The organism is Chryseobacterium sp. B21-037 (assembly GCF_028570785.1).
GTDB lineage: Bacteria > Bacteroidota > Bacteroidia > Flavobacteriales > Weeksellaceae > Chryseobacterium > Chryseobacterium proteolyticum.
On the sequence record NZ_JALGCB010000001.1, the window covers coordinates 4,439,313 to 4,554,655 of the forward strand.

Consider the following 115,343-nt stretch of genomic DNA (forward strand, 5'->3'; position numbering starts at 1 on the left):
TGTGTGAAAGTGTTAATGTTTTCAAAAAATTAGGTTTTATCACGCTCCGAAAGAGTTCTTAATTTTTTGTTTTAATATCTTTGCAGTTCACATTTCAATTATGGCGAAAAAGAAAACTATTTCAGAATCTTCAAATCCGAAAAAGAATAAAAGTGAAGTTTCCGTAGGAGTGGTAGGAAGTGGAAGTTTTGCAACTGCGATTGTAAAAATGCTTGTTGAAAACTGTAAAGTAGTACATTGGTGTGTACGAAGTGAATTTGTAAAAGGAGCTATTGAGCTTCGCGGGCACAATCCTACTTATTTAACTGCAGTTAACTTTAATCTTAAAAATTTAAAACTGACAACTGATATCAATGAGCTTGTTACAGCCTGTGATATTATTGTACTGGCAACTCCTTCTATTTATCTTTCAGATACATTGGATAAGATGACCTGCGATTATAAAGATAAAATTTTTGTTTCTGCAATTAAAGGGATTATTCCTAAAGTAAACGATGTGGTTGCTCATTATCTGAGAGATGAATTTCAGATCGGATTCCGGAATCAGGCGGTAATTGCCGGACCTTGTCATGCTGAAGAAGTAGCGATGGAACGTCTTTCTTATCTTACCGTAGCCACTGTAGAGGATGAAGTTTCCGAAAAACTGTTGAATATCTTTAATTCCGATTTTATAAAAGTCCACTCAAGTAAAGATATCTTAGGAAACGAATACAGTGCAATCCTTAAAAATATTTTCGCCATTGGTGCAGGAATAGCAAGTGGCTTGGGTTATGGAGACAACTTCACGGCCGTATTTGTGTCGAATGCGATCAGAGAAATGGAAACATTCCTTGAAGCCATATATGAGGCACCGAGAGATGTTAATGAAAGTGCCTATCTGGGAGACTTATTGGTGACGGCCTATTCATTGTTTTCCAGAAACAGAAGTTTAGGGAATCTGATAGGAAAAGGATACACTGTAAAATCTGCTATCCAGTCCATGAACATGGTAGCAGAAGGATACTACGCTGCTAACTCTATTTATAAAACGGCTAAACAAAAAAATCTGAAACTTCCGATTGTTGATACCATTTATGGAATTCTGTATGAAGGTAAAAATGCAGAAAAACAGTTTAAAAAGCTGACCGCAAAATTGAACTAAAACGACTTGAAAGTTACAGGACAGAATATAAACATCAGCAATTTGCTGATGTTTTTTTATTGGAGACTATTTTTATCGGGGCACAGATCTTTGATCCAGTTCAGTGTTTATAAAAACGGAATGCAATCTGTCTTGTATCTGAAATGTATTGGTAAATAGTAAGGACTTGTTCTATTCCGAACTTACCATATGATAATATTTCAAGAGATTACATTTTGTAAATTAGATACATGAAAAAGATAGGATTTTTATCGTTTGGACATTGGGGAAATCATCCTTCATATGATACCAAAACAGCAGGTGACACTCTGTTGCAATCCATAGATCTGGCTGTAGCTGCAGAAGAAATTGGGATTGACGGAGCGTACTTTCGAGTACATCATTTCGCTAACCAGTTGGCGTCGCCGTTTCCTTTGTTAGCGGCTATTGGTGCCAAAACCAAAAAAATTGAAATCGGAACGGGTGTCATCGATATGCGGTATGAAAACCCATTGTATATGGTAGAAGATGCCGGCGCAGCAGATTTGATTTCTGGAGGCCGGTTACAATTAGGCATCAGTAGAGGTTCGCCAGAACAGGTCATTGATGGTTGGCGATACTTCGGATATGATTTGGAAGATGGACAATCAGATGTCGATATGGGACGTCGTAAAGGTTTGGAGTTTTTTGATTTGTTGAGAGGAGAAGGGTTTGCTCAACCTAACCCTAATCCGATGTTTCCTAATCCTCCAGGATTATTGCGGATAGAACCCCATTCTGAAGGATTACGTGATCGCATTTGGTGGGGCTCTGCTTCGGATGCCACTGCAGTTTGGGCGGGAGAAACCGGTATGAATCTGCAAAGCTCTACTTTGAAGTTTGATGAAAGTGGAAAACCTTTTCACATACAGCAGGCTGAACAAATTCGTTTGTATAGAGAGGCTTATAAAAAAGCAGGACATACACGGACCCCGAGAGTCTCTGTGAGCCGGTCTATTTTCGCAATCGTCAACGATCAGGATAGATATTATTTCGGACATGAAGCCGACAGAACAGATAAAATAGGTGTTTTAGAGGGGAACCAACGTGCTATTTTCGGAAGAAGTTATGCTGCTGAACCGGAACAGCTCATTAAGGAGTTGGCTCAGGATGAAGCCATTCAGGAAGCAGATACTTTATTATTGACAATTCCCAATACATTGGGTGTGGATTACAATGTACATGTACTTGAATCCATTTTGAAATATGTGGCTCCTGAATTGGGCTGGCGTTAAAAAATCTGAAATGGCAGGAAAAATTTGGTATAAAACAAAAATTACAGTTATTGGAGCCGGGCAAGCCGGACTTTCTACAGCATATCACCTCAAAAAAATGGGACTGGAAATCGGTCGGGATTTTATTATTTTAGATGCTGCACCTTCAGCTGGAGGTGCATGGCAATCCCGTTGGGACTCCCTGACCTTGAGTACAGTAAACCGCATTCATGATCTGCCGGGAATGTCATTTGAAGAAACTATTCAGGGAGATGAAAAGGAAGTTCGTGCTAATATTGCCGTTCCGCATTATTATGATTTGTATGAGAAAGAGTTTGGGTTACAGGTCTATCGGCCCGTAAAGGTTGAAAAAGTGAGCCTGAACGGAGAACGGTTTTATATTGATACATCGTCTGTTTCCTTTTCTGCATTAGGCATCATTAATGCTACGGGAACCTGGGAAAATCCATACATCCCGGAATATCCGGGTGCTAAGCTTTTTAAGGGGGAACAGCTGCATACTCGGAATTTTAAAAATGCTGAATACTTCAGGGGAAAACACGTGATCATTGTCGGAGGTGGTATTTCTGCGATTCAATTGCTGGATCAGATTTCAAAAGTAACCACCACTACATGGGTTACACGAAGGCCTCCGGAATTTCGTGAAGGACCGTTTGATGATATGGCCGGGAGTTTAGCAGTTGCGATGGTTGATAAAAGAGTGAGAAGCGGATTATTGCCAACATCTGTTGTTTCGGTAACGGGATTACCTGTTACTGATGAAATTAAAAATATGGAAAAAAGAGGTGTTCTCAAACGGTTTCCTATGTTCAGCGAGATTACGGAAGAAGGTGTTAAATGGGAAGACGGAAGACAGGAAAAAGCTGATGTCATTCTTTGGAATACGGGTTTCCGCTGGTCTCTGTCTCATTTAGATGCTGTTTTGCCTAAGGAAGAAGGTGGAGGTATCATCATGTCCGGAAGACTTGCCACTGAAGTTTCAAAAGAGCCGAGAATTCATTTGGTGGGTTATGGACCTTCAGCTTCCACTATCGGAGCAAACAGAGCTGGAAGTGCTGCGGCAAGGGAATTGGTTAAGACTCTGGGAATTGAGAAGTAAATTGATGTCTAATTAGAAGCATTTCGTATTCATCATTCCATAATCTGAATGGTGTACAAAATTTAACCTAAAATTTTGTACTTTTTCTAGTGCAGATACAGGTTAGATATTCTTAATAACTTTTGTGTTAAAATCCTTAAACGCAATCTTCTTTTTAAAACTTTTCACGAAATTAGTAGTAAATTTTATGTTATGTCACATTCGCTTATAAGCAGAACGCCAAAACCAAAATATGACGTTGTACTCATTGGGGGTGGTATCATGAGTGCCACTTTAGCCACATTACTCCACGAATTTGATCCCGATCTGGAGATCGCAATTTTTGAAAGGCTTGGCAGGTTTGCCAAAGAAAGTACAGCAGCCTGGAATAATGCCGGAACAGGGCATTCAGCATTTTGCGAATTGAATTATACTCCGGAAAAAGAAGATGGGACCATTGATATTTCAAAGGCAGAAAGTATTGCAGAACAATTTGAAATTTCCAAACAATTTTGGTCCTATTTACTTCAAAAGGGATATATCAAAGATCCAAAAGATTTTATCAATTCATGTCCTCACATGAGTCTGGTATTTGGAGATAAGGACGCAGAATATCTGAGAAAGCGCCATGATAAGATGGTGAAATCCGTTTTATTTAAAGGAATGGAGTATTCTACGGATCATGAAAAACTGCGGGAATGGATTCCCTTAGTGATGAGCAAGAGAAATGCTTCTGAAGTAATGGCAGCAACCAAAATGGATCTGGGAACGGATGTTAATTTTGGTTCCCTTACCCGAAAAATGGGAAGACATTTATTAGAAGATTCCAATGTAGAGGTTTTTTTATATCATGAAGTAAAAGATATTGATCCCAGAGAAAATGGACAATGGGAAATGAAGGTTAAAGACAGGATTCACAATCACAAACAAGAAGTAGTTGCAGATTTTGTATTCATCGGTGCCGGAGGTTATGCGCTTCCGTTGCTTGATAGTTCAGATATTAAGGAAAGTGAAGGGTATGGAGGTTTTCCTGTTTCGGGTGAATGGCTGGTAACGCATAATCCTGAGCTGGTAGAAAAACATCAGGCTAAAGTATACACACAGGCTACAGTAGATGCTCCGCCAATGTCTGTTCCTCACCTTGACCTTAGAATTATTGACGGTAAAAAAGCACTCCTGTTTGGACCTTTCGCCGGCTTTTCAACCAAGTTTTTAAAAGAGGGTAGTTATCTTGACCTTCCTGAAAGTGTGAATACAAAAAACATACGATCCCTTTTTGGAGCCTGGTGGCATAATATTCCATTGACAAAATATCTAATTCAGCAGGTAGCCATGACGAAAGCTCAAAGGATGCAGCATTTGAGAGAGTTTGTTAAAGATGCCAATGAAGCAGACTGGGAATTAAAAGTAGCCGGACAAAGAGTTCAGGTTATTAAAAAAGATGAAAAGGAAGGCGGAAAACTGGAATTCGGAACCGAAGTGGTTGTTAATAAGAGTGGAACCATTGCCTCTTTACTGGGGGCTTCACCGGGAGCTTCTACTGCTGTTTATGCTATGCTTAATGTTCTTGAGAAGTGCTTCGGTGAAAAACTTCACGGGAGTGGAAAGACAAATTAGTGGAAATGATCCCTTCTTACGGACAAAAACTTGCAGATAATCCTGAACTTACAGATAAAGTGAGAGCTTATACGAAAGAGAAGCTGGAGCTGCATTATTAGTATAGATAAAAGATAAAAGATAAAAGATAAAAGATAAAAGATAAAAGATAAAAGATATTAGAGATAAGCTTCTTGAATTAAAAAATGTCCGTAGTGAAATTGATGGGAAGTGCTGAAATTTTGATGCGATATTTTCTCTGAAGCATTATTTATATCAAAGAATAAATTAATATCAATAATAGTAATAAAGCCGATTCATTGGAATCGGCTTTTATATTGAAAAGTACTTTTCCAATAAAAATTCCTTAACACAATCATAATCCATTCAAAATATACATTTCAATTGAAATTTAAATAAATTTGCAGGATATTATTATTCATATAAAGTCGTGGAAGAAATTGTTGTAAAGCCTATTATTGCCAGAGAACTTCTTGAATCCCTTAAGACAAAAGTGGAAGAGGAGAAGCAGGTTATTGTGCACTGCTGCTTCCCGGCCTCTCCTTTTTTGGGCAACCTGATCCGGATATGGAATACCACGTATCTTTTTGATAACAGTTCGGAGCATCAAAGTAAGCTGATCCACGCTGAAAATATTACAATATTTCCGGACTGGACTCCGGTTCCTTTTATGCGGGATTTTTGGTTTACACTCATATTTTCAGGATTGCCAAAAGATTGTAAAAGTTTTGATCTTAAAGAAGTCATTCCTGAAGAAGGTGGATTTTTTGTACAATCCATTAAGAGAAATGCAATGGATGTATACAGAGTGAAAATATCAGAATCTTATTAAATGAAAATCAGAGAAAAAAAATTACAACAGATCATTGACTGGGCAAAAACGAATCCGGATATTCGTGCTGTTTTGTTAACCAGCTCATTAGTAAATCCTTATGCTCCTGTTGATGATTTTAGTGATCTGGATATTGAACTTGTCTTTGAAAAAATGAAACCATATGAATCTGATAAGTCATGGTTGGAACTTTTTGGGGCGCCCATGTCAATGGTAGAAGAAGATGAAACATTTTTTGACGGAGTCCATGCAATGAAAATGGTTTTGTATGAAGATCTTGTGAAGGTGGACTTCAAACTCTATGAAAAATCTGAATTTATAAAAGAAATAAAAAAAGATGAGCTTCCTGAAGATTGGGACGTAGGCTATAAAGTTCTGATCGACAAAGATGAGTTGACAAAGAATCTAAAGGCCCCGACTTACCAGTCTGTGATGATTAAAAAACCCACAACGGAAAGATTTCAGCAACTGATGAATGATTTCTGGTGGGACACAACTTATGTGGCAAAATGCCTTAAGCGTGAAGATATTTTTTATGCTAAATTTATGAGTGAGGATGTAATCAGAACTGATTATCTTGTTCCTTTGCTGGAATGGTATATTGCCAGTGAAAACGGGTGGAACAATATAACGACCAATAAACACGGAAGACTTTTCAAAAAGTATTTGTCTCCAGATCTATGGAAAAGGATTGAAGCTACTTTTTCCGGAAGTAGTATTGAAGAAAACTGGAATGCTTTATTGGCATATGCAGATCTTTTTCATGAAATAGGAACTGACCTAGCCAGAAAGCTCGAAACTTCATATCCTGAAGAGCATGAAAGTAAAGTACGAAAGTACCTTACGATAATAAAGACTCAGGATTAGTCGAATTCATTTTGCCTGATTAAGTTTTCAATGCAGTATTCAGTAATTGCAACAATCGTTACAAAAGGATTTACGCCAATGGTTCCCGGAATTAAAGATCCGTCCAGGATGAAAAGATTTTCATGATCTTTTAATTTACCATATTGATTGGTGGCTTCACCTAATACGCAACCTCCTAACGGATGATAACATATATTAGGCCCAAAACCATTTTTAAAAAGAAAATGGCTTCTGGTACCTCCATTAGCCCGGTTCATTTTCCGGATAAAATAATCTGCATTCTCTCTCATCTTTTTTGTATGACTTTCATTCCAGTCAATATGGAGTCTTTGAGTTGTGGTATCAAAAGATACTTTTCCCTTTTTATCAACCCTGTTGATTAGCAGATATAATGCAGTAGCCACATCCATACCCATTGGTAATGGCGCAATCTCCGTGAAAAAAGGATGTTCTTTATCTTCCCAGTTATCAACTCCACCTACAGGAATAGTGGATTGCTGAACTCCTGTACCTCCGGACAGAGGTCTGACCCAATTTCTACCGGTCATAAAGTTTCCGTTATTACCCCAATTTTCCCCTACATTACTGTTGAGTGGAAGCTGGTTTTTCGCATTGGATTTTAAAAGAAGCTCTAAAGTTCCCATAGTTCCTGCAGATACAATCAGCTTTTTACAATGAAAAATTTTCTCTTTGATAAGTTCTCCTGAAGTATTGATCTGTTTAACATCCAGTGTATAACTTTTGTCATCATTTAATTTGATGGAAGTAACTGAATGGAGATCCAGTATTTCAAGATTTCCCGTGTCTGATGCTTTTTTTAAATACGTTTTATCAAGACTGTTTTTACCGTGATTATTTCCATAGATCACTTCCGTATTAAGTGCAGATCTCGGAACTTCATTTTTATATTCTCTCTCCATGTATTTGAAATCATACACATTCGGAACACGGATGGTTTTAAAGCCTGCTTTATGAGCCTCTTCTTCACCTACTCTTGTAAATTTATAATAAGGACAATCATGCAAAAACTGTTCATCAATCACATTGACTTTCAGCTCTTTTCTGGCAAGAGGAAAATAGTAATCATAAAACTTTTCGGCATCGAGCTGTGGAAAAACTTCTTTAAAATAACTTTCTTTAGGGGTTACAGCCATTCCGCCATTTACGATAGATCCTCCACCAACACCTCTTCCCATCCAGATATTGATATGTTCAAAATCCAGTCGGTCCAATGCACCTGTAAAAGGTTTTAAAGAGAACAGGTTCATAAAAGGTGCAATGGTCTTCTTTTTCAGCCATGCAGCACTTTCTCGGGGTTTTAATAAGTTGGAAAAAGGAATCCCGGATTTTTCCCAATTCAGTCCCATTTCAAGCATTAATACTTTTTTTCCCGCCTCACATAAGCGTAAAGCTGCTACGGCGCCTCCGTATCCGGAACCGATAATAATGACAGGGGCATCCAAAATTTCTGTTTTTTCAGGAGATTTTGGAGCGGAACCATATAAAAGATGCGTACCTAAAAAGTAAAAGCCAGATATTCCAATGATACCTGTTGTAATGAACTCTTTTCTATTCATGTTCGTTATTTTCCAAAAACTATGCTAGAAAAACACAAAAAATTATAATTTTTAATTAAAATTAATGGGACTTTTTATTGTAATTTTAACCTTTAATAGATGAATAATGAAAAGATACCTGTTACTATTGCTGCTGTTTCCTTGTTTCGTTTTTTCACAGAAATCAATCCTTAAGGAGAAGGCTGAAATTAAAAAATTCCAGAAGAACCTTAATGCAGAGTATTTAAATCCTAAAGAAACTCCTTTAAGAGGAGATAATTTTACAAATTTTAAAGCACATCCTTTTTTTCCTGTGGATCTAAAATACAGAGTACAAGCTAAGCTGGTACGAACAGCTAATGCTGAACCGTTTGAAATTCCTACTTCATCAGGAAAGACTAAACAATATAAAGAATATGGTAAGGCTAGCTTTACGTTGGAAGGGCAGGAGTATACGCTTACTTTATATCAAAGTCTGGATCTTTTAAAACAAGAAAAATATAAAGACTATCTTTTCCTTCCTTTCCGTGACCTCACCAATGGAAAAGAAACTTATGGTGGCGGAAAATATATGGACCTTAAAATTCCGAAAGGAAATACTCTTATTCTGGATTTTAACCAGTCTTATCAACCGTATTGTGCATATAACGCTTATGATTATAACTGTCCGGTTGTTCCCGAAGAAAATAAACTACCTGTGGAGATCCGTGCTGGAGTGATGTATAACGATATTTACCACCATTAATATGATTCATTTAGAATTTTACAAGCCCGAAGATTTTTCCGGAGTTAACTATACATTGGATGACGTTCAATCGCAGTATACATCAACTGCCGAATTTGCTATAGAGAGAATCAGAGAAAGAAATGATGGTAAAGGATTTTCTGTGACGATCTTTGAAAATGAGAATCCTGCAGGCTATTTTGCCTTGGATTTCGGTGATGATAAACTGGATCTTACCCATAATACGAAATCTGTTTTATTAAGATCATTGTCTATTAATCCCGATTTTCAGGGGAGAGGCATTGGAAAAGCTGCTATGAGCCTTGTAGATGATTTTGTAAAGAATCATTTTAAAGATTGTGATGAAATCGTTCTTGCTGTCAACGAAAACAATATTTCTGCATATGAGCTGTACATAAAAGTAGGCTACATATTCGAGGGGAAAACCAGAATGGGACGGAGTGGTCCGCAACGGCTGATGTATAAAAAACTTTAAGAAAATTTTAAAGTAAAAAAATTCTGCTTGGCGCGATCTTTCCACTAACTTTGAGTAACATCAAATAAAAAATATGGAAATATCCCTTCATAATCAGGTAGCTGTCGTTACGGGAGCATCAAGTGGAATAGGTACAGGAATCGCTAAATCCTTAGCTTCAGCAGGTGCCACGGTCATTGTTAATCATTCTTCAGAAAGATCCGTTGAGGAAGCCAAAGCTGTCTTAAAAGAAATAACGGATGCTGGAGGAAAAGGAATCACCTATCAGTGTGATGTTTCGAAAGAAGATCAGGTGATCGCTATGTTTCAGGAAGTGATTTCCCGATTCGGAACTGTGGATATTCTTGTTAATAACGCCGGGATTCAGAAAGATGCTAAATTCACCGAAATGACCATGGATCAGTGGAATGCTGTAATTGGGGTTAATCTTACCGGACAATTTCTTTGTGCCAGAGAAGCAATTAAGGAGTTTCTTCGCAGGGGAATAGATCTTTCTCGTTCTAAGGCTTGTGGGAAAATCATTCATATCAGTTCTGTCCATGAAATTATTCCATGGGGAGGCCACGCCAATTATGCATCAAGTAAAGGGGCTATCCGTATGCTGATGCAAACCCTGGCACAAGAGTATGGAGCACAAAAAATTAGAGTTAATTCTATTTGTCCTGGGGCTATCCAGACACCAATAAATAAAAATGCCTGGGATACTCCGGAAGCACTCAACAGTCTTCTTAATCTAATTCCATACAATAGAATCGGACAACCGGAAGATATCGGAAACCTGGCCGCTTTTCTGGCGAGTGATCTTGCAGATTATATAACAGGAACCAGCATTTTTGTAGATGGAGGAATGACGACTTTTGAAAGCTTTTCCACAGGCGGATAAATAATGATCTGCCTTTAATTTACTATTTCATTCTTAAAACTACATATATGACAGAACAGCAGAGACTTTCTGATATACAATGGAAAAAATGGGGTCCTTATGTAAGCAATAGGGAATGGGGATTGGTACGTGAAGATTATAGTGCGAATGGAGATGCCTGGAATTATACCAATCATGATATTGCTGAAGCGAAGGCATATCGTTGGGGGGAAGAAGGGATTTGCGGGATTTGTGATGACTGGCAGAAATTGGTGTTTTCCATAGGGTTCTGGAATAAAAAAGATAAGATGATAAAGGAGCGTTTCTTTGGTCTTTCAAACGGCCAGGGAAATCACGGTGAAGATGTTAAAGAATATTTCTATTACCTCGATTCCACACCTACCCATTCCTACATGAAAATGCTTTATAAATATCCTCAGAATGCTTTTCCATATGAAGATCTGCTAAACATCAATGCAGGAAGAAGTAAAAATGAAGATGAATATGAATTGATAGATACCGGTATTTTTGAAAGAAACGAATACTTCGATATCTTCATTGAATATGCTAAAGAAGGGGCAAATGATATTTTAATACAATTAACGGTTACCAATAAATCTGAGAATGAAGCTCCGCTTATCATCTTACCAACACTTTGGTTCAGGAATACCTGGAGTTGGGGATATGATGATTATAAGCCTCTGCTAAGCTCAAAAGAATTTTCAAAGATTAAAATTGAGCATAAGGAACTTGAGGTCAGAAATATCTATTCCAAACAATCCCGGAAAACATTGTTTTGTGATAATGAGACCAATAATGAACGGATATATCGTTCGGCTAATAAATCAAGATACTGTAAGGACGGAATTAATGACTTTATCATTAATCAGAATTTATCGGCCATAAATCCGGAGAATAAGGGAACAAAAGCCTCTTTTTATATTGAAGATGATTTTAATGCAGGAGAAACAAAGACCTTTGAGTTTAGGCTCTCCGATAAAGAATTATCAGAACCATTTCAGGATTTTGAGACAATTTTCAATTCAAGAAAAAAAGAATCTGATGATTTTTATAATGACATCCAGAAAGGAATCCGGTCTGATGATGAAAAGCTGATTCAGAGGCAGGCATTTGCAGGCTTGTTGTGGAATAAAATGTATTATCATTATAATGTTGAAAAGTGGCTGAAAGGTGATCCCGCAGAAATGCCTCCACCTAAATCCCGTGGGAGAATAAGAAATTACGATTGGAAACACCTGAATAATGAACATATCATTTCGATGCCTGATAAATGGGAATATCCATGGTATGCAACCTGGGATCTGGCATTTCATGCCATAAGTTTTTCATTGATTGATCCCGATTTTGCTAAATATCAGTTAAAGTTGTTCCTGTTCGAATGGTATATGCATCCTAACGGGCAGTTACCTGCCTATGAGTGGGATTTTAGTGATGTAAACCCACCCGTTCATGCCTGGGCGGTTTTTAAAGTTTTTAAAATCGATGAATATCTGAAGGATAAGCCTGATCTTGAATTTCTGGAAAGTGCTTTCCAGAAGCTATTGATGAACTTTACATGGTGGGTGAATAAAAAGGATAACAATGGGAATAATATTTTTGAAGGCGGATTTTTAGGACTTGATAATATAGGCGTTTTCGACAGAAACAGTACACTCCCGAATGGAGAACAGCTGGAACAGGCGGATGGAACCAGTTGGATGGCGATGTTCGCACTCAATATGATGAGAATTGCCTTAGAACTGGCTCTCTATAACAGGGTTTATGAAGAGATGGCAATGAAATTCTTTGAACATTTCCTTTCTATCGCCCATTCTCTTGATAATATGGGTGATGAAAACTTTGGCCTCTGGGACGAAGAAGATGAGTTCTTTTATGATGCTATTGCTTCCAGTGATGGAAATCATATGTATCTTAAATTAAGGACAATAGTGGGGCTCATTCCTATGTTTGCGGTTGAGGTAATTGACGATGAGGTGATTGAAAAACTTCCTAATTTTAAAAAGAGGATGCATTGGGTATTGGAAAACAAACCCGAACTGGCAGCCCTTGTTTCGCACTGGGAAGTGAAGGGACAGGATTCAAAGCATTTGCTTTCCCTGCTGAGAGGACATCGCTTAAAGAGGCTCCTCAGCAGAATGCTGGATCCAAACGAGTTTTTAAGTGATTATGGTGTGCGCGCCCTATCCAAAGTATATGAAAAAAATCCTTATACAATTAATCTCAATGGGGTTGATTATTCTGTAAAATATACACCTGCAGAAAGTGATAGTGGGCTTTTTGGTGGAAATAGTAACTGGAGAGGTCCTATCTGGTTTCCTATTAATTTTCTGATTATTGAGAGTCTTCAAAGTTTTTTCTTTTATTATAGTCCTGATTTTATGGTAGAATATCCTACTGGCAGTGGAAATTATTCTAATCTTGAGGAGATCGCAGATGCTCTAAGTAAAAGACTCGCAAAAATATTCCTTAAAGATGAAAATGGAAATCGGCCGGTCAATTCACAGTATCCAAGGTTTCAGACAGATCCTGATTTTAAGGATTACATTCTTTTTTATGAATATTTCCACGGTGATACAGGACGTGGAGTAGGAGCTTCCCACCAAACAGGATGGACCGGACTAATATCTAAAATTCTTCAACCCAAATTCCCCAAAAAGGAAATAGCGGAATCTCAAACGGAAATGCCGGAAGAAACAAAATAGTTGAGCTGAGAGCAATTGGCTAAAAAGTAAGCGAGCAGAATAGTAGAATAATAATGTATTAAATACAATTTCACAATTCAGCTACCTTACAACATACAACGATGACAACCATAAGAAAAATGATCTTATGATTGTGTAATTTACTTACTCAAATATCTGCTGGATCACTTCCAGGGAAGTTGGAATCTTAAAGTCTGTAATATGGTAATGGTAATAAACCAATATACTATCCAGGAGATCCTTTCTTAATGCTGAATGAATTTTTAATTCATAAGGATTCTGTGAAGAAATAATAGATTTCCATGCGGCTGAGATCTCATGACTGAATAATTGATGAGCCGGTTGAGATGAAAAAGTTCCTGTTTCCGGATCCAGATACTGGTGATTGTCGAGTAGGGGTGCTACACCCTGGATTTTTAAAATTTTAATTAAAAAAATCAAATGGGATTGATAATTCTTTAGAGAGAGTTCATCAATAAACTCGTCAATGGAAAAATAGAGATTAGAATTTTTATGTTCATTTCTCAGGATCTGATTAAGAAAATCTGAAATAAAGAAAACTACAGTATTGATCTTTATATCGGTATACATATCGTTGTTTTTTACCAACTCGAATCTGGTAACGGACGGTATTCCGCTACTTTTTCCCACAGGAATGGAAAAACTGAGTTGGTTTAACGGAAGCAATAATGCTTTTTTCTTATTTCTTTTGGAGTAAATCCCCTTCAGGAAAAAAGTCTGAAAGCCTTCCTCTTCTGTAAAGCAATGAAGAACCGCATCATTTTCCCCGTATTTGATAAATGAAAGTAAAAATCCTTTTTGTGAATTCATTAATTAACCACAGCTATTTTGGCGGTCGCTTTATCAGAACCATCTTCATTGGTCATTAAGACAAAATAGATACCTGATGCTACTCTGGTTCCTCGCTGATTATTAAGGTCCCATTCATAATAACCACCTCTTGCTACTGCCGAGTGAATGACGTTTCCTGCAACATCAGTTATTCTTATGTTTGTTTTTTCCGCCAGACCTTTGATTGTAACTTTTCCTTTGAAATTGGAGTATACCACAGGATTCGGGTACACCACTACATTTCCGAAGCCCGAAGTTACATCCGCTACATCTCCCTGATAGGTTACAATTCCGTTGTAAGAAGCAAAATATACCTTTCCTGTTTTTCTGTCTACTTTAATATCAGTGATGCTGTTCGTAGGCAATGGTGAATTTTCCTTTGTAAAATGCTTTATGGTTCTTTGTCCATCTGAAGACAGATAATATACTCCTCCACCATCTACTGAAATCCATTTATAATCTCCTGCATCTACTTCTATTTGTAGAATTTGAGAATCACGGAAAAGCTCCTCACCTAGATTATTCTGCTCAATGATAATAGGGTTTACAGTAGGATTGGGTTCTTTAATGGCTGTTACCGCATTGGATAAAATACGTAGTCCTGTGTCAGAACCTATCCACGCATCTCCGGCTTTATCAATGGCGACAGAAACCGTTCCTCCTGAATTGGTTGGAAATCCGCTGGCTTGAGTCAGGATATAAGCGGTGTCATCAGATACGTTTGTTGGAGTCTTTTTATAATCATATACTAAAAAGTTGTTCGTCCTTGGGATCGGTACCCATAAAAGATTTTCATAATATAGAGCTTTCTGCACACCGTGGCTCAGACCTGCTATTTCCTTTACGATAAAATTGTCAGCAGTTTTGTCATATGGAACCACAGACATAGAGCCATTGTCCATGAAACCTACAGTAGCAAATAAGTTATTTTGATCATCATAAGTTAAGCCTACAGGTCTATAGGCAAAGTTATTAGGTGGCGATAAGCTGTAATATTTTGTAAAATCAAAATCTTTATTTGTGCTGTTGTATTTCATTTTGTAAATACCCTGTCCTCCATATACATAGTTGGTGAAATAGACTTCATCCAAATTGCTCGGATCGGCTACAGCATCTAAAATATTAAATGACTGTGTTTGTCCTATAAAATAAGATGAATATATCCACTGCATTCCGTTAAAGTAGTAAAAACCCGGATTTTTAGCATTAATAAGTGGAGTGTTGAATCTTGCTTCTCTACCTCCGGTTGAAACTAAAATTCGATTTTCACCATATAAATTAAGTTTATAAGCATAGTTGAAATAGGGACCATCCGGTTTAAATGCATTATTGGTTTCATCTTTAATTCCCGAAAGAATAGTTCCTCCATATATCTTCGAACCTGTCCTTATAGCGGTATTACATTCTTCTCCTACACTCGCAGTCCCAACATAGTTTCCGTTGGTATTGAAAGTGTAAATCCTACTCTGATCGGTAACAATAATGCCATTTGAACTCACTACGATATCCTGTACTTTTCCAAAAGTCTGTGAAAGTGGAGTAGAGACACCATTATTAAAGATGTATGCTGTAGTTGCAGAAGAAAAGCTAATAACAGGATCAGAATCGATTTGGGTAAATGTTCCCGGGACATCAGTTGTCCAGGTAGAAAATACCGGAAAAGTCGTATTCATTTCATGGCTCTTTAAACCAGTATTTGTTACAGAATATACCTTATTATCTACGATAGTTGCTTCATTACTCGCTTCGTATACACCTCCTGCAAGAAAAAAAGCAGAATCGTTAAACTCTTTTTTTCTAAGATCAAAAATAGAGACTCCATAGCCAACTGAAATAACAGCCTTATCTCCTGTAATTGATATATGATTGATTTTTTTGCTTCCGTTGTATCCTGTAGCAATGGGGATATCCACAACATAAGTAACACCGTCCGGAGTAACAATATCCAAGGAGCCGTTTTGATAACCAATAAGCCCGATCTTGGTTTGAGCATTGTAATCAAAAGCAGAAATACCTACTTCATGAAGGCCGTTTGCTTTGGATAACTTCGTAATTTCACCTGTCGAGATGGTATAATAGAATAGCCCGTTTTCTGCAGCTGCAATTATTTTCCCATTATCTTCTTTCATGGAGATAACATTGTTGTAGGAGAATATATCCGCCCATTTTTTTGAAGAGATAACCTGAGCATTAGCCATTTGAAAGCATGCTAAAATACCAAGGGAAATTATGGAGAGTTTTTTCATATTATGCTATTATACTGCTATCTATTACCTGATTATTCCAGGAGATATGTTGTACGTTTTTGTTATTGTCAAAATGGAAATCTATTCTGCCTAAAAGAAGTCCTGCCCATCCCACCTGATTTACCAGGACATTTTTTCCTTGACGGTTTTTAAAGGTTTGGGGTTCCGGTAAAAATGTATGGGTATGTCCTCCTAAAATCAGATCGATATTTTCTGTACTTGCAGCCAGTATCTTATCACTTACCTTATCGGGCTCTCCTTTGTAATCGTAGCCAATATGTGATAAGCAAATTACAAGATCACATTTTTGTTCATTTTTCAAAAAGTTTGAATAATGTTGTGCAACTTCAATCGGATTCGAATATACGGTTTCCTGATATTGTTTTTTACCCACTAGCCCCTCCAATTGAATGCCTACTCCGAAAATCCCTACTTTGATTCCGTTTTTATTGAAGATTTTATAGAGAGATGTTTTACCATCTAAAACTGTATTTTTAAAATCGTAATTCGAGCAGATGAATGGAAACTGTGCATTAGGCAAAACATTCAGAAACCCCTGTAATCCATTATCAAAATCATGATTCCCCATGGTAGAAGCATCATATTTCATCATGGACATTAATTTGAATTCAAGTTCGCCGCCAAAGAAATTAAAGTATGGTGTTCCCTGGAATATATCTCCCGAGTCAAGAAGCAATACATTGTTTTCTTTACTTCTGATTTGCTGTATTAAACTTGCTCTTCTTGCAAAACCTCCCTGATTAGGATTTTTTGTATAACTTTCATCAAAAGGTTCTATTCTGCTGTGCTGATCATTGGTATGAAGAATAGTAAGTTTATTTGTTGAAGATAAGGTACTCAGTCCGAAATCTTCAGCCATCATCATATTGGGAGCTAAAGCCATTGCCATAGTCCCGCCACCAATTGTTTTTATAAATCTTTTTCTATCCATTATTTCTTACCGATAAAATTTAAACGAACATCTGTATTGGGAACAATCTGCGGGTTTTTCTTAAAACAATCAATAAAAAGATCTCTCATTTTAATTCCCGTAGAAATTGATTCCCCTTTTGCAAAGAAATTCATGTTATCACCTCCTAATGCTAAATAATCAGAAGTTGCAATATAATAATCCTGACTTGAATTAATGGTTTTTCCGTCAATTAAAGTTTTGGATGGTTTGCCGTTTTGAGTTTCTATATACAAATGAGAAACCGGATTATTGACCTCATTTTTTGCATAGTATTCAAATAAACCCTGCAAGTCGGATCCCTTCATTTTAACAATGACCACTTCATTTTCGAATGGCATCACTTCGTATACATTTTTGAGTAAAATATCACCCTTGCCAATGGAAGTGCGAATACCTCCTATATTGATGAGAGCAGCGTCAACATTCTTTTGCAGGTGTGACTTTGCCCATTCATTGGCTCCTTCAAAAGTATAATCAGCTAAAAGATTTCCCAGATTGCTGTTATCACCTTGTTTGGTAAGATCTGTGTTCGTATGGGAAATTTTTTGATTCATTTCCCGATCCAGTTTTTGTTTATAAGGTTCAATAACTTTTACAAAAGCCTCATCATTCTTCAGATCTTTATTAATGGAAATATTCTTTTGTGTTTCCACATTTGCTACCTGTAAAGGAATTGTTTTACAAGATGTAAGCGAAACCAAGGCAATTCCCAGCAATAAGAATTTATTTTTCATAATTTCTTTTAGTATATGCAAATATAATTATATGTAGAATAAAACATTATTATTTATTATAAATTCTTAGTCGAAATTATTAAATTTGACAAAAATAATTCTAACAGATGAGCATTTTAAAAGGAGTAGGTGTGGCTTTGGTAACACCCTTTAATGAAGATTTATCCGTTGATTTTGATAGTTTAACAAAACTTGTTGAATATAACATTGAAAACGGAACCAGTTATTTAGTTGTTTTAGGAACTACAGCGGAAGCTGCAACACTTTCTGCAGAGGAGAAGAAACAGGTTACAGATCATATCATTAAGGTAAATAGTAAACGCCTTCCTTTGGTTCTGGGAATTGGAGGGAACAATACTCTTGAAGTAAAAAAACAAATTGAAGAAACGGATCTTTCATCATTTGAAGCAGTTTTATCAGTTTCTCCTTATTATAATAAACCTAATCAGGAGGGGCTTTATCAGCATTATAAAGCTCTGGCTTCTACAGGAAAAAAGATCATTATCTATAACGTGCCTTCCCGAACAGGACAAAATATAGAGGCAGATACTACGATTCGATTGGCTAAAGAATTTCCTAATTTATTCTTAATTAAGGAAGCCGCTCCAAACATTCTTCAATATTTCGATATTTTAAGAAAGAAGCCTGGAGGTTTTGCATTAGTATCGGGAGATGATGAATATGCATTGCCTGTAACTTTGGCAGGGGGTGAAGGAGTTATTTCCGTTATAGGACAAGCATATCCAAAAGAGTTTTCTACTATGATTCAGTTAGCTTTGGATGGAAAAGTAAAAGAAGCTTATGAAATTCATAACAAACTTGTGGAAATCACAAGATTGATTTTTGCCGAAGGAAATCCATGTGGAATTAAAGTGATTTTGACAGAAAAAGGAATTATTAAAAATTATTTAAGACTTCCTCTCGTAGCAGCATCAGAAGGACTTTACGCGAAAATAAAAGCTGAAATGGCGAATGTTTAAGATACGTAAGACGTTAAAAATAAATATGCGGTTACGTTATCTGTCAATAAATTAAATAACATAAAGTGAAAGGTTCGTGCCTTTCACTTTTTTTAATGATAAAATTATGGAATTAGTAAAAGCAACAGAAAATGACATTCCTTTAATTCAGGATTTAGCCAGAAGATCATGGGAAAATGCCTATGCAGAAATACTTTCGGCTGAACAGATGGAGTATATGTTGGGTACAATGTATTCTACAGAAGAGATTGCAGGGCATTTGCAGCACCCTCATTATCATTATTATCTTATTAAAGATGGAGAAAGTAACTCTTTTGAAGGATTTATAGGCTACGAAAATGCCTACGAAGATCAAACAACAAAACTCCACAGGATTTATTTGGTTCCCGAGAGTAAAGGAAAAGGATTTGGGAAAAAAGCACTCGCTTTTTTGGCAGACAAAACACTTGAAGCTGGAGATGGCAGAATAATCTTAAATGTAAATAAATTTAATGCCGCAAGACAATTTTACGAATCTCAAGGATACCGGATCTACGACGAAGGAGTATTTGATATCGGGAATGGTTTCGTGATGGACGATTATCTCATGGAATTTATAATTCACGAACAATAGACTTATAATTGTGTAACAATATCTGATAATTCTATAACGGGTGACTTGGTTATAATTGTGATATTTGCAAAGAACCAAATCACTTCAAAAATAATACGTTCATATACTTGGTTTTAAGCTGTATTGGCTTTTATCAGTATATTTTTTTCATCCTTAGTGTTTAAATTCCTGTATTCTTTAATGCAGGAGTTTTTTGCGTTTATGAAAATTATTTTAACTTTATTAACCTATTTCACATTTATATGAAATAAAAGTTTATATTTACAAAATAATTAACACACTTGTACTAGGATGAAAATGTATGTGAAATTTGATTTCAATGCTCTTTGTAAAAAAGTGTTGGATGAAAAGCTTAAAGAACAGGGTTTGAAATACCGTTTGCTGAATTTTGGGGAAGTTGAATTTTATGAAGCATTTACTGAGGAACAGCACAATAATTTCAAAAAGAATCTTGAAGATTATGGCATCGAAATTATCGAGAGCCAGAAGATTGCATTAGTCCAGAAAATAAAAGATGCAATCGTAGAATTGGTTTTCTCAAAAGATATTGTTGCTGTTAAAGCGTCTATTTACATTGCTGAAAAATTGAATCATAGCTACGGATATCTTTCCAATCTTTTTTCAGAAGTCGCGTACACATCTATAGAAAACTTTATTATTCTACAGAAGATAGAATATGCCAAGGAGCTGATTATTACAAATAAACTTAACCTTACGGAGATTGCACATAAGCTGAACTACTCCAGTGTTGCTCATCTCAGTACACAATTTAAAAATACAACGGGTATCACTCCTTCCCAGTTTCAGAAAATTATTATCAAAAGGAGAAAAGAGCAGACTGTGGCTGTTACTAATAAAATGCTTTATGAATAAAGAATATTTAAATACCATACTTGTTGATAATGACGAAGGCAATATTATTCTATTTAAAAGTATACTTAAAGATCTTAAAATAACAGTAAAGGTGCAGTCGTTTTCCAATGGTGAGGATTTGATGAAATATTTAAATAATGCGGAGGCTCTTATTCCGGAAGTGCTGCTGATGAACTACACCATTCCAAAAAAAGGGATGCTGGAATGTCTGGAAGAGATTAAAAAAGATGTGAGGTTGAACAGTATGGTCACAGGGGTATATTGTGATACGTTGTCAGAAGAAGAAGTCGAAAGGATTTTTGTAAAAGGTGCAAATATTTATATAAAAAAACCAGATAATTATAAAGACCTGAAAAGGGTAATTTCCGAGGTAGTGACTCTCAATTGGCAATACCACACATCAGGACTCAATAAGGATAATCTTATCCTGAAAGTATGATAAACATTGATGTTTCTGGATTTTAATTCAGAAATAAAATAAGACATATTATACAATACTCACCAATAGGTGAAAATTTTATAACTATTAAATATAATAATATAAATAGTTATTAATAACAATTGATGAAATTTGTACAAGAAACGTGCTAACACAAATTAATCATAAAAGTAATTAATATAAATAATTATTTTTCAAATCTTGAAAGTAAAAAATGTTAATCACGATGTTAGTAAAACAAAATGGATTATTCAGTTCCAATGTTAAGCGTAGAAGATCTTTAAACAAAACGGTACAATCATGAAAACTCAAGCGTCGGGGGATATTATAGTCGTTTCTTTTAAAATCCTTTCGACAAACACAGTTAGTTTTTATAATAAGTAAGTTGGAAACATAATTCATTTTGTTTTTTCAAAATTTATTTAGTAGTGGCTTAAAATAAAAATGCAAATGCTATAAATATTTTCACTCCACATCAAATTACAGAATAATAAGCATTCTACTAAATAAATTTTTTACCACGAGAATAATTTCTTCTAAATAACAGTTTTATAAGGGGGCCGCGGAAAGATCTTTTTCTTTTTGCGGTTTTTTTATGATATTTTGCTCCATTTATTTTTCCCTTTATAGTATTTCAGATAGTAGTTTTTAATAATCTGATGTTCCGCAAGACCAAGCAGGGGATCTTTTTCAAGAATCTTTTCAACTGTTTTCTTTGTTGTTTTTATAATCCCGGAATCTTTTACCAGGTCAAGTCTTTTAAAATCTACAACACCACTTTGCTGAGTACCTAAAATATCACCAGGTCCGCGTAATTGCATATCTACTTCTGAGATTTTAAATCCATCATTGGTTTCTGTCATTGTCCTGATGCGAGTTCTGCTTTCAGTTGATAGTTTATCTGAAGTCATGAGAATGCAATAGCTTTGTTCCGCCCCGCGGCCCACGCGTCCTCTTAACTGATGGAGCTGCGACAAACCAAACCTCTCAGCGCTCTCTATAACCATTACTGAGGCATTGGGAACGTTTACACCCACTTCAATTACTGTCGTTGCAACCATAATTTCTGCTTTCCCAGATGCAAAATAATGCATGGCTGCGTCTTTTTCATCCGGCTTCATCCTTCCATGAAGCATACTCACATTATAATCCGGAAAAGAGTTCATAACATGATCCAAACCTTCCATTAAATTTTTATAATCTAAGGTTTCAGACTCTTCTATCAGCGGATATACAAAATAGACCTGTCTGCCTTTTTTTATTTCATCTCTACAGAAATTATAAACATAGGTTCTGTCTTTTTCTCTTCTATGAGCTGTTATAATCGGTTTTCTACCTACGGGCATTTCATCAATCACAGAAACATCCAAGTCCGAGTAAAAGCTCATAGCCAGGGTTCTCGGAATAGGAGTGGCTGTCATAACAAGAATGTGTGGCGGAATTTTGTTTTTTGCCCAAAGTTTTGCCCGTTGTGCAACACCAAACCGATGTTGCTCATCTATAATGGCAAGCCCGAGATTTTTAAACTTAACCTTATCCTCAAGTACGGCATGAGTGCCTACTAAAATAGACAGCTCTCCGTTTTCAAGCTCCTGATGAATGATTTTCCTTTCAGAAGCCTTTGTGGAGCCGGTTAAAAGCCGGACATTAATATCTGTTTTTTCCAGCAATTCTTTTATTCCGTTATAATGCTGTTGGGCAAGGATTTCAGTAGGTGCCATCATACAACTTTGAAAGCCGTTATCCATTGCAATAAGCATAGTAAGCAAAGCAACCATCGTTTTTCCTGAGCCTACATCTCCCTGAAGAAGCCTGTTCATCTGTATCGGTTTCTTCATATCTAAGCGTATTTCTTTTAAAACACGTTTTTGGGCATTGGTAAGCTCAAAAGGAAGATGTTTTTCATAAAAACCGGTAAAGTAGTCTCCCACAATAGGAAATGGATTGCCGAACGCCTGGCTTTTATGATGAATTTTCTTTAAAACATAGCCTAGCTGAAAGAAAAATGATTCTTCAAACTTCAACCGATGATCGGCCTTTTCAAAATATTCCATACTCTGTGGAAAATGGATATTTAAAAAAGTATGTTGCCTTGATAAGAATTTAAAGGATTTTATCAGGTAATCCGGCAGGTTTTCCTCAATAAGATTGGGGATCTCTTTGCAGATATTTCTGAGAATTGTTTGAAAATATTTTTGGTTTAAACCACGTTTTGTCAGCTTTTCAGAGCTTGGATAAATTGGTCTCAGGCGATTATCATTTTCTCTTTTTTCTTCAATTTCAATTTCCGGATGTGGCATTGAAAACTGATTATTAAAAAGATTGATCTTTCCGAAAATATAGACTTCCCTGTTGATGGGAAGCTGCTCTTTCAGCCATTTTGAATATTGGAACCATACAAGATCCATTGTTCCGGTTTCATCATTGAATTTGGCGGAGAGCCTTTTGGTTTTTCCGGTTTGAATTTCCTGAACATGGGTAATTTTTCCTTTTAGCTGAATCTCCAGATTGTTTTCCTGAAGATGAGAAATTTTATACACTTTATTTTTATCCAGATACCGGATAGGATAGAAGTTAAGCAAATCTTCCACAGTAGAAATTCCCAACACACTTTTAATGAGTTTAGCTTTTTCAGGACCGATTCCTTTAACGTATTCTATAGAGGTTTCTAGATTCAATTTTAGCTTGGATACAGGTTTCTGATCCGCGATAGTAAATGAAAAAATAAAAGTCCGAATTTCGGTAAAATAAAAAAAACTTCCAAAAAATTGGAAGCCTTAATTATTAATTTGGAAATCCCAAACTAGTTTTTTATTTTGGATTTAAACTTTTTCTGGTAATCTTCCCACTGTTCCCGAGTTTTGATTTTTTTATACATATCCTTTGAAATAAATTCCAGGTAAGGCTCAAGCTCTATAGCTGAAAGTTCACCCTGAAGAATAGTGATGGGTCCTCCTTTCTCATCCAGAAAAACAATGCTGGGAACTGCCGCAACGTTCATATATTGTGTGAATTCATGGAGTGAATTTTTTCCTTTTTTGTGTTCAACGGTGTGATTGGAAAATGTTCTCCCGAAAATTTCAATATCTTTTTTCTCTTCTGCATTGAACTTCACCGGATAATAGTTTTCATTCAGGATCTGCTCAATTACTGGATGACCAAATGTCTTTTTGTCCATAATTTTGCATGGACCACACCAGTCGGCATAAAAATCAATAAGAATTTTTTTAGGATTTTGTTTCTGAGCCTTCAGGGCTTCTTCAATAGTCATCCATTTGACTTGTGCGAAGCTCAGGGTAAACAAAAACAAACTTATTATGCTTAGAATTTTTTTCATATAATTTTAAATTATTAATAAAATTAAGCATAATAAGCTTATATTTTATTTTACGTCTTGCATTAATTTTCTCACAAGCTTGGACATCAAAATTAATACCACACCAGCAATCAATGCATAGATTCCCAGAGTTTTATATCCGTCGGTATAAGCAATAAGTTTACTCATGTTGGTATTGCCGGTATTGGCCTCCGAAAAACTTGCTCCGATTTTACCGGCTGCAAACTGTCCGAATGCACTTGCCAGAAACCACAATCCCATCATCATTCCGAACATTTTCTTTGGTGATAGTTTTGTGATAATAGACATTCCGATCGGCCCCAAACATAATTCTCCGAAAGTAATGACCAGCCAGGTAAAGGTAAACAGATTAAGTGAAGATTTTCCATCAGCACCCGCAAAATATCTTAAACTATAAAATAAAAAGAATCCGGCTGCAAGGAATAAAAATCCAATCCCGAATTTGTTGATGGTATTAGGCTCTAATTTTCTTTTATTTAAACCAATCCATGCCAGCCCGATCAATGGACTGAAAATGATAATGAAAAATGAATTGGCACTATTATTAATAACATTAGGATCCATACCAAAGCCTAAAAGCTTATGTACAAGATTATCTTTTGCAAATAAAGATAATGAACCTCCGCTTTGCTCATAAATAGAGTTGAACACAAAGTACATGAAGATGAATATGAATGCGGCAACAAGCTTTTTCTGATAAGGTGTGGTTTGTTTTAATGTTTCTATGATAAAATATCCGACCGCAACAATTCCTATCAGGTACATAAAATAATCGGTATAATCCGTATTCTTGACCATGATAAAAATAAGCGGCATACTTAGCAACGCTCCGATATAAACCAACACTTCACGAGTCGTTCTTTTGGATTGTGGAAGAGCCTGTAATGGAGAATCTCCGATAGGGCCTAAGGTTTTCTTTGTCGCAAAAAATGTAATCAAGCCTAAAATCATTACAACGGCAGCTGCAAGGAAACACCATGACCATGAATAATATTTCCCCAGATAAACACATAAGCCACCCCCAAGTAACCCACCAATATTAATACCTGCATAAAATAATCCATATCCTGCATCCCTTCTTGGGTCATCTTCCTTGTAAAGTTCTCCTACCATCGAAGAAATATTAGGTTTGAAAAAACCGGTACCAATGATTGAACAGGTAATTCCGAAATAAAAGAAATCATGGGGCGAAAAGGCAATAATAAGATTACCAATGGACATGATAAGTCCGCCAAAAACCAATGATCTTTTAAATCCCAGGATCTTGTCTGCAAAAATTCCCCCGATAAAGGTGAATGCATAAATGAAGGCCTGTATTGCTCCATATTGTAAATTGGCTTTATCTTCCAATAAGCCCAATTGGTCCACCATAAAAATGGTAAGAACTCCGCGCATCCCGTAAAAACAAAAACGCTCCCACATTTCTACTGTGAATAGCGTCCAAAGCTGTTTAGGATACTTACCTTTAAAATCTTGTATTTCTTCTAATGTATACATAGTAAATGAAAATAAACGAAAAGCTGTTTCATTTTGAAACGGCGTGCTAATTTATAAAAAAACCTCTGACAAAGCAGAGGTTTTATAGTATTTTATTAATGCAACTACTTTACACCGTGCATCATTTTCTTTAAAATAGGTGAAATTAAACCTAAAATTACCGCAGCAATACCGCAAAGTACTACGAATACCATGAAGAATTGAAACAGGTTGTGAATTTCAAATCCGGCAAATGTAGGATTGTGTAATGGGAGCTGGGCTTTATCAAAAGCAGCTATTTGATCAGCTGTTAAAGTTACTTTTTTATCTAAAACATCCTGAAGGTTTACTCCGATTTCCTCCGCTTTTTTAAATTTATCACCTGTTGCAGGAATAAGAGCTCCTAATGAGCCTGCTAAAGCATAACCTGCTGCATTGGAGATAAAGAAAACCCCGTATAGTAATGAAGCGAATCTTTTTGGAGCTAACTTACCTACTAGTGATAAACCAATAGGAGAAAGGCAAAGCTCACCACATGTCTGGATGAAATACAATAGCATCAACCATTTGATTGCTAACAAACCTGAGCTTCCAAGATCTTTTACATTGTGGGCAATGATGAAATAAGAAAGCGCAATTAATGCCAATCCCATAGCTTGCTTGAACGGAGATACAGGTTCTTTTCCTTTGGCTCTTAATTTGTCCCAGATCAAACTGAACGGAACGGCAAGTATAACAACAAAGATCCCGTTGAAGATCTGAACCATGGAAGGAGGCATATTCCAGCCTAAAATATTCCTGTCTGTCTGGTTATCCGCAATGAACGTCAGGGAAGAACCTGCCTGCTCAAAAGCGGCCCAGAAGAAAATAATAAAAAATGATACGATATAAATTACCCAGATTCTCTGTCTTTCCACTTTATTTTCAGCAGAAGTCATAATCAGGAATGCTAAAGCGATACCTGCCGCATAGATGAAAGGATAGATAATTCCTTTGATAAGCTGCCCCATCTCTACTGAATTGAATCCAAATTCTCCTACAAGAAGATATCTGAAAGCAAAAAATAAAACGACAAATATAAGCCCCGTTATTCCTAATGACGGACCTGAGAATTTAGCCGTTTGAGTTTCCCCTTCTTCAAAATCTGCACTTGTATTATGTTTTGGTAATCCTCCGATAGGTCTTCCTTCCGGAGTTACCACATATTTGTTTTTAAGGATGAAGAATGTTACCGTTCCGATAATCATGGCAATAGAAGCTGCAAGGAATCCCCATTTGAAGGCAAAAATATCTCTTACACCTGTTGCCGCATCTTTAACATCCCCAACGTATGGACAGATAAATTGCCCAAGGAATGCGCCGATATTGATTCCCATGTAGAAAATAGTAAAGGCAGAGTCCAGCTTTGATTTTTCCTGCTTGGGATAAAGGCTTCCAACCATTGAGGAGATATTCGGTTTAAAGAAACCGTTACCAAAAATGATAATGAACAAGGCAAGCCACATGATAAGCTTGGCACTTCCGATATCAGCAGAAAAAGTGGAGGCACTTATGAACAGCAAAAACTGACCGATGGCCATTAAGGATCCACCAATAATAATGGCGTATCTGTTACCAATATATTTATCAGCAATAAATCCTCCTAAAAGAGGTGTTAAATAACACAAAGCTAAAAATCCACCGTAAATGATCGCTGCATCAGCTTCTTTTATCAATAGGGAGTTTACCATAAAGAGCGTTAAAAGTGCTCTCATCCCATAAAAGTTGAAACGCTCCCACATTTCTGTTCCGAAAAGAACCCATAATCCTTTGGGATGTCTGGAGCTCTTATTCTCTACAAGTTCATCCGGTTTCGGACTTAATGCTTCAATATTATCCATTCTTATTGTTAATTTTTGTTAAGACTAGCAAATATAGTTTTTTTTGAGTTTTTGGCAAGATTTTAATTTTATATTTAAATAAAAAAGCTGTAGATCAATTCTACAGCTTTTATTATCTATTAAAAAGGGTTAATTAATGCCCTTTTTCTTTCATGATCCTGTTTAATCTTTTAAGCATTGAAAGCCCTAAAAGCGTAGCAAAAATCAATAAAGCAAAGTTAACCAGGAAATAATTCATCTTGTTATCATAGCTGTACCACGTACTTGCCAATATTCCTGATAACTTATTTCCGACTGAGTTGGCAAGGAAAAAACCACCCATCATCAATGCTGTAATTCTTGCAGGAGAAAGCTTTGAAACAAAAGAAAGTCCCATTGGGGAAAGGCAGAGTTCTCCTACTGTAATCACTCCATAACCGGCAACAAGCCACCATGGAGAAACTTTTACAGCTCCGTTATCTCCGGCCATTACTGCCAATACCATTACCAGGCAGGATAATGCGGAGATGAATAAGCCTAAAACAATTTTTGTAGGAGTAAGCGGCTCTTTTCCTTTTCTTCGTAATATTGCCCAAAAGCCTACGATCAGAGGGGTTAAAGCAATAACCCAGAAAGGGTTTATGGATTGAAATAATTCAGTGTTGTATAAATAAACCTTATTCTTTGGATTTTTCTCTAATTCAGCACGTTGTTCAGAAGATATATTTTTAAAATAAACATCTTTCCCCTGCACTTTAATTGTATTTCCGTCTTTATCTTTCTGTGACTGGAATTGATTGTCATAAACAGGAACTTCTTTGTCCTCATAACTTTTACCATCTACCATATAGATATTCTCTAAAGGTTTTTCTATGGCTGCGGGAACACTTCGATCGGTATAATAATTCGCCCATCTTGTTAAAGCGGTTCCGTTTTGTTTAAAAACTGCCCAGAAAAACATACTGATCATAAAAACAGATAATAATGCTCCGATAGCCGTTTTTTCTTCCGGTTTTGCTTTAAAATAAAGAGAACCATAAAAATAGATGACAGGAATACATGCAAAAATAAATGCATCGGTGCTATCGCTTCCAAATATATTACCCGGAATAAACCATCCGATGGCTCCGGCAATAATAGCCGGTAAAAAAACCTTTATTAAGATTTCCGAAAGCTTAGTATCTCCTTCCTGAACTGGTTTCATCTGAGCTGCGTGGATATAGTGCTTCCTCCCAATGGTAAAAATGACCATTCCGATAAGCATTCCTACTCCGGCGGTAATGAAAGCTTCACCCCATCCAAATTTGTTACGCATGAAAGCAGCAATAATATTGCAGATAAATGCTCCTATGTTGATGCCCATATAGAAAATATTGTAACCAGAGTCCTTATTGGCTTTATAAGGTTCTTCAGAATATAGATTTCCGAGAAGGGTAGAAATGGTTGGCTTAAAAAAACCGTTTCCGATGATAATAAGTGCCAGAGAAGTGTAGAATAAAGGGAGATCCTTGAAAACGCCCATTCCTATATATCCAGCAGCCATCAGAATTCCTCCCAGATAAATAGATTTGATATATCCCAAAACCCTGTCTGCCAAGAAACCTCCAATAAACGGGGTTAGATAGGTAAGTGCAATATAGGTCCCGAAAATATCGTCAGCGGTTTTGTCCGGTAATCCCAGACCTCCTTTTAAACCGGTAGGTTCAATAACATACAAAACAAAAATTCCGAGAATCAAGTAGTACCCGAACCTTTCCCACATTTCGGTAAAAAATAGAAAAGGCAGGCCTTTAGGATGTTTAGTCTTCATCTATACAAATTTCAAATTTCCCAAAAATAAGTTTTTAATTTTAATTGATAAAATAAATTACTCTTTAGAAAAACGATAAATGAAATGAATATTAAAAAACCTTCTAACGTAAATCAGAAGGTTTAATAAATATTTTTAACGATGGATTATAAATTATTAAGGATAAAATCCGTCATTTTTTGATAGAGCTGAGGTCTTGTTTGTCCGCCACTAATTCCGTGGTTTTTATCAGGATATGCCATGAAATCAAATTGCTTTTTGTTTTGGATCAAGGCCTCCGAGAATTCCATAGAATTCTGAAAATGTACATTATCATCGGCAGTACCATGGATTAGTAGAAATTTACCTTTGAGCAGTTTAGAGTATTCTGTTGGAGAATTTTTATCATAACCGTCAGCATTTTCCTGTGGAGTTCTCATGAATCTTTCCGTATAAACAGAATCATAATACCTCCAGTTGGTAACCGGAGCAACAGCAATTCCTGCTTTGAAGACGTCGGCTCCTTTTGTCATAGCCAAACTTGTCATATATCCACCAAAGCTCCATCCGAACATTCCGATTCTGCTTTTATCAATATAAGATTGATTTCCAAACCATTTCGCAGCGGTAATCTGGTCTTCAATTTCATATTTTCCGAGGTTCATATATGTTACCTTTTTATATTGAGCTCCCTTGTAACCAGTACCACGTCCGTCTACACACGCTACAATATATCCTTTCTGAACCAAATGATTGAACCACAGTGTATTTCCTTGATCCCAAGAATTAGAAACCTGCTGAGAACCGGGCCCGGAGTATTGGAACATAAATAAAGGATATTTTTTATTCGGATCAAAGTTTTTAGGTTTTATGATCCATGCATTCATCTGATCACCTGCATTATTTGGAATGGTAATGAATTCCTTCACGGCAAAATTATCTGCTTGTAATTTTTGAAGCTGGTCGTTATTGTTCTGAAGTTCTTTTACTGTTTTACCATTACCGTCCTTAAGTACAAAAGTATAAGGCTTTGAAACAGAGGAGGAGGTTTCAATGAAATAATTATAGTTTTTGCTGAAATTAGCAGAGTTATTTCCTTCTGTATTGGAGATCAGCTGTGATTTCCCATTCTCAATATTGATTTTGGATACTACCTTGTTAATACTTCCTTTTTCAGTGGTCTGAACATAGATTTCTTTAGATTTTGGATTGTAGCCATAATAATCAGTTACCTCCCAGTTTCCTTTTGTAACCTGCTTCTTCAGTTTACCATCTTTGTCATACCAATATAGATGACGGTGCCCGTCTCTTTCTGATCCCCAAAGGAAAGAATCATCCTCCAGGAATTCCAATGTTGGACTGTCCGTATCAATCCACTTATCATCTGTTTCTGTAAATAATTTTTGAACAGCACCGGTTTTTGTATTAACTTTTAAAACATCAGAAGCGTTTTGTATTCTTTCTGAAGTAATCAAAACCATTTCGTCAGGTTTTGCTGTCTGAAATACATTGGGAATATAATAATTCTTGAAGGATCCAAGATTTAATGGCATTGTTTTTCCTGAATCAAGACGGTATAATTGAGCTGATACAACAGAATTCTTTTCTCCGGCCTTTGGATATTTATAACGCATTTCTGTCGGATAAAGAGTTTTACCATAAATAGGAATATAAATTTCCGGAACCTGGCTTTCATCTGATTTTATGAAAACAATGGCATCCGAATTTTTGGTCCATTCATACTGTCTTGCATGTCCGAATTCTTCTTCATATACCCAGTCAGCAAGTCCATTGATAATTGAGTTTTTCTTTCCGTCCGTCGTTATCTGAGTGATCTTTCCGGAATTCAGATCCTGAAAAAACAGGTTATTGTCTGCAATAAATGCCAGTTTAGATGCATCCGGTGAAAACCTGGGCTCCTGAACGGGTTTCCCTTCATTAACAGAAATGATTTTCCCTGATTTAAGGTCTTTAACTTCAAATTTCCCTAAAAACGAATGTCTATAAATAGGCTGTCTTTCTTTAAGCAAAAGAATTTTGGATTCATCATCGGAAAACTCATAGCTTTCAAACTGCCCGTCTACTATATTACCTTCTTTTTGAGAATTTTTATAAGAATATTTTGCGATACCGCCTTGCTCAATAACCAGGTAGTTTTCTCCGTTTTTCATGGAAGTAATTCCGGCAATGCCTTTCCCACGGTAATATCCTGAATATATTTTATCTAATGTGATTTCTTGTGCAGATAGATTTTGAAGAGCTATGGCAACACCAAGACTTAATAGGATTTTTTTCATTTCTAATTTTAAACAGATTCAAAGATAATAATTTTATCAAACGCACAAAAAAGCTTTTTAATATAAGGCTTTGGCAAAAAAATTGAATGTATTATTACAAATCAAGCTAAAATAATAATTATGGAAACGAATGCATTCAATCAGAAATTAAATCGTTACGTTTTGAATGATCAAATAGTGTATACGGGTTTTTCGAGCTTTAAAGATGCTGAAGCATGTGCACAGAAAAAGGGCGGAACTTTAGTGGAAGTAAGCTTTAAAGATGGAAATGATAATCCGCAGATTTCAGATGAAGCAGGGCTTATTGAAAAAAAATTACATTATTATGTATATGCAGGTGATGAATATAAATTTATCCATTCCTCAGATCCGGGATTCAGAAAATACGCAGACGATCTGCAGAAAATAAAAGCTAAGATGCGTCAGGATGCTCCTGACGAAAGATATTTAGCCAATTTTGAAATTGAAAATGCAGAAGATCCGATTATTGTGATCAAAAATGATCGTTTAGAATCGGTTACTTCAAGAGAGCGTTCAAAATATTTGAAACACGCTGAAGTTTATGAAATAGGGGTATCCCTGCCAAAATCTTAAAAAAATAGCATCATGAGCAAGACAAAATATTCAGATAAAGCTCAGGAAAAAGTAGGAAAAGTAATGCACGAATTCAAAGAGGGTAAATTAAAATCTTCTTCTGGAAAAAAAGTGACAAGTAAGAAACAAGCTGTTGCAATCGGAATTTCTGAGGCAAGAGAGAAAGGCTTGAAAGTCCCTAAAAAGAAAAAAGACTAACTTAAAATAAAAGCTGCCGGAGAATTCTCCGGCAGCTTTTATTTATAATATTGACCTAAAAATTATAAGGGTCTCAATTTTTTAAATTTCTCAATTCAGCAATTTCACCCTAATAATTATACAGCATGCTATAGTATTCATCAGCCATTCTATCGCTGTTAAACTGATGCTTAACATCGTCCATGGCATTGTACTGTATTTTCCTCCAGCTGTCTGCATTATCGTAGTAGGTTGGGAGGATCTGGTTTTCCAGGATTTCATATAACTGGTTTAAATCATAGTTGTCCTGTTCGTAGATGCTCATATTCAGGTAATCTGCTTTTTGAACGACAAAAGAGTTTTGTCCGTGTCTTGCAAATTCAGGAATCCAGCCGTCATCTGTCGAAAGATTTACAGAACCATTCATAGCAGCAGTCATTCCGGAAGTTCCTGAAGCTTCTCTTGGAACCCTGGGATTATTCAGCCATAGGTCTGAACCCTGTTTTAGTGATTTGCTTAAAGAAAGCTCATAACCTGTAAGGACAGCCATGTTTTTATGATTTTTACTTTCTTCTACCAGTGTATTGAATGTAGAAATGGCAGAATAATCCATTGGATAGGGTTTCCCTGCCCAAATTATCTGAACAGGATGTTCAGGATTATTCAATAACTTGTAAAATCTGTCCTTATCGTGCAAAAGCAGATCAGCACGTTTATAACCGGCAAATCTCCTTGCCCAGACTATAGTAAAAATGTTTGGATTGAAAAGATTTCCTGTTTGATCGGCAACGATTTTAAAGAGTCTCTTTTTTAAATATTTTTTACGGTAATCAAATGCCTGATCGTCTCTTTCATCTTTGGAGTTGTAGAGGCGCTTATCTGCCCAGTATTTAAATTCCTGGGCATTGGTGATTGATTTGATTTCGCAAATTCCGGGATATTTACTCCACATTGCTCTGGAAACCACACCGTGAAGTTGTGAAACACCATTGGCAACTTTAGCCATTTTTAATGCACAAAGAGAATGATTGAAACGTTCATCATCTACTCCTTCTATGCTTTTGGCTTCTTCCATACTAAAGCCTGAAAAATAAGACATGTCATAACATAATTTCAGATTATGTTTTTCATTTCCCGCTTCTTCAGGAGTGTGCGTTGTGAAAACAAGTTTCTCTTTTACTTTGCTTAAATCTCCATTGTATTTTCTTAATAAATAAAATGCAGCGGGCAAGGCATGTGCTTCATTCAGGTGATAAATATCTCTTTCCAGATTCATTTCGTCCAGTAATTGGGCACCTCCTTTTCCCAATAAAATATATTGAGCCAGCTTTGTCGATTCATTGGCATCATATAGTTTATGACAGATTGTTTTTGAAACGTGGTCATTTTCCGGTACATCTGTTGATAGAAAAAACATAGGGGCGGTATGGAAAATTTCAGGATCCAGATACCATACTTTCACCCAAACAGGAGCGCTGTGGATTTCAATTTGGAATTTTATTCCGGTATCTTCCAAAAAACTATACATTTTTTTTGTCCATACCGGCTGTAGTGTCTGATCGTGGTTTCTTGCCTGATCATAGTATCCGAATTTCCAGAGTATTCCTATTCCTATAAAATCCTGCTTTAAATTATAGGCGCTTCTCATATGTGAACCGGCTAAAAAGCCCAGTCCTCCGGAATATATTTTTAAAACCTGTTCAATGGCAAATTCCATTGAAAAATAGGCAACTTTTTTTGAATATTGGGGATTGGTATTAAAAGGTATTTTAAAGTTTTTAAAATCCATGTATCACAATTTTGTATTTAAAAGCCAAAGGTATTGAATATGAAAGTAAACTATACATTAATTATTTGACAATTTATTTTTAAAAATATCTGTTGAATAGTTTTTTTGCTTACCTTTAAGTGTAATTTTTTGATAATCAAAAACTTCTCAGATGAAACTTTAGGTTCCATGTTTTATTAACCATTAATAAAAAGGCAGTCATGAAAAAGGTGTTTTCCGATGAAGATTTAATCAAGAATCTAAGCTTATATTACCTGAATCGACATTTGAAAAAAAAGCCGATAGAAAAGTATCATCGTAAAATAGACGAATCTCAGCTTCATGACCGCGAAAAGTATAAGAAAAAATCAGAAATTTTACTGTTGAATTCTTTTATGCATCATTTTCCCGATGTTAAATTTGAAAACCTTACCTGTGAAAGTCCCGACTTTATCGCTAATTTAAATGATAAAAAAATTGGGATAGAACTCACTGAGGTGATCAATCATTTGGAAATGAAGAAGATAGAAAGTAATCTTAACAAGATTTTCCGTCAGGCTGAAATATTATTAGAACAAGAAGACACTACGAAATATCGTGGTGTTTATTTTTTAGAATTTCATTCGGATTTCAGGTTTGATAATCCCGAGGAACAGCAGGAAAGTATTCTTGCCATCTGTAAGAGCATAAAGAAAAACAAACCGGTAGGCTGCGTTAAAAAAATCAGGAAGTCTTTTCATCGCAGAAATGTATTTATTACACATGAATACAGTATGAATTTATTTGATGAATTATGCTCGGATAAAATACTTGAACTGATTGAGAAAAAGAATGAAAAATTTCCTTATTACGACACTTCAGTAGACGAATGCTGGCTTGTGATCGTTTCAGATATGAATTCTATTGCATCGCGATATACCTTTATTCAGGATAAAGAACATCTGAATGAAGTCAAAAGTCCTTTTCACAAAATTTTCCATCTTGAGAATTTATGTGGGAATTTGACAAGTATAAAATAATTCTTTAATAGATGTGTTTTTGTTTAAAAATTACATATTTTTAATATGTATTGTTAATGATTTTTGTTATTTTATAAATTTTAATGAAATAATAAGTATATTTGATATATGTGTTGTGTATTGATTTAATTATTGATTAATTTCTAACAAAAGCATGTATTCATGAGGAAAAATTTACTTATTATTTTTTTATTGATCTCACAAATCCTCTTTTCCCAGGCAGATTGTTCATCTGCATTATCGGTTTGTGGAAATTCAAGCATTACATATTCTCCCACAGGAATTGGAGCTGTAAATGAAAATTTAGGAGGGTGCTTAATAACAGGCGAGCACAATTCAATTTGGTATAAACTTACTATTGCCACTGGCGGAACGCTTACTTTTGATTTGGTGCCCAATGATCCGGATGCGGATTATGATTGGGCTATTTATGGTCCTAATGTAGCTTGCGGAAGTTTAGGATCTCCTATACGCTGTAATGCTGCAACTGTGATTGGTGTAGGTCCGTCTACAGGATTAAATATGACAAGTACGATTGTAGATGCACCTGGTGGATCACTGACTCCTTATTGTAAATATTTAGATGTTTTGCCAGGTCAGACTTATTATTTATATATAGATAACTGGGTGGGTGCTGCCAGTACTACAATGGCTCCGTTTTCTTTGACCTGGGGAGGTACTGCTGCTTTGGCATCTCCTTTCACGGACCCTGCAATACAGCCATATCCATTTGTCCCTCCGGGGGTTCCTGCGGCTAATCCGGCTGACCCACGTGAAGTTATTATATGTAATAGTCCGGCTGTTTTTGATTTCAGTACTTTGACGGCAGGCATTCTTAATGCGAACCCTAATTTCCAGATAACATACCATACTTCACAAAATGATGCCCTTTCCGGTGCAAGCCCGATTTTAACTCCCATTACCGTTAATACAGCAACAACTTATTATTTCAGTATACATTATCAGGATCCTGCGAATCCCAACAATCCAATCAATTCATGCAGGCAGGTGGGTGCCTTTAAATTTAAGCTGGGAAATATAACAGGGAATAACGTTTCTTTATTTGCCTGCAACAATAATAATGCGGGTACGGCAACATTTGATCTTACAACTGCTGCTGTTTTTGGTGATCCTACAGCAGTTAAAAAATATTATCCGTCTTTAAACGATCTTAATGCAGGTACTAATGAAATTCTGAATCCTTCTGCATATGTATCTGCTGAAGCAACAGTATATGTAAAAATAATTTCCCAGCTGGGATGTATTGGAACAGGGATGATTTATCTTAAGTTTTATCCTGTGGTGGTTGTAAATGATGCTATTTTGAGATCATGTTTTATTGAAGGCGCCTCCTCTACAGCGTCTTTTAATCTTACCGCCGCATCGGTTACTACACAGGCACCCGTAACCAAGAAATATTATCCTTCACTTACTGACGCGGTGAATGGAACAAATGAAATCGCAACACCGTCTGCGTACATCGCTTCTAATGGTGTGGTATACATAAAAGTATTCAATTCAAATAATTGTTTTGCCGTCGCAAAAGTTACTCTAGCTGTGCTCCCACCGGTAAAATCGACAGTCCTTACTGATAAAACCATCTGTATGGAGGATACTACCACATTGGATGCCGGTCCCGGCTTCGATTCATACCTCTGGAGTACAGGTGCTACAACCCAGGCGATCACAAACGTAAGCGTAGGGACTTATTGGGTAAAACTAAAAACTGGAGAATGCATCACAACTCAGGAGGTAAAAGTGTATGCAAGTGAGCAGCCTGTAATATCCAATATTGATATTTCGACCAACACTATTACAGTTACGGTTAACGGAGGAACACCTCCTTATCAATATTCATTAGATAATATCAACTGGCAGACTTCTAATGTATTTAGCAATGTACCGAGAGGAGATAGCCAGGTCTATGTAAAGGATTTTTATGACTGTGATCCAATTGATATTACAGTGGTGGTACCGAACCTGATCAATGTAATTACTCCGAATAATGATGGAATTAATGATGTAATTGATTATTCAGCGCTGGCCCACAAACAAAATTTAATATTGAGTATCTTCGACAGATATGGTAATAAGGTTCACCAGGCCGACAAAACAAATGGATATAAATGGGATGGTACTACTAATGGTAGTAAAAAGGTTCCTACTGGGACATATTGGTACTCGGTAACCTGGAACGAAAATGATAAGAAAAATACACCGGTTAAATTCTCAAGCTGGATACTGGTGAAAAACAGGGATTAATATTTGATAATCATAAAAAAAACCATCCTAAAAAGATGGTTTTTTCTTTCAATATTTTTAAATTTAATGAATGAAAGAATTATTTATCAAACGATTCAGTTATTATAAATCTCTCGGAGACAGGGCTTTTGAACAACTGTCAGAAGAGCAGCTATTCTGGCAGTTTAATAACGAGAGCAATTCCATTGCAGTAATTGTAAAGCATGTTGCAGGAAATATGATTTCCCGATGGACGAATTTTTTAACAGAAGATGGAGAAAAAGAATATAGAAACCGCGATGAAGAATTTGTCAATGCATTTAAAACAAAGGAGGAGGTTATCAATTTCTGGGAAAAAGGCTGGAGTTGTTTATTGAATGCATTAGATCAGATCACTGATGAAAACCTGTATGCTACGATTTATATTAGAGGAGAAGGGCATACGGTTTTAGATGCTGTTTTTCGTCAGCTGGCCCATTATCCCTATCATATCGGGCAGATCGTTTATATTGCTAAAATGATAAAAAATGATGATTGGAAAACGCTTTCGATTCCAAGAAATGAATCTCAGGAGTTCAACATGGAAATGAAAAATAAATGGAATAATACTGAATTTAAAGGTAATTCCTCACCTGTTTGTTTTGAAAATAACCCGGAAGTCAGAGACGATTACAAACAATAGACCGAATCAATTTAGAGTCTTTATTTAAATTACTATCTTTGCACTCATAAAATTCAGGACTGATAAAAATGTCAAATTTTCATAAAACCGCCGCATTTCATACCCTTGGCTGCAAATTAAATTTTGCGGAAACATCTACTATTGCTCGTCAATTAACAGATGCCGGATATGATAAGGTAGGTTTTGATGATAAGGCTGATGTTTATGTGATCAATACCTGTTCCGTTACTGAAAATGCAGATCGTGAGTGTAAACTTCATGTAAAAAGAGCAATGAAAGCGAATCCAGAAGGACTGGTTGTTATTGTTGGTTGCTATGCTCAGCTCAAGCCTGAAGAAATTTCACAGATTAATGGAGTTGATTTGGTATTAGGTGCCAAAGAAAAGTTCAATATCCTGAGTTATCTTGACGATTTAGAAAAATCTGAAAGTGAGGGAATTGTTCATTCCTGTGAGATTGAAGAAACCGACTTTTTTATAGGAAGCTACTCAATCGGTGACAGAACAAGAGCCTTTTTGAAAGTTCAGGACGGTTGCGATTATAAATGTACCTATTGTACCATTCCTTTAGCAAGAGGGATTTCAAGATCAGATACGATCGATAGTGTTCTTAATAATGCTAAAGAAATTGCAGCAAAAGATATCAAAGAAATTGTCCTTACCGGAGTGAATATTGGAGATTATGGAAAAGGTGAATTCGGGAATAAAAGACATGAGCATACTTTTCTGGATCTGATTTCTGAGCTTGATCAGGTAGATGGGATCGAGAGAATACGTATTTCGTCTATTGAACCTAATCTTCTGAAGGATGAGAGCATTGAACTGGTTTCCAGAAGCAGGAGCTTTGTTCCTCATTTTCATATTCCTTTACAATCCGGATGCGATGATCTGTTGAAAAAAATGAAGCGACGTTATTTAACCAAGCTTTACCGGGATAGAGTGAATAAAATTCGTGAAGTTATGCCTCATGCGGCTATTGGTGTTGATGTGATTGTTGGATTTCCTGGAGAAACTGAAGAAAAGTTCATGGAAACCTATAACTTCCTTAATGATCTTCCCATCAGTTATCTTCATGTTTTCACTTATTCTGAAAGAGAAAATACCGAAGCAGCAGATATGGAAGGGGTTGTTCCCATCCCTGAAAGAAAAAAACGCAACAAAATGTTGAGGATCCTTTCGGAAAAGAAAAAAATGTCGTTTTATCAAACTCAGCTTGGAAAAACACTTCCGGTCCTTTGGGAGCATGAAAATAAAGATGGCAAGATGTATGGTTTCACTGAAAACTACGTAAGAGTCCAAAAAGATTTTGACCAGGCATCGATTAACCAGATTGAATTTTTAAAACTTGAAAAAATAGAAGCTGACGGTACGGTTTCAGTACTTAATTCTTTTGAGAGCTTTTTAGAAAAGGTATAGCCTTTTTATCTCCTTTCTTATTCATATTATTACAGACTTCTCATCATTATTGATGAGGATAGAAAGCAAATTGTCATTACCAAAATTCAAAGAGGATTTCGTATCTTATAGATTTCGAAAGTGCATTGGACGGCACGATTTTGCTGATTTGTCTTAAGATATAAATTTCATGCTCCTATTGAAAACTGAAAAAAACAAAAAATACAATAATTTGAACCGTTTTTAATGGAGCTGAATGCGGGAAAGTATTCTGTATTTTTTTAACTTTGATAAAATTCAAAAACGATATGAGAGATAAATTTTTGCTTTGGGGTGCTATAATTTTAGTTGTAGCCTGGGCTATCGCTTTCTTGATAAAAGCGGATTGGTGGATTCCTATTTTACTTACTATTATTTATGCTGTTGGAGTTTATAATGTTACACAATCAAAGCATGCAATTTTAAGAAACTTTCCTGTTTTAGGATATTTCAGATACTTTTTTGAAAGCATTTCTCCTGAAATGCAACAATATTTTATTGAGAGGGAAACAGATGGGAAGCCTTTTCCCAGAAATCAACGTTCAGCTGTTTACCGGCGTGCAAAAAACCTTAGCGACACCGTGGCATTCGGAACACAACTGGAGGTTAATCACAGAAAATATGAAGGGATTAAGCATTCTATATATGCTAAATCGCCATCCGAAGAATTACCAAGAGTATGGGTAGGAGGGGAACAGTGTACGCAACCTTACCATGCGTCGTTATTTAATATTTCAGCGATGAGTTTTGGAGCATTAAGTGACAGGGCACAGATTTCACTGAACAGGGGTGCGAAAAAAGGTAATTTTTATCATAATACAGGGGAAGGAGGTATTTCCCCACATCACCTGGAAGGAGGTGATTTATGCTGGCAAATAGGGACAGGATATTTTGGATGCAGGGATGAAGAAGGAAAGTTTAATCCGGATCTCTTTATAAAGTATTCTACATTGCCTAATGTGAAAATGATTGAGATTAAATTATCTCAGGGGGCAAAGCCGGGACATGGGGGAGTTTTGCCGGGAGTAAAAAATACACCTGAAATTGCAAAGATTCGTCACGTAACACCTGGAGTAACCGTGATTTCGCCACCATCGCACTCTGCTTTTTCCAATGCAGCAGGTTTATTGAGATTTGTACAGCAACTAAGAGAACTTTCCGGAGGAAAGCCTGTAGGGTTTAAGCTTTGTATAGGAGATACAAAAGAATTTGAAGACATCTGTGTTCAGATGAATGTGTTAAAAATATATCCGGACTTTATTACCATAGATGGAGCCGAAGGAGGTACGGGTGCTGCACCACCGGAATTTTCAGATGGCGTAGGAATGCCTTTGGAACCGGCGTTGATTTTTGTAAATAAAACACTTAACAATTATAATGTTAGAAAAAAGCTAAGGGTCATTGCCAGTGGTAAAGTATTGACAAGTCTTGATATTTTAAGAGCGGTGGCGATGGGAGCTGACATGTGTAATAATGCCAGAGGATTTATGTTCTCACTGGGATGTATACAGGCGCTCAGATGTAATACCAATAATTGTCCTACAGGTGTTGCTACGCAGGATAAGATGCTGATCAAGGGACTGGATGTTACAGATAAAAGTGAAAGAGTATATCATTTTCATAAAAATACCCTTCATACGTGTAATGAGTTGATTGCCGCAGCAGGACGTAGTTCTTATGAAGAAGTAGATGCATCCATGTTTATGAGGGGAGATGAATTCGATCATCTTGCGGATCTTTATTTTCCGGATATTTTAGGAAATGTAAGACAGAAAACAAGAATGTAGATAAATAAAAAGCGCTTCAGTTATTCTGAAGCGCTTTTTTTATTGATGTTTTACTTTTACTTATTCATTTGCAGGTCTATCTGATGTTCCATACACCTGGAAATTAAATACAAATGTCCTGTTTTGAAGAGAATATCCCGTATAGTTATAATGGGCCTCTCTTCCAAAAGCAGCTCTGGAAGGAACAATAATTACTCCCTGCAGGTTATAAGGAGCCCCATCTGTTAAAGCAGGTGATGCTGCTTTGAAAAACTTCAACCCTTCCTGGAATCCTTCTATTTCATAGTATTTTCTCTCTCTTGCTACTGCAGGAAGGTTTTTATCATTTATAACTGCTTGCTTTACATAATACCACATAGGATCCGAAAGGGGAGATCCAGTTCCGTTTACTGTATTGACAAGGCTTGGGGAAACTGAAGATGCTACAAGTGCTACTGTTCCGTCTGTATTGGTCGCCAGATAATAATTTGCTCTTACCATCATCCTAAGAACATCGGTAGCGCCTATTGTTTTTGCCGGAGAAGGCTGTGCACCTGCTCTTACGATGTACACAACTCCTGAAGGAAGTTTTACAGGATTTAATTCTGCTAGCTTCTTCTCATGGTCATCAATGGTATCAGTAGCACTGAAAGCTTTTATATTTCCTTGGGTATCAAGATAGTTGTCGTTCAGGAACTTTTGGATAGCCTGATCATCATAGGTATTTCTTACTGCTACATCATCGGGCTCAACAAATGTTTGTGCCTCATCATCTTTTTTACAAGCAGAAAAACAAAGAGATCCTGCAAGGATATATAAAAATATTTTTTTCATTTCAAAAACTTTAATTACTTTACAAATAATATAACGGCAAAAGTATAAAAAATTATGAGAATAGATAAATTTTTATGGAGCATTCGTTTTTATAAAACGAGAACTGTTGCAACTGAGGAGATTAAGAAGAACAGAGTTTCCATTGGAGATACTGTTGTAAAGTCTTCAAAAGAGGTAAAAGAAGGTGATGTAATAAAAATCCGTAAAAATCAGATTGATTATAAGATTAAAGTAATCCAGATCCCTAAAAGTAGGATAGGAGCTAAACTGGTATCTCTTCATATCAAAGATGTAACAGACAAAGAGCAATACGAATTGCTTAAAATGCGTAAAATGACCCAGGACTATTACAGAAGCAGAGGAGAAGGCAGGCCTACTAAAAAGGACAGACGAGACATGGATGGATATGTGGAAAATGATATTGCATCAGATTTTACAGATTGGGACGACTTTTTTGGTGAAAGTGAAGACGATGGAATGGAAAATGAGGTTGAAGAGAAATCATAAATAGAGTTTCTCGATAATTTCATCAACGATGGCTTCAGGTTCTCTGGAGTCTGTAGTCACACTAATCATAGCCTTGCTATAGAATTGATTTCTTTCAAATAAATGCTTAGCAATAAACTCAGGAAGGTTTTCATCAGAAATATTAGCGATTAATGGTCTTTTTTCTTTCTGTTTTGAAAGCCTTTCTGCTAAAGTACTAACGGAAGCTCTCAAAAAAATGCTCTTAGAGTTGTTATTAATGATCTCCATATTATTGTAATAAACAGGAGTTCCACCGCCGAGGCTTAAAATAAGATTTTCTTCGGTAGCGAGTATTTCTTCCAAAGTTTCTCTTTCCAGCTTTCTAAAGTAGATTTCACCCTTTTTTTCGAAGATTTCCGGAATAGTTAATTTATTTCGTCTGGAAATCTCTTTATCGAGGTCAATTAATTTAAAATTTATTTTTTCGCTTAAAATTTTGGAAATGTGTGATTTGCCACAACCCATGTATCCGACTAGTGAAATTATCATGAAATATTTTTAAACAAATTTGCGAAAAAGTTTTGAGAAATTAAAAAAAGTTATATCTTTGCACCACTTAAAACAAGGGACATTACTTAAATGAAAGTTGTTTAAAATAAGTGGCCGACTCGGTAGCTCAGCTGGTAGAGCAATACACTTTTAATGTATGGGTCCTGGGTTCGAATCCCAGCCGGGTCACTAGCAAAAATATTACTAAATTTTGTAATTTTTTTGCCTGCGTGGTGAAATTGGTAGACACGCCATCTTGAGGGGGTGGTTTCCTAAGGATGTGCTGGTTCGAGTCCAGTCGCAGGCACTGCAAAGAAAAGTAAATTTTAAGTTGCATATTGATTTAAAATTTGTAAATTAGAATTACGACCGACTCGGTAGCTCAGCTGGTAGAGCAATACACTTTTAATGTATGGGTCCTGGGTTCGAATCCCAGCCGGGTCACAAGTTTACTGAAAAGTAAATTTTTTTCATATTAATATTTTGTGATTTGGTGTTCAAAGGCTTCCTTCAGGAGGCCTTTGATTTTTTGTATATGAGCAGGTGAACAAAAAAAACTTCGATTAAGGAATCAAAGTTTACATTTTTGTATTGCGAAATTATCAGGAGATTGTGTTAATCCAGATGCATATTGTCAATTAGTCTTACACCGTCTACAACAACAACTATAAAAGCTCTGTAGGATTTATCTTTATAAAAGAAGTCTGTTTCTTTTAATGAGTTTTCATCTGCGATCATAAAGTACTCAAGCTTCATACCGTGCTGATGATCGAAAATATCAACAACTCTTTCTTTAATTTCAGGAACGGTGATTACTCTGAACCAATCATTGACCTTTTTTAATGTTTCATAAATAATTTTTGAAACTTCCCTACGATCTTCATGCAGTCTTTGGTTTCTTGAACTTAAAGCGAGACCGTTATCTGCCCTGTAAATAGGAACTCCTGTAATTTTTATAGGAAGATGCTTTTTCTCAACCAATTTTTTAATAATAGCAAGTTGCTGGAAATCTTTTTCTCCAAAATAAGCATTGTCAGGTTGTATTTGCCTGAAAAGCTCTTCTACTACCGTTCCTACACCGTCAAAATGGCCAGGTCTGGATTTTCCTTCCATTTCATTTTCCAGGCCGTCAAAATCATAATGATGACTTTCAGCTTTTTCAGGGTAGATATCTGTAATTTCAGGAATATAAACGGCGTCAACTAATCCGGAATTTTCTAAAATAAGTATATCCCGGTTCACATCCCGTGGATATTTTGCAAGATCATCAGGGTTATTGAATTGAGTAGGATTAACAAAAATTGAAGAAATTACAAGATCATTTTCATTCCTTGCTACTTCATAAAGAGAAAGATGCCCATTGTGAAGAGCTCCCATTGTAGGTGCAAATCCTATTCTTTTTCCCATTTCTTTCTGTCTTTCAATGAAATCCTGAAGTGTTTTTTTATTTTTTAAGACTTCCATAATTAATTTTAATAGCAATTCAAAAATACTAAAATATCAGATAATAAACTGCGTTTTTGATAATTTGAAAAAGGTAATTTTCGTAAAAAAATGTTAATTAAAATAATGTTGGATGTTTTTTTGTAATTTTGCACATTAAAGCATTTTTACAAAAAATTAGATAGAAATTTATGCCGAATCAAAAAATACTGTACATTACTACAGAAATGTATCCATATCAGGAAGATACAAACATGGCTACTGTGGTAAACAAAATGGCGCTTAAAATGCACAATGAAGGCAATGATGTTAGAGTTTTTATGCCAAGATTTGGACAAATAAGTGAAAGGAAATTCCAACTCCATGAAGTTATCCGTCTCTCAGGAATGAACATTATCATTAATGACCTGGACCAACCTCTAATCATTAAAGTGGCATCTCTTCCGGGGGAAAGACTTCAGGTCTATTTTATAGATAATGAAGAATACTTCAAAAGAAAACAATATTACTATGAAGATGATGGTAGCCCTTTTGAAGATAATGACGAAAGAGCAATATTTTTTGCAAGAGGAGTAATTGAGACTATTAAAAAGCTGAACTGGGTTCCCGATATCATTCATTTGAATGGTTGGATGGCTTCTTTTGTTCCTATTTATCTTAAAACTTACTACAAATCCGATACGTATTTTAAAGACGCTAAGATTGTTCTTTCATTATATAATGAAAAAGACGCCCCTCTTAACGATAAAATCGGAGAAAAACTAGAATTCGATAATATTTCGGGACTAAAAGCGTTAGATAAGCCAAGCTTTCAAAGTTTTGTCATTGAAAGCATGAATTATGTAGACGGGGTTGTAAAAGGAGATGAATTCCTGGATGGAGACCTGGATAAGGCATTCAATGAAACATCTACAACCAAATCGGAGTATCTTGATGTAGATTCCATAAACAAACTTTATTAAAAAGACATTTAATGACTCGTACTATTAAAAGAACTTTTGCCATACTTTCTCTGGCAATTTTCGGCAGTGTGTTACTTTATAATTGTGAGCCGGATCCGGATTCTTTGGGAGAACAATTATTTTTAGATGGAGCAGCTCAGGGAAAGGAGACTTCCTACAATGTTATTGCTTTTAACATCCTTAATAATGATTCCATTAAAAGTGACGCTACCCAATTAGGATCAGCAGTTTTAGGTGCTTTTAAAGAAGACCAGTTTGGAATGCAAAAGGCGTCTTACATTACACAGCTTAGATTATCTACTTATAATCCTGATTTTGGGGCCAATGCAAAAGTAGATTCAGTGGTTCTTGTAATCAAACCGACCTATGCATCAGATTCACTTACAACAACAACGGATGAAAATTATGTGTATCCGGATGGAAATGTGGCTGCAAAAAAAGAGGTGAAAACATATCCTATTAACAAATACGGAAAAGCGAAAAAGACGTTCCACATTGATGTCAATGAAGTTACGGATTTCCTGGGAGCTGCGACCGATAGTGTAAAATCAAATGCTAATTTTGCTTATAATTCAACTGTACTTGGAACAAAAGAGTTTAAAGGGACGATTAACACCGTGACTATTACTAAAGATTCTGATAACAGTTCTTTGTTTTCAACAACTACACCTGCGATCAGGATTCCATTGGATAACGGTAAAACCTTATTCCAGGAAAAAATTATTGATAAGAAAGGTAAGCCGGAACTCGCTGATGCTTCCAACTTTATCAGACATTTTAAAGGACTTAGGATTTCCGTTCAGGAAAATGACGGATATTTATTCCAGTTTTCTCCTAATGACATAGAGTTGATCATGTATTATAAATATGATAAAACGGATAATGGAACAGTAACCAGACCTCAGGCAACTTATTCATTTGCTTTAGGAGCAGGGAATACACATGTTGGACAATATCAATATGACAGATCGAATTCTGCATTGGCGACTGCCATTAATTTGAATATGGTAGGAAATCGTGTGAATGGTGATAAAAAGCTGTATGCGCAAGGAATGGGAGGACCTTCTATCGGGGTGAAAATTCCGGATTCAGAAATCCAGAAATTAAAAACTCTATATCAGAATAATAAGGCTGCCATTATTAGTGCTAAAATCAGAATATATACAGATGCTTCTACATGGAATAATAGTTATGTAAAACCAAGTCTGTTTACTTTCTTGCAAAAGGATAGAAAAGAAAGCTCTATAACACCACCTTATATAACTACTACTGCATTTACTAGTGATGTATTGACTCTTGCGGGATCTCCAAATTACTCAATATATAAGGTCTTTGATTTAGATAAAAATCCCACTCCTGCTCATTACGACTTTATTGTTACAAAATCAGTAAAAGATTTAGTAGAAGGAAAACCAGGCGATTATGCATCAAACAATACTAATAAGTATTATAGAATCGATATTGGAGGTTTCTTGTCTAATTCTGATAACACGGGTCTTGCTGGGGCTAAATATACTTCAAGATCATACACAAGAGATAGAGCTGTTTTTGTCGGTTCTGCTGATTCTACTAATGATAAAAGAGTTCAGTTAATCGTTACTTACGGAACAAAATAAATTTAAACATACACCAAATAAAATAAATTATGTGCGGAATAGTTGGATATACAGGCTTTCAGGATGCCTATGATGTAGTTATTAATGGTCTTAGAAGACTAGAATACAGGGGATACGACAGTGCGGGAATTGTTTTGGAAAATGCAAACAATTCATTTGAAGTTGAAAAAACAAAAGGAAAGGTAGATGATCTTGTTAATATTTCAGCTCAATTAAAAGGTACTGCGAAAATTGGGATGGGACACACACGTTGGGCAACTCATGGGGTTCCAAGTGATAGAAACTCTCACCCGCATTTATCTAATAATAATAAAATTGCAATCATTCATAATGGAATCATTGAAAACTATGATACCATTAAAAAAATGCTTGCTGATAAAGGATTTACTTTCAAGTCTGAAACAGATACTGAAGTTTTAGTGAATCTTATCCAGTATTTTATGGATATAAATGTAGCAACAGATTTTCCAACTGCGGTAAGATATGCACTTAATGAGGTATACGGAGCTTATGCTATTACTGTAATGCACGAGGATTATCCTGGCGTTTTGGTAGTTGGAAGATTAGGTTCTCCTTTAGCAATTGGTATTGGAGATAAAGAATATTTTATTGCATCTGATGCCTCACCTTTTGTAGAGTTTACAAAAGAAGCAATCTATCTTGAAGAAGGACATATGGCTACAATCTCTTTGGAAGGAGGAGTGGATATCAGAACAATCAATGAAAACTCAAGAATAGAGCCGGAAATCCAGCAATTAAAATTAAGCCTTGAGCAGATCGAGAAAGGTGGATATGAGCACTTCATGCTTAAAGAGATTTTTGAGCAGCCAAAATCGATCCACGATACAATGAGAGGTAGATTACTTGTGGATGAAGGAATCATCAAGATGGCGGGAATCTGGGATCACGTTGAGAAATTTAAAAATGCCAACAGAATTATCATCATAGCTTGTGGTACTTCATGGCACGCAGGTTTAATTGGTGAATATCTTATAGAAGAATATGCAAGAATCCCTGTTGAAGTGGAATATGCATCAGAATTCAGATACAGAAACCCGATTATTACAGATAAAGATGTTGTAATTGCGATTTCCCAATCGGGAGAAACTGCCGATACAATGGCGGCTTTAAAACTGGCAAAAGAAAAAGGAGCGTTTATATATGGTATATGTAATGTAGTGGATTCATCTATTGCAAGAATTACGGATGCAGGTTCTTATACGCATGCAGGACCAGAGATCGGAGTAGCTTCTACAAAAGCATTTACTGCCCAGCTTACGATCCTTACACTTATTGCATTCAAGCTAGGAAAGCATAATGGCAACCTTGGAAATGCTGAATTCATGAGTCTCATTTCAGAGCTTGATGCAATTCCTAAGAAAATTGAAGAAGTTTTGAGTTCAACACATGAGTTGACTCAGAGTATAGCTAAAGATTTCGTAGGGGTTCATAACTTCTTGTATTTAGGTAGAGGCTATAATTATCCAGCGGCTTTAGAGGGAGCTCTTAAATTGAAAGAAATCTCTTATATCCATGCAGAAGGGTATCCTGCAGCGGAGATGAAGCACGGACCTATTGCTTTGATCGATGAGAATATGCCAATCGTTATTATTGCGCCTAAAAAAGGTCACTATGATAAGATCGTAAGTAATGTTCAGGAAATTAAAGCAAGAAAAGGAAAGGTGATTGCTGTTGTTAATAAAGGGGATCAGCAGGTAAGCGAAATGGCAGACTACGTTATCGAAATTCCTGAAACTTCAGAATGCTTCTCTCCAATAGTTGCATCTGTGCCTTTACAGCTGCTTGCTTACTATATTGCAGTATATAGAGGAGCCAATGTAGATCAGCCCAGAAACCTTGCTAAGTCGGTAACTGTAGAATAAAAATACTAGGAAATAAAATAAATTTAGATTTCTCGCGTTATTTCAAAAAAAATCTTAAAAGTTTCTTAAAAAAATTATATATTTACGGCTTAATTATAAAAATTAACATGAAAAGGATATTTCTTTTATTATTGTCTGCGTCGGTAGCGTCGGTATCTTGTTCAGGTGGTGGTAGCTCTTCTGTAGGGAAGCCAGGAACAAAAGGAGAGTTGATACCAAGAGAAAAAACTAAATCATTTGTTGCTGAAAGACCATACGGTATGGTTGCAATTCCTGCAGGATCTTTTATCGCAGGTTTAGCTGATCAGGATATCACTCATACTCCTGAGAAATCAGCACTGAAAACAGTAACTGTGTCCTCATTCTTTATGGATGAAGCAGAAACTACTAATGCAGAATACAGAGTATTCATTAACTACGTAAGAGACTCTATTGCCAGAACTCTACTTGCTGAAGCTGCCGGAGAAGGTGGTGAAGGTGGAGGAAGAGGTGCCAGCATCGGAGATTATGCATACCTTGCTAAGAAAGAAGAAAACCTTACTCCGTATCAGGAATATTTAGAAGGACAAGGAGGAAGAGAAGATGGGGGATATGATGCAAGTAAAAGACTGGATTGGAAAATTCCATTGCATTGGAATACTTCAAAATATCCTGATGTAGAATATGCGGAAGTTCTTGAGTCTTTATATTTACCAGCTTCTGCCAGAATTGGTAATGAAAGAATCCTTGATGTTAGTAAATTAAAATATAATTACCAGTGGGGAGATATGGATGCTGCTCTTGCTGACAATGAAAGAGGGGTAAACTACCTTAAAAGCAAAAGTATAGCAATCTATCCGGATACAACTGTTTGGGTAAAAGATTTCCACTTCGCCTATAACGAGCCATTATTTGAACAATATTTTTGGCATAAAGCTTATAAAGATTATCCTGTTGTTGGGGTAACCTGGGATCAGGCAAGAGCATATTGTAATTTCAGATCTAAATTGAAAACGGATTACAATGAAAGCTTAAAAAGAAAAAAACAGAGACCATTACAATTCCGTTTACCTACAGAGATCGAATGGGAATATGCTGCAAGAGGAGGTATGCAGAATGCTACTTATCCTTGGGGAGGTCCATATTTGATGGATGACAGAGGATGCTACCTGGCTAACTTTAAGCCTAAGCGTGGTAATTACATGGAAGACGATAAAAAAGGTACTTATACATATACAGCTCCAGTAAAGAAATTTAAGAAAAATGGATTTGGGTTATTTGATATGGCTGGAAACGTTTCTGAATGGACAGAATCTTCTTACAACAATTCTTCATACGGATTTTCTTCAACTCTAAACCCTTCTACTAAAGATAAATCAGATTCTAAGAAATCTGTAAGAGGAGGTTCTTGGAAAGATATAGGCGCAATGCTTATGACTGGTGCAAGAGATTGGGAAAGAAAAGATTCTGCAAGAAGTTATATTGGATTCAGAACTGTACAGGATATTCCTGAAGCTGCTGTTAAGCCAAGAAGGGTTAACAGATAATCAGATACATAATTATTTTTCAATACAATTTATTTTTAATCATTAAAAAAAACTAACTTATATGTTTAAGACTAAAGATGCTTGGATGAATTTCTTTTATTCATTCGGTGCTGCAATTGTAATCCTTGGAGCTTGGCTTAAGATTACTCACATTAACTTGGGACCAATCAGTGGTAACGTTGCTCTTACAGTAGGACTTATTACTGAAGCAATCATCTTCATTATTTTCGCTTTCGACCCTCCAAAATCAGAAGAGTCTTATGCCTGGGAAAATGTTTATCCTGAATTGTTAGATAAACATGCTAACCCGAACCCTTTACATTCTAATGTTTCTTCAAGAAATAATGCAGCTGCTCAATTTGCAGAATTAGAGAACTCTCTTTCTACAAAATTGGATAAAATGTTACAGGATGCTAAATTAGATGTTCAATTGTTTGAAAGATTAAGAACAGGAATTGATAAATTTTCAAATTCAGTGGATCAGATCAATCAGACGGTAGATGTTTCTGCTTCTACTCACAAATATAATGATCAGTTAAACATTGCCGCTCAGCACATGGAAAGCATGAACGCTTTATACGCGATGCAATTGGAGAATGGTAAAAGACAATCTGAATTTGCCAATAAATATGTGGCAGATATGCAGAAGTCTGCTGAGCATTCAGAAAAATTCAACCAGGAGTTACAAGGTTTAACATCAAACTTAAATAATTTAAACAGAGTTTATGGTGGTATGTTAACTGCTATGAAGTCTTAATTTCCAAACCATTTCTAAATTTAATTTTTAATCCAAACAAAGAAAAAGAATGGCACAAGGAAAACAGACTCCACGTCAGAAGATGATCAACCTAATGTATTTGGTGTTCATCGCTATGATGGCCCTAAATATTGATGCGGAAATCATCAGATCTTATTATGATTCGACTAAAGCTCTTAATGAAACAAGAACTTTAACAGAAAGAAAGAATGAGAAAATTTTTGAAAAAACTCTAGAATTAAAGGCACAACAAGTGCCGGATACTTATGCTACTCCATGGGAACAGTATAAGGTTTTAAAAGCTAAAATTAATGCCTTAGTAGAAAGTGCTGAAACAATTAAAACTAAATTAAAAACTGAATCAGAATTCTCTGATAAAGTGGATGTAAGTGAGAATTTTGCAGCTCTTAATAATAACGAAGCAACTACGCATTATTTTTTTGCTGACGGAGATGAAAATAGCCCTTCTAAAGGAGCATTGGAATTGAAGTCCAAAATTGATGAAGTAAGAAATTATATTGTAGCAACTTTCGGAAAAAACAATCAGTTAAATGATTTGATTGAAAGAGCCAATAAATCTTTAATTGCTGAATACCCTAAAGGAAAATCTCCAAACGAGAAAACATGGTTTCAGAATAAGTTTTATCATCAGCCTTTAATTGCAGCAATTTCTAACCTGGAAATTATCCAGAATGATGCGAGAAACGTACAGTCTGATGCATTGGCCTTATTACTTCAAGAGAAAGTAGATGCTAGTATTAAATTCAGCAGCTATGAGCCAATTGTTGCAGGACCTGTTGATATTCAGGCTGGAAAACAGGCTGAAGTAAAAGTAATGTTAGGTACTTATTCTAATAGCAATAAGATTAGCATTACGGGAGTAAATAAAGTAGAAAATGGAAAAGGAACAATTTCTATTTCAGGAAATGGTATTGGAGAGCATAAACTAAACGGTACTATTACTTTAACAGATGCTTCCGGTAAACCTCAAAGTTTCCCTTGGACGCATACATATAATGTAATTGCAGGACCAAGAGAAGTAAAACTTGAAAAAGGATTATTACTTTCTCCGGATAAGATGAATGTATTGTACAGAGGATTAGAAAACCCGGTATCTGGTTCTATCCTGGGTGCTGACAATTCTAAATTATCATTATCTGCTCCTGGTGCTGTAGTAAAAGGTAATGGTCCTGGAAAATGGAATATTATTCCTTCTACGGGTAATACTGTGAAATTAACATTATCTGGAACTGATCCTTATGGTAAAACGGTATCTCAGGTATTTGAATACAGAATTAAGAATGTTCCGGCTCCTCAAGGTCAGATGAGAGGTCAGACAGTATTGAATATTCCTGCTACTTCGATTCCAAATCAGATGGTACAGGCAGCAATACCAGATTTCGATTTCCCTGTTTCATTCACTGTTAATCAGTTTATGGTGAAAGTACCTGGTAGAGCAGCATTGCTGATCAAAGGTAATAGTCTTGAAGAGGCTGCCGGATTGGTTAAAAATGTAAGAGCGGGTGATGTAGTGTATGTTTTTGATATTAAAGCGACTGCTACAGGATTAGGAAATCAAACATTGAAGAATATCTCTCCTGTTGTAATCAATGTTCAGTAATTTTAATAAGTTAAAATAATATTATGAAAAAATATATAAGCGCTTTTTTAGTAGTAGTTTCGGGAGTTGCTTTTTCCCAGACTATTCTGAATGCTTCTTCTCCTGAAGAGTTCAGACAAATGAGAGCTGAAAACAAGCAGAAAGTTGGAGATACTATTGTTGATAAAACGGTAAAACCTTTGGAATACGGTTTTGTTGAGGACAAAGATATCTTAAAAAGTATGTTTGTTTGGGAGATTATTGACATGAATGATAAGATTAATCAGCCATTATACTATGATAATCCTGATGGTCTTCTTGCTACTCAGACAAGATCTTTATATCAATTATTGCTGGATGCTGCAATAACAGGTAAAATCCAGGAAGTTTATGATGATGAGAATTTTGTAACTAAATTAACTCCTGAAGGGATTCAGAAAAGATTGGAAAGTGTAAGAGTTTCTGATGCTGCTATCGATATCCTAAACTCTGGAAGACAGCTTACAGAACAGGAGAAAAAAGAATATACCGATATTTTTAAAACGACGACTGATAAAGTTAAAGTATTAAAAATTATGGGTATGTGGTTTATCGATAAAAGAGATGGTCAGATGAAATACAGACCACTGGGTATTGCAGCAATGGGACCAGATCCTGCTGTACAAGGTAGAACAGGACCAGACGGACAACCTTTGGCCGGAGCTAATGAGCTTATTGACCTGTTTTGGATTTATTACCCAAGTGCAAGAGAGATATTAGCGAATAACTTCGTGTATAATAGAAAAAACTCTTCTGCTGATCTTTCTTTCGATGATATCATCAATGCTAGAAGATTTTCTTCAATTATCTATAAATCTTCAAGTGGTTTAGGAGATGGTGTAATCAAAGATTATATTCCTAGAAATGCTGATGAGCAGATAGAAGAAAGCGACAGAATTAAAGCACAGATTCTTGACATGGAAAATGATATGTGGAATTATTAATATTTCACTTGATATTTATACAAAACCTGAGTATTTTTACTCAGGTTTTTTTATTATGAAAAATGTAGACTATATTATTGTAGGGGATGGATATGCCGGGCTTTTTTTTGCCCATCAGTTAATACAGAATAATAAATCATTTATTATTTTTTCCGAGAAAAAGAAAAGTGCTTCACAGGTCTCTGCAGGAATCATTAATCCTGTGGTATTAAAGAAATTTACAACGTTCTGGTTAGCTCAGGAACAAATAAATACTCTAAAAAGAACCCTTTTAGAAATTGAATCATATACAGGGAGAAACTATTTGATTGATAAGCCTATTCATCGGGTTTTCCATGATGAGAATGAACAAAAGCTTTGGGTTAAGAAGTCTGATCATTTAGAATTACAAAACTTTTTGAATAAGGAGTTTCAAAGTTTAGAAGGAATTAATAATCCTTTTAGTACGGGAATCGTTAATCAATCTGCGAGATTGGATGTCAGTAACTTTTTTAACGATTTTTTCAATTATTTTGAGGACAAAGGAAATCTTATCAATGAGAAGTTTGATTATGATAGTTTAGATGTGTCTGGATCCGAATATAAAGGAATTCGTTTTAAGAATATTGTTTTTTGTGAAGGAATGGGGGTAATGAAAAACCCGTACTTTTCAGACATTGCTGTAATTCCAAACAAAGGGCATCATATTAGGGTCAAATTATCAGAAAAAATTTCAACTGCCGATACCATAAAGAAGAAACATTTTTTATTTCCCATTGATAATGGACTTTATTTTTATGGTGGCACATACGATCGTGAGCAATTGCATCACGAAATTGATGATTCTGCGGTAGACCAGCTGTTAAGAGGGTTATCTGAAGTATATCCTTACGATTTTAAGATACAGGAAGTTAATTTTGGTTTCAGGCCGACTGTGAAGGATAGGAGACCTATTATTGGGAGTCATAGTGAATATTCCAATATGTATGTTTTCAACGGATTGGGGGCGAGGGGAATATTAAACGGATGTTATTTTTCCGGAAGTTTGTATCAGCTTATAGAGAAAGGAATTCCTTTACCTGATGAAGTTGCCCTTAAAAGGTTTACATAATACGTGTATGTTTTTCGTTACCTAATTAAAAAATTAGTATATTCAGGATATGTGAATTCTATAAAAATGAATGAAAATATTCTTGGTATTGTGGCAGGTGTGCTCACTTCTGTATCGATGGTTCCTCAGCTGATAAAAGTTCTTAAAGAAAAGAATGTTGAAGATATTTCATGGATCATGCTTCTGGTTCTTATTTCCGGTTTGTCTTTATGGGTGTGGTATGGATTGCTGAAGGATGAACTTCCCATTATTTTATCCAATGCATTTGCTGTCGTGCTGAATGTGGTACTTTTAATCTGTTATATGATCTATAAAAAAAATAAAAGGCACTTTCTCATGAAAGTGCCTTCTTATCTGTATACATTTCTATTTATTCTTGTAGGGAAAATTTTGCCAAGGGTGCCATTTTAGCTTTATTAAGACTCAGGATTTTGCCATTTACAGAATAATTATCTGCAGCCAATAAAGCCTTGGTAAAACGTTGTTCTATTTCCAGATCATCACAAGCCATCATGGTAGAAATCCCCTGATTGAACTTGATACGCATAATGTCCTGTTTGATTTCAAAAGTACCTCCCAGACCATTACATCCAGCGTTTCCTTCGTACCGCATGTCAGTCATATTCAATTTGAAATAAGGATTATTTTTCGGGTTTTTTAGCTGTATAGGCTGACCGTTAATTTCAATCAGTTTCCAAGTTTTTCCGGTAATATCATTACTGTTCTTATCGGCTGTTTTTGCAGTACAGCATATCGCCAGGATAAGTACAGAAAGTATTAAGACATAGTTGTGTAGTTTTTTCATGGGTATTGTTTTTAATTAAAGCATCTGATTTTTAGTTTGACAAAACTAATATGATGCCATTTTGCTGGCAGTGGCACCTTTCTTTTCCTGTTTGTGGTGGAACAAGACCATGTCAACATTTCTTTTTAGAAAAGTTATATTTCCTCTGATATTAGAATACTGATACTCTGGATTGGATGCAGTATAATCTGGCAGATCTTTGTTCTTTTTAAGTTCGTAAGATTTACCATCAAGGTGAATAACAGCCGTATTATCTGTATTATTAATTGCGACTTCTATTTTATCTCCATAATTGTCTGTAAAAACTTCTTTGGTAATATCATCTGTTTCTACAGGTTGAGAGGCGATAACTTCGGGTTCTTCTTTGGCTGAGCTTTTACATGCTGCTACGGAAACTACAGCGAGAACAAGGATAATAATGTGAACTATTTTTTTCATAAGTATTTGTGATTAGGTGTTTCATTGGTTACTTGTTTGTGAACTGTAAAATTACAAAATATTTACGGTGTATTTGTTAATTTTTAATAAATTAATTAAATATTCATATCAATAGTATGGAATGCATCTTTGTTTCGGAAATGGTTATTTTTATTTTTTTTAACGATTGTTTCTGTTTTACGGAATTATTTGTATTGGCAATCTACACTGTATTTCCCATTAGAAATGATGAAAAAACCTGTTGTAATCTCAGGTATCTGGATGCCGGGAATCGAAAGAAAATAAATCAATTCCGATGATTGATATTTGTGAGTGAGTTAAATTTTGTTAATCTGTATAAAAATATTCAAATCTAAGCTTACCTTTGCCACTTCAAAATGAGAAACTATATTGTGTATTTTTTGACGAGTCTATTTCTGCTTTTCATAGTGGAAAGCAAAATCAATGTCAAAACATTACATAACCATCTACCTGTTTCTCATCATTTACCTAAAAAAGCCAATCGTTTAAATCAGACCTACGATAAATTATCGATCCAGCAAATGCCGGATGGTGTTGATAATTCTTCTTTAGAGCTTACAGAAGAAGATTTTCAATGGTCGGATAGTGTTCAGGATGCTATTCTTTTTGTGGGCGTTTTCGGTTTGGTATATTTCTTCGGACTATTTAATTATAAAAAATTAAAAGCCCGTATTCAAGGATTTGTTTCCAATTATTCCTCTGTAAAAAAGTTTATTCTGATCCGATCTATCAGAATTTAAAATTCATTTTTCAATGTATGATTCTACTCTGATTACAGAGTGGAGCAGTATGCGTTGTGCTTGTTGGTAGTGGGCATAGCGTTCTCTCTCAATTACCATTTCTATTCTATTAAAACATTAACGATTTATATAATTTCAAAATTATGAAAAGAGCTGCCTCGGGCATTGCGCTAAGCACCCTCTTGTTATTTGTTGGCTGTCACAACAAAAAAGAAGAAAAAGAAGAAGTAACAACCTTTCCGGTTACGTCTCCGGTAAAAATGGATACTGTAATCAACAAAGAATATGTTACGCAAATCCAATCTGTAAAAAATATCGAAGTCCGTGCACAGGAGAAAGGATTTCTTGAAAAGATCTACGTGGACGAAGGTCAGTTTGTTCACGCAGGACAGACTTTATTCCGTATTATGCCTCAATTGTATCAGGCTGAATTAATGAAATCCAAAGCTGAAGTGGAACAGGCCAATATTGAATTAAAAAATGCAAGTACATTAGCCAGTAATAATATTGTTTCAAAGAACGAACGAGCAATGGCAAAAGCTAAGCTTGATGCTGCTAATGCAGAAATGAGACTTGCCCAGATTCATTTATCATTCACCGATATAAAAGCTCCGTTCTCAGGAATTATTAACAGGATTCCATTGAAACTCGGAAGTCTTGTCGATGAAGGAGATCTGTTGACCAGTTTGTCTGATAATACCAATGTTTACACTTATTTTAATGTATCAGAACCCGAATATCTGAATTATCAGACTCATGCCGCAGATAGAGGAAGTAAAGAAGTAACTCTTATTATGGCTAATGGAGATGCACTTCCTCAAAAAGGAGAGATCCAGACTATAGAAGGGGAATTTGATAATGAAACGGGGAATATAGCCTTCCGGGCAAAGTTTCCCAATCCTGATAAACTTTTGAGAAATGGAGAAACAGGAAAGGTAAGAATGACCCTACCGCTCAGAAATGCTTTAATTATTCCACAAAAGGCTACTTATGAAATTCAGGATCAGAAATATGTGTTTGTCGTTGGCAAAAATGGCGTATTAAAATCCCGGAATATAAAAGTGGCTTATGAATTACCTGATCTGTATGTTGTGGCTTCAGGCCTGGCAGCAGGAGAGCAATTTCTCTTAGAGGGCGTTCAGAAAGTGAAGGACGACCAAAAAGTAAAAGTGAAATTCCAGGATCCGCGGAAAGTAATTCAATCATTGAAATTAAAAGCAGAGTAGTGTACTCGTAAAATGAAGCTGTATGTTTAAGAAATTCATTCGCAGACCTGTTCTGTCTATCGTAATCTCATTGATTATTGTGTTTATGGGAGTTTTATCACTTGTTAAGCTGCCCATAACACAGTTCCCGTCCATTTCTCCGCCTAAAGTAAATATTACTGCGGAATATCCGGGAGCAAACAATGAACTGTTAATTAAATCTGTAGTTATTCCACTGGAAAGAGGACTCAATGGTGTTCCGGGGATGAAGTATATGACTTCTGACGCTGGAAACGACGGAGAAGCCTCCATCCAGGTTGTATTTGATTTGGGAACTGATCCGAACGTTGCAGCAGTAAACGTTCAGAACCGGGTATCTTCAGTGGTTAACAAACTTCCTCCATTGGTTGTCCGAGAGGGGGTGAAGATCACACGTGAAGAGCCTAACATGTTGATGTATATCAACCTCTATAGTGATGATCCCAAAGCTGACCAGAAGTTTCTGTTTAACTATGCGGACATCAATGTAATGTCTGAATTGAGAAGGGTAAGTGGCGTTGGTTTCGCTGATATCCTGGGAACCCGGGAATATGCGATGCGTGTCTGGCTAAAACCGGACAGATTAACAGCCTACGATATTTCAGCAGACGAAGTAATGGAAGCTTTGAATGAGCAGAGTTTAGAGGCTTCACCGGGGAAAACCGGAGAAAGTTCGGGAAAACGTTCTCAATCATTTGAATATATTCTAAAATATCCTGGTCGTTTTAATAGTGAAAAAGACTATGGAAACATTATCCTTAAGGCAAAGTCAGCCGGGGAGTTTGTAAGACTGAAAGATGTAGCCGATATTGAATTCGGAAGTTCAATGTATGATATTTATTCAACATTGAATGGTAAACCTTCCGCGGCAATTACAGTGAAGCAATCTTACGGATCCAACGCAAGTGATGTTATTAAGAATGTAAAAAACCTGATGGCTGATCTTCAGAAAACTTCTTTCCCTAAAGGAATGCATTATGACATCAGTTATGACGTATCCAGGTTCCTGGATGCTTCGATTGAAAAAGTGGTTCATACCTTATTTGAAGCTTTTATCCTTGTGGCGATTGTGGTGTTTCTTTTCCTTGGTGATTGGCGTTCAACATTGATTCCGGCCTTAGCGGTTCCGGTGTCATTGGTAGGAACATTTGCCGTAATGTCTGCATTTGGGATCACATTGAATATGATTTCACTTTTTGCGCTTGTAATGGCGATCGGTGTAGTTGTGGATGATGCCATTGTGGTTATTGAAGCCGTCCACGCCAAAATGGAAGAAAAAAATCTTTCACCATTAAAAGCAACGGAAGAGGCGATGCATGAGATCAGTGGAGCGATTATAGCAATCACTTTGGTAATGGCGTCTGTATTTATTCCTATTGCATTCATGTCAGGACCTGTAGGTGTTTTCTATCGTCAGTTCTCTATTACGATGGCTTCTGCAATTATACTTTCAGGGGTTGTGGCATTGACACTGACTCCGGCTTTATGTGCTTTAATTTTAAAGAATAATCACGGAAAGGCAAAAAGAAGAACTCCGATTACGATATTCCTGGATAAATTTAATGGGTTATTTACTAAAGGAGCCGGGAAATATGAAAAGTTACTGAATAAGACCGTAACGAAAAAGATGTTTACGCTTCCTTTGTTGTTAGCTTTTTGTTTATGTACATTCTTTTTAAGCAATTCACTTCCATCAGGGTTTATTCCTAGTGAAGACCAGGGGATGATCTATGCTATTATTCAGACTCCTCCGGGATCTACTTTGGAAAGAACAAATCAGATAGCAAAAGAACTTTTAAGAGAATCGGAAGATATTGATGGAGTACAGTCTGTTTCTTCCCTTGCTGGTTATGAAATTCTAACAGAAGGAACAGGATCTAACTCCGGAACCTGTCTTATCAACCTCAAAAGCTGGGAAGATCGTAAAGAATCTGCCGCAGAAATCATTGAGAAACTAGAAGAAAAAGCCAAAAATATTCCGGGTGCCAATATTGAGTTTTTTCAACCGCCTTCTATTCCGGGATATGGTGCTGCCGGAGGTTTTGAGCTTCGTCTCTTAGATAAAGCGGGTAGCGGGGATTACCATAAAATGGAGCAAGTAAGTAATGACTTCGTTAAAGAGCTAAAAAAACGTCCTGAACTTGGATCAGCGTTTACCTTTTACTCGGCAAGTTTCCCGCAATATATGTTGAGGGTTGATAATGACCTGGCGGAGCAAAAAGGAGTGACTATTGCCAATGCAATGGATAATTTATCAACATTGATTGGTTCGAACTATGAAACCAGTTTTATTCGTTTTGACAGACCTTATAAGGTAATCGTTCAGGCAGGGCCGCAATATCGTGCATTACCAACTGATTTATTGAAGCTATATGTTAAAAACGATAAGGAGCAAATGGTTCCATATTCAGATTTCATGAGGCTTGAAAAAGTATATGGATTATCTGAGATTACAAGACATAATATGTATAATTCCTCAGAGGTAAGTGGAACCCCAGCACCGGGATACAGTAGTGGACAGGCGATCAAAGCCATTCAGGAGGTTGCAGATAAAACTCTACCGAGAGGATTTGGAATCGACTGGGCAGGTATCTCCAAAGATGAAGTAAGCCGTGGAAATGAAGCCATATTTATTTTTCTTGTATGTCTTGGATTTGTATATCTTATTCTTTCTGCACAATATGAAAGTTTCATTCTTCCTTTGCCGGTAATTCTTTCTCTTCCTACAGGGATATTTGGAGCATTTTTATGCCTGAAACTATTAGGGTTGGAAAATAACATCTATGCTCAGGTGGCAATGGTAATGCTTATTGGTCTCTTAGGGAAAAATGCCGTATTGATTGTGGAATTTGCCGTACAGAAAAAGGCAGAAGAAGGAATCTCTGTAGTGAAAGCTGCTATCGAGGGAGCAACAATCCGTTTCCGTCCTATCCTGATGACCTCATTTGCGTTTATTGCCGGATTGATTCCGTTGGTAATGGCAACGGGACCGGGAGCAGTCGGAAACAGAACAATCGGAACTGCAGCAGCAGGAGGAATGCTGATAGGGACCATTTTTGGATTAATGATTATTCCTGGATTATACTATATTTTCGGAACGATTGCTGAAAAGTCCAGGCTGGCAAGATATGAGGAAGAAAATCCTTTAACAGAACAAACTGAACCTTACGAACATGATGGAAAATTTGAAGACTAAATCAATACTTACAGCCATAGCATTATCCCTTGTTTTATCAAGTTGTAAAGCACCTATGGCGACTGTTATAAAAGACGAGGTAAAAGAAAATGTACCTCAGAACTTTGGAGAAAATGATCAGCAGGATGCTAATACCAACAGTGGGACAACTCCATGGAGGCAGTTTTTTACTGACCCAAATCTTGTAGTGCTGATTGAAACCGCCCTGAAAAATAATCAGGAGCTGATGATTACCTTACAGGAAATTGAAATCGCAAAAAGCGGAGTTCTTTACAAGAAAGGTAAATTGAGTCCTACAGTAGAGGCAAAACTGGGAGCGGGGTTGAAAAAATCCGGACGTTATACCAGTGAAGGAGCAGGAGATGCAACTACGGAGATTGAACCCGGAAGAGAAATGCCTGATCCACTGGGTAATTTTGAAGGAGGATTAATGGCAAACTGGGAGATTGATATCTGGAAAAAACTACGAACAGAAAAAGAATCTGCTGTAGCCCATTATCTGTCTACAGTAGAAGGAAAGAATTTTGTTCTTTCCAGCCTTATTGAAGAAGTGGCGGACAATTATTATGAATTGCTTTCACTTGACAACCAGTTGGATATTATTCAGCAGTACATCAAGCTGCAGGATAAGGCGTTGGAGATTTCTAAAATCCAGAAGGAGGCTGCTGCGGCAACAGAACTGGCTGTAAAGAAATTTGAAGCAGAATTGGCTAAGTCCAAGGCAACGGAATATACAATCCGACAACAGATCACTGAAAAGGAAAATGAGATAAATGCTCTTTTAGGAAGATTTCCACAGCCGATTGTAAGAACTAAGGAAAGCTTTATGTCTACAATTCCTCAGACCGTTTACACCGGTATTCCATCGCAATTATTAGCCAATCGCCCAGATATCAAACAGGCTGAATTGGAATTAAAATCTGCAAAACTGGATGTGGAAGCTGCGCGAAAAGAATTTTATCCTTCCCTTGAGATCTCTGCAGCGCTTGGACTGGAAGCTTTCAAACCTTCTTATCTGGTAAAAATGCCCGAGTCTATCGCTTATAATCTGGTAGGAGAAGTAGCAGGGCCTCTGATTAATAAAACTGCGATTAAAGCTAATTTCCAGACTGCTGATGCAAAACAGATACAAGCATTGTATGAATATGATAAAACTATTCTGAATGCATATCTGGATGTTGCTAATCTGATGTCGAAAGTTAAGAATATTGATCAGTATTATAAGCTGAAGTCTGAGGAAACCCATGCACTAGATCAATCTATTGATATTGCCAATCAATTGTTCAGAAATTCAAGAGCAGACTATCTTGAAGTATTATTAAATCAAAGAGATGCTTTAGATGCCAAAATGGAATTGGTAGAAGCAAAAGAAAAACAGCTGAGTACAGTTGTTGATATTTATAAGAGCTTAGGCGGAGGCTGGAAGTGATTATAAATCTTTAATGTTTTTTTAATAGAAGGGGGGCTGTCGTCAGACAGCCTCTTTTTTGTTTAAAATATCAATTAAATTTCCATTAAAAAGGGCCCTGTAATATGCCGGGCCCTTTGGAATTTACCTGCAATTTGCAACTAAATTATATATAAACATGGTTGTTAGTTCGTTGTAATCAACATTCAGGAATGCTTTCTTCCTGTTATGGTTGTGTTTTCCAGTGTGTTCCGTTTTTTACAGGAGGATCTGTTTTTGCAACCAGTTTTCCTTCTACCGTCTTTGATTGCTTGTCACTAGCAATTTTAAGCCCAGTGGCATTATTCTTTGCCATTTGAAAGTCGTTTTCATCATCCTGTCTGCAAGCTCCTAAAGTCATACAAACTGCCATAGCAATTATTAATGGAAAGGTTTTTAATGAGATAATCTTTTTCATAAAATTTCAGAGTTAAAAGGTTATCCCGGCCAGGTTTATCATTCAGAATTCTGAGTCCGAAATTATAGGCATAAAATGATAAAAAAAAGTACTTGTTGTCTCTATTCGGCAATTAAGACGTCCTAATTCATAAATAAGGACAATGTTAAATATTTGATTTTCAATTGTTTATTTAAAGTTTTAATGTGTCGAAAACCAAGGGGATTAAATCATAATTGTTTAATAGGAATTAAATGATTTTATGTATTTTTGGTTTATAAATATGGTTTGTTAAATATTCGAAGTGATAAAAAAACTGCTTTTTATACTCGTCTTAGTAATTTTTAAATTATCCTTTTCTCAGGAAGGATACAGTGACTATTATAAACTCCGGTTGAAATACGAAAACTTCGAAGAAAATAACACTCAGGCGTTTCCATATATTCAACCTTATATTAATAAAGCTAAAAAGGAAAAGAATTTTGAAAAGCTTGTTCAGGGATATAAGGATGGAGTATTCTATTCCTCTTCCAACGAACAGAAGCTTATTTATGCAGACAGCACGGTATGGGCTGCTCAGCAATCCGGAGATAAAGATCTCATAAGTACTGCTTATCTAGAAAAAGGGGTTGTTTATTACTATCATTACAAAAGGTTCCAGGCAGCATTGAATGAATATCTGCTCGCTTACGAATATTCGAAGGATACGAAAAATGATTTCCTGAAATATCAGAATCTGTATCATATAGGTGTTGTAAAAAGTTATTTAGGATATTATGAGGAGGCCTCAAAATTATTTGAACAATGTATCGCCTATTACGGACCGAAATCAAAATCCGGATTGCATCCTAATGAAGTGTATAACAATAAAAAGGGTTATCTCAACAGCTTACATCAATTGATTATCTGCTACCGTAATTTACATAAGCCGGATCAGGCAGATAAGGCTATCCACACTGGATTACAGCAGGTAGGTGCCAATGGTGAATACTCGCAGGAGAAAGGCTATTTTCAGCTTGCAAAAGGAATATCGGAATTTGACAGAAAAGATTATATAACGGCTGTCGATGATTTGAAACAGTCGGTTTTTCCTATGAAGAAAAGCGGTGATTTTGCACGACTATCCGTAGGATATTTTTATATAGGGAAAAGTTTAGCCGGATTAAAAAAGGATACAGAGTCTATTGTGTATTTTAGGAAAGTTGATTCTATATTTCAAAAACATCAATTTATTCTTCCTGATCTTAGAGAAAATTATGAAATCCTGATCAAGCATTATAAGGAAGAAGGGAATCAAGGCGAGCAATTATATTTTACCGGTCAGCTTTTAAAAGCAGACAGTATTATTTCGAAGGATTTTATTTATTTGTCGAGTAAAATTCATAAAGAATTTGATACCAGGACTTTGCTTGAAGAAAAAAGTAAACTGGAGAAAGCCAATTCCTGGGGCAATATTATTATAGTAAGTTTAATTGTTCTGGCGATTATACTTACCATCCTTCTTGTCATAAGATATAGAAGAGAAAAGGACATTCAGCAGAAATATATCCTTTTGGAGGAAAAATTCAGTTTACATCAAAATTCAGTACCTGAAAAATCATTGTTGAATATAGATGCTGAGGAAAAGAAAACCGGATTAGATGAAAATAAGGTAGAAGAGCTTCTCACCAAGCTGAAAATATTTGAAGCAAAAAAAGAATATACTCAAAAAGGTCTTACCATTCACAAACTGGCCGGGCAGTTGGGAACCAATTCAAATTATCTTTCTCAGGTGATCAATGATTGTAAAGGAGTTAATTTCAATAAATATCTAAGCGAGCTCCGGATCAATTACATAACAGCACTTCTATTTGAGAACAAAGAATATCTTAAGTACCGCATAGAAACTTTAGCAAAGGAGTGTGGTATCGCATCCAGACAGAATTTTTCAGATTTATTTTATGAAATTAATGGGATCCGACCAACGGATTTTATCCGCAAAAGAAAACAGGAACTAGATAGTAAAAATAGTTTCTCGGCATTTAATCCTGCGTAAAAAAACATCTACTTCATATCCATATTCTGTTTTGAGTTTTTTTAATAGGAATATCTTTGTTATATTTATTGAAAAAGCTATCACAAAACAAAAGATCATGAAAAAATTCCTTTTAGCAATTGCAGTCATTGTCGTGGTGATCGTTGCGGTATTGCTGATCAAGACATTTACGTATCCGTTTAAAAAAAATAATCTAAGTTCTGTTCCGGAAACAAAATGGGTTAAAAATGATTCTGCCATCCAAAGGTTCTCAGGTGGAATTAAAATACCTACAGTGTCAGCGGGTGATCTGGATGTTTTTGATTATGCTCCATTTGGACAATTCAAAGAATATCTGAAAAAATCATATCCTTTAGTCTATCAAAACACAGAAAACTATGAAGTTAATACCTATGGATTAGTTTTTAAATTAAAAGGAAGCAAACCTAATCTGGAACCTATCCTTTTTTTATCACACATGGATGTAGTGCCTCCGGGCGATGCTGATATCAAAAATAATGAACAAAATGTTTTCAGACCCGATGATAAAGCTTTACCCGCTGTAACCAAAGTAGCAGAAGATTGGGATTTTTCCCCTTTTTCCGGGGCGGTTGCGAATGGAAGAATTTATGGAAGAGGAGCGATCGATATGAAAGGAATGCTGTTTTCCCTGATGGAATCTCTTACCAATATGATTAAAAGCGGAACAGTTCCTCAACGCGACATTTATCTAGCTTTTGGGTTTGATGAAGAAGTAGGAGGACGAAAAGGAGCAAAACAGATCGCCGAGGATTTTAAGAAAAAAGGATTGACGTTTGATGCGGTTTATGATGAAGGTGGATTGATCCTGGAAAAAGGAGGGATTAAAGGAATAGATTCTGATGTTGCCGTAATCGGTTGTGCTGAAAAAGGATTTTTTTCTGCAAAAATAAAAGTGAAAGGATTGGGAGGGCATTCCTCAATGCCACCTATGGAAAGTGCCATCGGTAAAGCTGCTGTTATCATGCAAAGATTGGAAAAAGATCAGATGAAGCCAACCATCACTCCTCTTATTAAAGAGTTTTTTGATAATATTGGCGGAACAATGCCATTTGCAAATAGATTGGCTATTTCTAATCAATGGCTTTTAAAATCCGTGTTGCTTTCACAGTTGGCTAAAAACAATTCCACCAATGCTTTGATACGCTCTACAACAGCTCTTACCATGATGAAAGGGAGTGACGGAACTAATGTACTTTCCCCCGAAGTTGAGTTTGTGGTTAATTTCAGATTACTTTCAGGCAATTCTGTAAAAGATATAAGAGATCATATTGCTCAGGCGACCAAAGGTTTTGATGTAGAAGTGGAAGAGATTGACAATACCAGAGAGGCTTCTGCGATATCACCGACGAATGTTAGGGCATATAAAGTGATTGAACAGGGGATTAAGGAGGTTTATCCTAATTCTTTAGTCACTCCTTATCTTACCATTGCCGGAACAGATGCTTATAAATATCAGATTGTAAGTAAAAATATTTACAGGTTTATGCCTATTAAGATTACTGATGCTGAAAAACAAAGCATTCATAGTACTAATGAGTATATCAGTATTGAAAATTACATGAAAATGATTCATTATTTTGAGTATATCATGAAGAATTATGATAAGTGATTCATACGTATTATAGCCTGTAATTGATCCTGCTTCAAATTTAAATTTTTACTAAAAAAATATTAAACGTCAAGTTTTGACGCTTTACTGAAATAGCTTTGTCTTATCAAAATATAAAGCTATGGAATTGCCTTTTTATTTAAGCTATAAAGAGTTTGAAAATAATTATTACAATAATCTTGAAAAGTGGTTTGAAGAGCATCTGAATACCAGTGAAACTGATTTTTTGAAAAGTCTTGTGGATATGTATTGTCCATATCTGTATTACAACTTCACTCATGACAGGATTCAGGCTGATGCATCTATTCAAATCAAAGATTGCTTTTTCCCATACCATGAAAAAATTGGCTTATCTTTTTGTACCAACTGTGAAAATGATACAGAGAAGAAGCATAAAAAGCAAATGAACCATGTATTTGAATGGAGAACAATAACAATGATGGAATATGCGCAACATATTCTTGATAAAATAAACCGGTATTTTGCTAAAAACGAGATCTCTCCTAAAGATAAAAATGTTCTAGATTATATTAACAGTCGTGAAATCATTACTTTTAAAGATGGAGCGGGATATTGTGTGAATTACAATCAACATCAGAAAACTATTTCTTTTTTAAAGGCTTACCTTCCTTGCCATGGGCAAACTGTAAATATTGGAGTTTATCGTGATTTTATTTTTTCTGTTGTTCAGATCGCTCAATTTATCGATCGGAAATTAAGAGCTGTACAGGCTACAGAAATGACTATTTATAATAAGCTGAAATCAGATGCAAGATTCAAGGTACAAATGAGCCATCAGTTTCTTACCATGTGTAACTAATTATACAACCGACACCAAAACATTCATTATAACTCAATTATGGTTTGATTGGTATTTGATACTGATCAAACAAACAAATCCTGATTACATGATCAGGATTTTGTTTTTATTATTGGGTTATCTGTATAGGATGTTTTAATCTGAGAGAAAATTCCTGAAGGTAATGTAGCCAGTTTTTACCGGAAGTAATTTCACCTGCTTTATCCCAGACAGCACCCGTATAAAAGGTAACGGCCTGATTGCTTTTTACATTAGTTTCCGAGCCCAGATGTTTATTCTTATCAATAATAAGGTTATTGCTGTGAGGGTATAGAATGGCGCTACCTACAGTTCCGTTTTTTGAATTCTCAGGCCAGTAAGCAGCCAGCTGATTATCCTGGTCGATGATTTTTTGACCCTTACCATCCCAATGAACAATACCGGTAAAAACAGGGAGGGTCTTTTTTCCTTTAAACTCATACCTAATGACAGATTTGTTAAGTTGTGAGCCTGCATCCAGACTGATCCTTTTGAGTGCGGAAATTTCATAGCCGTCAATTTTTACTTGGGGATAAGTGAGTTCAAATGTAAATCGAAGAGGACCTTCTTCAATGATTTTGTAGGAAGTATAATTTCCAAGATAGGCAAAATTATTATTTATAAAAGGAAGAACATCACCCGCTCCCAAAGTATGGCCCACCTGAAAAAAGTCCAACCCATCTCCATTATCCTGATGGTAATTATTGAGTTGATACCATTGGTTGATAATCATTTTGTTGGTTCTTTTTGTCCAGGCGTCCATTCCCCAACCGTTTTGTTCAGGAACTTTTTCCAGTTCTTTTCCATACATACGGAAAGCGATCTTCTCGTTTTCCCATGCAAAATCTCCAAGACGTTCGGGTACAAATCTTCCGTACACTTTAGGCTCAAAATGCTGTGGTGAAGATTTATAAAACTCTATTTTTTTTATTTCGCCAGCCCTAAAGTCGCTTTGAATAAGAAGGTCGCCGTTGGCCAACCACTGATAGGGGAGCTCCTTTTTGGAAGATGCATCATTAATGGTAAAACTTTGACCGGTAAGAACCCTGACTTTTTTTAAAGGAATTTCTACGGACTCCATATTTCGGGGAATCGTAAGACTGTTTTTTAGCTCTAATTTTAATAATATGGATTGTTGGGCATGCATGAAAGATACACAATGTATCATTACTAAGCCCCATAATGTTGATTTCATGAATTTCCGGTTTATTGTAAATACCAATCTTTATATCGTTTCAATGCTTCCAGAAAATAATAATCAGCATAGATTAACGGGACATCGATTTCTGAATGGAGTGGTAGTCCACCTGTACTATGCATGAGGAGAAAGCCACCATTCGTTCCGGCTTTTGCCTGATAATGATCTCCTGATAAGCTTACTATCATTTGCCGTGCATTGTCGACATAGTTTTTTCTTTCATCCGCTTTTACATACTGTCCTAATTCCAGTAAGGCAGATGCGATAATTGCAGCAGCGGACGCATCACGGGGAACTTCAGGAATTTTTGGATCATTGAAATCCCAAAAAGGAATCTTGTCCTCCGGTAAATTTGGATTATTCAGAATAAATTTTGCGATATGCCTGGCCTGGTCAAGATATGCTTTATTTTTAGTAAAGCGGTACATCATGGTATAGCCATATAAGGCCCACCCTTGACCTCTTGCCCAGGCAGAAGCATCTGAATAGCCCTGAAAGGTTTTTTTACCGAAAACTTCACCTGTATTGACATTATAATCAATTACATGATATGAGCTGTAATCGGAACGAAAGTGATTTTTCATGGTAGTATTAGCATGGGCGATTGCAATCTCTTCTAACTTTTTATTTCCTCCATTTTGGGCTGCCCAATTGAGCATTTCCAGGTTCATCATATTGTCAATAATAACAGGACCTTTAAAGTCTGCCATTTTATCCCATGACAAAATAGCCTGCATTCCCGGCCGGAATCTTGTGGATAATGATTCCGCTGAAGTAAGAATGATATCTTTATATATAGGATTTTTAGTGATTCTGTATGCATTGCCGAAGCTGGTGAACATCATAAAGCCTAGATCATGATCTCGTGTAAATGTTTTATTAGGCTCAATCAGCTGTAATCTCTTTTCTGCTTCTTTTCTGATCTCAGGATCTCCTGTCTGTTCATAAATCATCCATAATGATCCGGGATAGAAACCTGAACACCACCATGTAATATCTTTTGTGGTTACTTTATCAATAGACGCATTATAAGATTGAGGCATTTTATCCTGTGGTATGCTTTTCATTAGCTTCTTGTATTGCTTATCTGCGAGCTGAAATTCATTCTGAATTAGCTCAGACATTTGCTTACTATTCTGTGCAAATGCTAAGCTTGTGATGGTCAGAAATAAGCCTGTTGTTATGTTTTGTAAAATCATAGATTATGCATATTCGAAGTACAATTTAATTAAAATTTATAGAAAATATTCAAAATCCGCATTATGGATGATGTTTGAAAAATGTTTTATAAGATTAATTACGATGAAAATGATGGGTTATTTTATTTGAAATAATTTATAACTTATTTATTTTGAAAACATTTGATTTATTTTTTTAACTTTGAGTTAGCGATAGTGGAATATTCTTATAAGAGTACATTAGGCAGACAGATTAAGATTGTATCATGTTTTTTATCAGGTTCTTAAAATTGAATTATTTATATCTAATCTTTTAAAACCAATCAAGTTATGAGAAAAACTATTTTATTTTACTGTTTATGCCTACCAATGCTTTATTTTTCACAGGTTGGTATCGGTACAACTAACCCTCAGGCAGTTTTACATGTTGACGGAGCAAAAGACAATGCGGTCACAGGCGCCCCGACTGCAGCTCAGGAAGCTAATGACTTTGTTGTTACCGCAGCGGGAAATGTGGGAATAGGAAATGCCAGCCCACAAAGATCATTGGATGTAGATGCCAAAAATCAAAGCCTTAGAATCCGGAATTTAATCAGACAAGTACCTTCAAGTTTCGATATACTTACAAGGGATTTGGCTACAAGCGATGTTGTAGCTACGTCTTATAGTTATACCGAAGCTGTAACTGTGGCGGCTGGAGCCAGTGCAACAGTTACAGTACCCTCTACGGTGAATATTGCTACCGGTCTTTTCATTGTAAAATCTACAAATGGATGTGCAAGAGCTATGATTACAACCTTTGTATATAATGGCTTGTCTCTCGGATATGTATCAGGAGTCGCAAGAGATAAAATTGGCAATCCCACTATTGCTCCGATTGCTCCTTCTGCCAATACTTCGGGAACATGGAGTGTAGTATTTCCCAATGTAACCAATTGTGCTGATGGAGGTACGGGAACGCAATTCGACTTTACTGTTATGAAGGCTACAACTGACTCTTACACGATTACTAATAATGGTAATGTATCCAGAACATACCAATTAACGGTTAGTCGCTTATAAGATAAGTATGCATAAATCCCAAAACAAAAAAACATTGAATTTCAATGTTTTTTTGCTTTTTTTGGATGTTTCCCGGTATTGCCAGGTTTATGGTCATGTATTCAAAGAGCTTGTATCAGCTGTTTTTTAGGCGTGGCTACAGTGGTTTATCAATCTTTGTAAAAGTATAGCTGATACTATTTTATTACAGAAAATACACTAATCTTGTTGGTGAATTATTATTAACTATAATGATAACTATGCTGTAAGTTTTTCCTTAATTTTAGCTATATTATTGATATTATCCTCATTTAGAAAAAGGAGAAGTTGAATCAGGTTTTTTATGGATTTAAAAATATATATTTGTCCTTACATACAAACATATTTTAATTCTAAAAACACAATCAAATTATGAAAAAATCAATTATTCCCTTCTGTTTATGTTTTTCAATAGCTTATTATGCACAGGTTGGTATTGGTACTAAAAATCCTCAGGCTATTTTACATGTAGATGGGGCAAAAGACAACGCTGCTACCGGAGTTCCAACCACAGCCCAGCAAGCCAATGACTTCGTTGTGACTGCTACAGGAAATGTAGGTATCGGCAATGCAAACCCACAAAGATCACTGGACGTGGATGCCAAAAATCAAAGTCTTCGAGTGCGAAACCTGATCAGACAGGTACCCTCGAGTTATGATATTCTGACAAGAGATCTAACTACTGATGATGTTGTTGCGACGTCCTATAGTTATACTGATGAAGTAACTGTAGCTTCAGGCGCAAGTGCAACTGTGACAGTGCCTTCAACAGTTAGTATAGCTAGCGGGCTTTTTATTGTAAAAGCTACAAATGGGTGCTCAAGAGCTATGATTACAAGTTTTGTATATAATGGTTTATCTCTTGGATATATATCAGGTGTAGCAAGAGATGTTGTAGGAAATGCTACCATTGCTCCTATTGCTAGTGGTGCTTCTGGTTCAGGAACGTGGAGTGTCAAATTTTCCAATGTTTTCGCTTGTAGCGATGGAGGTAATGGGACACAATTTGACTTCACTGTTGTGAAAACAACAGCTAACTCTTATACGATTACTAATAATGGTAATGTATCCAGAACATACCAATTAACGGTTAGCCGCTTATAAGATAAGTATGCATAGAATACCCCAAAAAAACATTGAATTTCAGTGTTTTTTTTGTTTTGTGTTTTTGAAAAATAAAACGTTTCCAAAGATAATCAAGTTTTTGGTTGGGCATTCACAAGAGGTTTTTAACTTTTTGCTCTTTATTTTGATTAAATTATTTTTACTAATCTTTTTAGGCTTAATAAATTTGGCTTGTTTTATGTAATATATATCACAGTTTAAAAAATAAAAAAATGAAAAAGAAATTATTTGGCTTATTAGCTTTTGTGTTGTTCGCTACAGCTATTAATGCCCAAGAGACTGTAAAAAAAGAAGTTAAAAATGTAGGTAAAGCCATTGAGAAAGGAGCAAAAGCAACTGGGGAGGGTGTGAAAGATGGTGCTAATTGGGTAGGTAAAACAGCGACCAAAGGTGCAAAAGCTACTAAAAAAGGAGTTAAAAAAGGTACAAAATGGGTTGGTAAAACAGCCACGAAGGGAGCCGATGCGGTTTCAGATGGTTATAAAGATGTGAAAGCAGATTTAAAGAAATAATTTTTTCAGAAAAAATAAGAAAAAGCGACTTCAGTAATGATAGTCGTTTTTTTTATGGTCTATATCTTTTGAATTAATTCTCTTTATTAAGGGCGTGTAGTTGTTGGTTCACCCCCGATTAATATTTTATTTAGGCTAGAAATTATTACAAAAAAGGAGCCTTTCAATTGAAAGACTCCAATCCAGTATTTAAAAAAATTTTAAAAAGTGTTTTTGCGTAAAAGCTTCCCGGGGCAGGGAAGCTAATTTAACTTGATGAAATTTATCAGTTGGAAAACTAATATTCGAATATACTAAGTGTGAACAAGCTTTTTTATGATCGTGATCATAATATTAGTTGTATTTTGATAGTAATATCTGTTGTGTAAAAATTATGTAAAAACGAAGTATTAAGTGCTGTTTTGTATATATAAAGCTCTGAAAACAAAACTATAGAAAAATAATGATGTTGTATGAAAAAAAATAACGTACTGATTTTCAGTACGTTATTTTGCAGAAAGGAAGGGATTCGAACCCTCGATACAGTTACCCGTATACTACCTTTCCAGGGTAGCTCCTTCAACCACTCGGACACCTTTCTGTTTGAGATTGCAAAAGTAATGTATTTTCTTGAATTTACAAATAATTAAAGCAATTAGTCTGTAATTTCTCCACATAAACTCTTTGAAAAGTTTTCTGCAAAGCTTCCCTGATATTTAGGATTGCCGACTAAATGCATCGCTTTTGTTATTGCAGTTTCTGCGGTCATATCTTTTCCGCTTATGGCACCAATCCTCGAGAAAATATTGCTGTTTTCATATTTTCCAAACGAGATTCCTCCTGAAATACACTGACTTACCACTACGATTTCAGTTCCGTTATTTCGGATTTCCTCAAGTGTCTGTTGTGTTTTTTCGCTGCTGAAAATAGTTCCGGAACCAAAAACCTGAAGAATAAGGACTTTCATTTTGGGAATTTCCTTGAAATGGCTTAAGTGCATTCCCGGAAAAATTCTCCAGAATAAAATATCCTCGGAAATATGATCATCAACGTGAAACTCCACATTCTGATCACAGCGGTGAAGGTTATCTTTGATGATATTAAGGTGAACCCCGGATTGACCCAGAATAGGGTAGTTCGGACTTGCGTATGCATCAAAATATTCTGCGGAGTATTTTAATGTCCTGTTTCCTCTCAATAGTTTATACTCAAAATAGATGGCAACTTCCTGAATAACAGGTTCGTTGTTTTCATATAAACTGGCATAATATAAACTTGTAAGCAGATTTTCTTTAGCATCGGTCCTGAGATCTCCAATAGGAAGTTGTGAACCGGTAAAAATAACCGGTTTTCTCAGTCCTTTCAACATAAAACTTAGTGCAGAAGCCGTATAAGACATGGTATCGGTTCCGTGAAGAACCAGAAAGCCATCATAATGATCATAATTTTTATGAATATAATGGGCAATGATTTTCCATTCTTCCGGTCCCATATCTGAAGAGTCCAGAGGTTTTGCAAAAGGATGGACGAAAACTTCACATTCCATAAGTTTCATTTCCGGCATTTTTTCAAAGATATTTCCGAAATCAAATGCTCTAAGGCTTCCGGTTTCATAATCTTTTTCCATTCCAATAGTTCCACCAGTGTATATCAACAGGACTTTTCGTTTCATGTATTACTTTTTATTAAGAAGTTGAACCTTGTGCAGGTTTATAAACTCAAAATTACGTTAATTTGCAAAGATTTGAAAATGAATGAAACGCTTCATGATAAATTTTATAGAATCATTTTATAATGAGTTGCGTTCCATCTTGTTATTAAAAAGAAATTGAATGCAGATGAAAGATTTAGCACAAACTTTTGAATATTTAAAACAATTTTTAACGGATGAGAGATTAAGGAAGATCGAACATTTTTCTCAAGAGAGTTCTGACTTTGTACTTCCCGTAATGGAAGATATTTATCAGTTCAGAAATGCAGCAGCCATTGTTAGATCTGTGGAAGCCTGTGGGTTTCATAAAGTGGTAGCTATGGAAGAAGAAAATGTTTTTAATCCCAATCTTACCGTTACAAAAGGTGCTGAAACATGGGTTGAAGTAAAGAAAATGGCTAAAGATATTTCGTCACTTCAGGAAATTAAAAATGAAGGTTACAAAATTTTAGCCGTTTCACCGGAAAAAAATGCTGTGATGCTTCCTGATTACCACATTACGAAGCCTATTGCCCTGGTATTCGGAACTGAGCTGGAAGGTGTGTCAGAAGAGGTTCTTGACTTTGCAGATGAAACACTGGCTATTCCCATGTATGGCTTCACAAAGAGTTTTAATGTTTCCGTTGCTGCAGGAATCTGTATATATGAATTAAAACAAAAACTTCTCAGATCAGGAATAGAATACAAACTTAATGAAGAGAAACTCCTGAAAATGAAAATACGATGGGCTGTGAATTCTATAAGAAGCGGCCATGAAATCCTTGAACATTATTTAAAAACATAATTCCCATTGTTAATCTGATGAAAAAATATACCCTACATTTATTTATCTTTTCTTTTGTAATGTCCCTTATCAGTTTAGTTATCATGGAAAAAGGGTATAAAGAATTATATCCGTTTTTCAGTTGGAAGCTTTTTACAGTGCCTAGCGGAGGAGAGGTTACGGAAGACCAATATAAACTCTATGGAATTACCAATAGTGATACCATTAGAATTGTAAATAAATCCGTCCGAAGCTATGATGCCAATGACAAAGCTGTAATCGTGGGAACATATGGTAAAAGAATAGAAGATAATGTGAACAAGGAAGAAAATAAGAGGAAGCTACTGATTTTCGCAAAAGATACTGAACCTCAATATAAAGGTTATCTTCTTTATAAAGAGACTTATCGTCCGAAGGAAATAGGAGAAGCAAAGATGAATATCAACAAAAAACTGATTGTAAAACTGTGATGAACTATCCTCAGCTTACTGTATTCAATTATAAGGTTGCCTACTACATGGTAAGGTTTTTCGGATTGTACTGGCTGGTAGCGCAGTATCTGGAATTTATCAGATTGAAAGAAAGACCTGCGGCAATCTATGAACCTGTTTTTCAGCTTGAAAAGCTGATCTTTCCTGAATTTCCGGGGACATTTGTTTTTGCCGGACTTTTGATCATATGTGCTGCTCTTTTGATTATTACGGTTTTCAAACCATCTTATCTTCTTAATTTTTTTATTTTTCTGTTAGTCGCTATTATTAATCTCCCTATTGCGGCCAACTTTGGAGTCCATCACGATGGGCACATCATCGTTCTGGGATTTTTTCTTAGTATTTTTTTACTCCCAAAGGAATTAGAAGACAAGGATTATAAACTTGTACAATACTTTTATTTGGGAATACTAATGACCTATACCCTTGCGGGAATGAGTAAAATCCTGGGTACGGTAAAGAATTTGATTAAAAATACGGATAAGCTCACCTGGGTTAGCAAAGATGCTGCAATGCTTAATACCTATGATAATTATTGGATGGCAGATATGCAAATACCTCCTGTATTTAAAAGTATTTATGCCTATGATCATATTTGGATTGTAATAACTGTATTAGGAATTTTGACGCAATTCCTTTGTTTTCTTGGGGCTTTTAATCGGAAACTGCTTACCTTCTTTTTAATATTCCTTTACATTTTTCATGTTTACACAGCTATATTTGTTTTAGCTGAATTTGAAAATACAAATTATTTCCTGATTGTCATCTTTTTCCCTTATCATCTTTTGAGACCTCTGTTTAGAAAAAAATATTCGGTTGCTTAAAAAGGATAAGCTTGTAATGTTATGCAGCTATTTTAGATGAAGGTAATTCCATGATGCGACAAATATGCCTGCTGTTTCGGTTCTGAGTCTCTGATTTCCAAGGGACACGGCTCTTACTTTTTGATCTGCAAGAGTTTGAATTTCCTTTTCAGAAAAATCACCCTCAGGACCAATAAGAAAAGTGAAATGGTCCAGTTTGGGAATTTGATTAAGCTCAATTCTCTCCAGGTTTTCATGGCAATGAGCAACAAAAGTACTTTCAGGGGATATACCTTTTATAAAATCTGAAAACTTTACGGGATCATGAATGACAGGAAAGTGAAATCTCAGACTTTGTTTTGAAGCTGCAATAGCTTGTTTTCTTATCTTATCAATGTTGATATTTTTACGTTCTGTCTTTTCAGTTATTAAAAAACTGATTTCGGAAATACCCATTTCTACAGCTTTTTCTACAAAAAACTCTATCCGGTCAATATTTTTAGTAGGAGCAATCGCGATATGGAGTTTAGGATTGAAATCCGGAAGTCCGGTTTTGATGTCGGATACCTCCAAAAGAGCTTTTTTACCTTCCAAAATCAATTTTCCAAAGGCAAGATTTCCATTTCCATCTGTTACATGGACTTCCTCTCCGTTTTTCATGCGAAGAACTTTTACAATATGTTGTTGTTCCTCATCATGTATTGTTACGGTATTGTTTTCTATGTGTCCGTGAAATAATTTCATAAGTTGATAGCTTTTGATCACTGAATTGTTAATTAGGGCTAAGATTCATTATGGATGGACTTCTTTAATGAATTAATTTGATTAGAAATGAATTCCGACTGACCTCTTAAATGAAGGTAATCTTCATAATTTAAAAGTTGCAGATCGTGCGAAAGAATTAAAAAATTAACTACTTCTATTGTTGAGCCAAAAGCGGTATCCAAAAAACGGGATTTATCTTTCTTTGATTTTCTTAACACCCCTTTTGCTATATGAGCCGGAATGTTTACACTTGCTTTTCGGATTTGATCGGTGATTCCAAACCTCTCACTTTCTGGAAAAGATTGAGTTACAATATAAATTTCCTTAATCAATTGCCGGGCATTTTGCCAGACTTCTAATTTTTCAAAGTAAAACTGATCCATCTTTTACGATTTTCAAATTTGCAACTTTACAATTTAGCAAAAAATTACAAATCATATTTCGATGTTGCACTCGTTCTCAAATCTGTAAATTCTCCTCTTTCGAACTTGAGTTGTGCTACCATAGCGATCATGGCTGCATTGTCCGTTGTGTATTCAAATTTTGGAATGTAGATGTTCCACCCAAGTTTTTGATGGTTGTCCTGCATTACTTTTCTTAATTCTGAGTTGGCTGATACACCGCCGGCAATGGCTACTTCAGTGATGTTAAGTTCTTTTGCGGCTTTTTCAAGCTTGTTCATTAATATCTCAATAATAGCTTTCTGTACGGAAGCACATAGATCGTTGAGGTTTTCCTTTATGAAGTCAGGATTCTTTTTTACCTCTTTCTGGATAAAGTAGAGTACTGAAGTTTTTATCCCACTGAAGGAGTAATCGTAATTTTCCAGTTTGGGTTTGTTGAATTTGAATGCGTCGGGATTTCCTTCTCTCGCTAATTTGTCGATAATAGGACCTGCAGGATAATCAAGATCAAATATTTTTCCGATTTTATCAAATGCTTCTCCCGCTGCATCGTCTGTGGTTTTACCAATAATCTCCATATCGAAATAGTCTTTTACCAAAACGATCATGGTGTGTCCTCCACTCACCGTAAGGCATAAAAATGGGAATTTTGGCGGCATAGGATTTGCATCGTCAATAAAATGCGCTAAAATGTGAGCCTGGAGATGGTTTACCTCGATCAATGGGACATCTAAACTCATAGCCAGGGATTTAGCAAAAGACGTCCCCACAAGAAGAGAACCTAAAAGTCCTGGTCCGCGTGTAAATCCTATAGCAGAGATCGCATTTTGTTGTATATTTGCTTTGGTGAGAGATTTTTCAACAACGGGAATGATGTTTTGCTGATGGGCCCTTGAGGCCAGCTCAGGAACAACGCCTCCATATTCTTTGTGAATAGCCTGATTGGCAGCAATATTAGAAAGAATAGTGTTCCCTTTGATGATAGCTGCTGATGTGTCGTCACAAGACGACTCGATACCTAAAATTATAGACTCGCTCATAATAATGGCAAAGTTAGAGAATAATAACGAAAATGAGAATAAAAAATCTGTAACTGAAAACTTAAGTGATCAGGTACAAAAGACTGTAGAAAATGTTGAAGAAAAAGTAAAAGAAACGGTAAAAGAAGCCTCTGAACTTGCTTCCGATGCTGTTCATCATCCGGTGGAAACTGTTCAGGAATTTGGGAAACAGGCCGCTAAAGATGTTACCAGCTATTCATGGTGGGCGAGACTTTTACTTATTTTATTCTGGTTGGTCGTTTCTGTTGTTGTTGCTATTGTCATTATTATTAATCTTCCTGTTACCAAACAATGGGCTGCAGATCAGGCGTTGCAGATTGTCAATAAGGATTTTAAAGCAGATATGTCCACTGAAAGTGTGGAAGTAAATTATTTTGGAAATGTTACCATCAGAGGATTAAAAGTTAAAGATTATAAAGGACTAGAGTTTATTAAGGCACGTGAGTTCCGGGCAAATTCGGACTGGTTATCGCTGGCAGCGGGGGCTATTTCCGGGAAAAGCAATTCTTTGAGCTTTAATTCCCTTACGATGATTAATGCCGATGTTAAAGTAATTACATATAAAGGAGATAGCATTTCAAATTTTATTAGATTTACCCAATTATTTGATAACGGTAAGAAAAGGGATCCGAAAAAGCCGGCTTTTGAATTGAATTCTCGCATACAAATCATTGACTCTAAAGTTTCTATCGTTAACCAAAACTCACCGGGAGAGGCAGGGAAGTGGCTTACTGCGACAAAGTTCAACCTGAAGGCTCCCAATCTTAAAGTGAGTGGACCTGATGTTTCTGCGTTGATCAATAATATGTCCTTCGTTACAACACGATGGGGAAAATCTCATTTTGTGGACACCTTCTCGACGGAATTATCTTTAACCCATAAACATCTTTCTCTTAAAGATTTAACGATAAATACAGATCATACCCTTTTGCAGGGAGATATTAAATTTAACCTCAATAACGGATCCTGGGCGGATTTTGCAGACCGGGTACGGTGGGATATGAATCTTAAACAGGGAAGCCAGTTAAGCGGATACGATATCAGTTATTTTGTCACCAACTGGGATAATTTTAAACCTTTCAATGTCTCCGGGAAAATGAATGGCCCGCTGAATAAATTTTATCTTGAAAATTTCCTTATCAGAAACCCTGACGTCAATATAGCAACGCAGACGATGAAGGTCAATAACCTTCTGAAAGGAAACTTCCAGATCGAAACCAACAATCTTTCTACTGATTTTACCTACGTGGATCTAAAGGCCATGATGCCTTCATTCATTTCAAAAAAGATGAAGAATTTTGCAGATGATTTCGGAAGGCTGAAGTATAACGGAGCGGCAAGAGTAAACCCTGATCAGATCTTTATTCCGAACGGAAATCTTATGACCGGAATCGGACAGGCCAGGATTACAAAACTTACTTTGTCCGGCTATAGTACAGCTATGCCAAAATATGCAGGATATGTAGAAGCAACAGATCTGAATGTTTCCGTAATTACAAAAAATAAGGCTGTAGGTTTAATTTCCGGGAAATTTGATATTACCGGACAAAGCTTTGATGTTAATACCATGAGGTTGACCACAAAATCTCAGATTTCGAAGGTTGAAATCATGAATAAGGAAATTAATAACCTCTATCTGGATGGCTTACTGGATCACAAGAAGTATAACGGAACCATTACTGTCAATGATGAGCAGGCTAAGGCTACTGTAAAAGGGCTTATTGACTTCAGCACTTCGCGAATCGCTATGGATGTAAATGCTGATGTGAATTACCTGAACATGAATTATTTTACAGATAAGCCCGGAAGTCAGGTGGTAAGCGGACAGGTAATCGGAAAAATGTCCATGGCCACCATTAATGACCTGGCGATAGATGTAGAGGCTAATAACATTAATTTTGCTACAGCAACGCAAAAATATATCATTCCCAATGCTAAACTCAAAACATTTATAGAATCGGGTAGCAGGATTATTTCCGTTGATGCTCCGGGAGCTGTAAATGGAAAAATATCAGGGAAGTATAACCTGGCTGATCTTACCGGAATGGTAGAAAACGGATTGGGGAAAATCCTGGTAGGGCCGCCACCCAGAAAGTTGTATCGTGGACAAAATTTTGCCATGAATTTTGATGTTCAGCAAGGATTGGTAAGCTATTTCCTGCCGGATCTTAAGCTGCCTCAAGGTGCTGTAGTAGAAGGGGAATATGATGGAAATGCCAACAATCTTAGGTTGAATGTAGATGCTGCTTCCCTAAAGTATATAATGACCAAAGAAGCGGAGATTACAGAAGCCGATAAGGCATTGGCAGAAGCTAATCCTGCTTATAAAATAAACGAGAGGGGAAATATTACCAGAGACAGTGCTTTAGTGGATAGTGTAATGGTTAGAATAAATACGGCTAACCTGGATGAACAATTGTACGCTAAAATAAATAAGGTACAATACAATAATAATATCCTTAAAGACATCACGCTTAGTGGTAAAAATGAAAACAATTCCATATTACATTTAGCAACCAAATTTAAACATGGCAGTCCGGCAGATGAACTGGATGATAATCTTAAAGAATATGCGATTAACGTTAATCAATCTACCAATGCCGGAGGTGATTTTGTTTTTAAATTTGATCCTACCGAAGTAAAATTCAATGATGTAACCTGGGCCATAGATACAAGTCCTGAATTGAATCACTCAATTACTTACAGGAAGAAGACCAGTGACTTTGAAATCAGTAATTTGAAAATATATTCGGATAAAAGTGTTCTGTTTATTAAAGAATCTACCTTCAAATCTGCTAAAGACTTTTATGTAGATGCAGATATCAATGATTTTGCTATTGAAAAGCTCCTGGAAATGCAGTCTGGTGGGAATTCCATGGACATCAAAGGGCTGGCAAACGGAAGTGTGAAAATAAGGATGGATAAGAGCACCTTACAACCTTTGGTGGATTTAACGGTTGATGATATCAAGATGAACGGAACGGATATGGGAGATCTTACCATCTCTGCAACCAATGGCTTCTCGCTTAATGTTTACGATATTGATGTAAAAGTAACATCAGCAGGGGTGCTGGGAAATAATAATTTGAATCTTACCGGAACTGTAAATAACAACACTGCTTCTCCAACGATTGATCTGGTAGCGGAAATGAGGGATTTTAATATTTCATTTGCTCAGCAGTTTGTGCAGTCTATCTTCGGAAACCTGAGAGGTAAGGCAACAGGGGACCTTAAAATAAACGGTACCTTAAAGAATCTTGACTACAGTGGTGATATAGCTTTAAAAGATTTTGGATTAAAACTTTTGTTTACAGGAGTAGACTATTCGTTTGACGATACAGTCATTCCACTATCAAAAGGATTGGCAATTTTAAATAATATTGAAGTTCATGACGGGCGATCCAATTCTAAAGGTAATATTTCGGGGGCAATTCAGTTTGAAACCCTTTCTTCAATGGGAGTCAACCTTGTAATGAGGGCTGATAATCTCTTAGTATTGAACAGCACTCAAAAAGATCTTGATCTTTTCTGGGGTAGAGTATATGGACAAGGGGATCTCTATATTGACGGTCCTGTGTCTGGTCTCAGTATATCCACGCCAAATATGAAGGCTCTTAGCGGAAGTACATTTACCTTTAACTCAGGTTCAACTTCCAATGTTGAGGAGTTCAAAATGCTGAGGTTCCTAAAAGAAGGAAAAGACGGATTGGTAACTCTTGAAGAAAAGAAAAAGACGGGAGCCAATATGAATATAGACTTTTCTCTTGATGTAGATAAGGGAACGACTGTAAATGTACTGGTAGGAGATGATGTAGGTAATATTACGGTAAAAGGAGAGGCTCAAAACTTAAAATTCCTCATGAACAGACAAGGGGCTATTGCAATGGGAGGAACTTATAAGGTAGAAAATGGTACTTTCGTTTCAAAAGCTATTCTTAATAAAACATTCCAGATAGAAAAAGGAAGCAGTATCCGTTGGGATGGTGATGCAATGAGGCCTGCACTTAATATTACGGCGAATTATGTAAGGATGGTTTCAAATGCAGGGCAATATTTGAATATGGGTAGCCTTCAGCCAATCAGTATTTTATTACAGGCAAATATTACACAGTCATTGACGGATCCTAAAATTGACCTCGATGTTTCTGCTTTGGACGTTTCCAGCCAGGTAAAAGAAACCTTGGCAGCAAAAATGAGCCAGGAGGGAGAAAAAGTATTGCAGTTCGGATCTATATTACTATTGAATAGTTTTAATATTTCAAATACCGGAGGTGTGGGTGTAGATGTTGCCGGTGTAGCGGAATCATCCGGGTATAATATGCTTTTAAAGCAATTGGGATCTGTTCTTAATACAATGAGTAACGAATTTCAGATTGACCTGAATTATGTAAAAGGAGACCAGAACTCCAATACAGGAGACCGGGCGAACGCCGGTGTAAGCTTTGCACTTTCTCCAAGGATTAAAGTGAAGACAGGTTTAGGTATTCCTTTAACAAAAACAGAGAGTACGGAAGCTAATTATCTCTCCGGAGAGGGATCTATTGAATACGATATTTCTAAGAAAAATGACGGAAGTTTAGTTTTAAGAGGTTACTCTAAACCTACGAATATCGGAATGGGTGTGGTAGGTGCAGGTACTAACGGATCTGCAAATCAAGCCTATGGAGGCGGTGTTGTGTGGAGTAAAAGCTTTAATTCTTTGTTTAAAAGAAAGAAAAAAGACAAAAAACCTGTAGAGACTGGAAAAGAAATAAAAACAGATTCCCTAAAAGCAATGGGTAAATAATTTGAATATTTTAATGATTTTTATCATCCGTGTTAATTATTGTTAATTATTGTTATAATTTTTTTAGTTAAATTATTTTTTATAGATTTGCAAAAAATACATAGATTTTTTAAAAAAATTGTAATTTAACTAATATGAACTATCAACTGGACGAAATAGACAAAAAGATTCTTGATTTCTTAGTAGAAAACACAAGAATGCCTTTTACTGAAATTGCTAAACAGATGGATGTGTCTGCGGGTACAATTCACGTAAGAGTGAAAAAATGGAAGATGCAGGTATTATTTTGGGATCATCCCTTAATATCGATTATGGTAAGTTGGATTATCACTTTACTGCTTTTATCGGAATTCTTTTAACTAAATCAAACCGTACTCAGGAAGTTTTAAAAGAGTTATCAACTCTTCCAAACGTAATCGAGGCGAGTGTGATCTCTGGAAAGTATAATATTTTCTGTAAAGTAAGAGCGAAGAATACGGAAGACGCTAAAAGAATTATCTATCAGATAGACGATATTCAGGATGTTATGAGAACAGAAAGTATGATTTCCATGGAAGAATACTTAAGTGATAAAAATAGACTAATCAACGCTATTTCTATTTAATCAAATTCTAAACGAATAATTATAGAAGAACTTATGATATCATTCATAAGTTCTTTATTTTTGTACCTATGGAAGAATACAGTTACTTTGATGAGGACCCAAAGAAGGGATGGGGTTTTATTTTAGCATTTGCATCTTTAATGTTATTTACAATCATGGGATTGGGGATAGATGTAGATGAATACCTGCAGCACGAATACCTTAATATTCCCAGATGGTATTTTTATGTCATCTTTTCTATAGACATTCTTATGATGATAAGTCTCATACTGATGTTTTTTTACAAGAAGATAGGCATATTTACTTTTCCTGCTTTGCTGGTTCTGCATTTCTTTATGCACAACTATTATCTTTCAACATTCCTGTACACGGATGTTACCAATCTTTTCCTCTTCACAGGATTTGGGATGCTTGCAATAATTCCTAAATGGAAATTTTTCAAATAAAAATAAGAAGCCTTCGTAATGAAGGTTTTTTTTATTTGAAAATTAACAGACAGACCTGTCTGTATGTTACTATTTTTTTCTACCTTTGTTTCAATAATATATTGGTTTATGATATCTCCAAAAGAAAGGATTGTAGCAACGACAATGAAATTATTTTCCACCCAGGGATACAACTCTACAGGGATCAATCAGATTATTTCAGAAGCGAGTGTAGCCAAAGCGAGTTTTTATCAGTATTTTAAGTCCAAAGAAGATTTGTGTGTTGAGTTTTTGAATACCAGGCATACTTACTGGTTCAATGAACTTGAAACCTTTACGGCGGGGAAAAGAGGGGCTAAATCGAAAGTAATGGCTGCTTTTGACTTCCTGATTGACATGAATCGAAAAGAGAATTTCAGGGGCTGCAGCTTTCTCAATATCTTATCTGAAATTCCAACTGATAATACCAAGATACTGAATGTAATTCAACATCATAAAACAGATCTCCGTAATTACTTTATGAAAATAGTGGATGATGCTGAGATCAGTGATCATATTTACATGCTTTTTGAGAGCAGTATTATAGAAAGCCAGTTGTTTAGATCCAATGAACTTATAGAAAAATCAAAAAAGATAATCACCAATTTAATATCATAAAAATGGAACAGAAACACCCACTTCCACCTTTTACCCTTGAAACGGCAAAAGAAAAAATCCAGTTAGCAGAAGATGCCTGGAACAGTCAGGATCCTGAAAGGGTTTCTAAAGCGTATACTCAAGACAGTGAATGGAGAAACAGAGACCAGTTTGTGAACGGGAGAGAAGAGATCATTGAATTTCTCCGTCATAAATGGGAAAAGGAGCTCAATTATAGGCTTAAGAAAGAATACTGGGCACATACCGATAATCGTATAGCCGTACGTTTTGAATATGAATATCAGACAAAAAATGGAGAGTGGTTCAGAGCCTATGGAAATGAGAACTGGGAGTTTGATGAAAACGGACTTATGAAAAAGAGATATGCCAGCATCAATGATTTAGCGATTAAGGAAGAAGAACGCAAATTTAAATAACAGCAGAACGCGATTCTGTAAAAAATAAAAGCATCCCATCTGGGATGCTTTTATGTATATAAAAATTGTCAGAGAAATTATTTCCCTAAAATTCTTTTTACGGCTTCTTTTACAGCAGCAGCATCAATCTTGTATTTCTTCATCAATTCAGCAGGAGTAGCAGACTCTCCGAAAGTGTCGTTTACTGCCACAAATTCTTGTCTTGTTGGTCTTTTTCTCGCCAACATTCCCGCAACTGACTCTCCTAAACCTCCTAAATAATTGTGCTCTTCAGCAGTTACTATTTTGCCGGTTTTTTCAACTGATTTTAAGATAATTTCCTCATCAAGCGGCTTAATAGTGTGGATATTGATCACCTCACAAGAGATACCTTCTTTTTCAAGCTCATCTGCAGCTACAAGAGACTCCCAAACAAGATGTCCGGTTGCCACGATTGTAACATCTGTTCCTTCCTGCAACATAATTCCTTTTCCGATTTCGAAAGGCATATCTTCAGGAATGAATACAGGAACGGTAGGTCTTCCGAATCTTAAGTATACAGGACCTTCAAAATCAGCGATAGCAATAGTAGCTGCTTTTGTCTGGTTGTAATCACACGGATTGATTACCGTCATTCCAGGAAGCATTTTCATCATACCAATGTCTTCAAGGACCTGGTGAGTAGCCCCGTCTTCTCCTAATGTAAGCCCGGCATGTGAAGCACAGATTTTTACATTTTTTCCTGAATAGGCAACAGATTGACGGATCTGGTCATATACTCTGGAAGTAGAGAAATTGGCAAACGTTCCGGTAAAAGGAATTTTTCCTGTAATACTAAGACCTGCAGCGATACCGATCATATTGGCTTCAGCAATTCCTACCTGGAAAAATCTTTCCGGTGCCTTTTCAATGAATTTCTCCATTTTTAAAGATCCGATAAGGTCTGCACAAAGTGCTACTACATTTGGATTTTTATCTGCAAGCTCAGCTAATCCGGCTCCGAATCCTGAACGTGTGTCCTTTTTTTCTGTATATGTATATTTCATTTTTATTTTTTTAATCTAGAGTTTTTAAATAATTATTTAATTTCTTTTTATCAGATTGATCAAGTTTTTCCTGAATCGTATTAAGGTAAAGAACTTCTCTTCTTATTTCATCCAAAGTAAGTTTGATACCTACATTGTGTCCTGCCGATTGTGTAAGATACATATCACACATCTGACCCACATAATTTCTTAAATGTCCTTTTACTTCTTTAAGCTTAAAGGTTGGAAGATCTTTTTCGAAATTTTTACAATGCTTAGGCAGTCCTTTCCAAAGAGTTTCAGCCGGAATGTTTGTAATAGCCAAACTTCCGTCTTCATCCTGGTTCTCCTTATATGAAGAAACATAGTCGGGAATATAATAATAAGTCTCATCAGCATATGGAACTGCGGCTGTAGCAGCAGAATCAGCTACGATAGCGGTAGAATCAGTTGTTGCATATACGGAATCAGCCTTTGCATATTCTTCTTCCTGCTTTTTGTAGGCAATCATCAGAGAGTCCTGTTTTCTTTGTCTGTCCATCATTGCTTTTCTATGATCAAAAAATACCTGATCTTGAGAATCTTTTACTGATTCCAGTACAAAGTACTCTTTATCATACGTTTTTTCAGGACCCACTTTTAAAATAAGGCCTTTCAGGCCGGAGCTCTTCATTTTTACGCCCGGAAGATACTGATTCAAAAGTCCGTTAAATACAGACATGTTATTGATAGACGATTGATCATCAATACACAATTTTAAATCTTCATTTTCCTTTTTCGTTCCATCTTTTGAACGGTAGTTGACCAGATAATGTGAGCAGGGCATTCCCAGAATAGTTTCTTTTGTATCCAGTTTTCTGGCTTCCAAAGTATACTCTTCCTTTTCTCCATAATCATAGCCACTGTACCCTAAATACATCAAAGCACTCAAACCTGAACCGGTAAGACGGCTGTTCATTTCTAATGAAACCGTGCTTGTTCCCAATGCGTCGGTATAATAATACATGGGAATCTCTTTAATGTTCAGACGGGTGAGAAATTCATTATTCTTACTTGCATACATTTTTAGGGTAGGTAAAGAAGCTTTCTTATCAATCATTTGATAATTAAACACTTTAGAGAAAGAAATTTTTTTCTCTTGAGCGACTCCTAAAATAAAGCTTGTAAGCAAGCAGATTATGATGAATTTTTTCATGGAATACTTGATAATTGTGACAATCAAAGATATTAGTAATCTGCAGGAGCTTCCAGGTAAAGTTGCTTAAATGCTGTGTCTAATTGCTCGTCATTAGGCGCTTTACCATGCCAAGCATGACTTCCCATCATATAATCCACTCCATAACCCATTTCAGTATGAAGAAGGATCGCTACCGGTTTTTGTTTACCTGTTTCTGTTTTTGCTTTTTCAAGAATAGCAATCACCGCTTCAAGGTCGTTCCCGTTTTTCTCTTCTAATACAGTCCATCCAAATGCTTCCAGTTTAGCATGCAGATCACCTAAACTCAATACATCATCAGTATCACCATCGATCTGACGACCATTGTAATCGATCGTAGAAATAATATTATCCACTTTCTTTGCCGCAGCAAACATTAAAGCTTCCCAGATTTGTCCTTCCTGTAATTCACCATCACCATGAAGTGAGTAAACCAATGATTTATCTCCGTCTAATTTTTTACCTAAGGCAGCCCCTAAAGCTACAGAAAGTCCTTGTCCCAAAGAACCTGAAGCAATACGGATTCCAGGTAATCCCTCATGAGTAGTCGGATGTCCCTGTAATCTTGAATCAAGCTTTCTGAAAGTCTTTAATTCCTCAACCGGAAAAAAGCCAAATCTAGCCAAAGTAGAATAAAAAACAGGTGAAATGTGGCCATTGGAAAGATAGAAATGATCCTCATTTTTACCTTCCATAGTGAAAGGAAGATGATAGTTCAATACTTTTCCATAAAGCGCTGTAAAGAATTCCGTACATCCTAAGCTTCCACCAGGGTGTCCTGAATTAACAGCGTGAACCATTCTTAAAATGTCTCTTCTGATTTGTGTAGTAAGAGATTTCAACTCTTCGATACTTTTACTCATTATATCTGATTTATTTGCACGCGAATTTACGATTTTTTACTGGCTTATGGAAATTCAAAATCCGGACGGAATGCCCGGATTTTGAATTATTTAAAGATTTGAAGCTTTTAGCAGCCTTCATTAAGCGATACTGAAATCTCGGTAACAATATTATCAACCAATTTAAAAGACAATATGGTTGAGGCATCACTGTCGTTCAGAATGAAATAACTTTGATTTTTAATGGGCTTGCCCTTATCATCCCATCCCGGATATGCACTATAGCTTGGATAATTTTTGTAAGCATTAATAATCTCATCTTTTGTACTGCCTACACCAATACCACTTTTGGTTCTGAATTTCTTGCTGGTTGTGGAAATGCCATATATACTATATCCATTAGTTTCTTTTCCATCATTATCATATTCCTGGCTGGTGCTGATCATAAGGATTTCACCATTGTATTTTACAGAGTTTTTATATTCTCCGTCGGTTATTTTCAGTTTTGTTCCTGAAATTTTTTCTATCTCCGCACTTTTCATAAATACTTTATAAGGGCCTATTCTTAGGGTTGAAACTTCAAAGTTTTCCTGTGCTGACAAAAAGCTGAAAGCCAAAAGACCCAATAAAAGCTGAAAGATTTTTTTCATGGTATGTATTAATTATTTTGAGTTTGGTTATTGATTTTATTTTTTTCTGATGATTAAAAGCCCCAGGAATGTTAATAGTCCGTTGATGATCAGTAATTCCAGTCCTATTTTAAAGTCTCCGAAAATAGACGTCTGATACTTATCAATAAAATAGGATATAATAGGTGCTGCAATACAAACATAAGGAACAAGTTTGTCTTTAACCTTGTATGTAGTAAAAATACCAAAAGCGAAAAGTCCTAAAAGAGGGCCGTATGTAAATCCAGCTAATTTCAGGATCAATCCGATCATGGAATTATCATTGATGATCTTGAAAATAATTACCATAACCAGGAAAGAAAGCGCTACCAGAAGGTGAACGTTTTTACGGAATTTCTCCTTTTTATGATCTGTCCATTCTTTCTTTTCCTTCATTCCAAAGATATCAATACACAAAGAGGAGGTAAGCGCTGTCATGGCTCCGTCTGCACTTGGAAATAAAGCTGAAATTAAAGCAATGATGAAGATAATTGAAATAAACCCAGGCATATGGTTTAATGCCACTTCAGGGAAAATCTTATCTCCAAAAATATCTTTCCCGTTCAGTATAAACTCCTTTTTGGGGATACCATCTATAATGACCTCTGTAAGGTGACCTCCCTGGCTTTCTCCAAAAAGATAAAGAAGACCTCCCATATACAGGAACAATGAAATTACTCCTAATAAAATAAATCCTAAGGTTACCATATTTTTCTGAGAATCCTTCAGCTTCGTTACGGAAAGACTTTTCTGCATCATTTCCTGATCGATTCCGGTCATGGTGATGGTAATAAATGCTCCCGCAAGAATCTGTTTGATAAAGAACCCCGGAGAATTAAAATCCATTTCAAATATTTTCGTATAACCTTTACTGCTCATGGCACTCAAACTTTGTCCAACGCTAAGATCCAGGTGGTTCAGCATGTAGATGGTGCAGATAATCAGTCCCAGAAGCATACAGGAAGTCTGCAGGGTATCGGTCCACACAATGGTCTTTACTCCTCCTTCATAGGTATATAAAATAATCATAGCCAGAATGATGAGAGTGGTCACAATGAACGGAACTCCTAAGCTGTCCAATATGGTTACCTGTAGGATATTGACAACCAGGTACAATCTTGCTGTAGCTCCTACCAACCTTGAAACAATAAATATCCAGGCTCCAGATTTGTAAGAAAGCTGTCCCATTCTCTGCTGAAGATAGCCGTAGATGGAAGTGAGTTTAAGGCGGTAATACAAAGGAAGTAATACATATGCAACGGTAATATACCCGATAAGATAGCCCAGGGTTATCTGCAAATAAGAGAAACTGTCTTTGCCCACAGCTCCGGGAACACTCACAAAAGTTACTCCGGAAAGTGAAGTGCCTATCATTCCAAAGGCAACAAGCATCCAATTACTTTTACGGTTTCCAATGAAGAAACTCTCGTTGTCACTTCCTTTACCGGTTTTATAAGCTACCCAGAGAAGCAGCGCAAAGTATACAACGATAATGGACAGTAATATAATTGGAGACATATTTTTGTAATTAAAATTTTACAAATATAGTTTTTTTATGTTCTGATAAAAAAGAAAAACCTTTCAGGGATCTGTCCTGAAAGGTTTTTCATCTGCCTTTTCCTGTTAACTAGACTACGACGTCCTGAAGATCTTCGTTTTTCTGGAAAGTAGCTTTCGCAAAAGGACAAAGTGCAATTATTTTTTTGCCTTGTTTTCTTGCGAAATCTACCGCCGCTAAAACCATTTCTTTGCCAACGCCTTTTCCGTTGTAAGCTTCCTCTACTTCCGTATGATCAATAATGAATCTTTCGTCTCCTGCCCAGGTGTATGTCATTAGCCCGGCGCGGTTTCCGTCTATGAAAGCCTCAAAACTTCCGTGTTTTTCGTCGTTGTTTTGTTTTACCTCTATCATATTATGAAAATTTGGTTAATATTTCTATATCGTTTGTTAGTATCTTATGTATCGGACACGCATCAGCAATCGTATGCAGCCTTTTCAATTGTTCGTCATCGAGGTTGGTTCCTTCAAAGCTGATATCTCTTTTAAAAACAGCTCTTTTGGTAAGGGGGAAATTTTCCAGATCAACCTCTACGTTGATTTTTTCCACATCCCATTCCTTCCTTTCAATATACATTCTTAAGGTTGCAGCAGTACAGCTTGCCAAAGAAGTGGCAAGAATTTCAAAGGGGTTGAATCCTTTGTTTTGCCCTCCTTTATCTAAAGGTTCATCCGTGATGATTTTATTTTCACCGGCTACTACTTCTGTATAGTATTTTGTTTTTCCTAAACTTGCTTTTACTGTTACGCCCATTATTTTTCAGTATTGATTTTGTAACTCAATGCCCCGGAAGGACATTGTTCTATTTGATTGATGAGTTCCTGAGTTGTTGCGTTTTCTACCTTGATCCATGGTCTGTCCTTTGGATTATAAACCTGGGGTAACATTTTTACACAAACTGCAGAGTGGATACATTTCTTAGGCATCCAGACTACGGTAAGATCTCCGTTGGTATATTCGTGTGTTTCCATTATTCTTCTTTTAGTAATTTTTCGATTCTTCTGTCCGGAATCAGCCATATAAGAGCAACAATGTAATAAAAACATAGAGCAATATAAGGATAAAAAAATGAAGTCGCGATTCCGGATATATAAAATACAATTGAAATATATTCCTTAAACCTGGAATGGATGGCTTCTTTTAGCTTTGAATTCTCTCCCTCACAGCGGACAATTAAGTTTTCCATAATTGTATAGGCTATGGCGCACATGAACAATCCTATTCCATAGGCAGCAACCGGGTTTTTAGCGAAATGTGTAGTACCTATCCATTCCGTAGCAATCGGCATTAAAGAGAGCCAGAACAGTAAATGCAAATTTGCCCAAAGAATAGTTCCGTTGATCTTTTTGGCTGCCTGGAACAAGTGATGATGATTGTTCCAATAAATTCCAACATAGATAAAACTAAAGACATAAGCCAGAACTTTTGGGATAATCGGTTTGAGACTTGCCCAGCTGTCACCTTCCGGTACTTTAAGTTCCAGTACCATAATGGTAATGATAATGGCTAAAACACCATCACTGAACGCTTCCAGTCTTCCTTTGGTCATCAGTTTGTAATCTCTGTTTTAAAATTTTTGATTTTTTCATTCAGCTCTTTGAGCATATCCGGATTTATGACACCACTTTCCAGATCAAAGTTTTCATAGAATTTCGGTAAGGAGAATGTTTCCTTAATATCCGCTGCGAACTGGGGGAAGAACGTTTTGGCTGTATTCATTACATTTCCACCACCATAACCACCCGGTGAGGTGCTCATGAGAAGCATGGGCTTGTTCTGAAAAACCTTCACATTAATCCTTGAAGCCCAGTCAAATATATTTTTAAAAGCAGCGCTGTATGATCTGTTATGTTCGGCCAGGGAACAAATAATAACATCACAGTCTTCGATTCTTTTTAAGAATTCATGTGCAGCATCCGGGAATCCTTTTTTTTCAAGATCTACAGAAAAAACAGGCATTGTATAATCATTAAGGTCAATTAAATTAATATCTTCATTTTGAAAATCCTTCAAAACAAATTTAACCAGTTCTCTGTTGATAGAGGTGGAAGAGCTACTTCCCGCAAATGCTAATATTTTCATGGTGTCTTGTCGTTATAAAATTTCTGTCCGGAATTATTTTCTGTTCAGAATTGCTTTAGGAAGCGGAACAAATTCGTCCTCATCTCCTGGAACTAAAGGAAAGGCATCGTGGTTCTGGTCATTCCAGTTTACTTTAGCCTGATCAATTACTTCTCTATCCGAATTTACAAAATTCCAGAATATAAAGCGCTCTTCTTCAAAGGGTTCGCCTCCAAAAAGATAGACGGTTGCATTTTCGCTCATTTCAAACTCACATAGCTTGGTGTCCTTTGCAATAAGCAATTGTTTCGAGCCATAGGTGTTTCCTTCGATATTTACAGTGCCATCCAGAACATACATGGCCGCTTCACCGTACAAGTCCTGTCCGATGCTGATTTTTTGTGCCGATTTTGTTTTTATCTCAATGAAAAAAAGCTTACTATGAACGGGAACGGGAGATTTTTTTCCAAAGGCTTCTCCGGCAATTAGTTTGTAGTGGATGTCTCCATTTTCCCAAACCGGAAGTTCATCTGCCTCCGTATGATGGAACGTCGGTTCACTTTGCTCCAGATGTTTTGGAAGGCCTACCCAGATTTGAAAACCATGTAATTTTTTATCAGTTTCTCTTAAATATTCCGGAGTTCTTTCGGAATGTACCACTCCCTTTCCTGCTGTCATCCAGTTGACGGCTCCCGGTTTTATTTCCATGGCACTTCCGATACTGTCACGGTGAAAAATAGATCCCTCCAGAAGATAAGTTAAAGTGGATAATCCGATATGGGGATGAGGTGGTACATCCAGATTTTGATAATCTTTTAATTCTGACGGTCCCATGTGATCTATAAAAACAAATGGGCCTACCGCTCTTTTTTCACGGAAAGGTAAAAGTCTTCCGACTAAAAAGTTTCCTATATCTGCGGCTTTTTCTTCTATGATAAGTCCAATATTTGACATAATTATGATTCTTTACGATTGCTGGTGGTTATTTAATTAAATTATTTAGCTTTTTTTAGATATTAAAGCTGGTCATATCTTTCAAACGTTACGTCCACAATGCGTTTCCATTCCGGATGTTTTTTAATGTAAGCAAAAACATAAGGACAAAACGGGAGTAATTTTTTAAGACTTTCTTCAATGTAAACCAATGTTTTCTCTACAACTGCTACGGCGGCTCCGGTACCTGCCAATTCTGGGTCAGCCTCCGTATGAATTAAAATGATCTGACTGTCGGTTTCACGGTAATCAATGAAAGCAAAATGGCCATTTACTTCAATTTCGAATCTCTTTTTTGATTCATTTTTTACAAGTGGAATATTTTCAAATTCTGGTTTCATTGTTTAAATTTTTGGCTGTATACTTAAAAAGTAAAAGTATTATGTTAAAGGTAATAAAAAAGCAATAATTAAATAACCGACTTAAGATTAAGATTATTTAATTATTGCCAAATTCTGTATGGTTAATCTTCTAAATATCCGAATTTTCCGGTATTGAAATCTTCAAAAGCCTGCATGATTTCCTCTCTTGTATTCATTACAAAAGGGCCATGCGGAACAATGGGTTCATTGATTGGCTCTCCACTAATGATCAGTACCACTGCGTCTTCACTGGCTTCAATGCTAAATTCCTCTCCTTTGTTTTCAAATAATACCAATTGATCGGTTTTTGCTTTTTCATTTCCATTCACAATAATACTCCCTTCAATGATAAGGGCAGCAGTATTAAAGTGAGCAGGAAAATTAAAATCAGCTTTTCCGCCGGATTTTAATTTTGCGTTCATCATGTGTACTGGAGTGAAGGTATTTGCAGGTCCTTTATTTCCTGCATATTCTCCGGCGATCACCTCAATAAACCCGTTTTCTTTCAGATCAACGATCTTCATATCGGAGTTTTTGATGGCCTGATATTTAGGTTTGCTCATTTTATCCTGCGCTGGAAGATTCACCCAAAGCTGAACCATCTGAAAGATTCCACCGGTTTTAGACCATTCTCTTTCGTGGTATTCTTTATGTAAGACACCTCTTGCAGCGGTCATCCACTGAACGTCTCCCTGACCAATTATACCACCACCTCCCGAACTATCGTGATGTTCTACTTTTCCCTGATACGCTATGGTTACGGTTTCAAAACCTCGGTGCGGATGTACTCCAACTCCTCTTGGTTTCTCAGATCCGTTAAAATGGAATTTTGAATTATAATCGAGCATAATAAAAGGATCCATTCTTTTCATATCTAATCCTGATGCACCGGGTATAAAATTATGAACTCTGAACCCATCACCTACAAAATGGGCAGGCTTTGGAGATACTACGATTTCTACTTTTTTAGTTGTCATCATAATGTTGATTTTTTATAATAACAAAAATAGAGTAGATAAGAATCAATTGCATTGATCTGTGTTAAGTTCGGATCAGATTGGTTTTCATGACTTATTATAGTCGAAATAATAGGGTTACTCCTTTGATTTCATATTCTTGCCATCTGAAATATGAAGTCTTCGGAATACCAATCCGGATAATATTGTGAGAAAACCAACTGTAAGAAAAGTATAGCGGAAAGCATTATGGATTTCTCCTTTAATAAGATCGGTACTTTCAAATATTTTTAGAACAATAAGACCAAAAGCAATTCCAAAACCAATGGCGAGCTGTTGATTTACAGATATTAATGAATTACCGCTGCTGGTCTGGAAATTTCTTAAATCAGCAATCGAAATGGTATTCATGGAGGTGAATTGGATAGAATTGAAAAAGCCTAAAACCGCTATGATCGGGATGAACCATAGAAGATTCGTATGAATATCAGGAATGGCCAGCATGCATATTAATGTTCCAATGACGAATGTATTAACCATTAACGTCTGACGGTAACCAAATCTATCCAGGATTTTAATGACTGATGATTTTCCGAGTATAGCTGTCAGAGCCATGGGAGCAACGATCCAGCCAGACGTAACTGCTGTTTGTTTATAGGCGATTTGTATCATCAGGGGAAGTAGCAAAGGAACAGCACTGATTCCTAGACGGGTAGCCAGATTTCCTACAATTCCCACACGGAAAGTTCGCACCTGGAAAAGATTTAAAGGAAATATAGGATTTCCTTCCTTTTTTGCATGTTTATAGTAATAATATAGAAAGAGAAATCCTAAGATAAAGATCAAAAGAACCGGTGTTATATTCTGAAGATCCCCAAAAAGTTCAAGAGAAATGGATAGCAGGAGGGAGGCTGCGGCAAAAATCATAAAACCTTTGAGATCGAAATCAACGTCCTTCGATTTGTAATTAGGCATGTACTTAATTCCCAGAATAATCCCTAAAAAGCCAATTGGGATATTAATAAGGAATATCCAGTGCCAGGATAAATAATCCACCATATAACCACCAACCAACGGCCCCAATACAGGACCGATAAGAGCGGGAATGATAGCGAAATTCATAGCTTTTAATAATTCACTTTTATCAAAGGTTTTAATGAGGGCTAATTTTCCAACGGGTGTCATTAAACTGCCGCCCACTCCCTGGATAACTCTTGAAATAACAAGGTGAGTGAGGTTTTGCGATAATGCACAGAATAAGGAACCCAGGCTGAAGAGAACCAGGGAGAAGATGAAAACTCTTTTTGTTCCGAATCTGTCTGCCAAAAAGCCGCTCGCAGGCATGAAAACTGCCAGAGTCAGAACGTAGCTGATTATGGCGTTTTGCATATTGAGCGGAGACTCTTTTAGATCTTTGGCAATAGAAGGTAAAGAAGTGTTCAGAATTGTAGAATCAAGCATCTGCATGAAAATAGCGGTAGCAAGAATCAGTGGAAGGATTTTTTTAATCGACGTTAGAGATGAATTTGTTTCAGACATGTTATATCAGCTAGGATCTTTATATAATGTAGTCTTTCGATAAGTTTGTTATTCTGATCAGGCAATTGAAGGGATCATTCTGGAATAAAAATAAATGGATTGAACAGGTTTTTCCCTCTCTTCCGGCCATTATCTAATGTAATGTATTTTGAAACTTAAAAGACTTGTTTCTTAGATAAAGAAATATGTATAAAATTAAAAAAGTCCTGTGAGATTTCACAGGACTTTTTGATTTATTTTTTAGTTTTTTCTACTCCTTTCCATTCATCGCCGGCTTTTCTGTACTGGCTTAAAATGAAAGTTTTAAAATCTGTTGTTTTATACTCGATGTTATCTGTATTTTGCTCAAACGGCATGATGTAATAGTAATCCACATCTGTTTTATCTGTTTTGTTCCCTTTTTTTACAGAAGGAACATATTTTGAAAACTTATAGTTGGGAAGATATTGTTTTAGTGAAGCATAAAACTTTTTATCTTCTTCACTCGGAATAATATCTACAATTTTAAAATCATCTTTTTTCTTGTCTATCCAAAGGTAATAAGTCTTTTCCTCCTGAGTTTTTCTATTCAGGGAATTGAAGGCAAAAAGCTCTTTAGGTACCAGTTCCTTGATTTTTTCAGGATCTACCTTTGTGAAGTATTCACCCTGAGAAGGATCAACATACGTTTCAAGATTATACATTAAAACGGCATTGTTTTCAAAATTCTTATTCTTAAAGTATTGATTTAAAGATAATTCAGCTGTTTCGCGTAGTTCTTTTCCTCTGGCATCCAGCTTTTTGGTTGGATTCTGTGGGTTTACTTTTTTCACAAATTCATAGAGAACAACTGGCTTTACATCCTTAAGGTGCGGATAGGTTTTTAATTGTTCAGCTTTCGCAAGCCAGTAATATTGTTGATAATAATTTTCTTTTTCGTTGTCCTTTACAGTCTTATAAGTAAGTGCAAGTTTCTTTGAGTTAAGATATTTACCAAATTTACCCTGGCCAAAAGCAAAATTTATAGATAATAAAGCAAAAAAGATAGTAACGGTTCTTCTCATTTTATAATATTGATTTTTTCGTTTTCCAAATATAATTATTTATTAGATACTATTTTTGATTGTTAGTTAAAATCTGTTAATATTATTGATGTTTATTCAAAAGAAAATCCTGTATTGCTACAGGATTAATAAATTTTAGTTCCCAAGGGTTTGAAAGGTGAGTTGGAAAATTCTTTACCAGGGTATACAAAAACTCCTTTGATTATTCCCCAAATATTATCCCTCATAGGAAGTTTCGTGTACTTTTACAGCCCTTCCGCTTGGATCGTTCATTTTCTTAAAAGCTTCATCCCATTCCAATGCAATAGGAGTGGAACATGCCACAGATGGTACAGACGGAACTGTTGCTGCCGCCGTTTCACTTGGGAAATGTTCTTCAAAGATCGTTCTGTATCTGTATTCTTCTTTATTCTGAGGAGTGTTCAATGGAAATCTGAATTTTGCATTCGCCATCATTTCGTCCGTAACTTCTTTCTCTGCCACTTCACGCAAGGTATCAATCCATGAATAGCCTACGCCATCGGAGAATTGCTCCTTTTGTCTCCAGACAATAGATTCCGGTAGGATATCTTCAAAAGCTTTTCTTAAAATCCATTTTTCTATTTTGCCATCAGCGGTATCGATCATTTTATCTTTAGGGTTAATATTCATAGCAATGTCCATGAATTCTTTGTCAAGAAAGGGAACACGTCCTTCAATTCCCCAGCTCATCAATGCTTTGTTGGCTCTTAAACAATCATAAAGGTGAAGTTTTCCTAATTTTCTTACTGTTTCATCGTGAAACTCTTTGGCATTCGGAGCTTTATGGAAATATAGATATCCACCGAAAAGTTCATCAGAACCTTCACCTGATAGTACCATTTTAATCCCCATGGATTTGATTACTCTTGCTAAAAGATACATGGGAGTAGAAGCTCTTACGGTTGTTACGTCATAGGTTTCCAGATGATAAATTACATCGCGTATAGCATCTAGTCCTTCCTGAACGGTAAAATTAACTTCATGATGGACAGAGCCGATATGTTCTGCTGCTTTTTGTGCGGCTGCAAGATCAGGAGATCCTACTAATCCTACTGCGAAGCTATGCAGTCTCGGATACCATGCTTCCTGGGTATCTCCGCTTTCAATTCTTTGACGGGCAAATTTTGCAGTGATCGCTGAAATTACAGAAGAATCCAATCCTCCCGATAATAGTACTCCATAAGGAACGTCGCTCATAAGCTGTCTGTGAACTGCATCTTCTAATCCTTGTCTCAGTTTTTTTATATCGCTCTCATTATCCTTTACATGATCAAAATCGGTCCAGTCTCTTGTGTACCATTGTTGAAGCTCCATACCGTCTTTACTGTAAATAAGGTGTCCCGGTAAAAAGGTTTCAATGGTTTTACAAATTCCTTCCAGTGCTTTTAATTCTGAAGCTATATAGAAGTTGCCGTTTCTGTCCCATCCTTGATAAAGCGGGCAGATCCCCATATGATCCCGCGCGATGAGATAAATATCATTTTTGATATCATACAACGAAAATGCAAAAATACCATTAAGCTTTTCCAGAAAGTCTTTACCATACTTTTCGTAAAGTGCTAAAATAACTTCGCAATCGGATTGGGTTTGAAATTCATAGTTGGGAAATTCTTCCTTCAGTTCCCTGTGGTTATATATTTCTCCATTTACGGCTAAGACAATATTCCCATCTTTAGAAAATAAAGGCTGCTTTCCGGATGTAGGATCTACAATGGCTAATCTTTCGTGAGAAAACACCACTTTTTCATTTTGAAAAACTCCACTCCAATCCGGACCTCTATGACGGATTTTTTTTGACATTTCCAAGACCTGAGGTCTTAATATTTCTGTTTTTTGTTTCGCGTCAAACAAACATACGATTCCACACATTTTTTATCATTTATTTAGGAGCAAAAATAGACTTGTAATTTAAAAAAGAAAACATTAATTAAATATAAGTTAATATTTTCAATTAAATAATCTGTTTTAAAGAATTTAATTAATTAAATTGAATGATAAATATGATTTTGGTTAATATTTTTCTTACAGAAGAATACTATGCGTAGCTATACGAAATTAAAATGGGATATTTATTAATATATGGTAATTAATTATATGAATTTTTACTTTTACTTTGTGGCTCGAAATAATTTTTTTTCATCATTTGTGTTTTTACCTTCTTGTGATTAATATCACGAGAAGGTTTTGTTTTTTATTGAATTCCTAATAAAACCCCGGAAACATTCCATGAACTGAAACTTGTGCCCTCTGTAGGGCCTTGAGGAATTTTGATCTGGATATTGTGTTTTCCTGCCTTTAAATCTCCCAATGAAATAAATTCTGGATTCGTAATAGTCCCGGGACACCAGTTTGACCTGCTTAAATCTGATGAAGAGAGTCCATCCGGAAAATTTCCTGATGCAGGGTTATATAAACGGTATGAACCACAGTCTGTTCTCCATGGTGTAAAAGAGAAAATCATCTTTCCATCCACAAATATGGAATTGACTTTCGGAACGAACTCATCTCCGTTTTCCCATCCGCCATGGCCTGTCGTTATATAACGTAACTGCGCATTTTTCAGATCTTTTTTTAGAGTGAATTCTGCGAAGAGTCCTTTCTCGGCATTAAACATCGTGGAATAATCCTGTCCCGCCATTTCCATGATGTTGACGGTATTGAACAACGGAATTACAGTATTGTTTTTATAAACAGTCTGATCACTTTTATGAATCGTGATCTCCAGATTTACTGTATGTCCACCTTTATCATAGTTTCCTATAAAGGTTCCAATCCATAATTCTTTATCAGATAAAGAAGGCTTTAGTTCCGTAATATCCTGACGGTATGGACTGATTGTTTGCCAGTCTTTTCCTTTTAGCTGGATGTGGTTGAATTTTTGAATCCCAAATGCGGTAAAGAAGCGCATCATTTCAATGCTCGGATCATAGTTATCTGTAGGGATAATGCCATAATACTGCTTTCCATTTCCGTTTTCGTATACCGGAAGTGTTTTAGCACCTTTTTCCAGGCCATCAAAAAAGGATTGCGATTTATTCTGAGGAATAAAGAAAACGGTTCCTGTTCTGTCATAAGCATCACCATTGGATTGCTGTTTTAATTCAATGAAAACATTTTCTCCTTCAGATATCTTTGGAAACTTTACCTTTTTTAAGATAATTGTTCCATTTGCAAATCTTTTTATCTTTTCGTCGGATTTGGATTCGTCCGAGAAGTTGATCGTTTCGTTTTCAAAAACTTTCAAAGTAGTAAAGCGGCTTTTCCAAAGCTGGTCTTTGTAACCTAAAAGATCTGTAGAGGTAATGGGTCCTTTAATGATATCCGCAATATTGGTTTTTTTTACTTTTTTAATAGAAGTGGCAGTAATTAGAGAATTTTTATTTCTTTCAATTTCCAGAACCAATCCCAGGTTTTGTCCTAGCACTGAAGGTCCGCCACTTATCTTTAAATCTCCTGTGTACCAGATTTCTATGGTGTTGGAGTTGATTTTAGTGACAGCCTTCCGGCAGGTGTAGCCGAGAATTTTTTTTGTTTCATTGGTTAATTCAAAGGTCTGTCTGGCTACTGATTCTTTATCGGCAGTAGAAATAATCTCATCAGGCTTTAAAAACCCGTATGATACAATTGTATTTGAAGGTTTTTCAATTTTTGTAATTTCAAACGGATATTCGCTCTTTTGTTCCCTGATAGAGTTATTAAGGATGAAGTTTTCACTGCTGTTAACCCATATAAAAGTCGGTGACTGTTCTGTCTGTATTTTTCCGTTGTAAGAATTGGTATACTGTATTTCATAGGTTTGGCCAAATGAAACATAATACAGAAAAGCAAAGAAAGCAAATAAAAGTCGTTTACACATGTGCGGGTGGTTTATCACAAATATACAATGTCTTACAAATGTCTACCTGTAAATTCAATGGCATTTCATGAATAGGTATTCCAAGGATACCGAAATGTTACGAATATTGAGAAATTTTTTTTGATTAATGATGTATTGTAAAAAAAAACTACTCCAGAAAATGGAGTAGTTAGTATATTGATAATGTAAGGCTGGTTAGGCTAACCTTTCTATAAGAGCCATATAGAATCCGTCATATCCTTCGCTAGGCATTACTTTTTCGTCTTTAATAAGTTTGAAGTCCGGGTTGTTTTTAAGAAATTCCTTAACCTGTCCGGTGTTTTCAGAAGGTAAAATAGAGCACGTGGCATACACCATTTTTCCACCTTTTTTAAGGATTTTAGAATAATCCTGAAGGATCTGTTGTTGTTCCAGTTTGATTCTATCAATGAAATCCTGGTCGATTTTCCATTTACTGTCAGGATTTCTTTTTAAAACTCCTAAGCCTGAGCAGGGAGCATCAATAAGAAGCCTGTCTGCTTTTTCGTGAAGACGTTTGATCACTTTATTGTCCGCGATCATACGGGTTTCAATATTATGAGCGCCTGCTCTTTTGGCACGGCGTTTTAGTTCTGCTAGTTTCCATTCAAAGATATCCAAAGCGATGATCTGTCCTTTATTTTGCATTAGTGCTGCGAGGTGAAGTGTTTTTCCTCCTGCTCCTGCACATGCATCAACTACTCTTTGTCCTTCTTTTACATCAAGGAAATATCCTATTTTTTGTGAAGAAGCATCCTGAACTTCAAATAATCCTTCTTTAAAAGCTGTTGTTAAAAAAACATTCTTTTTTTCTTCCAGCTGTACAGCGTCCTGATAATTTCTCACGGTAAAAGAGGCGATACCTTCATCAGATAGATCAGAGATCAGTTCTCTGGGCGTTGTTTTAAGAGAATTTGCTCTCAAAACAGTAGGAGCCTGCTCATTTAAAGCTCTCATTTCCTTTTCCCAGCCAGCGCCTAATTCTTTTTCAAGGGTTTCAGCCAGCCATTCAGGAATAGAGTGTTCAATAGCTCTTGTAGGAACAGTATCTTTTTTTAGCTTTGTAATGATATCAGCGATTTTTATCCCGTCGAACTCTTCAAACTTTTTATAGTTTGTTTTGCTCCAAAGTAAATAAGCAAGAATGAGTTTGTATATGTTATTCGGTTTTACACCTTCTCCCATATAATACTCCAAACGCTTTTTCCAGCGGATGATATTGTAAAAAATCTCAGAAACAACGGCTCTGTCCTGACTTCCCCATTTTCTGTGAGCCTTTAAAAGTCTTTCAATAACTTTATCAGCGTATTTGTTTTTTTCAAAAAATGTCTCCTGTAGGGCATCGTGAATTCCGATTGCCAGGTTTCTGTGAATAAGTTCCATAATTGCTTCTGCTGTTTTCAATCTGCAAAAGTACAAATTATAGTTGAGATTTGAGATTGATGAAGGAGATGGGAAACAGGAGGTACGATAGATGTTGATAGTTAATACATAAATAGATAAATAGGGTGGGTGATTTTTCTCCAGATACCTGATTTTATCTCTACACCTTTCTGTTGACTTGATCCTTTAAAAAACTCTACCTTTGCAAAAATTAAAATATGAGTGATATTGTTCTTTGTCCGAAGTGTGGTTCCGAATTTACTTATCCTAGTGACAACATGACGGTTTGTTCCCAGTGTTTTTATGAATGGAATGCTGATGAGGCAGCTGCGGAAACAGCCAATGAAGGTAAAATACTTGATTCCAATGGAAATGAGTTACATGATGGTGATTCTGTAGTGGTTATCAAGGACCTGCCGGTAAAAGGAGCTCCAAAACCTGTAAAAGCGGGAACAAAGGTGAAAAATATCCGCCTGAGACCTGATAGTGACCATAATATCGATTGTAAAATTGACGGCTTTGGTTCGATGGCTTTGAAATCAGAGTTCGTGAAGAAAGCATAAAACCTGATAATATATTCATTGATGCGTCTTTAGGGACGCATTTTTGATATATAAGAAGTTATAAGAAACAAAAAAAGGAAAAGATTGGACAGTGTAATCTTTCAAAGACTAGATTGCAGGATTCTGCTAATGTTCGTCCAGGAGGCAGAAAGAGAATTAACCAAAAGTTTCCTTATGCTATAGAATTACAAATGTAATAAAAAGTTTTAAAAATGAATTTCCGGAATCCGGACTTTTATCCACAAACTAACAATGAGCATATTAAGGATATGTTAATTTTTTTGGAAAAATCACCGAATCCCAAATTTACCTTTTATACTTTATACATATAATAATTTTGTTTTTTCCGCCATTTAGCAGTTCGGCTTTATGCAAAGACAATTTTTACGGGGCCTTCAATTTTGCTGTTGGTATATAACACGAGATCCTTTTCCTTTGCTCTTACTTTATTCCAATAATGGTTACCGGCAAACCTGCTTTCCAAAACTTCTGCATCCATGCCGTTTTCCGAAACTTTAATTTCATGCGGGTAATAGGAAAATTTAGAGATCCCAAAATTCTTCATTTCATGATCGGTGAAAATATTTACTTCCCCAAAAAGTTTAGCAACATAAGGATTGTAAGGTTCTTTATAAGTTTCTTCCGGATGGGTGTTTTGGATCAGTCTTCCACTTTGAAGAACAACGATCTGGTCTACCCAAGGTATAATATCCTGAAGTTCATGAGTTGAGATGATTAAGGAAATGTTATGTTGCTTTACATACCTGAAAAGCCTTTCCCGAAGTTCTATTTTTCTTGGAAAATCAATATTACTAAACGGTTCGTCCAGGATCAGGAGCTTAGGCAATATAGACAAAGCACGCGCAATAGCCACTCTTTGCTGCTGTCCGCCACTTAAATTTTTGGGAAAACATCAGCATATTCCTGCAGGCCTACTACTTCAAGAAGTTCATGAACGGTTTCTCTTTTTTTTGATAGATTGATATTTGAAATAAACTTACCCACATTGTCTGCAACGGTGGAATAAGGCATCAGGTCAAAATTCTGTGCAACAAATTTCATTTGAGGTTCTCCGGGAACAAGATTGCCTTTCGGGCCCATAAGTGGAGTGCCGTCAAAAATAATTTCACCGCCTTCCCAGTCTAAAAGTCCATAAATTAAATTTAATAATGTAGATTTTCCACAGCCGCTTTCACCGGCCAGGGCAATGATTTTCCCTTCCTCAAATCGTATATTGAGGTTTTGAAAAAGAGGCTGGTCTTTACGATGTGAAAAATAAAGATTGTTTATCTCTAATAGCATATTACAAATGTAGTATTTTTAAAAAAGAATTATTTTTTTTATTATCTTAGCGAACGTAATAAAAAAATATCAAAAATGAGAAAAAAACTGTTTTATTTCGTTATCCCTGCCGTTTTTGCTACAGCTGTTGTTGTTTCTTGTAAAAAAGACAAACCGCTTACAAGTGAAAGTAATGATGTTACGACAACAAAAGAAGGTGCTCAATATGCATTGGATACTTTAAATAGTAAAATAGAGTGGAAGGGGTATAAAGTCTTCAAATCTGAAAGTACAAGCCATTTCGGAACAATTAAGTTTGAAAGTGGTGATCTTACAGTGAAAGACGGAAAATTAGAAAGTGGAAAATTCGTTGCTGATATGAATTCATTAACATCTGTGGATTTAAAAGATGACGCAGAGCAATTAGGAAAACTGAACGGGCATTTGAAAAGCGGGGATTTCTTTGAAGTTGAAAAATTTCCAACTGCTTCTTATGAAATTACTAAAGTTACACCGGCAGCTGAAGGTGATTATAATACTTTATTGGATGGTAATTTAACCATTAAAGGAATTACCAAGCCGCTTCAGCTTAAAGCTAATGTGTCTGTAAAAGAAGGTGAAGTAACCGTAGCTACTGAACCTAAAGATATTAAAAGAGAAGAGTTTGGTGTGAAATTCCAGGCTCCTGCTGAAAACGGAGTGATTAAAGATGAGGTAACTCTTCAGATCAACGTTAAAGCTTTAGAAAAGAAATAATTTTTTTATTTAAGTGAAATAAGTGATTGAAGTCTGCCTCTGAATAAGGGGCAGATTTTTTATGATAAAATAAGAAAGTTTTTAAACTGAAAAATCGTATTTTTGCAAAACATTTTGAAAGGGTAAAATAATGATAGAAAAGATAGAAGAACTACTCGTTGAGGTAAATAACTTCAATACTACATCTAAAGAGGAGATCGAAAATTTCCGAATCAAGTATAATGGTAAGAAAGGAGTTCTAAACGATTTTTACGAAACATTAAAGGAAGTTCCAAACGATCAGAAGAAAGAATTCGGACAGAAAGTGAATTCTTTAAAACAGGCTATTGCCATAAAATTAGAAGATCTGAAAAGCGCTTCTGAATCTTCAGTCGTAGTAGAGAAAGATGATCTTACAAAACCTGCTTTTCCCTTGGAGCTGGGATCGAGACATCCTATCAACCTGGTGAAGAACAGGATTATTGAGATCTTTAAATCTATTGGTTTTGCGGTAGCTGATGGGCCTGAAATTGAAGACGACTGGCATAACTTTACGGCACTTAACCTTCCTGAATATCATCCGGCAAGAGATATGCAGGATACTTTCTTTATTGAACAAAATCCTGATATTCTTTTGAGGACGCATACTTCTTCAGTGCAGATTCGTTATATGGAGGAAAACCAACCCCCAATAAGAATTTTATCTCCGGGAAGGGTTTTCAGAAATGAAGCGGTATCTTCACGTTCTCATTGTATTTTCCATCAGATTGAAGGGTTATACATCGATGAAAATGTAAGCTTTGCGGATTTGAAGCAAACCATCCAGTTTTTTACTACTGAACTTTTTGGAAAGTCCAAAATCAGAATGAGACCTTCTTATTTCCCTTTCACTGAACCTAGTGCTGAAATCGATGTGTACTGGGGATTAAACTCTGAAACGGATTATAGAATTACTAAAGGAACAGGCTGGCTGGAAATTATGGGTTGCGGTATGGTGGATCCGGCTGTTTTAAAAAATGTAAATATTGACCCGGGAAAATATTCAGGGTATGCTTTCGGAATGGGTATTGAGAGGATTGTAATGCTTCTTTATCAAATGAGCGATATCAGAATGTTCTTTGAAAACGATATCAGAACTTTAGAACAATTTAAAACACTATAGAAAAAGCCTCCGTTAGGAGGCTTTTTTATGTTTTTTAGTGGCTTTTTATTTAGAAAACCTTAAAGGGTACTTTACATTTTTAAAATCGTCGATACTTGCTTTTAAAGAACCGACAGCTAATTCAGCTTTAAGTAACATAGGAACGTGATTAGCATCATTAGAAACCCACATGGTTACTCCCTCTTTATCTTTAAATACTCTTCCACTCATTACTGACGGAACGATTTTTAAGCAATTGATGACTCCGAACTTTGTCTTTAAATTTTCGGTACCTACAACTCTTAAACGAAAAGGAAACATTTCATCATCAATCCAGACATTCATATTAATTACCGTACCCACTTTAAGCTCCGTCTGGCTTTGGCTTCTGAGGTAATAAAAACAAGAAAGCATATCCTGTATTCCTTTTACAGACTTGATTACTTTGGAGCCGTTAGCCGGTGTTTTTTTATCCGTCAGGATCAGTGTATTGTTGTCATGGTTGAACACAGTTTCAAAATGTTGGCGATAGCTTCCTTCTTTTACATTTCGAACGTAGAAACTGGGAAGTCCTGTCTGTATATCAATGAAACTCTCATAAAGATCATCCACTTTAAAAAAAGCTTTTACAGCACCGGAGGTTTGTCCCGTTCCTTTTACATAGAGGTGGGGAGCTCCTTTGTAAGTTGTTTTTTGAGTTGTAAGCGTTGCATTTCCGGCAGTTAGTATTCCGTAATGAATCCTGAAAGTAATAGATTCGCCATCTGCTATATTATCAATCTGGCCAAAACCGAGAAAGAATACGAATAATGCAATGATATTGAGAATTTTCTTCATAATATGGTTTTTACAAAAACGCTGCCAAAATTAAAATTTTTCTATTTTACCCGTTATTTGATAAATCTCAGGTTTTTATTTAGACTCAATTAAATCAGCTTCGCGTTAAAATTAGTAAATTTGCAGTTATATGTAAAATTAAATTTTATTATGATTACTACCGACATATTGATTATAGGAGCCGGACCAACTGGACTTTTCGCAGTGTTTGAAGCAGGTTTGCTTAAAATGAAATGCCATATTATAGATGCACTTCCACAGCCGGGAGGTCAGCTTGCCGAGCTTTATCCTAAAAAGCCTATTTTCGATATTCCGGGTTATCCTTCGGTAAATGCCGGTGATCTGGTAGATAATTTAATGGAGCAGATCAAGCAGTTTCAACCTGGGTTTACTTTAGGCGAAACGGCGGTTACGCTTACAAAAGTAGATGAGGAATGGTTTGAGGTTGTTACGAATAAAGGAACGGTTCACAGAGCGAAAGCGGTTGCTATTGCCGGTGGATTAGGAACTTTTGAGCCAAGGAAGCCTACCATCGAAAATATTGCAGATTACGAAGAAAAAGGTGTTGAATATTTTGTTAAAGAGCCTGAACACTTCAGAAATAAAAAAGTGGTTATTGCAGGAGGTGGAGATTCAGCATTGGATTGGAGTATTTTCTTATCTAATGTTGCCAGTGAAGTGACTTTGATCCATAGAAGAAATGAATTCAGGGGAGCGTTGGATTCCGTAGAAAAAGTTCAGGATTTAAAGAACCAGGGAAAAATAAAATTAATTACCCCTGCCGAGGTTACTGCAATAAAAGGAGAAGGAAAAGTTTCAGCGATCACCGTTCAGGTAGATGGTGAAGAAGCTCATGATATTGAAACGGATTATTTTATTCCTTTATTCGGTTTAACTCCAAAGTTAGGAGATATTGCCAACTGGGGGCTGAATATTGAAAAGAATGCCATCGTTGTAAACAATGCGCTGGATTATCAGACAAATATTGACGGAGTTTACGCTATTGGTGATATTAATACATATCCGGGTAAATTAAAATTGATCTTATGTGGTTTCCATGAAGCAACATTAATGTGTCAAAGTGTTTATAACAGATTGAACCCTGGGAAAAAATATGTTCTTAAATATACTACTGTGAGTGGAGTAGACGGGTTCGACGGAAGCCGTAAAGAAGCAGAAAAAGCAGTTGTGAAAAAAATTGACTAATTTTGCAAAATTATGTCAGATATCAATATAAAAATTACCGATAGGGAAGGTGTAACGCACGATGTTATTGCACCAACGGATATGTCTATGAATTTAATGGAAGTTATCCGTTCTTATGAATTAGCAGAAGAAGGAACAATCGGTGTTTGTGGAGGAATGGCTATGTGTGCTTCCTGCCAGGTGTATGTGATCAATGATCCGGGCTTAACTGAAATGGGAGATGAAGAAGATGCTATGTTAGCTGAAGCTTTCCATGTGAAGGAAAACAGCAGATTAGGATGTCAGCTGCACATCGTGGAAGATATGGAAGGGCTTGAAGTAGAGATTGCTCCTTATCCTTAGAAAATTTTTAACTTAAAAATATAAAAGTCCTGAAATTTTTTTTCAGGACTTTTTTATGTATTGGAAAATTTGGAATTCCCGGATAGCATACGTATACTGTATCTTTGAATTGTATTTTCCTGCTGATGTAATCATGTGGAACCTATGGACTCCACATGACTGATTATTACTTTGAATAATTATTTCTGAGGAATATTCGCTAAAATTTCTTTCAGGAAACTCCAGAATTTTTGTGTTGAAGGGATATTGGCCTTCTCATCAGGAGAGTGGGCTCCTCTGATGGTAGGTCCAAAGCTTACCATTTCCATTTCCGGATAGTTAGCACCGATGATCCCACATTCCAGACCTGCATGGCAAGCTACTACATGAGGCTTTTCAGTGAATTTTTCGGTATAGATCTTTTCCATGAGCTGAACGATTTCAGATCCGGGTTTTGGTTTCCATCCGGGATAAGAGCCACTGAATTCTACCTGCATTCCTGCCAGTTCAGAAACTGATTTTAACTGTTCTGCCACAGCATATTTAGTTGAGTCAACTGAAGATCTTGACAGGTTTAATATTTTTAAATTTCCACCTTTAAGTTCTACTCTTGCCACATTGTTGGACGTTTCTACAAGATCTTTTACATCCGGACTCATTCTGTAAACACCATTGTGAAGAGATTTTAGGACTAAAATAACCTTTTTAGAATCTTCTTCAGACAGGGCTTTATCAGAGCTTGTTGAATTTTCTATATTGATCTGAAGACCTGGCTCAACAGTTGCAAATTCTTCTAAAATTTCTTTTTTAAGACCATTGGTTAGCTCCTCAATAAATTCATTGGCGTTTCTTACAGAGATAATAGCTACTGCTTCTCTTGGGATCGCATTCCTTAAACCACCACCATCAATTGAAATTAATTGTACATTTTCTTTTGGTAAACCGCTGTAAAGCAATCTTCCCAAAATAATATTGGAATTCCCGAAACCTTTATGGATATCCATTCCCGAGTGACCTCCCTGTAGTCCTTTGATTTCAATTCTTACAATTTGTCCTTTCGCTGCTTCAAGCTCATAGTTTTGAGTGATAGTAACATCTATTCCTCCTGCACAGCCGATATCAATCTCATCATCTTCCTCGGTGTCAAGATTCAATAGGATCTGTCCGGTAAGCTGTCCTGGCTTTAACCCAAGAGCTCCGGTCATTCCTGTTTCTTCATCAATGGTAAAAAGTGCTTCTAAATCCGGATGCGGAATGTCTGAACTTTCTAAAATAGACATGATCGTAGCTACACCTAAACCATTATCTGCTCCTAATGTAGTTCCTTTTGCTCTTACCCAGTCTCCGTCAACTTCCATTTTGATACCTTCTGTATCAAAATCAAAATTAACATCACTGTTTTTCTGACAAACCATATCCAAATGTGATTGTAATACAATCGATTTACGGTTTTCCATTCCTGCTGTTGCAGGTTTTTTAATAATAACATTTCCTACTTCATCTACTGTTGTGGGTAATCCCAGACTTTCACCAAATCCTTTAATAAATGCGATTACTTTTTCTTCTTTTTTTGAAGGTCTTGGAACAGCATTTAATTTGGAGAAATTCTTCCAGATAATCTGCGGTTCTATATTGGATAATTCCATAAAATTTATTTTTATCAAAATTACGAATAAAAAATGCTCCCGTAAATTCGGGAGCAGTCTTTTTTATTTTGGAGAGGAAAATTTTTGAAAAGCGGAATTGCAGGATGATTAGCATCCACATTCTCCATAAATAGGCAATGTGATGACAGTTCCGTCAGGTTTTTCAATGGTTATGGTCCCTTCAAATAATAGAGCTTCTTCCCCTTTGATTTTTTTACCTTTTACGGATATTTTATAATCGTCATTTTCTATTTCTTTGGTTAGAAGTTCATCAGCTTCCATATCGCTGGATGAGATCAGGTTCATGGCTAATCTTTTTCCGTCCAGTTTCATGTAAGCTGTTTTTCCTGCATCATCAGCATAGATGTACTTTTCCGCTTCGAAATCAGCTTTGCTTTTTGCAAAGTAACATGAGCATTCTTTAATCTCCTTGGGGAAGGCTATCGTTTCAACCAGGATTTTTCCCGAGCTCTCCACTTTTGCAGAATCCTGAACAATATTCAGTGAATCTTTGGGAGTGGTTGTTAAAACGTTTGGTTGTTCTTTTTTACAAGCTACTACCAAGAGTACTGAAAAGATAATAATAAGGTATTTCATTGTTTGTGGTATTAATGCATTTATCCTCTGGCTCTTTCAAGCAGAACCATCATTAATAAAGAAAGTATAACCAGACTTTCGTCCTCATCATCGATATCGATCATTCTGTCTAGCTGGAATCTTCTGCCAAAAAATGAAGGCATCTTTTTTAATTTAAAATATTCTTTTCCATCCACACCTCTTACCGTGTAAGCAGGATTTAAGAAATATCCGGTAAACATACCGATGATCGGAATTTCACTTACCATCCCGTCGAAGAATTTTGTCCATGCATTATCTTCCGTTACTGTAAATTTAGGCTGATCATTTGCGTCCAGGATATTATAAGTTGACTTCCAGAGTGAACGCATTCCTTTTCTTGCCAGCCTTCCGAAGTTTTTTTTATCAACAAGATCATTTAAAGAGTAGGATGCATTAAAATCGATCCACTTATTGGCCTGTATCCTGAAAAGCTCCTTAGATTTGCTTTCATCATTAAAGACAATAACATCTTCCTTTAGCTTAAACATTTTTTGGCGAACATATGCCACATAGTTCCCGTTTCTGTCTGTAATGTTAAAATCACTGGCTAATGTTGTGATTTTGAATTTGAAATCCAGAGGATAATTAAGGTTGTTAAGAATCATTTAGTTTATTTTTTTCATATATTTTCCAAAGATATATCTTTTATTGGAGAAGGAGATGATTTATGCTTGAGAAAGCCCTATAGACTCATCTTTTTATATTATTTTTGTAAGTAATTATGGATTATCCAAGTAAAGTTTTGGCAAAAGCTGTGGATGAGATTTCAGGACTTCCCGGAATTGGCAGGAAAACAGCTTTGCGTCTGGCGCTTCATTTATTAAAACAGCCCAATTCCAGGGCCGTTGGTCTCGGCAATTCTCTCATCAGTCTGGTTAATGATATAAAGTACTGCAAGGAATGTCATAATTTTTCGGATTTTGATGTTTGCGAAATCTGCAGCAGTTCCAAAAGAAGTGATGAGGTGATTTGTATAGTAGAGGATGTACGGGATGTTATTGCTATTGAAAATACAGGAAAATATACAGGAAAATATCTGATCCTGGGAGGTAAGATTTCTCCTATGGAAGGGATCGGTCCGAATCAGCTTAATATTCCAAGCATTGAAAGGAAATTGAATACAGGGCTGGTCAAAGAATTTATTTTTGCTTTGAGTGCAACCATGGAAGGTGACACCACAGCATATTATATTTATAAGAAATTTAAAAATTTCAATGTAAGTTTTTCAAGCATTGCCAGAGGGATTTCAGTAGGGGATGAACTTGAATATGCGGATGAGATTTCTTTGGGCAGGTCCATTATCAACAGACTTCCTTATAACGAAAAGGATTAAAAATGAATACCAGGCTCTCAATAATAATTGTTAATTATAACGTTACCCAGTTACTTCGGAATTGCCTTTTATCCATTAAAAAATATGTAAAAGAAGTTCCCTATGAAGTCATCATTATTGACAATGCTTCTACAGACACCTCATGGCGAAATCTGATAGAAGAATTTCCGGGTTTTCATTTTATTGCTTCCGAAAGTAATGATGGTTTTTCAAAAGCCAATAATACAGCTATAAAAAGGGCAGTGGGAAAATATGTCCTGATCCTCAATCCCGATACAGAACTTGAAGGCTGTTATATGGATGAGATTTTAGATTTTGCAGATGCTCAACCTGACTTTGGGTGTCTGGGAGTGAGAATGCATGATGCGAAAGGTACATTTTTACCGGAAAGCAAACGTTCAGTTCCGGATATGTTCAACTCCTTCGAAAAGTTATTTGTGAATTTTAAGAATAACAATTCAAAATCCTATTATCGGAATGACATTGATGAAAATGCAATTGATAAGGTGGAAGTGATCACCGGTGCATTTTTTCTTGTTAAGAGAGAGGTTTATGAAAGAGTAGGCGGCCTGGATGAAGCTTATTTCATGTATGGTGAAGATATCGATTTATGTTATACCTTACTTAGGAATGGCTTTACGAATTACTATTATGGTAAAGCTTCAATATTGCACTATAAAGGAGAAAGTACGGTAAAAGATGAGCTTTATCTCGAGCGCTTTTATGGGGCTATGCAGATTTTTATCAGTAAATATTACAAGGAATCGAAGCCTTTGCAGTATTCATTTTTAAAAGCAGGCTTAAGGCTCCGGCACAAAATAGAAAAGATCAAATTAAAATAAAAAGCAACTCAATTGAGTTGCTTTTTTAATATGTAAAATAGTATTTGCTTATTTAGCAGGAGTAACAGGAGCCTGAGCTGGTGCTGTTGTTTGAGAAGCCGGAGCAGATTGTTTTGCAGGAGCTTCTTTTTTAACAGGTTGCTGAACCGGAGCCGTTTGTGATGGCTTTCCTGTGATCACAACACTGATAAGGATAAGAACAATGATTGTCGCTCCTAAGGTCCATGTTGCTTTTTCCATAAAGTCGTTGGTTCTTTGTACTCCGAATTGCGCAGATGATGCACCTCCGAAGGTACTGGAAAGGCCTCCTCCTTTAGGATTTTGAGCCATAACGATAATTACCAGTAAAACACTAGCAATCATAACAAGAACCATCAATAGTATAAATATAGAATCCATTAATTTGATATCTTTTTGAATGGGCAAATTTAATCTTTTTTTACCGAACAGCAAAATAAGATTTTAGTAAAAAGAAAAAACAGCAACAATTGTTGCTGTTTTTTCTTTAAAAGAGATTATTCTTATTTAAAATCAGAATCTTTAGCCTGATTGATCTGATAAGATTTTACAGCCAGGTTTATATCCATTCCGCCCATATTCTGAATAATGGTATGTGGTAATTTTACGCCGGATACATCTTTATAATCAGCATAGCTTGTAGGGGTAGAACCCTGCTCTCCACTTTTTACCTCTCCTGTTTTCAGGCCGGTTTTTACGCTATAATAATATGTGTCTTTTGCGCCTTTCACTACGTAGGAATCTTCGTTGTTATATTTTTCAATTCCTGCTAATTTATATTCAGTAGATTTTGCGAAATTAATTTCCGGGAATAGTTCTTTCTCATCAGACATTTCGGCTTTCTGCTTGTCGCTTAGAGGAACCTTTTTCCCTTGAACTTCCATGTAGCCATCTTTTCCGTCGAATACAATTTTTTGTACGGTATTTCCCATCATGCTGATGTTCATAGCCATTTTACCTTCTTTAGCCTGAATCATTTTCATGTTCATTTCCATGCCCTGTACTTTTGTAGTAGCGTCACTGGAAATAGAATTGATCTTCTGAACAGCAGCAAGACCTCCGATTGCATTGATGTATTTATCCGCTACAGATCCGATCGTAACACCTGCATCTACTTTTTGTGCAGCCGGTTTTGCTACAGGATTAGCTTCCTTATCAAAATATTTTACCGGGTAGCCTAATTTTTCCAGACCTTCAGAAATATCAGAAGCTTTACCTGCGATGAAAATTCTGCTTTGATTAGGAAGTATTGTCGCTTTAACCGCACTTGTAACGTCTGCAGCGGTTACTTTATCAATGGACTTCAGATAATTGGTATAGAAATCTGAAGGAAGATCCTGTACTTTTTGATTTAATGCAAATCTTGCAATGGTTTCAGGTTTCTCCAAAGACATAATGAAGTTTCCTTTCAGCTTTGCTTTAGCATTTTCAAGCTCTTCCGGTTTTACGGTAGAAATAGCATTCAGTTCATTCATGAATTCTTTAACGGCTTTGTCTGTAACT

102 protein-coding genes, 4 tRNA genes and 3 pseudogenes (1 of these 109 only partly in view) are annotated in these 115,343 nt (G+C 36.1%); 59 read left to right on the plus strand and 50 right to left on the minus strand.

What is annotated here, in order from left to right; genetic code table 11:
• The first annotated feature begins 100 nt into the window (after nucleotides 1-100).
• From MTQ00_RS19920 to MTQ00_RS19945, 6 genes and pseudogenes are all read left to right on the plus strand, one after another.
• Nucleotides 101-1,141, plus strand: coding sequence for an NAD(P)H-dependent glycerol-3-phosphate dehydrogenase (locus tag MTQ00_RS19920; RefSeq protein ID WP_172283800.1), 1,041 nt, complete (start codon nucleotides 101-103; stop codon nucleotides 1,139-1,141).
• Between the two features lie 230 nt (nucleotides 1,142-1,371).
• Nucleotides 1,372-2,394 carry an LLM class flavin-dependent oxidoreductase gene (locus MTQ00_RS19925; RefSeq protein ID WP_172283801.1) on the plus strand — a complete coding sequence of 341 codons (1,023 nt, stop codon included), beginning with the start codon at nucleotides 1,372-1,374 and terminating at the stop codon, nucleotides 2,392-2,394.
• A 10-nt stretch (nucleotides 2,395-2,404) separates the two neighbouring features.
• Complete coding sequence (locus tag MTQ00_RS19930) at nucleotides 2,405-3,493, plus strand: NAD(P)-binding domain-containing protein (protein ID WP_273650754.1); 1,089 nt, start codon at nucleotides 2,405-2,407, stop codon at nucleotides 3,491-3,493.
• Nucleotides 3,494-3,685: 192 nt separating this feature from the next.
• A pseudogene (gene mqo / locus MTQ00_RS19935) lies at nucleotides 3,686-5,190 on the plus strand (malate dehydrogenase (quinone)).
• 329 nt (nucleotides 5,191-5,519) lie between these two features.
• Nucleotides 5,520-5,921 carry a hypothetical protein gene (locus tag MTQ00_RS19940; RefSeq protein ID WP_172283809.1) on the plus strand — a complete coding sequence of 134 codons (402 nt, stop codon included), beginning with the start codon at nucleotides 5,520-5,522 and terminating at the stop codon, nucleotides 5,919-5,921.
• Nucleotides 5,922-6,788, plus strand: a complete 867-nt coding sequence (locus MTQ00_RS19945) for an AadS family aminoglycoside 6-adenylyltransferase (protein ID WP_273650755.1) — start codon at nucleotides 5,922-5,924, stop codon at nucleotides 6,786-6,788.
• Here MTQ00_RS19945 and MTQ00_RS19950 read toward each other — a convergent pair.
• Nucleotides 6,785-8,365 (minus strand): GMC family oxidoreductase N-terminal domain-containing protein, encoded by a 1,581-nt coding sequence (locus MTQ00_RS19950; protein WP_273650756.1) that lies wholly within the window; start codon nucleotides 8,363-8,365, stop codon nucleotides 6,785-6,787. The two genes, MTQ00_RS19945 and MTQ00_RS19950, sit on opposite strands and share 4 nt — an antisense overlap.
• Nucleotides 8,366-8,471: 106 nt before the next feature.
• Between MTQ00_RS19950 and MTQ00_RS19955 the strand changes: the two genes are divergently transcribed.
• From MTQ00_RS19955 to MTQ00_RS19970, 4 genes are all read left to right on the plus strand, one after another.
• Nucleotides 8,472-9,089, plus strand: a complete 618-nt coding sequence (locus MTQ00_RS19955) for a DUF1684 domain-containing protein (RefSeq protein WP_273650757.1) — start codon at nucleotides 8,472-8,474, stop codon at nucleotides 9,087-9,089.
• 1 nt (nucleotide 9,090) lies between these two features.
• Complete coding sequence (locus MTQ00_RS19960) at nucleotides 9,091-9,564, plus strand: GNAT family N-acetyltransferase (RefSeq protein WP_273650758.1); 474 nt, start codon at nucleotides 9,091-9,093, stop codon at nucleotides 9,562-9,564.
• A 73-nt stretch (nucleotides 9,565-9,637) separates the two neighbouring features.
• Nucleotides 9,638-10,447 carry an SDR family oxidoreductase gene (locus MTQ00_RS19965; protein WP_273650759.1) on the plus strand — a complete coding sequence of 270 codons (810 nt, stop codon included), beginning with the start codon at nucleotides 9,638-9,640 and terminating at the stop codon, nucleotides 10,445-10,447.
• 47 nt (nucleotides 10,448-10,494) lie between these two features.
• Nucleotides 10,495-13,149, plus strand: coding sequence for an MGH1-like glycoside hydrolase domain-containing protein (locus tag MTQ00_RS19970; protein ID WP_273650760.1), 2,655 nt, complete (start codon nucleotides 10,495-10,497; stop codon nucleotides 13,147-13,149).
• Nucleotides 13,150-13,293: 144 nt separating this feature from the next.
• On the opposite strand, the gene recO is transcribed toward MTQ00_RS19970, so the two are convergent.
• From recO to MTQ00_RS19990, 4 genes are read right to left on the minus strand one after another with little or no spacing between them, the layout of a single operon-like run.
• Nucleotides 13,294-13,980, minus strand: a complete 687-nt coding sequence (gene recO / locus MTQ00_RS19975) for a DNA repair protein RecO (protein WP_273650761.1) — start codon at nucleotides 13,978-13,980, stop codon at nucleotides 13,294-13,296.
• On the minus strand, nucleotides 13,980-16,247 hold the full coding sequence (gene porZ, locus MTQ00_RS19980; RefSeq protein ID WP_273650762.1) for a type IX secretion system anionic LPS delivery protein PorZ: 2,268 nt from the start codon (nucleotides 16,245-16,247) through the stop codon (nucleotides 13,980-13,982). Before porZ ends, recO begins: the two co-directional genes overlap by 1 nt.
• A 1-nt stretch (nucleotide 16,248) precedes the next feature.
• Nucleotides 16,249-17,199, minus strand: a complete 951-nt coding sequence (locus MTQ00_RS19985; RefSeq protein ID WP_172283827.1) for a bifunctional metallophosphatase/5'-nucleotidase — start codon at nucleotides 17,197-17,199, stop codon at nucleotides 16,249-16,251.
• Complete coding sequence (locus MTQ00_RS19990; protein WP_172283829.1) at nucleotides 17,199-17,954, minus strand: 5'-nucleotidase C-terminal domain-containing protein; 756 nt, start codon at nucleotides 17,952-17,954, stop codon at nucleotides 17,199-17,201. Before MTQ00_RS19990 ends, MTQ00_RS19985 begins: the two co-directional genes overlap by 1 nt.
• 107 nt (nucleotides 17,955-18,061) lie before the next feature.
• Between MTQ00_RS19990 and dapA the strand changes: the two genes are divergently transcribed.
• The 4 genes from dapA (at nucleotide 18,062) to MTQ00_RS20010 (ending at nucleotide 20,859) form a co-directional block, all read left to right on the plus strand.
• On the plus strand, nucleotides 18,062-18,934 hold the full coding sequence (dapA, locus tag MTQ00_RS19995; RefSeq protein ID WP_273650763.1) for a 4-hydroxy-tetrahydrodipicolinate synthase: 873 nt from the start codon (nucleotides 18,062-18,064) through the stop codon (nucleotides 18,932-18,934).
• Between the two features lie 106 nt (nucleotides 18,935-19,040).
• Nucleotides 19,041-19,547: a GNAT family N-acetyltransferase gene (locus MTQ00_RS20000; RefSeq protein ID WP_273650764.1), complete on the plus strand. Its 507-nt coding sequence runs from the start codon at nucleotides 19,041-19,043 to the stop codon at nucleotides 19,545-19,547.
• Nucleotides 19,548-19,838: 291 nt separating this feature from the next.
• Nucleotides 19,839-20,420 (plus strand): helix-turn-helix domain-containing protein, encoded by a 582-nt coding sequence (locus MTQ00_RS20005; protein WP_273650765.1) that lies wholly within the window; start codon nucleotides 19,839-19,841, stop codon nucleotides 20,418-20,420.
• Nucleotides 20,413-20,859 carry a response regulator gene (locus tag MTQ00_RS20010; protein WP_172283837.1) on the plus strand — a complete coding sequence of 149 codons (447 nt, stop codon included), beginning with the start codon at nucleotides 20,413-20,415 and terminating at the stop codon, nucleotides 20,857-20,859. The genes MTQ00_RS20005 and MTQ00_RS20010 overlap by 8 nt, the downstream gene beginning before the upstream one ends.
• A 593-nt stretch (nucleotides 20,860-21,452) precedes the next feature.
• On the opposite strand, the gene recG is transcribed toward MTQ00_RS20010, so the two are convergent.
• The 6 genes from recG to MTQ00_RS20040 form a co-directional block, all read right to left on the minus strand.
• A complete protein-coding gene (recG, locus tag MTQ00_RS20015) occupies nucleotides 21,453-23,570 on the minus strand; it encodes an ATP-dependent DNA helicase RecG (RefSeq protein ID WP_273651081.1) in 2,118 nt (705 codons plus the stop codon).
• A gap of 92 nt (nucleotides 23,571-23,662) precedes the next feature.
• The gene (locus MTQ00_RS20020; RefSeq protein WP_273650766.1) at nucleotides 23,663-24,196 is read right to left on the minus strand and encodes a thioredoxin family protein; all 534 of its coding nucleotides are present in this window, start codon (nucleotides 24,194-24,196) and stop codon (nucleotides 23,663-23,665) included.
• A gap of 45 nt (nucleotides 24,197-24,241) precedes the next feature.
• Nucleotides 24,242-25,714 (minus strand): peptide MFS transporter, encoded by a 1,473-nt coding sequence (locus MTQ00_RS20025; RefSeq protein WP_273650767.1) that lies wholly within the window; start codon nucleotides 25,712-25,714, stop codon nucleotides 24,242-24,244.
• 104 nt (nucleotides 25,715-25,818) lie between these two features.
• Nucleotides 25,819-27,573, minus strand: coding sequence for a peptide MFS transporter (locus MTQ00_RS20030; RefSeq protein ID WP_172283843.1), 1,755 nt, complete (start codon nucleotides 27,571-27,573; stop codon nucleotides 25,819-25,821).
• A gap of 133 nt (nucleotides 27,574-27,706) precedes the next feature.
• Nucleotides 27,707-29,362, minus strand: coding sequence for a peptide MFS transporter (locus tag MTQ00_RS20035; protein ID WP_172283845.1), 1,656 nt, complete (start codon nucleotides 29,360-29,362; stop codon nucleotides 27,707-27,709).
• A gap of 146 nt (nucleotides 29,363-29,508) precedes the next feature.
• A complete protein-coding gene (locus MTQ00_RS20040; RefSeq protein ID WP_273650768.1) occupies nucleotides 29,509-31,638 on the minus strand; it encodes a S9 family peptidase in 2,130 nt (709 codons plus the stop codon).
• A 120-nt stretch (nucleotides 31,639-31,758) separates the two neighbouring features.
• Here MTQ00_RS20040 and MTQ00_RS20045 point away from each other — a divergent pair, with 120 nt between their 5' ends.
• Entirely contained in the window at nucleotides 31,759-32,232 is a 474-nt protein-coding gene (locus MTQ00_RS20045) for a hypothetical protein (protein WP_172283848.1), read from the plus strand.
• Nucleotides 32,233-32,244: 12 nt separating this feature from the next.
• Complete coding sequence (locus tag MTQ00_RS20050) at nucleotides 32,245-32,430, plus strand: DUF6496 domain-containing protein (protein WP_172283850.1); 186 nt, start codon at nucleotides 32,245-32,247, stop codon at nucleotides 32,428-32,430.
• A gap of 109 nt (nucleotides 32,431-32,539) precedes the next feature.
• Here the strand turns inward: MTQ00_RS20050 and glgP are convergent, their stop codons facing one another.
• A complete protein-coding gene (gene glgP, locus MTQ00_RS20055) occupies nucleotides 32,540-34,198 on the minus strand; it encodes an alpha-glucan family phosphorylase (protein WP_273650769.1) in 1,659 nt (552 codons plus the stop codon).
• 200 nt (nucleotides 34,199-34,398) lie between these two features.
• On the opposite strand from glgP, the gene MTQ00_RS20060 reads away from it, so the two are divergent.
• From MTQ00_RS20060 to MTQ00_RS20080, 5 genes are all read left to right on the plus strand, one after another.
• Nucleotides 34,399-35,196 carry a hypothetical protein gene (locus MTQ00_RS20060; protein ID WP_273650770.1) on the plus strand — a complete coding sequence of 266 codons (798 nt, stop codon included), beginning with the start codon at nucleotides 34,399-34,401 and terminating at the stop codon, nucleotides 35,194-35,196.
• Between the two features lie 162 nt (nucleotides 35,197-35,358).
• Entirely contained in the window at nucleotides 35,359-37,458 is a 2,100-nt protein-coding gene (locus MTQ00_RS20065) for a gliding motility-associated C-terminal domain-containing protein (RefSeq protein WP_273650771.1), read from the plus strand.
• Between the two features lie 70 nt (nucleotides 37,459-37,528).
• Nucleotides 37,529-38,119 carry a DUF1572 domain-containing protein gene (locus tag MTQ00_RS20070; protein ID WP_273650772.1) on the plus strand — a complete coding sequence of 197 codons (591 nt, stop codon included), beginning with the start codon at nucleotides 37,529-37,531 and terminating at the stop codon, nucleotides 38,117-38,119.
• Between the two features lie 68 nt (nucleotides 38,120-38,187).
• Nucleotides 38,188-39,534 carry a tRNA (N(6)-L-threonylcarbamoyladenosine(37)-C(2))-methylthiotransferase MtaB gene (gene mtaB / locus MTQ00_RS20075; protein ID WP_273650773.1) on the plus strand — a complete coding sequence of 449 codons (1,347 nt, stop codon included), beginning with the start codon at nucleotides 38,188-38,190 and terminating at the stop codon, nucleotides 39,532-39,534.
• A gap of 287 nt (nucleotides 39,535-39,821) precedes the next feature.
• Nucleotides 39,822-41,339 carry an FMN-binding glutamate synthase family protein gene (locus tag MTQ00_RS20080; RefSeq protein WP_172283861.1) on the plus strand — a complete coding sequence of 506 codons (1,518 nt, stop codon included), beginning with the start codon at nucleotides 39,822-39,824 and terminating at the stop codon, nucleotides 41,337-41,339.
• A 60-nt stretch (nucleotides 41,340-41,399) separates the two neighbouring features.
• On the opposite strand, the gene MTQ00_RS20085 is transcribed toward MTQ00_RS20080, so the two are convergent.
• A complete protein-coding gene (locus MTQ00_RS20085; RefSeq protein WP_273650774.1) occupies nucleotides 41,400-42,152 on the minus strand; it encodes a hypothetical protein in 753 nt (250 codons plus the stop codon).
• Nucleotides 42,153-42,206: 54 nt separating this feature from the next.
• Here MTQ00_RS20085 and MTQ00_RS20090 point away from each other — a divergent pair, with 54 nt between their 5' ends.
• Nucleotides 42,207-42,659 (plus strand): RNA-binding S4 domain-containing protein, encoded by a 453-nt coding sequence (locus tag MTQ00_RS20090; protein ID WP_172283865.1) that lies wholly within the window; start codon nucleotides 42,207-42,209, stop codon nucleotides 42,657-42,659.
• Here MTQ00_RS20090 and MTQ00_RS20095 read toward each other — a convergent pair.
• The gene (locus tag MTQ00_RS20095; protein ID WP_273650775.1) at nucleotides 42,654-43,169 is read right to left on the minus strand and encodes a shikimate kinase; all 516 of its coding nucleotides are present in this window, start codon (nucleotides 43,167-43,169) and stop codon (nucleotides 42,654-42,656) included. The two genes, MTQ00_RS20090 and MTQ00_RS20095, sit on opposite strands and share 6 nt — an antisense overlap.
• A 116-nt stretch (nucleotides 43,170-43,285) precedes the next feature.
• Between MTQ00_RS20095 and MTQ00_RS20100 the strand changes: the two genes are divergently transcribed.
• From MTQ00_RS20100 to MTQ00_RS20110, 3 genes are all read left to right on the plus strand, one after another.
• A tRNA-Lys gene (locus tag MTQ00_RS20100) sits at nucleotides 43,286-43,358 on the plus strand.
• A gap of 35 nt (nucleotides 43,359-43,393) precedes the next feature.
• Nucleotides 43,394-43,476 (plus strand) — tRNA-Leu (locus MTQ00_RS20105).
• A 64-nt stretch (nucleotides 43,477-43,540) separates the two neighbouring features.
• Nucleotides 43,541-43,613 (plus strand) — tRNA-Lys (locus tag MTQ00_RS20110).
• A gap of 171 nt (nucleotides 43,614-43,784) precedes the next feature.
• Here the strand turns inward: MTQ00_RS20110 and panC are convergent.
• The gene (panC, locus tag MTQ00_RS20115; RefSeq protein WP_273650776.1) at nucleotides 43,785-44,633 is read right to left on the minus strand and encodes a pantoate--beta-alanine ligase; all 849 of its coding nucleotides are present in this window, start codon (nucleotides 44,631-44,633) and stop codon (nucleotides 43,785-43,787) included.
• Nucleotides 44,634-44,803: 170 nt separating this feature from the next.
• On the opposite strand from panC, the gene MTQ00_RS20120 reads away from it, so the two are divergent.
• The 9 genes from MTQ00_RS20120 to MTQ00_RS20160 all read left to right on the plus strand — a co-directional run bounded on the left by MTQ00_RS20120 (nucleotide 44,804) and on the right by MTQ00_RS20160 (nucleotide 55,440).
• Nucleotides 44,804-45,574, plus strand: coding sequence for a glycogen/starch synthase (locus MTQ00_RS20120; RefSeq protein ID WP_172283870.1), 771 nt, complete (start codon nucleotides 44,804-44,806; stop codon nucleotides 45,572-45,574).
• A gap of 11 nt (nucleotides 45,575-45,585) precedes the next feature.
• Nucleotides 45,586-47,190 (plus strand): DUF4270 family protein, encoded by a 1,605-nt coding sequence (locus tag MTQ00_RS20125; protein ID WP_273650777.1) that lies wholly within the window; start codon nucleotides 45,586-45,588, stop codon nucleotides 47,188-47,190.
• 29 nt (nucleotides 47,191-47,219) lie between these two features.
• Complete coding sequence (glmS, locus tag MTQ00_RS20130) at nucleotides 47,220-49,073, plus strand: glutamine--fructose-6-phosphate transaminase (isomerizing) (protein ID WP_172283874.1); 1,854 nt, start codon at nucleotides 47,220-47,222, stop codon at nucleotides 49,071-49,073.
• 107 nt (nucleotides 49,074-49,180) lie between these two features.
• Nucleotides 49,181-50,599 carry a type IX secretion system lipoprotein PorK/GldK gene (gene porK, locus MTQ00_RS20135; RefSeq protein WP_172283875.1) on the plus strand — a complete coding sequence of 473 codons (1,419 nt, stop codon included), beginning with the start codon at nucleotides 49,181-49,183 and terminating at the stop codon, nucleotides 50,597-50,599.
• A 61-nt stretch (nucleotides 50,600-50,660) separates the two neighbouring features.
• Nucleotides 50,661-51,356, plus strand: coding sequence for a type IX secretion system motor protein PorL/GldL (porL, locus tag MTQ00_RS20140; protein ID WP_172283877.1), 696 nt, complete (start codon nucleotides 50,661-50,663; stop codon nucleotides 51,354-51,356).
• Nucleotides 51,357-51,405: 49 nt separating this feature from the next.
• Nucleotides 51,406-52,977: a type IX secretion system motor protein PorM/GldM gene (porM, locus tag MTQ00_RS20145; protein WP_172283879.1), complete on the plus strand. Its 1,572-nt coding sequence runs from the start codon at nucleotides 51,406-51,408 to the stop codon at nucleotides 52,975-52,977.
• A 23-nt stretch (nucleotides 52,978-53,000) separates the two neighbouring features.
• Nucleotides 53,001-53,939, plus strand: a complete 939-nt coding sequence (gene porN, locus MTQ00_RS20150) for a type IX secretion system ring protein PorN/GldN (RefSeq protein ID WP_273650778.1) — start codon at nucleotides 53,001-53,003, stop codon at nucleotides 53,937-53,939.
• A 55-nt stretch (nucleotides 53,940-53,994) separates the two neighbouring features.
• The gene (locus MTQ00_RS20155) at nucleotides 53,995-55,029 is read left to right on the plus strand and encodes an NAD(P)/FAD-dependent oxidoreductase (protein WP_273650779.1); all 1,035 of its coding nucleotides are present in this window, start codon (nucleotides 53,995-53,997) and stop codon (nucleotides 55,027-55,029) included.
• A gap of 66 nt (nucleotides 55,030-55,095) precedes the next feature.
• Nucleotides 55,096-55,440, plus strand: coding sequence for a SemiSWEET transporter (locus MTQ00_RS20160; RefSeq protein ID WP_273650780.1), 345 nt, complete (start codon nucleotides 55,096-55,098; stop codon nucleotides 55,438-55,440).
• Here the strand turns inward: MTQ00_RS20160 and MTQ00_RS20165 are convergent.
• Complete coding sequence (locus MTQ00_RS20165; RefSeq protein ID WP_273650781.1) at nucleotides 55,400-55,834, minus strand: META domain-containing protein; 435 nt, start codon at nucleotides 55,832-55,834, stop codon at nucleotides 55,400-55,402. The two genes, MTQ00_RS20160 and MTQ00_RS20165, sit on opposite strands and share 41 nt — an antisense overlap.
• Nucleotides 55,835-55,879: 45 nt before the next feature.
• On the minus strand, nucleotides 55,880-56,272 hold the full coding sequence (locus MTQ00_RS20170; RefSeq protein WP_172283888.1) for a hypothetical protein: 393 nt from the start codon (nucleotides 56,270-56,272) through the stop codon (nucleotides 55,880-55,882).
• A gap of 377 nt (nucleotides 56,273-56,649) precedes the next feature.
• On the opposite strand from MTQ00_RS20170, the gene MTQ00_RS20175 reads away from it, so the two are divergent.
• The 4 genes from MTQ00_RS20175 (at nucleotide 56,650) to MTQ00_RS20190 (ending at nucleotide 62,902) form a co-directional block, all read left to right on the plus strand.
• Nucleotides 56,650-57,033, plus strand: coding sequence for a hypothetical protein (locus MTQ00_RS20175; protein WP_172283890.1), 384 nt, complete (start codon nucleotides 56,650-56,652; stop codon nucleotides 57,031-57,033).
• 143 nt (nucleotides 57,034-57,176) lie between these two features.
• Nucleotides 57,177-58,259 (plus strand): efflux RND transporter periplasmic adaptor subunit, encoded by a 1,083-nt coding sequence (locus MTQ00_RS20180; protein ID WP_172283892.1) that lies wholly within the window; start codon nucleotides 57,177-57,179, stop codon nucleotides 58,257-58,259.
• 22 nt (nucleotides 58,260-58,281) lie between these two features.
• Nucleotides 58,282-61,473: an efflux RND transporter permease subunit gene (locus MTQ00_RS20185; RefSeq protein ID WP_273650782.1), complete on the plus strand. Its 3,192-nt coding sequence runs from the start codon at nucleotides 58,282-58,284 to the stop codon at nucleotides 61,471-61,473.
• A complete protein-coding gene (locus tag MTQ00_RS20190) occupies nucleotides 61,454-62,902 on the plus strand; it encodes a TolC family protein (protein WP_273651082.1) in 1,449 nt (482 codons plus the stop codon). Before MTQ00_RS20185 ends, MTQ00_RS20190 begins: the two co-directional genes overlap by 20 nt.
• A gap of 205 nt (nucleotides 62,903-63,107) precedes the next feature.
• On the opposite strand, the gene MTQ00_RS20195 is transcribed toward MTQ00_RS20190, so the two are convergent.
• A complete protein-coding gene (locus MTQ00_RS20195) occupies nucleotides 63,108-63,338 on the minus strand; it encodes a hypothetical protein (protein ID WP_172283897.1) in 231 nt (76 codons plus the stop codon).
• 283 nt (nucleotides 63,339-63,621) lie between these two features.
• On the opposite strand from MTQ00_RS20195, the gene MTQ00_RS20200 reads away from it, so the two are divergent.
• From MTQ00_RS20200 to MTQ00_RS20210, 3 genes are all read left to right on the plus strand, one after another.
• Nucleotides 63,622-65,352 carry a helix-turn-helix domain-containing protein gene (locus tag MTQ00_RS20200; protein ID WP_273650783.1) on the plus strand — a complete coding sequence of 577 codons (1,731 nt, stop codon included), beginning with the start codon at nucleotides 63,622-63,624 and terminating at the stop codon, nucleotides 65,350-65,352.
• Nucleotides 65,353-65,449: 97 nt separating this feature from the next.
• Nucleotides 65,450-66,982 (plus strand): M20/M25/M40 family metallo-hydrolase, encoded by a 1,533-nt coding sequence (locus MTQ00_RS20205; RefSeq protein WP_273650784.1) that lies wholly within the window; start codon nucleotides 65,450-65,452, stop codon nucleotides 66,980-66,982.
• 121 nt (nucleotides 66,983-67,103) lie between these two features.
• Complete coding sequence (locus MTQ00_RS20210) at nucleotides 67,104-67,802, plus strand: hypothetical protein (RefSeq protein ID WP_172283902.1); 699 nt, start codon at nucleotides 67,104-67,106, stop codon at nucleotides 67,800-67,802.
• Between the two features lie 109 nt (nucleotides 67,803-67,911).
• Here MTQ00_RS20210 and MTQ00_RS20215 read toward each other — a convergent pair whose 3' ends face one another.
• Together MTQ00_RS20215 and MTQ00_RS20220 are read right to left on the minus strand one after the other, a co-directional pair.
• Complete coding sequence (locus tag MTQ00_RS20215; RefSeq protein WP_273650785.1) at nucleotides 67,912-69,015, minus strand: DUF4861 family protein; 1,104 nt, start codon at nucleotides 69,013-69,015, stop codon at nucleotides 67,912-67,914.
• Nucleotides 69,016-69,026: 11 nt separating this feature from the next.
• A complete protein-coding gene (locus MTQ00_RS20220; RefSeq protein ID WP_273650786.1) occupies nucleotides 69,027-70,217 on the minus strand; it encodes a glycoside hydrolase family 88 protein in 1,191 nt (396 codons plus the stop codon).
• Nucleotides 70,218-70,526: 309 nt separating this feature from the next.
• On the opposite strand from MTQ00_RS20220, the gene MTQ00_RS20225 reads away from it, so the two are divergent.
• The 3 genes from MTQ00_RS20225 (at nucleotide 70,527) to MTQ00_RS20235 (ending at nucleotide 72,913) form a co-directional block, all read left to right on the plus strand.
• Nucleotides 70,527-71,258: a hypothetical protein gene (locus MTQ00_RS20225; RefSeq protein WP_273650787.1), complete on the plus strand. Its 732-nt coding sequence runs from the start codon at nucleotides 70,527-70,529 to the stop codon at nucleotides 71,256-71,258.
• Nucleotides 71,259-71,648: 390 nt separating this feature from the next.
• Nucleotides 71,649-72,380: a hypothetical protein gene (locus tag MTQ00_RS20230; protein WP_273650788.1), complete on the plus strand. Its 732-nt coding sequence runs from the start codon at nucleotides 71,649-71,651 to the stop codon at nucleotides 72,378-72,380.
• Nucleotides 72,381-72,613: 233 nt separating this feature from the next.
• Nucleotides 72,614-72,913: a hypothetical protein gene (locus MTQ00_RS20235; protein WP_172283908.1), complete on the plus strand. Its 300-nt coding sequence runs from the start codon at nucleotides 72,614-72,616 to the stop codon at nucleotides 72,911-72,913.
• Between the two features lie 493 nt (nucleotides 72,914-73,406).
• Here MTQ00_RS20235 and MTQ00_RS20240 read toward each other — a convergent pair.
• Nucleotides 73,407-73,493, minus strand: a tRNA-Ser gene (locus tag MTQ00_RS20240).
• Between the two features lie 54 nt (nucleotides 73,494-73,547).
• Nucleotides 73,548-74,564 carry an asparaginase gene (locus MTQ00_RS20245; protein ID WP_172283910.1) on the minus strand — a complete coding sequence of 339 codons (1,017 nt, stop codon included), beginning with the start codon at nucleotides 74,562-74,564 and terminating at the stop codon, nucleotides 73,548-73,550.
• A 166-nt stretch (nucleotides 74,565-74,730) separates the two neighbouring features.
• Between MTQ00_RS20245 and MTQ00_RS20250 the strand changes: the two genes are divergently transcribed.
• From MTQ00_RS20250 to MTQ00_RS20260, 3 genes are read left to right on the plus strand one after another with little or no spacing between them, the layout of a single operon-like run.
• Entirely contained in the window at nucleotides 74,731-75,387 is a 657-nt protein-coding gene (locus MTQ00_RS20250; RefSeq protein ID WP_273650789.1) for a TrmH family RNA methyltransferase, read from the plus strand.
• A gap of 17 nt (nucleotides 75,388-75,404) precedes the next feature.
• Complete coding sequence (locus MTQ00_RS20255) at nucleotides 75,405-75,836, plus strand: hypothetical protein (protein ID WP_273650790.1); 432 nt, start codon at nucleotides 75,405-75,407, stop codon at nucleotides 75,834-75,836.
• A complete protein-coding gene (locus MTQ00_RS20260; RefSeq protein WP_273650791.1) occupies nucleotides 75,833-76,681 on the plus strand; it encodes a hypothetical protein in 849 nt (282 codons plus the stop codon). The genes MTQ00_RS20255 and MTQ00_RS20260 overlap by 4 nt, the downstream gene beginning before the upstream one ends.
• 27 nt (nucleotides 76,682-76,708) lie before the next feature.
• On the opposite strand, the gene MTQ00_RS20265 is transcribed toward MTQ00_RS20260, so the two are convergent.
• Genes MTQ00_RS20265 through tsaD form a run of 3 tightly spaced genes read right to left on the minus strand, consistent with a single transcriptional unit; the run spans nucleotide 76,709 to nucleotide 78,869 of the window.
• Nucleotides 76,709-77,404, minus strand: a complete 696-nt coding sequence (locus MTQ00_RS20265) for an RsmE family RNA methyltransferase (RefSeq protein WP_273650792.1) — start codon at nucleotides 77,402-77,404, stop codon at nucleotides 76,709-76,711.
• Nucleotides 77,405-77,442: 38 nt separating this feature from the next.
• A complete protein-coding gene (locus MTQ00_RS20270; RefSeq protein WP_273650793.1) occupies nucleotides 77,443-77,808 on the minus strand; it encodes a four helix bundle protein in 366 nt (121 codons plus the stop codon).
• Nucleotides 77,809-77,852: 44 nt separating this feature from the next.
• Nucleotides 77,853-78,869 carry a tRNA (adenosine(37)-N6)-threonylcarbamoyltransferase complex transferase subunit TsaD gene (tsaD, locus tag MTQ00_RS20275; protein WP_172283920.1) on the minus strand — a complete coding sequence of 339 codons (1,017 nt, stop codon included), beginning with the start codon at nucleotides 78,867-78,869 and terminating at the stop codon, nucleotides 77,853-77,855.
• A gap of 4 nt (nucleotides 78,870-78,873) precedes the next feature.
• Between tsaD and MTQ00_RS20280 the strand changes: the two genes are divergently transcribed.
• The 5 genes and pseudogenes from MTQ00_RS20280 to MTQ00_RS20300 all read left to right on the plus strand — a co-directional run bounded on the left by MTQ00_RS20280 (nucleotide 78,874) and on the right by MTQ00_RS20300 (nucleotide 85,778).
• Nucleotides 78,874-83,676, plus strand: coding sequence for a translocation/assembly module TamB domain-containing protein (locus MTQ00_RS20280; protein WP_273650794.1), 4,803 nt, complete (start codon nucleotides 78,874-78,876; stop codon nucleotides 83,674-83,676).
• A gap of 134 nt (nucleotides 83,677-83,810) precedes the next feature.
• Nucleotides 83,811-84,280 (plus strand): annotated as a pseudogene (locus MTQ00_RS20285) (Lrp/AsnC family transcriptional regulator).
• Between the two features lie 68 nt (nucleotides 84,281-84,348).
• A complete protein-coding gene (locus tag MTQ00_RS20290; protein WP_172284183.1) occupies nucleotides 84,349-84,726 on the plus strand; it encodes a hypothetical protein in 378 nt (125 codons plus the stop codon).
• Between the two features lie 108 nt (nucleotides 84,727-84,834).
• Nucleotides 84,835-85,362, plus strand: a complete 528-nt coding sequence (locus tag MTQ00_RS20295; RefSeq protein WP_273650795.1) for a TetR/AcrR family transcriptional regulator — start codon at nucleotides 84,835-84,837, stop codon at nucleotides 85,360-85,362.
• 2 nt (nucleotides 85,363-85,364) lie between these two features.
• Nucleotides 85,365-85,778, plus strand: coding sequence for a nuclear transport factor 2 family protein (locus tag MTQ00_RS20300; protein WP_172283926.1), 414 nt, complete (start codon nucleotides 85,365-85,367; stop codon nucleotides 85,776-85,778).
• Nucleotides 85,779-85,855: 77 nt separating this feature from the next.
• Here the strand turns inward: MTQ00_RS20300 and MTQ00_RS20305 are convergent, their stop codons facing one another.
• The 18 genes from MTQ00_RS20305 to MTQ00_RS20390 all read right to left on the minus strand — a co-directional run bounded on the left by MTQ00_RS20305 (nucleotide 85,856) and on the right by MTQ00_RS20390 (nucleotide 103,299).
• A complete protein-coding gene (locus tag MTQ00_RS20305; protein ID WP_273650796.1) occupies nucleotides 85,856-86,803 on the minus strand; it encodes a transketolase family protein in 948 nt (315 codons plus the stop codon).
• Between the two features lie 10 nt (nucleotides 86,804-86,813).
• Nucleotides 86,814-87,977: a hypothetical protein gene (locus MTQ00_RS20310; protein WP_273650797.1), complete on the minus strand. Its 1,164-nt coding sequence runs from the start codon at nucleotides 87,975-87,977 to the stop codon at nucleotides 86,814-86,816.
• Nucleotides 87,978-88,009: 32 nt separating this feature from the next.
• Nucleotides 88,010-88,864: a transketolase gene (locus MTQ00_RS20315; protein WP_273651083.1), complete on the minus strand. Its 855-nt coding sequence runs from the start codon at nucleotides 88,862-88,864 to the stop codon at nucleotides 88,010-88,012.
• Between the two features lie 104 nt (nucleotides 88,865-88,968).
• Complete coding sequence (locus tag MTQ00_RS20320) at nucleotides 88,969-89,490, minus strand: hypothetical protein (RefSeq protein WP_273650798.1); 522 nt, start codon at nucleotides 89,488-89,490, stop codon at nucleotides 88,969-88,971.
• Nucleotides 89,491-89,526: 36 nt separating this feature from the next.
• Nucleotides 89,527-91,026: a sodium:solute symporter gene (locus MTQ00_RS20325; RefSeq protein ID WP_273650799.1), complete on the minus strand. Its 1,500-nt coding sequence runs from the start codon at nucleotides 91,024-91,026 to the stop codon at nucleotides 89,527-89,529.
• A 109-nt stretch (nucleotides 91,027-91,135) separates the two neighbouring features.
• Nucleotides 91,136-91,420 carry a GNAT family N-acetyltransferase gene (locus MTQ00_RS20330; RefSeq protein ID WP_172283936.1) on the minus strand — a complete coding sequence of 95 codons (285 nt, stop codon included), beginning with the start codon at nucleotides 91,418-91,420 and terminating at the stop codon, nucleotides 91,136-91,138.
• Between the two features lies 1 nt (nucleotide 91,421).
• The gene (locus MTQ00_RS20335) at nucleotides 91,422-91,820 is read right to left on the minus strand and encodes an OsmC family protein (RefSeq protein ID WP_172283938.1); all 399 of its coding nucleotides are present in this window, start codon (nucleotides 91,818-91,820) and stop codon (nucleotides 91,422-91,424) included.
• Nucleotides 91,820-92,038, minus strand: a complete 219-nt coding sequence (locus tag MTQ00_RS20340) for a (4Fe-4S)-binding protein (RefSeq protein ID WP_273650800.1) — start codon at nucleotides 92,036-92,038, stop codon at nucleotides 91,820-91,822. Before MTQ00_RS20340 ends, MTQ00_RS20335 begins: the two co-directional genes overlap by 1 nt.
• A complete protein-coding gene (locus tag MTQ00_RS20345; protein ID WP_172283941.1) occupies nucleotides 92,038-92,616 on the minus strand; it encodes a TMEM175 family protein in 579 nt (192 codons plus the stop codon). The genes MTQ00_RS20340 and MTQ00_RS20345 overlap by 1 nt, the downstream gene beginning before the upstream one ends.
• Nucleotides 92,616-93,149 (minus strand): NADPH-dependent FMN reductase, encoded by a 534-nt coding sequence (locus tag MTQ00_RS20350; RefSeq protein WP_273650801.1) that lies wholly within the window; start codon nucleotides 93,147-93,149, stop codon nucleotides 92,616-92,618. The genes MTQ00_RS20345 and MTQ00_RS20350 overlap by 1 nt, the downstream gene beginning before the upstream one ends.
• 33 nt (nucleotides 93,150-93,182) lie before the next feature.
• Nucleotides 93,183-94,082, minus strand: coding sequence for a pirin family protein (locus MTQ00_RS20355; protein WP_273650802.1), 900 nt, complete (start codon nucleotides 94,080-94,082; stop codon nucleotides 93,183-93,185).
• Nucleotides 94,083-94,144: 62 nt separating this feature from the next.
• A complete protein-coding gene (locus MTQ00_RS20360) occupies nucleotides 94,145-94,462 on the minus strand; it encodes a GNAT family N-acetyltransferase (RefSeq protein ID WP_172283947.1) in 318 nt (105 codons plus the stop codon).
• Nucleotides 94,463-94,584: 122 nt separating this feature from the next.
• Nucleotides 94,585-95,460: a pirin family protein gene (locus MTQ00_RS20365; RefSeq protein WP_172284185.1), complete on the minus strand. Its 876-nt coding sequence runs from the start codon at nucleotides 95,458-95,460 to the stop codon at nucleotides 94,585-94,587.
• Nucleotides 95,461-95,577: 117 nt separating this feature from the next.
• On the minus strand, nucleotides 95,578-96,978 hold the full coding sequence (locus MTQ00_RS20370; protein ID WP_172283949.1) for an MFS transporter: 1,401 nt from the start codon (nucleotides 96,976-96,978) through the stop codon (nucleotides 95,578-95,580).
• A 233-nt stretch (nucleotides 96,979-97,211) separates the two neighbouring features.
• Nucleotides 97,212-98,021 (minus strand): hypothetical protein, encoded by an 810-nt coding sequence (locus tag MTQ00_RS20375; protein ID WP_172283951.1) that lies wholly within the window; start codon nucleotides 98,019-98,021, stop codon nucleotides 97,212-97,214.
• 216 nt (nucleotides 98,022-98,237) lie between these two features.
• The gene (gene asnB, locus MTQ00_RS20380; RefSeq protein ID WP_273650803.1) at nucleotides 98,238-99,911 is read right to left on the minus strand and encodes an asparagine synthase B; all 1,674 of its coding nucleotides are present in this window, start codon (nucleotides 99,909-99,911) and stop codon (nucleotides 98,238-98,240) included.
• Nucleotides 99,912-100,233: 322 nt separating this feature from the next.
• Nucleotides 100,234-101,898, minus strand: a complete 1,665-nt coding sequence (locus tag MTQ00_RS20385; protein WP_273650804.1) for a GLPGLI family protein — start codon at nucleotides 101,896-101,898, stop codon at nucleotides 100,234-100,236.
• Between the two features lie 195 nt (nucleotides 101,899-102,093).
• Complete coding sequence (locus MTQ00_RS20390; protein WP_273651084.1) at nucleotides 102,094-103,299, minus strand: RsmB/NOP family class I SAM-dependent RNA methyltransferase; 1,206 nt, start codon at nucleotides 103,297-103,299, stop codon at nucleotides 102,094-102,096.
• 218 nt (nucleotides 103,300-103,517) lie between these two features.
• On the opposite strand from MTQ00_RS20390, the gene MTQ00_RS20395 reads away from it, so the two are divergent.
• On the plus strand, nucleotides 103,518-103,862 hold the full coding sequence (locus MTQ00_RS20395; RefSeq protein WP_273650805.1) for a zinc ribbon domain-containing protein YjdM: 345 nt from the start codon (nucleotides 103,518-103,520) through the stop codon (nucleotides 103,860-103,862).
• Between the two features lie 367 nt (nucleotides 103,863-104,229).
• Here MTQ00_RS20395 and MTQ00_RS20400 read toward each other — a convergent pair.
• A pseudogene (locus MTQ00_RS20400) lies at nucleotides 104,230-105,164 on the minus strand (sulfate/molybdate ABC transporter ATP-binding protein).
• Between the two features lie 75 nt (nucleotides 105,165-105,239).
• On the opposite strand from MTQ00_RS20400, the gene MTQ00_RS20405 reads away from it, so the two are divergent.
• The gene (locus MTQ00_RS20405) at nucleotides 105,240-105,899 is read left to right on the plus strand and encodes a YceI family protein (RefSeq protein ID WP_172283961.1); all 660 of its coding nucleotides are present in this window, start codon (nucleotides 105,240-105,242) and stop codon (nucleotides 105,897-105,899) included.
• A gap of 130 nt (nucleotides 105,900-106,029) precedes the next feature.
• Complete coding sequence (gene pheS / locus MTQ00_RS20410) at nucleotides 106,030-107,040, plus strand: phenylalanine--tRNA ligase subunit alpha (RefSeq protein ID WP_273650806.1); 1,011 nt, start codon at nucleotides 106,030-106,032, stop codon at nucleotides 107,038-107,040.
• 45 nt (nucleotides 107,041-107,085) lie between these two features.
• Here the strand turns inward: pheS and MTQ00_RS20415 are convergent, their stop codons facing one another.
• Complete coding sequence (locus MTQ00_RS20415) at nucleotides 107,086-107,856, minus strand: DUF3108 domain-containing protein (protein WP_172283964.1); 771 nt, start codon at nucleotides 107,854-107,856, stop codon at nucleotides 107,086-107,088.
• Nucleotides 107,857-108,006: 150 nt separating this feature from the next.
• On the opposite strand from MTQ00_RS20415, the gene MTQ00_RS20420 reads away from it, so the two are divergent.
• Both MTQ00_RS20420 and MTQ00_RS20425 read left to right on the plus strand, forming a co-directional pair.
• Nucleotides 108,007-109,062: an NAD(P)/FAD-dependent oxidoreductase gene (locus MTQ00_RS20420; RefSeq protein ID WP_172283966.1), complete on the plus strand. Its 1,056-nt coding sequence runs from the start codon at nucleotides 108,007-108,009 to the stop codon at nucleotides 109,060-109,062.
• Nucleotides 109,063-109,074: 12 nt separating this feature from the next.
• Nucleotides 109,075-109,404, plus strand: a complete 330-nt coding sequence (locus MTQ00_RS20425) for a 2Fe-2S iron-sulfur cluster-binding protein (protein WP_172283967.1) — start codon at nucleotides 109,075-109,077, stop codon at nucleotides 109,402-109,404.
• Between the two features lie 179 nt (nucleotides 109,405-109,583).
• Here MTQ00_RS20425 and MTQ00_RS20430 read toward each other — a convergent pair whose 3' ends face one another.
• The 3 genes from MTQ00_RS20430 to MTQ00_RS20440 all read right to left on the minus strand — a co-directional run bounded on the left by MTQ00_RS20430 (nucleotide 109,584) and on the right by MTQ00_RS20440 (nucleotide 112,252).
• A complete protein-coding gene (locus MTQ00_RS20430) occupies nucleotides 109,584-111,029 on the minus strand; it encodes an aminoacyl-histidine dipeptidase (RefSeq protein WP_273650807.1) in 1,446 nt (481 codons plus the stop codon).
• A 108-nt stretch (nucleotides 111,030-111,137) separates the two neighbouring features.
• On the minus strand, nucleotides 111,138-111,626 hold the full coding sequence (locus MTQ00_RS20435; RefSeq protein ID WP_273650808.1) for a hypothetical protein: 489 nt from the start codon (nucleotides 111,624-111,626) through the stop codon (nucleotides 111,138-111,140).
• A 20-nt stretch (nucleotides 111,627-111,646) separates the two neighbouring features.
• A complete protein-coding gene (locus MTQ00_RS20440) occupies nucleotides 111,647-112,252 on the minus strand; it encodes a hypothetical protein (RefSeq protein WP_172283973.1) in 606 nt (201 codons plus the stop codon).
• A 116-nt stretch (nucleotides 112,253-112,368) separates the two neighbouring features.
• Between MTQ00_RS20440 and recR the strand changes: the two genes are divergently transcribed.
• Together recR and MTQ00_RS20450 are read left to right on the plus strand one after the other, a co-directional pair.
• Nucleotides 112,369-112,980, plus strand: a complete 612-nt coding sequence (recR, locus tag MTQ00_RS20445) for a recombination mediator RecR (protein WP_172283975.1) — start codon at nucleotides 112,369-112,371, stop codon at nucleotides 112,978-112,980.
• A 2-nt stretch (nucleotides 112,981-112,982) separates the two neighbouring features.
• Nucleotides 112,983-113,822, plus strand: a complete 840-nt coding sequence (locus MTQ00_RS20450) for a glycosyltransferase family 2 protein (RefSeq protein ID WP_273650809.1) — start codon at nucleotides 112,983-112,985, stop codon at nucleotides 113,820-113,822.
• A gap of 48 nt (nucleotides 113,823-113,870) precedes the next feature.
• On the opposite strand, the gene secG is transcribed toward MTQ00_RS20450, so the two are convergent.
• A complete protein-coding gene (gene secG, locus MTQ00_RS20455) occupies nucleotides 113,871-114,221 on the minus strand; it encodes a preprotein translocase subunit SecG (RefSeq protein ID WP_172283979.1) in 351 nt (116 codons plus the stop codon).
• Nucleotides 114,222-114,343: 122 nt separating this feature from the next.
• A protein-coding gene (locus MTQ00_RS20460) for a M16 family metallopeptidase (RefSeq protein ID WP_172283981.1) crosses the window boundary here: on the minus strand, nucleotides 114,344-115,343 show its end. It continues 1,034 nt past the right edge of the window; the window shows 1,000 of its 2,034 coding nt (coding positions 1,035-2,034); the start codon falls outside the window, past its right edge; the stop codon is at nucleotides 114,344-114,346.

Coding starts and splice junctions, on each gene's coding strand:
- MTQ00_RS20040 (WP_273650768.1), bottom strand. CDS start 31,638: ATGAAAAAAATCCTATTAAGTCTTGGTGTTGCCATAGCTCTTCAAAAT.
- MTQ00_RS20000 (WP_273650764.1), top strand. CDS start 19,041: ATGGAATTAGTAAAAGCAACAGAAAATGACATTCCTTTAATTCAGGAT.
- recR (WP_172283975.1), top strand. CDS start 112,369: ATGGATTATCCAAGTAAAGTTTTGGCAAAAGCTGTGGATGAGATTTCA.
- MTQ00_RS20030 (WP_172283843.1), bottom strand. CDS start 27,573: ATGGATAATATTGAAGCATTAAGTCCGAAACCGGATGAACTTGTAGAG.
- MTQ00_RS20270 (WP_273650793.1), bottom strand. CDS start 77,808: ATGGATCAGTTTTACTTTGAAAAATTAGAAGTCTGGCAAAATGCCCGG.
- MTQ00_RS20345 (WP_172283941.1), bottom strand. CDS start 92,616: ATGACCAAAGGAAGACTGGAAGCGTTCAGTGATGGTGTTTTAGCCATT.
- MTQ00_RS20175 (WP_172283890.1), top strand. CDS start 56,650: ATGAGAAACTATATTGTGTATTTTTTGACGAGTCTATTTCTGCTTTTC.
- MTQ00_RS20355 (WP_273650802.1), bottom strand. CDS start 94,082: ATGTCAAATATTGGACTTATCATAGAAGAAAAAGCCGCAGATATAGGA.
- MTQ00_RS20340 (WP_273650800.1), bottom strand. CDS start 92,038: ATGGAAACACACGAATATACCAACGGAGATCTTACCGTAGTCTGGATG.
- MTQ00_RS19965 (WP_273650759.1), top strand. CDS start 9,638: ATGGAAATATCCCTTCATAATCAGGTAGCTGTCGTTACGGGAGCATCA.
- MTQ00_RS20080 (WP_172283861.1), top strand. CDS start 39,822: ATGAGAGATAAATTTTTGCTTTGGGGTGCTATAATTTTAGTTGTAGCC.
- panC (WP_273650776.1), bottom strand. CDS start 44,633: ATGGAAGTCTTAAAAAATAAAAAAACACTTCAGGATTTCATTGAAAGA.
- MTQ00_RS20265 (WP_273650792.1), bottom strand. CDS start 77,404: ATGAAATTATTTCACGGACACATAGAAAACAATACCGTAACAATACAT.
- MTQ00_RS20385 (WP_273650804.1), bottom strand. CDS start 101,898: ATGTGTAAACGACTTTTATTTGCTTTCTTTGCTTTTCTGTATTATGTT.
- MTQ00_RS20420 (WP_172283966.1), top strand. CDS start 108,007: ATGATTACTACCGACATATTGATTATAGGAGCCGGACCAACTGGACTT.
- MTQ00_RS20170 (WP_172283888.1), bottom strand. CDS start 56,272: ATGAAAAAAATAGTTCACATTATTATCCTTGTTCTCGCTGTAGTTTCC.
- glgP (WP_273650769.1), bottom strand. CDS start 34,198: ATGGATTTTAAAAACTTTAAAATACCTTTTAATACCAATCCCCAATAT.
- MTQ00_RS20325 (WP_273650799.1), bottom strand. CDS start 91,026: ATGTCTCCAATTATATTACTGTCCATTATCGTTGTATACTTTGCGCTG.
- MTQ00_RS20295 (WP_273650795.1), top strand. CDS start 84,835: ATGATATCTCCAAAAGAAAGGATTGTAGCAACGACAATGAAATTATTT.
- porM (WP_172283879.1), top strand. CDS start 51,406: ATGGCACAAGGAAAACAGACTCCACGTCAGAAGATGATCAACCTAATG.
- porZ (WP_273650762.1), bottom strand. CDS start 16,247: ATGAAAAAACTCTCCATAATTTCCCTTGGTATTTTAGCATGCTTTCAA.
- pheS (WP_273650806.1), top strand. CDS start 106,030: ATGATAGAAAAGATAGAAGAACTACTCGTTGAGGTAAATAACTTCAAT.
- MTQ00_RS20020 (WP_273650766.1), bottom strand. CDS start 24,196: ATGAAAAAAATTCTAAGCATAATAAGTTTGTTTTTGTTTACCCTGAGC.
- MTQ00_RS20085 (WP_273650774.1), bottom strand. CDS start 42,152: ATGAAAAAAATATTTTTATATATCCTTGCAGGATCTCTTTGTTTTTCT.
- MTQ00_RS20425 (WP_172283967.1), top strand. CDS start 109,075: ATGTCAGATATCAATATAAAAATTACCGATAGGGAAGGTGTAACGCAC.
- MTQ00_RS20430 (WP_273650807.1), bottom strand. CDS start 111,029: ATGGAATTATCCAATATAGAACCGCAGATTATCTGGAAGAATTTCTCC.
- MTQ00_RS20255 (WP_273650790.1), top strand. CDS start 75,405: ATGAAAAAATATACCCTACATTTATTTATCTTTTCTTTTGTAATGTCC.
- MTQ00_RS20250 (WP_273650789.1), top strand. CDS start 74,731: ATGAAAGATTTAGCACAAACTTTTGAATATTTAAAACAATTTTTAACG.
- MTQ00_RS20160 (WP_273650780.1), top strand. CDS start 55,096: ATGAATGAAAATATTCTTGGTATTGTGGCAGGTGTGCTCACTTCTGTA.
- MTQ00_RS20450 (WP_273650809.1), top strand. CDS start 112,983: ATGAATACCAGGCTCTCAATAATAATTGTTAATTATAACGTTACCCAG.
- MTQ00_RS20330 (WP_172283936.1), bottom strand. CDS start 91,420: ATGATAGAGGTAAAACAAAACAACGACGAAAAACACGGAAGTTTTGAG.
- porL (WP_172283877.1), top strand. CDS start 50,661: ATGTTTAAGACTAAAGATGCTTGGATGAATTTCTTTTATTCATTCGGT.
- MTQ00_RS19950 (WP_273650756.1), bottom strand. CDS start 8,365: ATGAATAGAAAAGAGTTCATTACAACAGGTATCATTGGAATATCTGGC.
- MTQ00_RS20210 (WP_172283902.1), top strand. CDS start 67,104: ATGGAATTGCCTTTTTATTTAAGCTATAAAGAGTTTGAAAATAATTAT.
- MTQ00_RS20350 (WP_273650801.1), bottom strand. CDS start 93,149: ATGAAAATATTAGCATTTGCGGGAAGTAGCTCTTCCACCTCTATCAAC.
- mtaB (WP_273650773.1), top strand. CDS start 38,188: ATGTCAAATTTTCATAAAACCGCCGCATTTCATACCCTTGGCTGCAAA.
- MTQ00_RS20235 (WP_172283908.1), top strand. CDS start 72,614: ATGAAAAAGAAATTATTTGGCTTATTAGCTTTTGTGTTGTTCGCTACA.
- MTQ00_RS20050 (WP_172283850.1), top strand. CDS start 32,245: ATGAGCAAGACAAAATATTCAGATAAAGCTCAGGAAAAAGTAGGAAAA.
- MTQ00_RS20440 (WP_172283973.1), bottom strand. CDS start 112,252: ATGATTCTTAACAACCTTAATTATCCTCTGGATTTCAAATTCAAAATC.
- MTQ00_RS20225 (WP_273650787.1), top strand. CDS start 70,527: ATGAGAAAAACTATTTTATTTTACTGTTTATGCCTACCAATGCTTTAT.
- MTQ00_RS20335 (WP_172283938.1), bottom strand. CDS start 91,820: ATGGGCGTAACAGTAAAAGCAAGTTTAGGAAAAACAAAATACTATACA.
- porK (WP_172283875.1), top strand. CDS start 49,181: ATGAAAAGGATATTTCTTTTATTATTGTCTGCGTCGGTAGCGTCGGTA.
- MTQ00_RS20300 (WP_172283926.1), top strand. CDS start 85,365: ATGGAACAGAAACACCCACTTCCACCTTTTACCCTTGAAACGGCAAAA.
- secG (WP_172283979.1), bottom strand. CDS start 114,221: ATGGATTCTATATTTATACTATTGATGGTTCTTGTTATGATTGCTAGT.
- MTQ00_RS19930 (WP_273650754.1), top strand. CDS start 2,405: ATGGCAGGAAAAATTTGGTATAAAACAAAAATTACAGTTATTGGAGCC.
- MTQ00_RS20165 (WP_273650781.1), bottom strand. CDS start 55,834: ATGAAAAAACTACACAACTATGTCTTAATACTTTCTGTACTTATCCTG.
- glmS (WP_172283874.1), top strand. CDS start 47,220: ATGTGCGGAATAGTTGGATATACAGGCTTTCAGGATGCCTATGATGTA.
- tsaD (WP_172283920.1), bottom strand. CDS start 78,869: ATGAGCGAGTCTATAATTTTAGGTATCGAGTCGTCTTGTGACGACACA.
- MTQ00_RS20320 (WP_273650798.1), bottom strand. CDS start 89,490: ATGAAAAAAATCTTTCAGCTTTTATTGGGTCTTTTGGCTTTCAGCTTT.
- MTQ00_RS20025 (WP_273650767.1), bottom strand. CDS start 25,714: ATGTATACATTAGAAGAAATACAAGATTTTAAAGGTAAGTATCCTAAA.
- MTQ00_RS20230 (WP_273650788.1), top strand. CDS start 71,649: ATGAAAAAATCAATTATTCCCTTCTGTTTATGTTTTTCAATAGCTTAT.
- MTQ00_RS19985 (WP_172283827.1), bottom strand. CDS start 17,199: ATGGATAGAAAAAGATTTATAAAAACAATTGGTGGCGGGACTATGGCA.
- MTQ00_RS20045 (WP_172283848.1), top strand. CDS start 31,759: ATGGAAACGAATGCATTCAATCAGAAATTAAATCGTTACGTTTTGAAT.
- MTQ00_RS20195 (WP_172283897.1), bottom strand. CDS start 63,338: ATGAAAAAGATTATCTCATTAAAAACCTTTCCATTAATAATTGCTATG.
- MTQ00_RS20405 (WP_172283961.1), top strand. CDS start 105,240: ATGAGAAAAAAACTGTTTTATTTCGTTATCCCTGCCGTTTTTGCTACA.
- MTQ00_RS20305 (WP_273650796.1), bottom strand. CDS start 86,803: ATGAAATATACATATACAGAAAAAAAGGACACACGTTCAGGATTCGGA.
- MTQ00_RS20390 (WP_273651084.1), bottom strand. CDS start 103,299: ATGGAACTTATTCACAGAAACCTGGCAATCGGAATTCACGATGCCCTA.
- MTQ00_RS20185 (WP_273650782.1), top strand. CDS start 58,282: ATGTTTAAGAAATTCATTCGCAGACCTGTTCTGTCTATCGTAATCTCA.
- MTQ00_RS20120 (WP_172283870.1), top strand. CDS start 44,804: ATGCCGAATCAAAAAATACTGTACATTACTACAGAAATGTATCCATAT.
- asnB (WP_273650803.1), bottom strand. CDS start 99,911: ATGTGTGGAATCGTATGTTTGTTTGACGCGAAACAAAAAACAGAAATA.
- MTQ00_RS19920 (WP_172283800.1), top strand. CDS start 101: ATGGCGAAAAAGAAAACTATTTCAGAATCTTCAAATCCGAAAAAGAAT.
- MTQ00_RS20090 (WP_172283865.1), top strand. CDS start 42,207: ATGAGAATAGATAAATTTTTATGGAGCATTCGTTTTTATAAAACGAGA.
- MTQ00_RS20395 (WP_273650805.1), top strand. CDS start 103,518: ATGAGTGATATTGTTCTTTGTCCGAAGTGTGGTTCCGAATTTACTTAT.
- MTQ00_RS20245 (WP_172283910.1), bottom strand. CDS start 74,564: ATGAAACGAAAAGTCCTGTTGATATACACTGGTGGAACTATTGGAATG.
- MTQ00_RS20370 (WP_172283949.1), bottom strand. CDS start 96,978: ATGTCTGAAACAAATTCATCTCTAACGTCGATTAAAAAAATCCTTCCA.
- MTQ00_RS20375 (WP_172283951.1), bottom strand. CDS start 98,021: ATGAGAAGAACCGTTACTATCTTTTTTGCTTTATTATCTATAAATTTT.
- MTQ00_RS19955 (WP_273650757.1), top strand. CDS start 8,472: ATGAAAAGATACCTGTTACTATTGCTGCTGTTTCCTTGTTTCGTTTTT.
- recO (WP_273650761.1), bottom strand. CDS start 13,980: ATGAATTCACAAAAAGGATTTTTACTTTCATTTATCAAATACGGGGAA.
- MTQ00_RS20360 (WP_172283947.1), bottom strand. CDS start 94,462: ATGAAACCAGAATTTGAAAATATTCCACTTGTAAAAAATGAATCAAAA.
- MTQ00_RS20415 (WP_172283964.1), bottom strand. CDS start 107,856: ATGAAGAAAATTCTCAATATCATTGCATTATTCGTATTCTTTCTCGGT.
- MTQ00_RS20215 (WP_273650785.1), bottom strand. CDS start 69,015: ATGAAATCAACATTATGGGGCTTAGTAATGATACATTGTGTATCTTTC.
- MTQ00_RS20205 (WP_273650784.1), top strand. CDS start 65,450: ATGAAAAAATTCCTTTTAGCAATTGCAGTCATTGTCGTGGTGATCGTT.
- MTQ00_RS20125 (WP_273650777.1), top strand. CDS start 45,586: ATGACTCGTACTATTAAAAGAACTTTTGCCATACTTTCTCTGGCAATT.
- MTQ00_RS20190 (WP_273651082.1), top strand. CDS start 61,454: ATGGAAAATTTGAAGACTAAATCAATACTTACAGCCATAGCATTATCC.
- MTQ00_RS19970 (WP_273650760.1), top strand. CDS start 10,495: ATGACAGAACAGCAGAGACTTTCTGATATACAATGGAAAAAATGGGGT.
- MTQ00_RS20310 (WP_273650797.1), bottom strand. CDS start 87,977: ATGAAAAAATTCATCATAATCTGCTTGCTTACAAGCTTTATTTTAGGA.
- MTQ00_RS20095 (WP_273650775.1), bottom strand. CDS start 43,169: ATGATAATTTCACTAGTCGGATACATGGGTTGTGGCAAATCACACATT.
- dapA (WP_273650763.1), top strand. CDS start 18,062: ATGAGCATTTTAAAAGGAGTAGGTGTGGCTTTGGTAACACCCTTTAAT.
- MTQ00_RS20290 (WP_172284183.1), top strand. CDS start 84,349: ATGGAAGAATACAGTTACTTTGATGAGGACCCAAAGAAGGGATGGGGT.
- MTQ00_RS19960 (WP_273650758.1), top strand. CDS start 9,091: ATGATTCATTTAGAATTTTACAAGCCCGAAGATTTTTCCGGAGTTAAC.
- MTQ00_RS20180 (WP_172283892.1), top strand. CDS start 57,177: ATGAAAAGAGCTGCCTCGGGCATTGCGCTAAGCACCCTCTTGTTATTT.
- MTQ00_RS20155 (WP_273650779.1), top strand. CDS start 53,995: ATGAAAAATGTAGACTATATTATTGTAGGGGATGGATATGCCGGGCTT.
- MTQ00_RS19945 (WP_273650755.1), top strand. CDS start 5,922: ATGAAAATCAGAGAAAAAAAATTACAACAGATCATTGACTGGGCAAAA.
- MTQ00_RS20070 (WP_273650772.1), top strand. CDS start 37,529: ATGAAAGAATTATTTATCAAACGATTCAGTTATTATAAATCTCTCGGA.
- MTQ00_RS20010 (WP_172283837.1), top strand. CDS start 20,413: ATGAATAAAGAATATTTAAATACCATACTTGTTGATAATGACGAAGGC.
- MTQ00_RS20060 (WP_273650770.1), top strand. CDS start 34,399: ATGAAAAAGGTGTTTTCCGATGAAGATTTAATCAAGAATCTAAGCTTA.
- MTQ00_RS20435 (WP_273650808.1), bottom strand. CDS start 111,626: ATGAAATACCTTATTATTATCTTTTCAGTACTCTTGGTAGTAGCTTGT.
- MTQ00_RS20035 (WP_172283845.1), bottom strand. CDS start 29,362: ATGAAGACTAAACATCCTAAAGGCCTGCCTTTTCTATTTTTTACCGAA.
- MTQ00_RS20280 (WP_273650794.1), top strand. CDS start 78,874: ATGGCAAAGTTAGAGAATAATAACGAAAATGAGAATAAAAAATCTGTA.
- MTQ00_RS20365 (WP_172284185.1), bottom strand. CDS start 95,460: ATGACAACTAAAAAAGTAGAAATCGTAGTATCTCCAAAGCCTGCCCAT.
- MTQ00_RS20220 (WP_273650786.1), bottom strand. CDS start 70,217: ATGATTTTACAAAACATAACAACAGGCTTATTTCTGACCATCACAAGC.
- MTQ00_RS20065 (WP_273650771.1), top strand. CDS start 35,359: ATGAGGAAAAATTTACTTATTATTTTTTTATTGATCTCACAAATCCTC.
- porN (WP_273650778.1), top strand. CDS start 53,001: ATGAAAAAATATATAAGCGCTTTTTTAGTAGTAGTTTCGGGAGTTGCT.
- MTQ00_RS19925 (WP_172283801.1), top strand. CDS start 1,372: ATGAAAAAGATAGGATTTTTATCGTTTGGACATTGGGGAAATCATCCT.
- MTQ00_RS20005 (WP_273650765.1), top strand. CDS start 19,839: ATGAAAATGTATGTGAAATTTGATTTCAATGCTCTTTGTAAAAAAGTG.
- MTQ00_RS19990 (WP_172283829.1), bottom strand. CDS start 17,954: ATGAAAAATAAATTCTTATTGCTGGGAATTGCCTTGGTTTCGCTTACA.